This window comes from Paenibacillus periandrae (assembly GCF_022458865.1).
GTDB classification, from domain to species: domain Bacteria; phylum Bacillota; class Bacilli; order Paenibacillales; family NBRC-103111; genus Paenibacillus_S; species Paenibacillus_S periandrae.
In genome coordinates, this window is sequence record NZ_JAJNMU010000003.1 from 115,343 (window position 1) to 230,685 (window position 115,343).

Annotated in this window: 106 protein-coding genes and 2 riboswitches (2 of these 108 running past the window's edge); of the genes, 80 read left to right on the plus strand and 26 right to left on the minus strand. The window is 46.5% G+C overall.

The window, feature by feature from the left end; all coding sequences use genetic code 11:
• The 5 genes from LRL21_RS05500 to LRL21_RS05520 form a co-directional block, all read right to left on the minus strand.
• On the minus strand, positions 1 to 706 hold the 5' portion of the coding sequence (locus LRL21_RS05500) for a FecCD family ABC transporter permease (RefSeq protein ID WP_240414755.1). 338 nt of this gene lie to the left of the window's left edge; 706 of the gene's 1,044 nt are visible here — the first part of the coding sequence; the start codon lies at positions 704 to 706; its stop codon lies off the left edge, out of view.
• A complete protein-coding gene (locus tag LRL21_RS05505; RefSeq protein ID WP_240414756.1) occupies positions 703 to 1,704 on the minus strand; it encodes a FecCD family ABC transporter permease in 1,002 nt (333 codons plus the stop codon). The genes LRL21_RS05500 and LRL21_RS05505 overlap by 4 nt, the downstream gene beginning before the upstream one ends.
• Before the next feature lie 110 nt (positions 1,705 to 1,814).
• Positions 1,815 to 2,807 (minus strand): ABC transporter substrate-binding protein, encoded by a 993-nt coding sequence (locus LRL21_RS05510; protein WP_240414757.1) that lies wholly within the window; start codon positions 2,805 to 2,807, stop codon positions 1,815 to 1,817.
• 33 nt (positions 2,808 to 2,840) lie between these two features.
• Entirely contained in the window at positions 2,841 to 3,419 is a 579-nt protein-coding gene (locus tag LRL21_RS05515) for a nitroreductase family protein (protein ID WP_240414758.1), read from the minus strand.
• A 179-nt stretch (positions 3,420 to 3,598) separates the two neighbouring features.
• Positions 3,599 to 4,594: an RluA family pseudouridine synthase gene (locus LRL21_RS05520; RefSeq protein WP_240414759.1), complete on the minus strand. Its 996-nt coding sequence runs from the start codon at positions 4,592 to 4,594 to the stop codon at positions 3,599 to 3,601.
• 318 nt (positions 4,595 to 4,912) lie between these two features.
• Between LRL21_RS05520 and LRL21_RS05525 the strand changes: the two genes are divergently transcribed.
• Positions 4,913 to 5,143: a hypothetical protein gene (locus LRL21_RS05525; protein ID WP_240414760.1), complete on the plus strand. Its 231-nt coding sequence runs from the start codon at positions 4,913 to 4,915 to the stop codon at positions 5,141 to 5,143.
• Between the two features lie 113 nt (positions 5,144 to 5,256).
• Complete coding sequence (locus LRL21_RS05530) at positions 5,257 to 7,020, plus strand: B12-binding domain-containing radical SAM protein (RefSeq protein WP_240414761.1); 1,764 nt, start codon at positions 5,257 to 5,259, stop codon at positions 7,018 to 7,020.
• Positions 7,021 to 7,104: 84 nt separating this feature from the next.
• Here the strand turns inward: LRL21_RS05530 and LRL21_RS05535 are convergent, their stop codons facing one another.
• From LRL21_RS05535 to mnmL, 5 genes are all read right to left on the minus strand, one after another.
• Positions 7,105 to 7,722 carry an NUDIX hydrolase gene (locus tag LRL21_RS05535; protein WP_240414762.1) on the minus strand — a complete coding sequence of 206 codons (618 nt, stop codon included), beginning with the start codon at positions 7,720 to 7,722 and terminating at the stop codon, positions 7,105 to 7,107.
• Between the two features lie 90 nt (positions 7,723 to 7,812).
• Complete coding sequence (locus LRL21_RS05540) at positions 7,813 to 8,781, minus strand: type I phosphomannose isomerase catalytic subunit (protein WP_240414763.1); 969 nt, start codon at positions 8,779 to 8,781, stop codon at positions 7,813 to 7,815.
• 65 nt (positions 8,782 to 8,846) lie between these two features.
• Entirely contained in the window at positions 8,847 to 9,425 is a 579-nt protein-coding gene (gene mnmM, locus LRL21_RS05545) for a tRNA 5-(aminomethyl)-2-thiouridylate-methyltransferase MnmM (protein WP_240414764.1), read from the minus strand.
• A 20-nt stretch (positions 9,426 to 9,445) separates the two neighbouring features.
• A complete protein-coding gene (locus LRL21_RS05550) occupies positions 9,446 to 10,207 on the minus strand; it encodes a c-type cytochrome (protein ID WP_240414765.1) in 762 nt (253 codons plus the stop codon).
• Between the two features lie 120 nt (positions 10,208 to 10,327).
• Positions 10,328 to 11,284 carry a tRNA modification radical SAM protein MnmL/YtqA gene (gene mnmL, locus LRL21_RS05555; protein ID WP_240414766.1) on the minus strand — a complete coding sequence of 319 codons (957 nt, stop codon included), beginning with the start codon at positions 11,282 to 11,284 and terminating at the stop codon, positions 10,328 to 10,330.
• Between the two features lie 183 nt (positions 11,285 to 11,467).
• Between mnmL and LRL21_RS05560 the strand changes: the two genes are divergently transcribed.
• Both LRL21_RS05560 and trmB read left to right on the plus strand, forming a co-directional pair.
• Positions 11,468 to 12,076: a hypothetical protein gene (locus LRL21_RS05560; protein ID WP_240414767.1), complete on the plus strand. Its 609-nt coding sequence runs from the start codon at positions 11,468 to 11,470 to the stop codon at positions 12,074 to 12,076.
• Between the two features lie 137 nt (positions 12,077 to 12,213).
• Positions 12,214 to 12,933, plus strand: a complete 720-nt coding sequence (trmB, locus tag LRL21_RS05565) for a tRNA (guanosine(46)-N7)-methyltransferase TrmB (RefSeq protein ID WP_240414768.1) — start codon at positions 12,214 to 12,216, stop codon at positions 12,931 to 12,933.
• A 94-nt stretch (positions 12,934 to 13,027) separates the two neighbouring features.
• Here trmB and LRL21_RS05570 read toward each other — a convergent pair whose 3' ends face one another.
• On the minus strand, positions 13,028 to 14,158 hold the full coding sequence (locus LRL21_RS05570) for an MGDG synthase family glycosyltransferase (protein WP_240414769.1): 1,131 nt from the start codon (positions 14,156 to 14,158) through the stop codon (positions 13,028 to 13,030).
• A 74-nt stretch (positions 14,159 to 14,232) separates the two neighbouring features.
• Positions 14,233 to 14,760, minus strand: a complete 528-nt coding sequence (locus LRL21_RS05575) for a phosphatase PAP2 family protein (RefSeq protein WP_240414770.1) — start codon at positions 14,758 to 14,760, stop codon at positions 14,233 to 14,235.
• Positions 14,761 to 15,351: 591 nt separating this feature from the next.
• Between LRL21_RS05575 and LRL21_RS05580 the strand changes: the two genes are divergently transcribed.
• The 27 genes from LRL21_RS05580 to LRL21_RS05710 all read left to right on the plus strand — a co-directional run bounded on the left by LRL21_RS05580 (position 15,352) and on the right by LRL21_RS05710 (position 47,105).
• Complete coding sequence (locus LRL21_RS05580) at positions 15,352 to 16,587, plus strand: glycosyltransferase family 2 protein (protein WP_240414771.1); 1,236 nt, start codon at positions 15,352 to 15,354, stop codon at positions 16,585 to 16,587.
• 207 nt (positions 16,588 to 16,794) lie between these two features.
• The gene (infC, locus tag LRL21_RS05585) at positions 16,795 to 17,310 is read left to right on the plus strand and encodes a translation initiation factor IF-3 (RefSeq protein WP_076229691.1); all 516 of its coding nucleotides are present in this window, start codon (positions 16,795 to 16,797) and stop codon (positions 17,308 to 17,310) included.
• A 24-nt stretch (positions 17,311 to 17,334) separates the two neighbouring features.
• On the plus strand, positions 17,335 to 17,538 hold the full coding sequence (gene rpmI, locus LRL21_RS05590; protein ID WP_076229692.1) for a 50S ribosomal protein L35: 204 nt from the start codon (positions 17,335 to 17,337) through the stop codon (positions 17,536 to 17,538).
• Positions 17,539 to 17,581: 43 nt separating this feature from the next.
• Positions 17,582 to 17,941, plus strand: coding sequence for a 50S ribosomal protein L20 (gene rplT, locus LRL21_RS05595; protein WP_076229693.1), 360 nt, complete (start codon positions 17,582 to 17,584; stop codon positions 17,939 to 17,941).
• Positions 17,942 to 18,287: 346 nt separating this feature from the next.
• Positions 18,288 to 19,604, plus strand: a complete 1,317-nt coding sequence (locus LRL21_RS05600) for a sugar phosphate nucleotidyltransferase (RefSeq protein ID WP_240414773.1) — start codon at positions 18,288 to 18,290, stop codon at positions 19,602 to 19,604.
• Positions 19,605 to 19,631: 27 nt separating this feature from the next.
• Positions 19,632 to 19,880 carry a hypothetical protein gene (locus tag LRL21_RS05605; protein ID WP_240414774.1) on the plus strand — a complete coding sequence of 83 codons (249 nt, stop codon included), beginning with the start codon at positions 19,632 to 19,634 and terminating at the stop codon, positions 19,878 to 19,880.
• Positions 19,859 to 22,216 carry a cyclic di-GMP-binding domain-containing protein, MshE-related gene (locus tag LRL21_RS05610; RefSeq protein WP_240414775.1) on the plus strand — a complete coding sequence of 786 codons (2,358 nt, stop codon included), beginning with the start codon at positions 19,859 to 19,861 and terminating at the stop codon, positions 22,214 to 22,216. Before LRL21_RS05605 ends, LRL21_RS05610 begins: the two co-directional genes overlap by 22 nt.
• Positions 22,217 to 22,229: 13 nt before the next feature.
• Positions 22,230 to 23,861, plus strand: a complete 1,632-nt coding sequence (locus tag LRL21_RS05615; RefSeq protein ID WP_240414776.1) for an ArnT family glycosyltransferase — start codon at positions 22,230 to 22,232, stop codon at positions 23,859 to 23,861.
• On the plus strand, positions 23,815 to 24,795 hold the full coding sequence (locus LRL21_RS05620; RefSeq protein WP_240414777.1) for a glycosyltransferase family 2 protein: 981 nt from the start codon (positions 23,815 to 23,817) through the stop codon (positions 24,793 to 24,795). Before LRL21_RS05615 ends, LRL21_RS05620 begins: the two co-directional genes overlap by 47 nt.
• Entirely contained in the window at positions 24,792 to 25,190 is a 399-nt protein-coding gene (locus tag LRL21_RS05625) for a GtrA family protein (RefSeq protein WP_240414778.1), read from the plus strand. Before LRL21_RS05620 ends, LRL21_RS05625 begins: the two co-directional genes overlap by 4 nt.
• 462 nt (positions 25,191 to 25,652) lie before the next feature.
• Entirely contained in the window at positions 25,653 to 27,392 is a 1,740-nt protein-coding gene (gene ilvB / locus LRL21_RS05630) for a biosynthetic-type acetolactate synthase large subunit (protein WP_240414779.1), read from the plus strand.
• Positions 27,389 to 27,877 (plus strand): acetolactate synthase small subunit, encoded by a 489-nt coding sequence (gene ilvN, locus LRL21_RS05635; protein WP_240414780.1) that lies wholly within the window; start codon positions 27,389 to 27,391, stop codon positions 27,875 to 27,877. The genes ilvB and ilvN overlap by 4 nt, the downstream gene beginning before the upstream one ends.
• A 160-nt stretch (positions 27,878 to 28,037) precedes the next feature.
• Positions 28,038 to 29,030 (plus strand): ketol-acid reductoisomerase, encoded by a 993-nt coding sequence (gene ilvC / locus LRL21_RS05640; protein ID WP_240414781.1) that lies wholly within the window; start codon positions 28,038 to 28,040, stop codon positions 29,028 to 29,030.
• A gap of 278 nt (positions 29,031 to 29,308) precedes the next feature.
• Positions 29,309 to 30,865, plus strand: coding sequence for a 2-isopropylmalate synthase (locus LRL21_RS05645; RefSeq protein WP_240414782.1), 1,557 nt, complete (start codon positions 29,309 to 29,311; stop codon positions 30,863 to 30,865).
• Positions 30,866 to 31,103: 238 nt separating this feature from the next.
• A complete protein-coding gene (locus tag LRL21_RS05650) occupies positions 31,104 to 32,756 on the plus strand; it encodes a stalk domain-containing protein (RefSeq protein WP_240414783.1) in 1,653 nt (550 codons plus the stop codon).
• 344 nt (positions 32,757 to 33,100) lie between these two features.
• Positions 33,101 to 34,432 (plus strand): extracellular solute-binding protein, encoded by a 1,332-nt coding sequence (locus tag LRL21_RS05655; RefSeq protein ID WP_240414784.1) that lies wholly within the window; start codon positions 33,101 to 33,103, stop codon positions 34,430 to 34,432.
• 169 nt (positions 34,433 to 34,601) lie between these two features.
• A complete protein-coding gene (locus LRL21_RS05660; protein ID WP_240414785.1) occupies positions 34,602 to 36,500 on the plus strand; it encodes a cache domain-containing sensor histidine kinase in 1,899 nt (632 codons plus the stop codon).
• Entirely contained in the window at positions 36,497 to 37,663 is a 1,167-nt protein-coding gene (locus LRL21_RS05665; RefSeq protein ID WP_240414786.1) for a response regulator, read from the plus strand. The genes LRL21_RS05660 and LRL21_RS05665 overlap by 4 nt, the downstream gene beginning before the upstream one ends.
• Before the next feature lie 193 nt (positions 37,664 to 37,856).
• The gene (locus LRL21_RS05670) at positions 37,857 to 39,698 is read left to right on the plus strand and encodes an ABC transporter substrate-binding protein (protein WP_240414787.1); all 1,842 of its coding nucleotides are present in this window, start codon (positions 37,857 to 37,859) and stop codon (positions 39,696 to 39,698) included.
• Between the two features lie 120 nt (positions 39,699 to 39,818).
• Positions 39,819 to 40,829, plus strand: a complete 1,011-nt coding sequence (locus tag LRL21_RS05675) for an ABC transporter permease (protein ID WP_240414788.1) — start codon at positions 39,819 to 39,821, stop codon at positions 40,827 to 40,829.
• 1 nt (position 40,830) lies between these two features.
• A complete protein-coding gene (locus tag LRL21_RS05680) occupies positions 40,831 to 41,667 on the plus strand; it encodes an ABC transporter permease (protein ID WP_240414789.1) in 837 nt (278 codons plus the stop codon).
• 6 nt (positions 41,668 to 41,673) lie between these two features.
• Positions 41,674 to 42,702 carry an ABC transporter ATP-binding protein gene (locus LRL21_RS05685; protein ID WP_240414790.1) on the plus strand — a complete coding sequence of 343 codons (1,029 nt, stop codon included), beginning with the start codon at positions 41,674 to 41,676 and terminating at the stop codon, positions 42,700 to 42,702.
• Positions 42,702 to 43,502, plus strand: coding sequence for an ABC transporter ATP-binding protein (locus tag LRL21_RS05690; RefSeq protein WP_240414791.1), 801 nt, complete (start codon positions 42,702 to 42,704; stop codon positions 43,500 to 43,502). The genes LRL21_RS05685 and LRL21_RS05690 overlap by 1 nt, the downstream gene beginning before the upstream one ends.
• A gap of 197 nt (positions 43,503 to 43,699) precedes the next feature.
• Positions 43,700 to 44,779, plus strand: a complete 1,080-nt coding sequence (leuB, locus tag LRL21_RS05695) for a 3-isopropylmalate dehydrogenase (RefSeq protein WP_240414792.1) — start codon at positions 43,700 to 43,702, stop codon at positions 44,777 to 44,779.
• A gap of 118 nt (positions 44,780 to 44,897) precedes the next feature.
• Positions 44,898 to 45,446 (plus strand): peroxiredoxin, encoded by a 549-nt coding sequence (locus LRL21_RS05700; protein ID WP_240414793.1) that lies wholly within the window; start codon positions 44,898 to 44,900, stop codon positions 45,444 to 45,446.
• 143 nt (positions 45,447 to 45,589) lie between these two features.
• Positions 45,590 to 45,973 (plus strand): glycine cleavage system protein GcvH, encoded by a 384-nt coding sequence (gcvH, locus tag LRL21_RS05705; protein WP_240414794.1) that lies wholly within the window; start codon positions 45,590 to 45,592, stop codon positions 45,971 to 45,973.
• 166 nt (positions 45,974 to 46,139) lie between these two features.
• Positions 46,140 to 47,105 (plus strand): N-acetylglucosamine kinase, encoded by a 966-nt coding sequence (locus LRL21_RS05710; RefSeq protein WP_240414795.1) that lies wholly within the window; start codon positions 46,140 to 46,142, stop codon positions 47,103 to 47,105.
• A 78-nt stretch (positions 47,106 to 47,183) separates the two neighbouring features.
• On the opposite strand, the gene LRL21_RS05715 is transcribed toward LRL21_RS05710, so the two are convergent.
• Both LRL21_RS05715 and LRL21_RS05720 read right to left on the minus strand, forming a co-directional pair.
• Positions 47,184 to 49,148: a glycoside hydrolase family 15 protein gene (locus LRL21_RS05715; protein WP_240414796.1), complete on the minus strand. Its 1,965-nt coding sequence runs from the start codon at positions 49,146 to 49,148 to the stop codon at positions 47,184 to 47,186.
• Between the two features lie 201 nt (positions 49,149 to 49,349).
• The gene (locus LRL21_RS05720) at positions 49,350 to 49,562 is read right to left on the minus strand and encodes a hypothetical protein (RefSeq protein WP_240414797.1); all 213 of its coding nucleotides are present in this window, start codon (positions 49,560 to 49,562) and stop codon (positions 49,350 to 49,352) included.
• Positions 49,563 to 49,819: 257 nt separating this feature from the next.
• Between LRL21_RS05720 and LRL21_RS05725 the strand changes: the two genes are divergently transcribed.
• The 6 genes from LRL21_RS05725 to LRL21_RS05750 all read left to right on the plus strand — a co-directional run bounded on the left by LRL21_RS05725 (position 49,820) and on the right by LRL21_RS05750 (position 55,235).
• Positions 49,820 to 50,248 carry a hypothetical protein gene (locus tag LRL21_RS05725; RefSeq protein WP_240414798.1) on the plus strand — a complete coding sequence of 143 codons (429 nt, stop codon included), beginning with the start codon at positions 49,820 to 49,822 and terminating at the stop codon, positions 50,246 to 50,248.
• Between the two features lie 430 nt (positions 50,249 to 50,678).
• Positions 50,679 to 51,479: an RNA polymerase sigma factor SigI gene (sigI, locus tag LRL21_RS05730; protein WP_240414799.1), complete on the plus strand. Its 801-nt coding sequence runs from the start codon at positions 50,679 to 50,681 to the stop codon at positions 51,477 to 51,479.
• A 1-nt stretch (position 51,480) separates the two neighbouring features.
• Positions 51,481 to 53,139: an anti-sigma-I factor RsgI family protein gene (locus LRL21_RS05735; protein WP_240414800.1), complete on the plus strand. Its 1,659-nt coding sequence runs from the start codon at positions 51,481 to 51,483 to the stop codon at positions 53,137 to 53,139.
• A gap of 149 nt (positions 53,140 to 53,288) precedes the next feature.
• Entirely contained in the window at positions 53,289 to 54,308 is a 1,020-nt protein-coding gene (locus LRL21_RS05740) for an aldo/keto reductase (protein WP_240414801.1), read from the plus strand.
• A 166-nt stretch (positions 54,309 to 54,474) separates the two neighbouring features.
• Positions 54,475 to 55,077 carry a leucyl aminopeptidase family protein gene (locus tag LRL21_RS05745; protein ID WP_240414802.1) on the plus strand — a complete coding sequence of 201 codons (603 nt, stop codon included), beginning with the start codon at positions 54,475 to 54,477 and terminating at the stop codon, positions 55,075 to 55,077.
• Positions 55,074 to 55,235, plus strand: coding sequence for a hypothetical protein (locus LRL21_RS05750; RefSeq protein WP_240414803.1), 162 nt, complete (start codon positions 55,074 to 55,076; stop codon positions 55,233 to 55,235). Before LRL21_RS05745 ends, LRL21_RS05750 begins: the two co-directional genes overlap by 4 nt.
• Before the next feature lie 27 nt (positions 55,236 to 55,262).
• Here LRL21_RS05750 and LRL21_RS05755 read toward each other — a convergent pair whose 3' ends face one another.
• Positions 55,263 to 55,844, minus strand: coding sequence for a hypothetical protein (locus tag LRL21_RS05755; protein WP_076229720.1), 582 nt, complete (start codon positions 55,842 to 55,844; stop codon positions 55,263 to 55,265).
• Between the two features lie 180 nt (positions 55,845 to 56,024).
• On the opposite strand from LRL21_RS05755, the gene LRL21_RS05760 reads away from it, so the two are divergent.
• The gene (locus tag LRL21_RS05760; RefSeq protein WP_240414804.1) at positions 56,025 to 57,011 is read left to right on the plus strand and encodes a Gfo/Idh/MocA family protein; all 987 of its coding nucleotides are present in this window, start codon (positions 56,025 to 56,027) and stop codon (positions 57,009 to 57,011) included.
• Positions 57,012 to 57,073: 62 nt separating this feature from the next.
• Complete coding sequence (locus LRL21_RS05765; protein WP_240414805.1) at positions 57,074 to 57,595, plus strand: Crp/Fnr family transcriptional regulator; 522 nt, start codon at positions 57,074 to 57,076, stop codon at positions 57,593 to 57,595.
• Here LRL21_RS05765 and hmpA read toward each other — a convergent pair.
• The gene (gene hmpA, locus LRL21_RS05770) at positions 57,562 to 58,767 is read right to left on the minus strand and encodes an NO-inducible flavohemoprotein (protein ID WP_240414806.1); all 1,206 of its coding nucleotides are present in this window, start codon (positions 58,765 to 58,767) and stop codon (positions 57,562 to 57,564) included. The genes LRL21_RS05765 and hmpA overlap by 34 nt on opposite strands.
• Positions 58,768 to 59,175: 408 nt before the next feature.
• Positions 59,176 to 59,371, plus strand: a riboswitch (cobalamin riboswitch).
• A gap of 154 nt (positions 59,372 to 59,525) precedes the next feature.
• On the opposite strand from hmpA, the gene LRL21_RS05775 reads away from it, so the two are divergent.
• The 6 genes from LRL21_RS05775 (at position 59,526) to LRL21_RS05800 (ending at position 65,471) form a co-directional block, all read left to right on the plus strand.
• Positions 59,526 to 61,127: an ABC transporter substrate-binding protein gene (locus LRL21_RS05775; protein WP_240414807.1), complete on the plus strand. Its 1,602-nt coding sequence runs from the start codon at positions 59,526 to 59,528 to the stop codon at positions 61,125 to 61,127.
• A gap of 1 nt (position 61,128) precedes the next feature.
• On the plus strand, positions 61,129 to 62,070 hold the full coding sequence (nikB, locus tag LRL21_RS05780; RefSeq protein WP_240414808.1) for a nickel ABC transporter permease: 942 nt from the start codon (positions 61,129 to 61,131) through the stop codon (positions 62,068 to 62,070).
• Positions 62,067 to 62,987, plus strand: coding sequence for an ABC transporter permease (locus LRL21_RS05785; protein ID WP_240414809.1), 921 nt, complete (start codon positions 62,067 to 62,069; stop codon positions 62,985 to 62,987). Before nikB ends, LRL21_RS05785 begins: the two co-directional genes overlap by 4 nt.
• Positions 62,988 to 63,122: 135 nt before the next feature.
• On the plus strand, positions 63,123 to 64,019 hold the full coding sequence (locus LRL21_RS46195) for an ABC transporter ATP-binding protein (protein ID WP_240414810.1): 897 nt from the start codon (positions 63,123 to 63,125) through the stop codon (positions 64,017 to 64,019).
• Positions 63,982 to 64,749, plus strand: a complete 768-nt coding sequence (locus LRL21_RS05795) for an ATP-binding cassette domain-containing protein (RefSeq protein WP_240414811.1) — start codon at positions 63,982 to 63,984, stop codon at positions 64,747 to 64,749. Before LRL21_RS46195 ends, LRL21_RS05795 begins: the two co-directional genes overlap by 38 nt.
• Positions 64,750 to 64,763: 14 nt before the next feature.
• Positions 64,764 to 65,471 carry a class I SAM-dependent methyltransferase gene (locus LRL21_RS05800; protein WP_240414812.1) on the plus strand — a complete coding sequence of 236 codons (708 nt, stop codon included), beginning with the start codon at positions 64,764 to 64,766 and terminating at the stop codon, positions 65,469 to 65,471.
• Positions 65,472 to 65,506: 35 nt separating this feature from the next.
• On the opposite strand, the gene LRL21_RS05805 is transcribed toward LRL21_RS05800, so the two are convergent.
• Both LRL21_RS05805 and LRL21_RS05810 read right to left on the minus strand, forming a co-directional pair.
• Positions 65,507 to 67,522: an aliphatic sulfonate ABC transporter substrate-binding protein gene (locus LRL21_RS05805; protein ID WP_240414813.1), complete on the minus strand. Its 2,016-nt coding sequence runs from the start codon at positions 67,520 to 67,522 to the stop codon at positions 65,507 to 65,509.
• A 241-nt stretch (positions 67,523 to 67,763) separates the two neighbouring features.
• Positions 67,764 to 69,869, minus strand: coding sequence for a methyl-accepting chemotaxis protein (locus LRL21_RS05810; RefSeq protein ID WP_240414814.1), 2,106 nt, complete (start codon positions 69,867 to 69,869; stop codon positions 67,764 to 67,766).
• Positions 69,870 to 70,129: 260 nt separating this feature from the next.
• On the opposite strand from LRL21_RS05810, the gene LRL21_RS05815 reads away from it, so the two are divergent.
• The gene (locus LRL21_RS05815) at positions 70,130 to 70,924 is read left to right on the plus strand and encodes a TerD family protein (RefSeq protein ID WP_240414815.1); all 795 of its coding nucleotides are present in this window, start codon (positions 70,130 to 70,132) and stop codon (positions 70,922 to 70,924) included.
• A 145-nt stretch (positions 70,925 to 71,069) separates the two neighbouring features.
• On the opposite strand, the gene LRL21_RS05820 is transcribed toward LRL21_RS05815, so the two are convergent.
• On the minus strand, positions 71,070 to 72,428 hold the full coding sequence (locus tag LRL21_RS05820) for an FAD-dependent oxidoreductase (RefSeq protein WP_240414816.1): 1,359 nt from the start codon (positions 72,426 to 72,428) through the stop codon (positions 71,070 to 71,072).
• A gap of 168 nt (positions 72,429 to 72,596) precedes the next feature.
• Here LRL21_RS05820 and LRL21_RS05825 point away from each other — a divergent pair, with 168 nt between their 5' ends.
• Together LRL21_RS05825 and LRL21_RS05830 are read left to right on the plus strand one after the other, a co-directional pair.
• Entirely contained in the window at positions 72,597 to 73,643 is a 1,047-nt protein-coding gene (locus LRL21_RS05825; protein ID WP_240414817.1) for a LacI family DNA-binding transcriptional regulator, read from the plus strand.
• 290 nt (positions 73,644 to 73,933) lie between these two features.
• Positions 73,934 to 75,250 (plus strand): deoxyguanosinetriphosphate triphosphohydrolase family protein, encoded by a 1,317-nt coding sequence (locus tag LRL21_RS05830; RefSeq protein WP_240414818.1) that lies wholly within the window; start codon positions 73,934 to 73,936, stop codon positions 75,248 to 75,250.
• Positions 75,251 to 75,348: 98 nt separating this feature from the next.
• Here the strand turns inward: LRL21_RS05830 and LRL21_RS05835 are convergent, their stop codons facing one another.
• Entirely contained in the window at positions 75,349 to 76,461 is a 1,113-nt protein-coding gene (locus tag LRL21_RS05835) for an acyltransferase family protein (RefSeq protein ID WP_240414819.1), read from the minus strand.
• Positions 76,462 to 76,576: 115 nt separating this feature from the next.
• Positions 76,577 to 77,167 (minus strand): hypothetical protein, encoded by a 591-nt coding sequence (locus LRL21_RS05840; RefSeq protein WP_338044582.1) that lies wholly within the window; start codon positions 77,165 to 77,167, stop codon positions 76,577 to 76,579.
• Between the two features lie 251 nt (positions 77,168 to 77,418).
• Here LRL21_RS05840 and LRL21_RS05845 point away from each other — a divergent pair, with 251 nt between their 5' ends.
• The 9 genes from LRL21_RS05845 (at position 77,419) to iolB (ending at position 87,791) form a co-directional block, all read left to right on the plus strand.
• Complete coding sequence (locus tag LRL21_RS05845; RefSeq protein WP_240414820.1) at positions 77,419 to 78,219, plus strand: TetR/AcrR family transcriptional regulator; 801 nt, start codon at positions 77,419 to 77,421, stop codon at positions 78,217 to 78,219.
• Between the two features lie 3 nt (positions 78,220 to 78,222).
• Positions 78,223 to 78,957: an MBL fold metallo-hydrolase gene (locus LRL21_RS05850; RefSeq protein WP_240414821.1), complete on the plus strand. Its 735-nt coding sequence runs from the start codon at positions 78,223 to 78,225 to the stop codon at positions 78,955 to 78,957.
• Positions 78,958 to 79,223: 266 nt separating this feature from the next.
• Positions 79,224 to 81,089: a 3D-(3,5/4)-trihydroxycyclohexane-1,2-dione acylhydrolase (decyclizing) gene (iolD, locus tag LRL21_RS05855; RefSeq protein WP_240414822.1), complete on the plus strand. Its 1,866-nt coding sequence runs from the start codon at positions 79,224 to 79,226 to the stop codon at positions 81,087 to 81,089.
• Positions 81,090 to 81,316: 227 nt separating this feature from the next.
• On the plus strand, positions 81,317 to 82,219 hold the full coding sequence (iolE, locus tag LRL21_RS05860) for a myo-inosose-2 dehydratase (RefSeq protein WP_240414823.1): 903 nt from the start codon (positions 81,317 to 81,319) through the stop codon (positions 82,217 to 82,219).
• A 98-nt stretch (positions 82,220 to 82,317) separates the two neighbouring features.
• The gene (iolC, locus tag LRL21_RS05865; RefSeq protein ID WP_240414824.1) at positions 82,318 to 83,328 is read left to right on the plus strand and encodes a 5-dehydro-2-deoxygluconokinase; all 1,011 of its coding nucleotides are present in this window, start codon (positions 82,318 to 82,320) and stop codon (positions 83,326 to 83,328) included.
• A 30-nt stretch (positions 83,329 to 83,358) separates the two neighbouring features.
• Positions 83,359 to 84,804: a CoA-acylating methylmalonate-semialdehyde dehydrogenase gene (locus LRL21_RS05870; protein ID WP_240414825.1), complete on the plus strand. Its 1,446-nt coding sequence runs from the start codon at positions 83,359 to 83,361 to the stop codon at positions 84,802 to 84,804.
• Positions 84,805 to 84,953: 149 nt separating this feature from the next.
• Positions 84,954 to 85,832 carry a class II fructose-1,6-bisphosphate aldolase gene (fba, locus tag LRL21_RS05875; RefSeq protein ID WP_240414826.1) on the plus strand — a complete coding sequence of 293 codons (879 nt, stop codon included), beginning with the start codon at positions 84,954 to 84,956 and terminating at the stop codon, positions 85,830 to 85,832.
• Positions 85,829 to 86,872 (plus strand): inositol 2-dehydrogenase, encoded by a 1,044-nt coding sequence (gene iolG, locus LRL21_RS05880; protein ID WP_240414827.1) that lies wholly within the window; start codon positions 85,829 to 85,831, stop codon positions 86,870 to 86,872. The genes fba and iolG overlap by 4 nt, the downstream gene beginning before the upstream one ends.
• 106 nt (positions 86,873 to 86,978) lie before the next feature.
• Positions 86,979 to 87,791 (plus strand): 5-deoxy-glucuronate isomerase, encoded by an 813-nt coding sequence (gene iolB / locus LRL21_RS05885; protein WP_240414828.1) that lies wholly within the window; start codon positions 86,979 to 86,981, stop codon positions 87,789 to 87,791.
• Between the two features lie 174 nt (positions 87,792 to 87,965).
• Here the strand turns inward: iolB and LRL21_RS05890 are convergent, their stop codons facing one another.
• Positions 87,966 to 88,094 (minus strand): sporulation protein YjcZ, encoded by a 129-nt coding sequence (locus LRL21_RS05890; RefSeq protein WP_240414829.1) that lies wholly within the window; start codon positions 88,092 to 88,094, stop codon positions 87,966 to 87,968.
• Positions 88,095 to 88,213: 119 nt separating this feature from the next.
• Here LRL21_RS05890 and LRL21_RS05895 point away from each other — a divergent pair, with 119 nt between their 5' ends.
• The 13 genes from LRL21_RS05895 to LRL21_RS05955 all read left to right on the plus strand — a co-directional run bounded on the left by LRL21_RS05895 (position 88,214) and on the right by LRL21_RS05955 (position 99,422).
• Positions 88,214 to 88,741, plus strand: a complete 528-nt coding sequence (locus tag LRL21_RS05895; RefSeq protein WP_240414830.1) for a YfiT family bacillithiol transferase — start codon at positions 88,214 to 88,216, stop codon at positions 88,739 to 88,741.
• A gap of 6 nt (positions 88,742 to 88,747) precedes the next feature.
• A complete protein-coding gene (locus tag LRL21_RS05900; RefSeq protein WP_240414831.1) occupies positions 88,748 to 88,972 on the plus strand; it encodes a hypothetical protein in 225 nt (74 codons plus the stop codon).
• Positions 88,973 to 89,056: 84 nt separating this feature from the next.
• Entirely contained in the window at positions 89,057 to 90,070 is a 1,014-nt protein-coding gene (locus LRL21_RS05905) for a response regulator transcription factor (protein ID WP_240414832.1), read from the plus strand.
• On the plus strand, positions 90,067 to 91,866 hold the full coding sequence (locus LRL21_RS05910) for a sensor histidine kinase (RefSeq protein ID WP_240414833.1): 1,800 nt from the start codon (positions 90,067 to 90,069) through the stop codon (positions 91,864 to 91,866). Before LRL21_RS05905 ends, LRL21_RS05910 begins: the two co-directional genes overlap by 4 nt.
• A 101-nt stretch (positions 91,867 to 91,967) precedes the next feature.
• Complete coding sequence (locus LRL21_RS05915) at positions 91,968 to 93,497, plus strand: extracellular solute-binding protein (RefSeq protein WP_240414834.1); 1,530 nt, start codon at positions 91,968 to 91,970, stop codon at positions 93,495 to 93,497.
• Positions 93,498 to 93,562: 65 nt separating this feature from the next.
• Positions 93,563 to 94,522 (plus strand): ABC transporter permease, encoded by a 960-nt coding sequence (locus tag LRL21_RS05920; RefSeq protein ID WP_240414835.1) that lies wholly within the window; start codon positions 93,563 to 93,565, stop codon positions 94,520 to 94,522.
• Between the two features lies 1 nt (position 94,523).
• Positions 94,524 to 95,393: a carbohydrate ABC transporter permease gene (locus LRL21_RS05925; RefSeq protein WP_240414836.1), complete on the plus strand. Its 870-nt coding sequence runs from the start codon at positions 94,524 to 94,526 to the stop codon at positions 95,391 to 95,393.
• A 327-nt stretch (positions 95,394 to 95,720) separates the two neighbouring features.
• The gene (locus LRL21_RS05930; RefSeq protein WP_076229757.1) at positions 95,721 to 96,182 is read left to right on the plus strand and encodes a VOC family protein; all 462 of its coding nucleotides are present in this window, start codon (positions 95,721 to 95,723) and stop codon (positions 96,180 to 96,182) included.
• Positions 96,183 to 96,218: 36 nt separating this feature from the next.
• Positions 96,219 to 96,731: a VOC family protein gene (locus LRL21_RS05935; protein ID WP_240414837.1), complete on the plus strand. Its 513-nt coding sequence runs from the start codon at positions 96,219 to 96,221 to the stop codon at positions 96,729 to 96,731.
• Positions 96,728 to 97,426 carry an SDR family oxidoreductase gene (locus tag LRL21_RS05940; protein WP_240414838.1) on the plus strand — a complete coding sequence of 233 codons (699 nt, stop codon included), beginning with the start codon at positions 96,728 to 96,730 and terminating at the stop codon, positions 97,424 to 97,426. The genes LRL21_RS05935 and LRL21_RS05940 overlap by 4 nt, the downstream gene beginning before the upstream one ends.
• 36 nt (positions 97,427 to 97,462) lie before the next feature.
• Positions 97,463 to 98,119 carry a ThuA domain-containing protein gene (locus tag LRL21_RS05945; RefSeq protein WP_240414839.1) on the plus strand — a complete coding sequence of 219 codons (657 nt, stop codon included), beginning with the start codon at positions 97,463 to 97,465 and terminating at the stop codon, positions 98,117 to 98,119.
• A gap of 28 nt (positions 98,120 to 98,147) precedes the next feature.
• A complete protein-coding gene (locus LRL21_RS05950) occupies positions 98,148 to 98,873 on the plus strand; it encodes an SDR family oxidoreductase (RefSeq protein ID WP_240414840.1) in 726 nt (241 codons plus the stop codon).
• A 132-nt stretch (positions 98,874 to 99,005) separates the two neighbouring features.
• Positions 99,006 to 99,422, plus strand: a complete 417-nt coding sequence (locus LRL21_RS05955) for a J domain-containing protein (RefSeq protein WP_240414841.1) — start codon at positions 99,006 to 99,008, stop codon at positions 99,420 to 99,422.
• A gap of 76 nt (positions 99,423 to 99,498) precedes the next feature.
• Here LRL21_RS05955 and LRL21_RS05960 read toward each other — a convergent pair whose 3' ends face one another.
• Both LRL21_RS05960 and LRL21_RS05965 read right to left on the minus strand, forming a co-directional pair.
• Positions 99,499 to 101,442, minus strand: a complete 1,944-nt coding sequence (locus tag LRL21_RS05960) for a TOMM precursor leader peptide-binding protein (RefSeq protein ID WP_240414842.1) — start codon at positions 101,440 to 101,442, stop codon at positions 99,499 to 99,501.
• Positions 101,439 to 103,157, minus strand: coding sequence for a bacteriocin maturation protein (locus LRL21_RS05965; protein ID WP_240414843.1), 1,719 nt, complete (start codon positions 103,155 to 103,157; stop codon positions 101,439 to 101,441). Before LRL21_RS05965 ends, LRL21_RS05960 begins: the two co-directional genes overlap by 4 nt.
• Before the next feature lie 242 nt (positions 103,158 to 103,399).
• Positions 103,400 to 103,534, plus strand: a riboswitch (cyclic di-AMP (ydaO/yuaA leader).
• A gap of 8 nt (positions 103,535 to 103,542) precedes the next feature.
• On the opposite strand from LRL21_RS05965, the gene LRL21_RS05970 reads away from it, so the two are divergent.
• Entirely contained in the window at positions 103,543 to 104,349 is an 807-nt protein-coding gene (locus tag LRL21_RS05970) for a CAP domain-containing protein (protein WP_420832428.1), read from the plus strand.
• An 89-nt stretch (positions 104,350 to 104,438) separates the two neighbouring features.
• A complete protein-coding gene (sleB, locus tag LRL21_RS05975) occupies positions 104,439 to 105,041 on the plus strand; it encodes a spore cortex-lytic enzyme (RefSeq protein WP_240415082.1) in 603 nt (200 codons plus the stop codon).
• 75 nt (positions 105,042 to 105,116) lie between these two features.
• On the opposite strand, the gene LRL21_RS05980 is transcribed toward sleB, so the two are convergent.
• Together LRL21_RS05980 and LRL21_RS05985 are read right to left on the minus strand one after the other, a co-directional pair.
• Entirely contained in the window at positions 105,117 to 105,239 is a 123-nt protein-coding gene (locus tag LRL21_RS05980; RefSeq protein ID WP_240414845.1) for a YjcZ family sporulation protein, read from the minus strand.
• Positions 105,240 to 105,511: 272 nt separating this feature from the next.
• Positions 105,512 to 106,312 (minus strand): Cof-type HAD-IIB family hydrolase, encoded by an 801-nt coding sequence (locus LRL21_RS05985; RefSeq protein WP_240414846.1) that lies wholly within the window; start codon positions 106,310 to 106,312, stop codon positions 105,512 to 105,514.
• Between the two features lie 395 nt (positions 106,313 to 106,707).
• On the opposite strand from LRL21_RS05985, the gene LRL21_RS05990 reads away from it, so the two are divergent.
• The 8 genes from LRL21_RS05990 to LRL21_RS06025 form a co-directional block, all read left to right on the plus strand.
• Positions 106,708 to 107,634 (plus strand): carbohydrate ABC transporter permease, encoded by a 927-nt coding sequence (locus LRL21_RS05990; RefSeq protein ID WP_240414847.1) that lies wholly within the window; start codon positions 106,708 to 106,710, stop codon positions 107,632 to 107,634.
• A complete protein-coding gene (locus tag LRL21_RS05995) occupies positions 107,631 to 108,455 on the plus strand; it encodes a carbohydrate ABC transporter permease (protein WP_240414848.1) in 825 nt (274 codons plus the stop codon). The genes LRL21_RS05990 and LRL21_RS05995 overlap by 4 nt, the downstream gene beginning before the upstream one ends.
• A 77-nt stretch (positions 108,456 to 108,532) precedes the next feature.
• Positions 108,533 to 109,909: an ABC transporter substrate-binding protein gene (locus LRL21_RS06000; protein ID WP_240414849.1), complete on the plus strand. Its 1,377-nt coding sequence runs from the start codon at positions 108,533 to 108,535 to the stop codon at positions 109,907 to 109,909.
• 38 nt (positions 109,910 to 109,947) lie between these two features.
• Positions 109,948 to 110,691 (plus strand): glycerophosphodiester phosphodiesterase, encoded by a 744-nt coding sequence (locus LRL21_RS06005; protein WP_240414850.1) that lies wholly within the window; start codon positions 109,948 to 109,950, stop codon positions 110,689 to 110,691.
• Between the two features lie 163 nt (positions 110,692 to 110,854).
• Entirely contained in the window at positions 110,855 to 111,610 is a 756-nt protein-coding gene (locus tag LRL21_RS06010; protein ID WP_240414851.1) for an MgtC/SapB family protein, read from the plus strand.
• Positions 111,611 to 111,787: 177 nt separating this feature from the next.
• Positions 111,788 to 113,596: a sensor histidine kinase gene (locus LRL21_RS06015; protein ID WP_240414852.1), complete on the plus strand. Its 1,809-nt coding sequence runs from the start codon at positions 111,788 to 111,790 to the stop codon at positions 113,594 to 113,596.
• Complete coding sequence (locus tag LRL21_RS06020) at positions 113,583 to 115,139, plus strand: response regulator transcription factor (protein WP_240414853.1); 1,557 nt, start codon at positions 113,583 to 113,585, stop codon at positions 115,137 to 115,139. The genes LRL21_RS06015 and LRL21_RS06020 overlap by 14 nt, the downstream gene beginning before the upstream one ends.
• 166 nt (positions 115,140 to 115,305) lie before the next feature.
• Positions 115,306 to 115,343, plus strand: the 5' portion of a protein-coding gene (locus tag LRL21_RS06025) for an ABC transporter permease (protein WP_240415083.1). The gene runs 886 nt beyond the window's last position; 38 of the gene's 924 nt are visible here — the first part of the coding sequence; it begins with the start codon at positions 115,306 to 115,308; its stop codon lies off the right edge, out of view.

Genomic DNA, 115,343 nt, shown 5'->3' on the forward strand with positions numbered 1-115,343 from the left:
CAAGCTGCTGAATATTGACGTGCCGAGCCAACAGGAAGGCTAATGGAATCAGAATGACAGTCCACGGCAGCAGTGTGAATACATTTTCCCAATTTGTTCCGTATACAGATCCCGTCAGCCATAGATAGGCTTGGCCTGCATCATTTTTGGGACTGAAAATGATCATCATCGTGGTCATGGCCGACATCAGGGTGGAAACACCTACGCCAACCAGAATCAGACGGAACGGAGTGACTCCTTTTTTCCAGGCAAGCGCATAGAGGACAACAGCAACAACGGCTGCTCCGAGCATGGCGGATACCGGAAGCAGTCGTATACTCATCGTTTTGGCAAAGTAAGTCAAAAAGACAACAGCCGCTACGGCAGCACCACCCGTCACGCCCAATATGTCGGGTGACGCCATGGGGTTGCGGATCATCCCTTGCAGGATCGCGCCGGAGGATGCTAATGAAGCTCCGATCAGCAGTGCCAGCAATATGCGGGGAAGACGCAGCTTTTGAATAATCATGGTTTGATCCTCAGCGCCTATACCTAATACACTGCGAATGACATCAAGGGGCTGGATATACATTTCTCCCAGTCCTGTACTGACCACAAATGCAGTCGTACATACAATGAGCAAAGCTGCAATGACTAGCACAGTTTTCTTATGAATTAAAAAGGATATACGTCCGCGAACAGAGCGGATGGGGACATAAGGCTTCATGTTTTGGCAATCCCCTTTCGAGCCAGATAGATAAAGAACGGAGCTCCGATCATAGCGGTCATAACACCAACCGGGATTTCTTCAGGAATCATAATAAAGCGGGCCCCCAGATCAGCCAAAATCAGCAGAATCGCACCGAGCAGCGCACAGTAGGGAATGACCCAGCGATAATCCATTCCAACGAAAAAACGGGATATATGCGGAATGACAATACCGATAAAACCGATGGGTCCGGCGACAGATACTGAGCTGCCAGCGAGAACGACAATGATGATCGCTGCCACCGTCTTGATCACAACTGTACGCTGTCCAAGGCTCTTGGCAGTATCCTCACCCATCAATAGTAAATTGACATCACGTGCAATGACACAAGCGGCCAGCCAGCATACGATCATATAAGGAAGTACAGCAAGCAGCATGTCCGGTGAGCGTCCGGCGATGGACCCGGTTAACCAGAATAATACACTGCTCAGTACTTGTTTGTTGACGACCAGCATTGCTTGGGTCAATGAAGAGAATAAAGCTGTCATCGCCGAACCGGCCAAAATAATTTTGATAGGCGTCAAACCGTCTCTTCCCATAGAGCCAAGCACATACACAGCAGCTGCAGCGACAGCAGCCCCCAGGAATGAAATCCACATCAAAACGGAAAGCGAGGAGACGGATAGTACCGTTGCTGCGAATACGATGAAAAAAGTAGCCCCTGCATTCACACCAAGCACGCTTGGCGCTGCAAGCGGATTGCGGGTTAATGCCTGCATCAGGGCTCCGGCAATAGCCAGACTGGCCCCGATGGCTGCTGCGATGAAGGCCCGTGGCATGCGTGTCGTACGTAGTATGACCTGTTCACGCACGGCTTCATCGTAATGCATGAGCGTTTGCCAAGCGGTAGCGAAACGGAAATTGGTAGCTCCAAACATAATGCTTGAGATTAGGCAAACCAGCAATATGAAAGCGGCTGCGACCAATCCTGATACTCTCCAAAAATTAGCGGTCATGGATATCCTCCAGAAATGTCCTGATGATGCATAAGAGAGAATGAGCCCACGGCTCATTCTCCTATGCGGTACTTCTATTCCATTATTGTTATGAGATGGGGCTGAACAGTCTATTTGATCTCAAAATATTTATAAAGATCATCCAACAGCGATTTAGCAGCCGTACTGCCTGCACCCAGATTCCATGTCACAACATCGACTTTAAAGTATTTACCGTTTTTGACGCCCTTAAGGTCTTTCCAGAGAGGATGGGAGGTCCATTCCGATTGAGTTTTTCTTGCATTCGATCCATCATCCACCTGAGACGTAATATCAAAGATATAGTCGCCGTCCAGCTGTGGCATTTGCTCCTTGGAGGTCAGATTGATCACGGTTTTACCCTCACTCTGCTGTGCCTTCGGTCTTGGCAATCCGAGCTCCTTGAAGATGGTGCCTGCAAAGCCGGTTGAGTAAATCCGAGCACTGCCATCCCGCTCGAAGCGAATAATCGATACTTCGGATTTGCCGATCCGATCCCCCATTTTTTGCTTAAATGTAGCGACACCTGTATCCCATTCCTTGATGATTTTTGCTGCTTCATCCTGCTTATTCAATGCTTCCGCAGCAATGTTCAGGTTTTCCTTCCAGGAAAATAAATCCCCCACAATGATGGTCGGAGCTATGGAATTAAGCTGTGGATATACTTTCTCATTCCTGGTCTTTTGCCCGATGATCAGGTCAGGCTTAAGAGCGATAATGGCTTCGATATTCGGCTGCAATTCATCACCGAGGTTCTTGACTCCATCCATCTTCGAACCCAAATACTTGTACCACGGTTTTTCATCCCATGATTCTACCGCGCCTACTGGCTTCACGTTTAAAGCAGTAGTGATGTCCACCATGCCGCTGAATAGGACAACAACGCGTTCCGGTACCTTTTTCAAGGTAGTGGTCCCCATGGTGTGGGTAATTGTTTTGTCATAAGCAACGGCTGGCTTGGACGACGCTGCATCCTTTCCAGGCGTAGTGCCAGTGGCTGCTCCTGTAGACGCAGCCGGACTCGATCCGCAGCCAGCGGCAAACAATAATACAACGAAGGCTAATAATAAGTGCAGCTGTTTCATTGGTGTTCCCCCTTGTTAACTTTTGTTGCAAGCTTACAGCTTGTCATGTATGGTCAAAAATTGCTGGGCATCCTTGCGCGGACGCGGTGGCGGAATGAGCTCCGGATAGCCTATATGCAGCAAGCCGACGATTTTCTCACCTGGCTGCACCCCTACCGTCTCCCGAAATCCAGGATGGTAATTAAAGTTATTCGTCTTCCAGACGACGCCAAGACCTCGTTCCCAAGCAGCAAGCTGAAAGGTCTGTATCCAGGCGCTAGCGGCTGCATAATCCTCATCCCACTGCTTTTGGCGGGAATCCTCGTTCATTACCACAATCAAGTGCATGGGCACATGCAGAAAATATTCCATTTTCTTTTGAGCATACTTAATCCGATCTTCAGCACTATAGGTGTCGACCATAGCTTTGGCCAATGTGTCACGTGCTTCTTCCATATAAAGAATGAATCTCCATGGCTCCCGGACTCCATGAGTGGGTGCCCAGGCAGCAACATTCAGCAGCTCGATCAGCAGTTCCTTTGATACAGGGTCGCTTTTGAACTGACGAATTGAGCGTCGCGATTTTATCAAATCAGCCATTGCGCCTGTATTTTGTGTATGTAATAATTCCATGACTGGGTAACCTCCTTTTATAGCTCTATATAATTGATAATGATTATCATTAGTCCTTATCCATCATAAAGATGATTTTAGTGATTGTACATATCTTAATTTGTCTGATTGGCTGGATTATTTTGTCCCGACAAATGAATAAAAAAAGAACCCATAGGGATGGGTTCGCTAGGATAAGGTTATTGGCCGTCATGAGGGGAAGGGCGGAACGGGTGCAAAAACATTTTGGGAATCGCCGTTTCGAAGCGCAGCAGCTCCCCTTTGGTCGGATGTATAAAGGCTAGAACGCGTGCGTGCAGACCGAGCCGATTAATGATTTTCGATTTGGAGCCATACTTCTTGTCACCGACAACAGGATGCCCGATGTCCTCCATATGAACACGAATCTGATTTTTGCGGCCTGTTTCCAGATGAATATCCAACAAAGAAAAATTTCCGTTCGTTTGGACCAATCGGTAATGGGTTATCGCTTGTTGTCCATCATTGGGGTACTGGCTGGAGTACATCTTAAGTGTGCTGCTTTCTTTGAGCCATGAGGTGATCGTTCCTTCAATTTTTCGCACCTTGCCTTCAACCAGAGCTGTGTAGGAACGCTCCTTGACCATATCCTGCCATGCGTTTTGCAACGTTTGCTGAACCTTTTCGCTTTTGGCGAATACCATCACTCCCGAGGTGTCACGGTCCAGTCGGTGAACGATGAAAATCCGGTTGCGCGGATTTTCTTCACGAACATGCATCGTAAGCTGGCGATAGGCTGTGACCTCGTCTTCCTTGTGCGTCGCTGAAACTGACAAAATACCGGAATCCTTGTTAATGACGATGAGATCCTCGTCCTCATGTAAAATAGTGAGGCCTAATATAGGTGATGCCTGTGCAGATTTATCCTTGCTAATACTGACGATATGTCCGGGCATGAGTGCAAAATTATAGGTGGTTATAGTCCGGTCATTCACAGAAACCTGCCCGCGGGCCAGAATGGATTTAACTGAATTACGTCCCATATTGGAGAGATGCTCCAATAAAAAAGTCAGCAGCTCCGCGGGCTCCGCTACCTTGAAGACGATAGGCTTGGAAGGGCCCTTATGTGAAGTTGTCTGCTTATTAGAAATATGGGCTTTGTTAGCTGGGCGTGGATTTCGATTTGCGCCTCGATTGGCTTTGGGTGGTTTACTCATTAGGTAGTTGTCGCTCCGATTCCTTGGTTTATTCTTATACTATACCATGTTCGGCAGGGTGGGAGAAGGTCATGCGCAGCGAATGTGGAATCAGGTTTTGTATGGATAACAGCATAATCTTGCTTGAGTTGACATAATGAAAGCTTTCCATGCATAGAATAAACTTTACCGGGAATCCTACAAATAGAAGGTAAACGGTAAGAATATGTAAATAATGGTGAAAGGCCTTAAGTTAACAGAGTGTTCACACGAAGTTAATACTGCGTTCATGTTAATGGCTTACACTTAGTCGTAGCCAATGAAAGAGGAGGGAAATTAATGATTTTATATCAAATGGCCAAACGGATGGAGCAAAGAAAGAAGCTCCAGCACACGATTGAGCAATCCGAGGGTATTACGGCACAGCAGCTTGTCACGCAAAAGGAACAGGTTGAAGCACAGCTGATGACGCAGGCGAATTATTGGGCAGAAGAAGGCAATGACGAATTCATGTTAAGCGCAATGGTTCCTGAGGTTGGCGGCATTCAAACAAATACAGGAGGCTTGTAGCTGGAAATGGAATTTACCTTACGAGGTGTTCCATTTCTTTTTTTTGTATTCGGCATCTTTTCCGTGTAAAATAGGGTTGCATGAATCCTGTAAAGTAAAAGAGGTTATTTCGCATGAAAATCGTATTATCGACGCTTAACGCCAAATTTATCCATACATCGCTTGCCATCCGTTATTTGAAAGCTTTCTGTGGCGACGATTTTAACATAGACATTACGGAATATACGATAAAAGATCCAGCGATGAACATCGTTTCGGATTTATTTCAGCGTCAGCCGGATGTGATCGGGTTCTCCTGTTACATCTGGAATATCGAGGAAACGATTACCGTGATCAGTATGCTGAAAAAAATTAATCCTCAGCTTATTATCATTTTAGGTGGTCCTGAAGTCTCTTATGATACCGAATATTGGATGGAGAGACTGCCGCAGGTCGATTATATCGTGATGGGTGAGGGAGAAGAAACCTTCCATCATTTACTGAAGGAAATTAGTGGAGATCGTGCCTTCTACAGTGTATTCGGGACTGCTTATCGCAAAGAGGGCAGAGTTCTGATCAATCCGCCGCGGCCAAAGCTGAAGCTCGATGATATCCCGTCGCCACACCGATTTGCCGAAGATGTTCCGAGCCTGGCGAATCGTGTCGTTTATTTTGAAACGAGCCGTGGCTGCCCGTTTAGCTGTCAGTTCTGCTTGTCCTCGATTGAAGTGGGTGTTCGTTATTTTGACATCGATCGGACAAAAAACGACATTCTGTATTTGATTGCATCGGGTGCGAAGCTGATCAAGTTTGTGGACAGAACCTTTAATATCAAACGCGATTATGCGATGGACATATTTGAATTTCTCATTAATAATCATCAGGGCTGTGTGTTCCAATTTGAGATTACAGCGGACATTATGCGGCCCGAGGTATTGGAGTATTTGGCGGAAAACGCGCCGCCGGGTGTGTTCCGTTTTGAAATTGGCGTACAATCCACGAATGATTTGACGAATGGACTTGTGAAGCGTCGGCAAAATTTTGCCAAGCTGTCGCGAACCGTGACCATGGTCAAGGAAAGTGGCAAGATTGATCAGCATTTGGATTTGATTGCCGGCTTGCCTGAGGAGAATTATCATTCATTCCGCAAAACGTTCAACGATGTGTTTGAATTGGGGCCTGAGGAGCTGCAGCTCGGATTTTTGAAAATGCTGCGGGGTACAGGCATGCGCGCTGATGCTGAAAAGTATGGTTACATGTATATGGACAATGCGCCCTACGAAATTTTGGGCAACGATATATTGCCATTCTCCGATCTGGTCCGGATCAAACGGGTTGAAGATGTACTGGAGAAATACTGGAACTCACATCGTCTGGATCATACCGTGAATTATTTAATTCGCCAGCAGTTCCCTTCGGCATTTGATTTCTTCCAGCAGTTTGGCGATTATTGGGAAGCTCAGGGCTGGCAAAAAATTGGCCATCAGCTCGAGGATTTGTTTACCCGACTGCGTGCGTTCCTGATTCATCGGGGAACACAGCGGATGGATGTTATTGAGGGCTTGATGAAACTGGATTATTTCCTGAACCATAAGTACAAGCCTCGTAAAATATGGTGGGAATTTACTCTGAACAAAGCGGCACAGAACGATTATTTACGCAGACTTGTCCATAACCCGGAGGCTGTTTCCACAGCTTATGCTGAACTTGGTATCGGGGAGAAGGATATCCACAAGCACGTGATGATCGAGGTGCTTCCGTTTCGACTGGATACGTATCTGGAAACAGGCGAGCTTATCGCCGATGCGGAGCAACTGCTTATCATTTATTTCCCACCTGACACTTCGACTCGTGCCATGCACTTTACATTGTCGCTAACATCGGCGAAGGCGATGTAGTCTCAGCTTATGGCCCATACCAATATTCAACAAAAAGCAGTCTTAAACTAGAAAGTATAGTTTTAAGACTGCTTTTTCGAGTTGTTAATCAATTATTGTTGGTTGGTCCGGGTTTCTTAAAAATTCAAAAATCAGTTTAATTTGGGATTCGGTATTTCGATCCGTGGAAAGGTTCGGTAATTGATTTTCAGAAAAAAACTGGATATCCGTTGTTTCTATTCCTGTTATTGGAGCTCCCCCGATAATCTCGCAGCGAATAAAGATTTTGTAATAATGGTAAGGCTGTGGCGGGTGGGGATGTTTAGTGCTGTCAAAAATTGCGAGCAATTTCGTGACCTTTACCTCATATCCAGACTCCTCTTTTATTTCCTTGATTACATTTTCAGAGGGAGATAGACCGATATCGCAAAAACCGCCAGGTAAAGACCATCTATTGTTATTGCTTTCTCTTACCATTAAAATTTGATCGTCTTTAAATACGACTCCGCGTACATCCGCTTTAGGCGTTTGAAAACCGGTTTCATTCGTAAATAAGTCATTGATCTTGTCCATCTCTAATTCCGTGTAGGTCTGCACAATTTCCGCACTAATGGTACGCAGCTCGTTGAATCGTTCAATATCAAAGGGATCTTTGGAAAAGGTTAACCCCGCTTGTGATAAAAATTGTATCCTTTTTGCCCAATCCAGCCATTGCAAGCTCATTACGAACACACCTCATTGAAAAAGCATCTGAGAGCCATGTTTCAGGGGCCATTCAGATGCTTAGTTTATTTTGAATCATACAAATAAGAATTAAGGAAGATAGCTTCTTAGAACCGTCATCGATCCTGTGAGCGTATACTCGCCTAAGCTGGCAGGAATCAGATAGCACTCACCTGGTTTGACAGACTGCTGCTCTCCATCGCCCCATTCAATCGTTCCAGATCCATCACAGATCACATGAATGATAAAGCTTTCAGGTGTTGTTTGCAGCTTCCATGCCTGTTCAACCTTGCCCTTTTCAGTAATGAAAAATGGGGATTGAGCCAAAGTCAGCCATTGATTGGAAGATTCCAAATTGGTTTTCATAAAAGTAGCTCCGGAATTGGAGTAAGCAATTACATTTAACGAGTCTTCAATATGCAAGTCCCGAGGCTTGCCGTCCAGACCCAATCGATTGTAATCATACAAACGGTATGTACTGTCGGAATTTTGCTGAATTTCGGCAACAAGTACACCTGCACCCAAAGCATGTACAGTACCTGAAGGAATGTAGAAGGAGTCGCCGGTTTCAACTGTAATTTCATTCAGCGTATCCATAATCCGGTTTTCGCTGATTGCCTGAGCCAATTGCTCACGGGTGACTCCATCGTTCATGCCATAGATTATTTTGGCTCCTGGCTTGGCGTCAAGAATATACCACATTTCGGTTTTGCCCAGCTCACCTGACGGCAGCCCTTGATAAGTATCGTTAGGATGAACCTGAACGGACAAGTCGTCCTGACAATCCAGCAATTTGATCAATAAAGGGAAGCGGCCATTCTTCTCGGAAAATCCCTTACTGCCAAAAAACGTCTGACCGTATTGTTCACGGACTTCGTCCAAACCAAGGCCTTTGAGTGTACCATTAATAACCTTAGTCGTACCGTTAGGATGATCACCAATGGCCCAAGCTTCTCCTATGGGTCCCTCCGGTAATTCTAACCCGAATTGCTCAAGCGCCCGACCTCCCCAAACACGTTCTTTCAGTTCCGGTTGAAATAATAAAGGATATGGTTTCATTCGATTCCCTACTTTCTCCCATGAATTCTGCTTCTTTATGCATATGTAGCCTACCTTGCATTATATCAATCCAGCTTCAGCTTTTCTACCGCGATCAAATAGGGAGGATGATTTCTTTGATTCATGAAACGGTATTCCAGCACTTGAAACTGCTTTTGCGGTAGTTGTTCGGCCCAGACGCGAACGGCTGCGGCCTCATCCTCGCCACCTTGATGTCCAGTATACAGCACAATAGTGAGTATACCGCCTTTTCTTAAGCTGGCTGCGGCAGCCTGCAGCGCGGGAATGGTAGTGGATGGAGTAGTAACAGCCTGATGATCGCTTCCAGGAAGGTAGCCAAGGTTGAACATGACCGCCCCAACTTGTTGCTCAGCGGCTTCCGGGACATGGGAATCCAGCTCTGCATGACTGCACAAATGCAGCCGGACATGGGAATAGTCCGGCTGCTCTTGGGCCAAGCGTTGTTTAGTTGCGGTAATCGCTTGCTGCTGAATGTCAAAGGCATGTACAGTGCCTTTATGACCTACCAGCCTTGCGAGGAAAAGCGTGTCGCCCCCATTGCCAGCAGTAGCATCTACTACCGTATCTCCGGGTCCCACAAGCTGCTCAACCAGCTTGTGGGCATAGTTAAGAATAGATAACAAACCGAACCCGCCTCCATCGATTATTTTTTGCTGGCCAGCCAGCTTGCCAGTGCTTCAACCTCATCGGCCTTAAGTATATCTTTGAATGCTGGCATCACCTTTCCGCCACCATTTATTTTGGCAATTAATTCATCTTTATTTCTTTTGGAACCTACAGCCGATATATTGGGACCCATACCGCCTTGCAGTTGATCTCCATGACAAGCCATACAGTTGTCCTTGAACAGCACTTCTGCTTTTGCAGCAGCCGCGGCGGCGACCGGTGCTTTGGTATCTGTGACTGGCTTAGGCGCGTCTGCAGGCGCTGCAGGTGCCGGGGCAGGACTGGGAGCAGGCGTCGCTTTGGGCTGCTCTTGCACGGGCTGTGCTTCCGGCTTCACAGCCTCCGTCTTGGCCGGTTCTGGCGCGGCCGCCTTGGACTCTTGCGTCTGCGGTGCGGTCGGCTTGGCGACGACCTCAGGTGCAGCTGCCTTTGGCTGCTCTTGTGCAGCAGCAGGCTCGGGCTTAACCTCGGCCGCAGGCGCTGCTGGCTTTGCTGGCTCTGGCGTAGGCGTCGCAGCAGGTTTCGCAGCTTCGGCTGCGCTGCCAGAGCTGCTGCCGCTTGGTGTGTTAGCTGGCGGTTTAACCTCAGCCTCAGACTTCGGCGGGGTCACTGCCGCGCTCGTGCTCGCCGGGTTCGGTGCTGTGCTTGCCTGCGGTGCAGCAGGCTTGTCATTGCTGCATCCGGCGATAGCCAGTACGGCTAGCATACAGGTCCATACAAACAGGCTTCGTTTCTTCATTAATAGTCACGGCTCCTCACAGTAATTAAATTCATGCTCAGGTTGATGCCTGGATCTTAACGTCTACTCAGGTAACGTATGGCAGATGTTATTCGGTTCAACTTTCACATGAAAATAATGTCAGGAGCAGATGAATTTTTTACCTTGATACGTGTTCCGATTTCGCAGCTCCGCATCGATAGCGTTAAGCACTTCCCACTTTTTCAGGCTCCACATCGGGCCGATCAGCAAGTCGCGAGGTGCGTCACCGGTAAGTCGGTGGACAATCATTTCCTGAGGCAGCAGCTCCAGGGTGTCAACCACAAGCTTGACATATTCGTCCATTTCCAAAAAGCGCAGCAGTCCTGCTTCATACTGCTTGACCATCGGCGTTTTGCGCATTAGATGCAGCAGATGGATTTTAATGCCTTCCACGCCCATATTGGCGACAGCACGGCCAGTTTCCAGCATCATTTCATGGGTTTCACCAGGAAGACCATGAATAATATGGGCGCAGGTCCGAATATTATGTTGTTTAAGCTTGGCTAGCGCATCGGTATAGCACTGTGTATCATGAGCGCGATTAATCAGCTTGGAGGTTGATTCATGAACCGTTTGCAGGCCCATTTCAACCCACAAGTAGGTTCTTTCATTCAACTCTGCCAAGTATTCGACAACATCATCCGGCAAGCAATCCGGTCTTGTGGCGATGGATAAGCCAACCACCCCAGGCTGCTGCAAAATGACTTCATAATACTCACGCAGCTCGTCTACAGGCGCGTAGGTGTTGGTATAGGCTTGGAAATAACCGATATACTGCGCATCAGGCCATTTTTTATGCTGCAGGTCGCGAATTTTGTTGAATTGTGTAACCAGATCATCGCGGCGGCTGCCTGCAAAATCTCCGGAGCCGCGCGCACTGCAAAAGGTACAGCCGCCTGTGGCAATCGCACCGTCCCGATTCGGGCAAGTAAAGCCGGCGTCCAGCATCACCTTAAAAACCTTGCTGCCAAACTCGCGGCGCATTTCGGTATTCCATGTATGAAATCGCTTGTCTCCCCATTGAGCAGGGAACGCTGCTTCCTGAATTTGATTCATGTTACAAAACTCCTTCTTGTGGCAAATCCATAAATGCAATCAGCTTCATTTTAACGCATATTGATGCGGTTTGCGAACATTTCCCATAGCAAAAGGCACCTGTACGTTCAAAGCATACTTCATGCTCTAATCGACCATGCTACATGTGTACCAAACAAAACAGTTCGAAGGGAGAATCATTCAATGAACAAGTTTAACAAGCTCGTGATTGTGTTGGCCCTGACTTCAACTATGGGGTTCGGTACTCAGGCTTTTGCCGAGATGGGGGTCAATAGCTCGACTACAAGCAGCAGCGGTACGGGTACGCTGAATGCTTATGGAACGGGTACTACAACGGGTACGGATGGTATGGGAACAACAACAGGCACCTATGGAACAGGAACAACAACGGGTACAGCAACGAACCCAACCGGAACTTATGGAACTGGCACAACAGGAACTGGTACAACAGGAACAGGTACAACTGGATATGGTACTACAAGCAGTACAACACCTGGTGCTTATGGAACTTATGGCACAGATGGAACAACAGGTACAGGTAATACCAATTATGGCACCACATTAGGCAACACTGTTAGCAACAAGACCCATCACCTGCTTGACCGAATGAACACTTATAGCAATACAAATACAAACACAAAAGGGTATGGCGGCAATTATGATACTTATAGCTATCGTGCCAACGCGGATACAACAACAAAAGGTACAAACTGGGGTTGGTTGGGATTACTTGGTTTGTTAGGTTTGGTCGGTATGCGCGGTGGCAACCGAAACGATTCGGACATTAAATAATTTCTGAGCTGAGAACGGCGGCTGCCTTCAAGCTGATGGCGGCCGTCTTTTCATAAACTACCTATTTAGAGTATAATCATTCCTGAGCGGTTAGTTCGTGTGTAAGATAATCGTAAGTTTACAGCCGGAGGATGATTATGCGTTTACGAGGAAGAAAAGGAATACGAGAAGCACTCATAGCACAACCAGAGCTTATTATATTGGAGCCTGCTATTTATAAAGGAAAATGGAGCTCGTTATTTGGCAATAATAACCCGATTCATGTCGAGCTTGGGATGGGAAAAGGTAAATTTATTAGTGAGCTTAGTTATCAGAACCCTAATATTAATTACATAGGTGTTGATATGTACGATGAGCTGCTGCGGAGGGCTGGTGAAAAAGCTGAACTGGCACGTGCCGCGGATGGAGGAAGTCTGGATAACCTCAAGCTGGCGTTATTTAATATTGAAAAAATCGAGGAGATCTTCGATAGCAGTGAGCTGGAACGGATTTATTTGAATTTTAGCGACCCATGGCCCAAAAAACGACACGCCCGCCGTCGTTTGACGCATGCGGGATTTGTGCGCAAATATATCGAGATTTTGAATGAAAAGGGCGAAATTCATTTTAAAACCGATTCCCGTTCTCTTTTCGAGTTTTCGTTGAATTCTTTTGCAGACATGGGTCTGCGTATGCGCAACATTTCACTTAATTTGCACGGAGAAGGCGTTCGTACCGATCTGGTTTTAACAGAATACGAAACCAAATTTTCCGAACAGGGAGTACCTATTCATCGGTTGGAAGTGGTTATTGGCAAGCAGGCGATGGATCAGCATCTACAGCAGCTGGCTGACGTGGATCGTTCGGAGGAACAGTAAGCAAATAAAATCTAGACGACGTTAACATACAAAAAGCATGCAAGCTCTCCAACGTGGAGTAGCTGCATGCTTTTTGCAACTGAAGTCATATTTCTCATGAACTCACGTTAACCTTCAGCATCTCCATAATCGCTTGTGAGCAATCGGCTGGATGATAGGCATGGTTATGTGAGGTTGGGTTCGAGCGGGCCTTGGACAGTTCGGAATACCGGTCAATCAGCTGTTGAAACCATCGATTAATGGTGGCTTCCGATTTAATGGGCTCCCCATAACCGTGCTGGGTGAAGTAATCCATGTTCTCTTCCTCCTGGCCGGGGATCGGTTGGTAGAATAACATCGGAATTCCTTTGGATAATCCCTCGGTACAGGTCATACCACCTGGCTTTGTAATCAGTAAATCGGACACTTCCATCCATTTATCGACTTCTCGTGTGAATCCCATCAATCGAATATTTTCATGCTGAAACCGTTCATCGTGTGATAATTCAGCTAACGCCTTATCGTTACTGCCGAGACAAATAATCAATTGGATTTTTTCCCGCCAGTCCGTGAAATGGTTCAACGATTCCTTCGTGTTCATTAACCCCCAGCCACCGCCCATAACAAGTACCGTCGGCATAGCCTTTAAGCCAAATTGTGAGCGCAGCTCTTCACGATTATGCGGCTCCCAAAAATTCGGATGAACAGGTATCCCCGTCACCTCGATAGCTTCGGGCATCACACCACGCTTCAAAAGCTGATCCTTAACGTTTGAGCTGGACACCAAATATTTGTTAACCTCAGAGCTTACCCAGGTGCCATGCGCATCATAATCCGTAATCACCGTACACAAAGGAACGTTTAAGCCAGCTCGCTTTAATCTTGAAATCACCGCATTGGGAATCGGATGCGTGCAAACGATCGCATCGGGTCGAAGCTGATGAACAACAGCGGCCGTCTGTGCATAAAAAATTCGGTGCAGAGCTAATTGAGCAAAACGGTTTAAAGACTTTTTATACTGGGAACGATACATGATCCCATACAGCTTGGGCCGTGTGGTAACGGTTTTGCGGTAAGCAGTAAGTATCCAAGGAGCCAAAGTTGGATTGAGAAAGGAGCCGAGCTCCAGTACACGTGTCTGGATATCGGGTGAGAGCATACGAAGACTGACTGACAGTGCCTGAGCAGCTTGTGTATGCCCGGCCCCAAAGCCTTCGGATAATAACAAGACCCTTTTTTTACGCATATGCGTTTCACCATACCTTGTTACAATTGGATTTACACAAATTTAACATTAATCATTTTGAACCCAAAAAGCAACTATGTGAATAATACGACAGCTCCAAATGCGGCAGCGGTGCCGATGATACAGCCTACCAGACAGTCCGACGGATAGTGCAGTCCCAAATACATGCGCGATATGCCTACCAAAGATGCGACTGGCAGTAAAATTGTGCCTAACCAGGCGTTGGCATAAAAAAGCGGAATCGTAATGGAAAAGATGGCTGTCGTGTGTCCTGAAGGAAACGAATGATCCGTTAACGGATTCTTGTATGTATTCGTGTCCTTGAGAACAAGATAAGGTCGAAGCCGCGGATAGTTTTTTTTGAACAAGGCGACTGGCACATGACTTACGGCTAATGCAATACAGCTCTGCATGCCTGCCAGACGCCAGCTGTCATGCCCGAATAAGCTCAGGCACAATGCGGCTGTCACCGTGAAGGTTGCACCTCCAAGGTGGGTAATCATATTGAAGAAGCGATCCAGGTAAGTGCGACGCATCCTTTTGTTAATCCATAGAAACATACGGTTCTCTTGCTGCTGCAGCCAGGACACGAAGCGTTTCATTCCAGTCACCTCCTGTTTAAGAGTATATAGAGTATATAAAGTGCACAAACCGATCAGTAATGATGTGTATATAGGGTGATTTGTCTAATCATCTTTTATAACCAGCATATACATACCTACCCCATATTATATACTTCTTTTGTTATTGGAGTATTAACCTCATATAAACACCGTTTAAACATATTGGCAAGCGGCCGCAGGAACAGGGAGCATACGCAAAATTTGTGCAAGCAGTAGAATTATTGTATCATAAAAACTGTGTATCGACCCCAAAATACAGGCTGGCGACCTGCAAAAACTTGAGAAAAGCTGCTATCGGTCAATTAGTAAAATGAAAATCGCTGAGAATTGATGAAAAGACGGAATAAAGCATGGATCGCAAAGAACACGACCCTAATTCCTTATAAAACACTGATTATTCATAAGATCCGGCTTATTCCGGCTATAAGGCGCTTTTGACAAAGTATAGGAAAGAGAGGAAAATCATATTCGGTTGTTTGGAAAAAAATATAAACCAACGAAGCTTATACATGCCTAAGCATGATAGACAGAGAAAACTTTGGGGTACATAACAAAAAAGGGGGATTTTAAATGCTGGACAATGTCATACTGGTTATTCAGGTTGTCTTGGCGCTGATTGGGGTTTATCAGCTCTTTTTGACATGCTTTGGCTGGTATCGTGCCAAGGCAAAACCGCAATTTGCACCACAAAAATCATTCGCTATTCTGGTCGCCGCTCATAATGAGGAACAAGTGGTCGGTGCATTGATTGATAATTTGAAAAAACTCGATTATCCGAAAGAATTATATGATGTATTCGTTATTTGCGACAACTGCACAGACCGTACAGCGGATATTACCCGCAGCAAGGGAGCCTATGCATGTGAACGTCACAATCCCAAGCTTCGCGGTAAAGGCTATGCGATTGAATGGATGCTGAAGGAGCTTTGGAAGAAGCCTCGCAGCTATGATGCTATTGTTATGTTTGATGCGGACAATCTGGTCAACCCGGATTATTTGACTCTTATGAACAATGACTTGTGCAATGGCTCCAAGGTTATTCAAGCTTATCTGGACACCAAGAACCCGAACGATTCATGGATTACTGCCGCTTATGCTGTAACTTATTGGTATTGCAACCGTCTATGGCAGCTTCCGCGCCAAAACCTTGGCTTGGCTAACTTCCTCGGGGGCACAGGCATGTGCTTCGATACGAACCTGCTGAAGGAAATCGGCTGGGGTGCAACAAGTCTGGTTGAGGATCTGGAGTTCACCATGCGTTGTGTACAGCGTGGCATTAACCCAACCTTTAATTATGATGCCAAGGTATATGATGAAAAGCCTTTGACCTTCAAAGCCTCTGCCAAACAGCGTCTTCGCTGGATGCAAGGACATTTTGATGTGGCGCGCCGATATTCCTTTCCTTTGTTGTGGCAGGGCCTAAAGGAAGGCAGCTGGTCGAAGCTTGATACAGGCCTATACGCATTAAACGTTTATAATGTGCTGATCGGTTCGTTAGTAACGATAGTTTTGTGGACGGATAGAATTACGCCTGGTCTTCCTTACCTGCAATCCTTATTCGATTACTCACCGCCGCTATTTATGACGATTGGTATTCTGAGCTTTATCCAATTCCCGTTAGCGCTTATTATTGAAAAGGCAAATTGGAAAACTTATTTGTACCTGATCCCGTTTCCGCTGTTTATGTTATCCTGGTGGCCAATAACCGTCTATGCGTTCTTCACGCAAAATAACAAGCAATGGAGCCATACCGAGCACACGCGTGTCATTCGGTTGGAGGAAGTACAGAGCAAGCAGGTCAGCTAAATAATCGTTTGACTTGGCAAAGCATTTTATGATATGATGACCTAGTTGAAAAAGAAGAGGCGCCCGCTTCTCACCTGACTGACCTTGAGTTGGCTGGTTATAAAGCTAGAGTGAATGTGAATTTGGTAATTGATCACTTAAACTTTAACAGACGTGGGCGTTCGCTGCCCGCGTCTTTTTTAATTTAATCCATGGAGGTGGCAAGTTATTAGTACAGAGCATTTAATTAACGAGGATATTCGAGTGAAGGAAGTACGCTTAATCGGTGGGGACGGAGAACAGCTCGGAATCAAACCTATTCGCGAAGCACTTCAGATCGCACAGGATGCCAATTTGGATTTAGTTAATGTTGCTCCAACGGCTAAACCGCCGGTTTGCCGGATTATGGATTACGGGAAATTCCGCTATGAAACACAAAAGAAAGAAAAGGAAGCCCGTAAAAATCAAAAAATTGTTGAACTTAAAGAAGTTCGCTTGAGTGCAACTATCGATGAGCATGACTTTCAAACGAAGCAGCGCAATGTTGTGAAGTTTTTAAATGAAGGCGATAAAGTGAAATTGAGTGTTCGTTTCCGTGGCCGTGAAATTGCTCATGCAAGCATTGGGCAAAAGGTACTGGAGCGGATGGCTGCCGAAGTTGAGGAACTTTCTATTGTTGAGCGCAGAGCTAAGCTTGAAGGCCGCAGTATGATTCTGATTTTGGCACCTAAGCAGCAAGCATAAATTTGAAGGAGGACTCCACACATCATGCCGAAAATGAAAACACACAGCAGCCTTAAAGGCCGCTTTAAGATCACAGGTACAGGTAAAGTTATGAGATACAAAGCTCACAAAAACCACTTACTGTCCGCAAAATCCAATCGTCAAAAACGCGTATTGGGTACTAATCCAGTTATGGCTGCTGGTGACGTAAAACGTTTGAAACAACAATTGGGCAACATCAAAGGCTAGTTCTGCATCTTTATCCCACTTAAATTTCTGGAGGTAATGAAATATGGCAAGAGTAAAGGGCGGGTTCGTAACTCGTCGTCGTCATAAAAAGATTTTGAAGCTGGCAAGAGGTTATTTTGGTTCCAAGCATCGTTTATTCAGAACAGCAAATCAACAAGTAATGAAATCCTTGCTGTATGCTTATCGTGACCGTCGTACGAAAAAACGTGATTTCCGCAGACTGTGGATCACTCGTATCAACGCTGCGGCTCGTATCAATGGCTTGTCTTACAGCAAGTTCATGCATGGTTTGAAGCTTTCCGGTATCGAAGTTAACCGTAAAATGCTGGCTGATCTGGCTGTTAACGATCTGAACGCATTTAACGATCTGGCTACTGCAGCTAAACAAAAAGCGAATGCTTAATGATTATCATTAATAATAAAAAACGCATTTTCCTGAATCTTGATTGAGGGAAACGCGTTTTTTTGTTGTTCAAATTGTTTTCAGTTTTTTTTCAGAAATTGATGTTACTTTAGTTAACAGTACTAAGATAATGAATTCATGCTTTTCTAACAAATGCTCTTGAATTGAACGTAACTTAACTATATTCTAATATTTGCTTAATTGATTTGAAAACATTATATGGTATCATAAATATGAATCAAATCCATAGGACTTATTACCTAAATGCTGGAAGTGATCTTTTTCGTGAATCTTACGTATATGAAGCTAAGACGTATTTGATTATAGAGAAATTAGGTGAGTGGTTATGAACATCATATTGCTTTCCGGCGGTTCTGGGGTAAGATTATGGCCTTTATCGAATGAGCAGCGTCCCAAGCAATTCATTCCTCTCTTTAAAGATCGCAGCGGCCAACCGAAATCCATGCTTCAGCATGTGTGGAGTCAACTGAAACATCGGAATCTACATAAATCTACGGTCATCGCAACCTCAGTGGGACAGCAGGCATTAATCCATGATCAAATTGGTCGGGAAGTCGATTTGGTGCTTGAACCGGAAAAGCGTGATACGTTTCCTGCCATTCTGTTATCTGTTGCTTATTTATATTCGCATCGGGGTGTTTCCAGAGAAGAGCCTGTTGCGGTGATGTCGGTGGACAGCCGAGTCGAAGATTCATTTTATGATGCGCTCCTCAACTTGCCGGAAGCATTGGATAGCACGGGGGCTAATGTGGCTTTAATGGGTGTGAAACCGACATTTCCGTCTCAGAAATATGGTTACATCGTCCCGGAGCCAAATACAGAGAATTTGCCTATGATGACGATAGAGCGATTTTATGAAAAACCGAATGCCCAGGACGCTGCTGTATATATGGAACGCGGCGCTTTATGGAACTGTGGTGTCTTTTGCTTCAAGGTGGGCTTTTTATTGGACTTGCTGGCGAGCATGGGGCTTCCGCAAACTTATGAGGAGCTGCTGCTTGTATACAGTCAACTGGAAATTCGAAGCTTTGATTATGCGGTTGTAGAGCGGGAAAAACGAATTGCTGCACTGATGTATACCGGTTCGTGGAAGGATATGGGGACGTGGTGCACAGTGACAGAAGAGTTAAATGATCCAATGGTCGGTAAAGGCTTCCTCGGTAAAGACAACAATCAGGTACAAGTTGTGAATGAATTGGATATTCCCATTATCGCAGTTGGCCTTTCCGACATTGTTATCGCTGCGAGTAAAGAAGGGATTTTGGTAAGCCGCAAAGGATCGGATGCGCAGCTGAAGGAAGCCGTTCAGCTTATGAAAGAGAGCTTACTGCCAAAGAGTGACTGCGCCGAGACCCACATCCGGTTGGTAGATCGCTCCGTGTTTGCGGATGGTACGATTGTGACGACCCAAAGGATTCATTTGAATGCAGGGATGGAAAGGGCATTTGAACCCTTGACGGATGGAAGACGGCAAATTGTTTCCTGGACGATGATGCACGGCAGCTCCAGAGTGGTTAAAAACAATGAGAGTGTTGTAGTATCAAGTGGTTGGAATGTGACATTGGAAAATTGTGATGAGGCTGTGATACAAGCATTAGGTCCTGTTGACCTTCTGGAAATAACAACCATCACTAATCTATAAACAGGCTTGAACTGGAGGAGGGCTACTGTGAGAGAAAGAACTGTTATCAGGGAGAAGAGATCGCTGATCGGATATGATGACGAAAAAGTAAAATCATATATCCATTCTCTGCAATTGGAAATAAGAGCTCTTGAGAGACAACGTCGGGAAGAGCATCAAGTATTTATGAATCAAAGCGCGGAGCTGCTTGGTGAAATCGATCAATTGAAACAGAAAGCCCACGAACTTGATCAAATGGAAACCAATTTAAAGCAATGGATCCAACGAAACCAGTAAAAACGTTTGGGCTAGCTTGGCTTGGGCTCCGCAAAAGCTGGACCAACGAACGAATTAAAGAACTGGATGAGCAGCTATCCAAGCAGAAAAAACATCATGAGCAGGATGGAAAGCGAAGAAAGCTTCGTTTGGAGGAACTGAGTCGACAAAAAGAGTATTTGCAAAAGGAAATCGAGGATCGTGAACGATTCATCGATAAGCTGATCACACAAAAGCTGAACATAATGGACCGAAAGGGCTTTGAGCCTTCTTTTGATGATCGGGCCAAACAGAAGCTTCGTCTCGGCGATTTACTGGTCGCTGAGGGCTTAATTTCCCAAGCACAGCTGAATCAGGCGATGGAGCGTCAGAAATCATTTGGCGGCCGACTGGGTGATCTTGTTGTGGAAATGGGTTTCACCAAAAAGGATCTGGTTACCGCCATTATCAATCAGCAGTCGCAAAAGGGCCGTCTGGGGGATATGCTGGTCGAAACAGGTGCTATTACCCAACATCAGCTTAATGAAGCATTGGGGATTCAGCGGAAAAGTGGCGGTATGCTGGGTGACATTCTGATGTCCTTGCGTTCGATTGACCCTGAGAAGCTGTATCGACATATTGCAACGCAAAACAATCTCGGACGCATCGGCACAGAATATGCCTTTGAAGATATGCTGTATAAGCTGCCGGAGGCTTTAGCCAGACAATATGATGCTGTAGTCATTAATAAGGATTTAAACCGATTTTTGGTTGCTGTAGGCGGTCCGTTGTCCGAAGAGGCAAGTGCCAAGATTGAGGAGCTGCTTGGATCACCTATTGAACAGGTGCTGGCAACGCGTGACGAGATGGAGTTTTTCTGGAAGGAAGTCTATCAATCAGAGCTGATGGTCGAAAGCACGCAAAAGCTGGTTAATGAACAGCCGCAAAATTCGGCGCATGTCACGTTTACGAAGGCTCAAATATCCACAGCTGTAATTTGTGTCTTTGTCTTCCTTGTAAGTCTTGTTATCGATTGGTTTCACACTTTAATTGTGATGAATATAGCTGTACAAATCTTTTATTTCTCCATGACGCTATTTAAATTTATGATTATTATGTTTGGTACACGTGAGAATGCCCAAATGAGGTTCACGAAGGAAGAAATAGATGCTATTGATGAAAGAACACTCCCGGTCTATACGATTCTTGTACCTATGTATAAGGAAAGTCAAGTAATCCCGCACTTATTGAGCAATATTGAGCAAATCGATTACCCGAAAGCCAAGCTTGACGTACGTCTATTAATTGAACAGGACGATGTGGAAGCCCAGGAGCTTTTGAAGGAAATGGACCTGCCTCCTTATTATACAACGATTGTAGTGCCGCACAGCTTACCCAAAACGAAGCCGAAAGCCTGCAATTATGGATTAATCCGTGCACGTGGCGAGTATGTTGTTATTTATGATGCCGAGGATCGTCCCGACCCCGACCAGCTTAAAAAGGTGCATGCTGCCTTTGTCAAAAATGAAGATAACTGTGCCTGTATCCAAGCAAAGCTTAACTATTTCAATAGCGACCAGAATTTGCTGACCCGTTGGTTTACTCACGAATACAGCATGTGGTTCGAGCTCCTGCTTCCTGGCGTTATGCAATTGGATATCCCGATTCCATTGGGGGGTACTTCCAATCATTTTAAAATGAAGGTTCTGAAGGAAATTAATGCATGGGACCCTTATAATGTAACAGAGGATGCTGATTTGGGTATTCGCCTTTACAAATCGGGGTACACGACGGCTATCGTAGATTCCCGAACCTGGGAAGAAGCTAACAGCCGCGTAGGAAACTGGATTCGGCAGCGTTCGCGCTGGATCAAAGGCTATATGCAGACCTGGCTTGTTCATATGCGTAATCCTTTTAGGTTATATAGAGAGTTGGGTCTTAAAGGGTTTATGGGCTTTCAGGTGATGGTATTGGCAACGCCGATGCTGCCACTTTTAAATCCGATATACTGGGTTATGATTATCATGTGGTACGCTTGGAAGGTACAATGGATTCCGCAGTTTTTCCCTGGACCGATTTATTATCTGGCCTCTGTAGAATTTTTAATTGGAAACTTTTTGTTCGTATTTGGTAATGTGGCTGGTATTTATTGGGTTATCCATGATTTAGAGAAGCGAAAGGAAAATATTTTCTCCTACAGTCTCGTCAAATATGCACTGCTAACACCCGCTTATTGGGTGCTCATGAGTTTAGCTGCGGTTAAGGCTGCATGGCAGTTGATTACAAAGCCGTTTTATTGGGAGAAAACAACCCATGGCTTGTCTAAAGTTGCCCCTGGTTCATTCTCAGCCAATAGCGCTAGTCAGGATGGGGGATAAAAGAATGCCTGTCATGCATCGAAGTGTTTATTGGGTATTATTTCTTTTGTTATTCACGCTAGAGTTTTCGGCTGGTTTCTATGTTAGCCACGTTATCGGTTATGTGCATTCCGATTCCATGAGCCGTGTAGCCAACGCTTTTTATGTATTGTACAGCCGTGACCCGCATTTGGGTGCGATTGGATTTGTATGGAATCCGCTGCCAAGTGTTATCGAATTATTTCTGCTGCTGCCTTATCACTGGTTTCCTGAGCTTGCTTCTTCAGCACTGGCGGGCGTGATTATGAGCAGCGTATTTGCTGGAATGACAGCTGTATTGCTGGCTCGGGCCGCTGTCGAGTTTGGTTTGTCTCGCAGGTTCGCTGTTATATTGAGTATAAGCTTCAGTTGTAATCCCTTTATATTTTTATTCGGTGCCAATGGGCTCAGTGATGCCCCTTTTATTTACTTTATCATGTCGTCGGTTATTCATTTGTGTCATTGGATGCATGGACGAAGGGTAGGCAGTTTGTTTAGACTCAGCTTCATGCTGGCTCTCGCCTTTTGGACCCGATATGAAGCTGTGCCGCTTGGAGCTGCTTTGGCTTTGGCCGTTATCTTAATCGTATTCTGGATTCCGCCCAGTGATCCGAGAGTTGAGCCGCAGATAGAGCGTAATCTCAAGTTTAAGCTGTTTCAAATCGAGGGCACTTGGGCGCTAATACTTGCCCCTGTGGTGTATTCAGGCTTGATTTGGATTTGGCTGAACTACTTGATTATGGACAACGCGCTTTATTTTCTGAATTCAGAATACTCCAACGTCGCGCAGGCTCAAGGACTTGGGACAGACCAGCAGTTCCTTGATATGCAGGGGAATCCGCTGCTGGGGCTTATATTTGTTGCGAAGAAGACGATGTACTATTCCATTCCCTTATTAAGTATCGTAGTGCTTAGAATATGGAATCGAAGGTGGATGGTGTGGGACTTTCTGGTACTCGCTTGTTTATTTGCTTCGATTCTTGCGCTGCAGTTCCTGCTGCTGATGAAGGGAACCTCATACGGCTGGTTCCGTTATTTTATGTATGTATTACCGATTACGGTAGCTTGGCTACCCTATGAGCTATCTCGCGTTAAACGATCGATGATCAATTATAGTATTGTTTTGATCGGTATGCTTGCAAGCGGCTATATATTGACACAAGCTTTAATGAGCCCTGTGATTGCTCCTGATGAAAATAAATTTCTGCATGCGAAGGAATATGCTGCGGGTCAGCAGGTTGAGAAAGAAATTGCAAATTATTTGGATACTGAACTGGACGGCTACAACATACTGATGGATTCATATTCAGCGTATGCGATCATTCTAAACAGCAAGGCGCCGAGTAAATTTCTAATTACAAGCGATTTAATGTTTAAAGAATCTCTGCAGCATCCTGTAGAAAACGGAGTCGATTTCATACTGAGTCCAAAGCCTGATAAAAGCTCAGCATTAAGTGCAGACAATGCTACCTACCTTAATTTTTATGAGAAGGGTACCTCATGGACGCAGCTATACAAGGAGTTCGGAGGCAAGTGGAGATTGTACAAAATTATTCGTCCAGTTGAAGGAGGTGGAAAAGATGAATCAGCCTATTCCGGAAATTTCTATGGTGATCCCGGTTTATAACGAAGCGGTTCATATTGCTCATTCTTTACAATTGATTGAAGAAGAATTAAAGAAGCTGGCGTATTCGTATGAAATTATCGTTGTTGATGATGGTTCCAAAGATGCTACCTGGCAGCAGTTAACTTGGGTGGGTGCACATTCAGAGCATTTTACGGGATTGCGTCTTAGTCGTAATTTTGGAAAGGAGCTTGCCCTGTGCGCAGGCTTGGAGCATGCCAGGGGACAAGCTGTGATTGTGATGGATTCCGACCTGCAGCATCCTCCGGCCTTGTTAGCCGAAATGATACGATTGTGGCGTGAAGACGGTAAGGATATCGTGGAATGTGTCAAAGTAGATCGTGGGAGAGAATCATTGAATAAATCGCTCAGCTCAGCCATATTTTACAATGTGCTTAATCGTTTGTCCGGATTTGATCTGCGCGGTGCGTCCGATTTCAAGCTTCTGGATCAAAAAGTGATTCAAGCATGGCGGGAGATGCCAGAGCGTAACATGTTCTTTCGCGGTATGACGGCTTGGCTTGGTTATGATAAGGCACAGGTTCCTTTCGAGGTGGCCGAACGTGCCGGTGGCAAAACCCAATGGCCGTTTCATAGCTTGCTGAAGCTGGCGGTTAATGCTGTTGTTTCCTTTTCGTCGATTCCATTGCGTTTTGTCAGCTTGATTGGATTGGTTTTTTTGCTAGGAGCTATTATTTTAGGAGTGCAAACCTTGTATCAAAAATTTGTTGGCGACGCTGTAACCGGTTTTACAACTGTTATCCTGCTGCTGCTGGTTGTGGGCAGTGTCATTATGATCTCACTTGGTATCATCGGCGAGTATATCGCCTCTATCTATAATGAAGTAAAAGGCAGACCACGATATTTGGTCAGCCAAAAAATTAACAGCGAAGCTGCTCCGGCAGAATTAGGCTTCAAGGTTAGCGAAGCTTTATGAAACGATTGATGTTGAAGTATGGGGTCGTTGGTTTGCTGGGGACACTTATCCATTTTGCTGCTTTGTTTGTGTTGGTTGAAGCGTTCCATTTGAACCCTGTAGTAGGCTCCACACTTGGTTTTGTACTCGTTCTTATCATTTCGTATGTGCTTAACAAATGGTGGACCTTTCAGGATGCCCCATCTGGCTGGAAACCGTTTGTGAAATACGTGGTCGTGTCCTTGACAGGATTGTTGCTCAATAGCAGTATTATGTATGTGGTTGTAGACTGGCTGCAATGGAATTATTTGCTCGGACAATGTATGGTTGTCCTGGCGGTCCCTCTCTCTAATTTTATTTTTAACTATTACTGGACCTTTCGCCAAGAGACCGTCAGTCCAAATAGTAAGGGATGAACATCTGATAACCGTACTTCCGAGATTAGTTCGATAAGTTCTTGACTCTGCCAACGATTAGGCATATAATATTGTAAAAGTACAACAGATGTAACTGCAATGATGAGGACGAAGTTATAAGGGCCCTTATGATCCAGAGAGCAGCGGATTTGCTGAAACCAATGCCATTAATCCCTTATGTACGAGCTCACCTCGGAGCTGTTTTCCTGAAAAGTATGTTCATTGGATTTAAGAGCATAGCTATTAGGGAAAAACGGAATCGCACACGTTATCGTGCTGAAGGTATAACAGCTATATGTATTTGCTGCGTACCTGTTAAGGTTATTTGCTGTGAGGCATTTAACAAACTCTGGGTGGTACCACGGAAGATTAGAACCCCTTTCGTCCCTTCAGGCGCTCTATTTGGCGTTTGGGATGAAAGGGGTTTTTAGGTATTCTCAATTTACGAGAGGAGGACAAATCATGATCGTTCAAACAACAAAAAAGTCAAAAGAACAGCTGCACAAGGAACTGCTTCAACCGGATGTAATTACAGGATCGGAAATGCTGCTTCGCAGCCTGCTACTGGAGGAAGTGGATTGCGTCTTTGGTTACCCTGGCGGAGCTGTATTATATATTTATGATGCTATGCATGGCAATCCTGATTTCAAGCATTTATTAACCCGTCATGAGCAAGGAGCTATACATGCAGCTGACGGCTACGCGCGTTCTACCGGCAAGGTGGGTGTCTGTATCGCGACTTCCGGTCCTGGAGCAACGAACCTGGTTACGGGAATTGCCACAGCCTATATGGACTCGGTGCCGCTCGTCGTCATTACAGGTAATGTATCTACAGCTGTGATTGGAACGGATGCTTTCCAGGAAGCGGATATCACAGGGATTACTTTGCCGATTACGAAGCACAGCTACTTGGTGCGTGATGTTAAGGATTTACCGCGTGTTATTAAAGAAGCTTTCCATATCGCCTCTACAGGTCGCAGAGGACCGGTATTGATTGATATTCCGAAGGATGTATCCAATGCAGAGGCACCGTTTTACTACCCGGAAAAGGTAGAGATTCGTGGATATCATCCAACTGTTCAGCCGAACAAGCTGCAGGTGGATCGGATGCTGGAGGCGATTGCTGAAGCTGAGCGCCCTATGATTCTTGCGGGCGGTGGGGTTGTGTACGCGGATGCGTCCAAGGAATTGCTCGAGTTTGTCGAGAAAACACAAATTCCAGTAACAACTACGCTGCTGGGATTGGGTGGTTTTCCAAGTGCAAATCCATTATGGTTGGGGATGCCGGGCATGCACGGAACATACGCGGCTAACCATGCGCTGCAAAATTGCGATTTGCTTATCGGTATCGGTGCAAGGTTCGATGACCGGGTAACGATGAAGGTAAACGGATTTGCGCCAAAAGCGAAAATCGTTCATATCGATGTGGATCCTGCAGAAATCGGTAAAATTGTAGAAACCCATATCCCTGTAGTTGGTGATATCAAAGCGGTACTGCAGCTTGCACTTCTGAAGGCGAGGAAATCGCAATCGGCTGCATGGATCGAGCACGTTCAAGCGGACAAAGCTAACCATCCACTGCGCTATATTGATTCAGATAAAGAGCTTAAACCGCAGCACGTCATTGAGATGATTCATGAAACAACCAACGGTGACGCAATTGTTACGACAGATGTAGGGCAGCACCAAATGTGGACAGCCCAATATTATAAGTTCAACAAGCCGCGCTCATGGATCACTTCCGGCGGTTTGGGCACGATGGGCTTCGGATTCCCTTCCGCGATTGGCGCTCAGATAGCTAACCCGGACCGAGTGGTTGTTTCCATTAACGGGGATGGCGGCATGCAGATGTGCTCGCAGGAGCTGGCGATTTGTGCGATTAACCAAATACCTGTTAAAATTGTAGTTATCAACAATCAGGTGCTGGGTATGGTACGCCAATGGCAGGAAATCATTCATGGCAATCGTTTCAGCCATATTGATCTGGCAGGCAGTCCTGATTTTGTTAAGCTTGCTGAAGCTTACGGTGTTAAGGGCTTAAGAGCAACGAATAAAGAAGAAGCCCGCCGCATGTGGCAGGAAGCATTGGACACCCCAGGTCCGGTACTCGTCGAATTTTTCGTCCGCAGGGATGAGAATGTGTATCCAATGGTTACACAGGGCTCGACGATAGATCAAATGATAATGGGGGATTCGGAATGAATCACAAACATACGATATCCGTTTTAGTGAATAACCAGCCTGGCGTTCTGCAGCGGGTGTCCGGCTTGTTCGGACGCAGAGGCTTTAACATTGAGAGCATCTCCGTAGGAGAAGCTGAGGAACAGGGCTTGTCGCGCATGGTTATTGTGACAACCGGAGACGATAAAACCTTGGAGCAAGTATCCAAGCAGCTATATAAGCTGATTGATGTCATTAAAGTTATCGATTTGAGCTCCAACCCGATGGTTGCGCGCGAGCTGGCCTTGATCAAAGTCAATGCAGACCCAAGCTTGCGTCCGGAAATTTTCGGATTAGTCGAAACGTTCCGTGCATCCGTTGTTGATATTAGCCCGTCGTCATTAATTATTCAGGTTGTTGGCGATGCCCTTAAGATTGAAGCTATGGCTGAGCTCTTGAAGCCTTACGGTATTCGTGAGCTTTCAAGAACAGGTGTTACAGCTATGGTTCGCGGCATCGTTAAGTAGTTCAAGCAAAAAGGATATCAAGCAAACCAAACAAGAAAAACAGCTTTGTGAGTGGGGGATCAAGTGGACCACTTGATTATGGACAGTGTGAACTTCACAGCTTGTTGTCCGTTTGATCGCCCACTCACAGGGTTTTAAATTAAAGGAGGCAATCATATCCATGGCAGTTACAATGTATTATGAAAAAGACGCTGATCTAGGCGCACTAAAAGGTAAAACAATCGCAATCATCGGTTACGGAAGCCAAGGCCATGCTCAAGCGCAAAACCTGCGTGACAGCGGTCTGAAAGTTGTTATCGGACTTCGTCCAGGTAAATCGTTTGATCAAGCGAAAAATGACGGCTTTGAAGTATTTACAGTTGCTGAAGCTACGAAATTGGCTGATGTTGTACAAATTCTTTTGCCGGATGAAACACAAGCTAGCACTTACAACAATGAAATTGAGCCTAACCTGAAAAAAGGCGCAGCACTCGTGTTCTCACACGGTTTCAACATTCATTTTGGACAAATTGTTCCTTCTGCTGATAAAGATGTATTCATGGTTGCACCTAAATCTCCGGGTCACATGGTTCGCCGTGTATACGTAGAGGGCTTTGGCGTACCTGGATTAATCGCAGTTTATCAAGATGCTTCCGGCAAAGCCAAGGATCTTGGTTTGGCTTACGCAAAAGGTATTGGCTGCACACGCGCTGGATTAATCGAAACTACATTCCGTGAAGAAACTGAAACGGATCTGTTCGGTGAGCAAGCTGTACTTTGTGGCGGTACAACTGCATTGGTTAAAGCTGGCTTTGAAACGCTGGTTGAAGCTGGCTACGAGCCTGAGATTGCTTACTTCGAGTGCTTGCACGAGTTGAAGCTGATCGTTGACTTGATGTATGAAGGTGGAATGGCTACAATGAGACATTCCATTTCCAACACAGCCGAGTATGGTGACTATGTAACTGGTCCTCGTATTGTGACTGAAGAAACCAAAAAAGAAATGAAGCGCGTATTGTCCGACATCCAACAAGGTAAATTCGCTCGCGATTTCATCTTGGAAAACCAATCCGGTCGTTCGTTCCTGACGGCAACTCGTCGTATCGAGTCCGAGCATCCGATTGAAAAAGTTGGTTCACAATTGCGTGAATTGATGCACTGGATTAAAAAGTAAGTCTCGTTCGTTGATTGGCATATACAGATAACTGAGGTCGGCTTGAAGATAATGGGAATGTTCGCGGCGGTAACTCCACCGGTTTTCTCAGCTTCGAGCCGTACCTTTTTCTGCTTAAAGGCGAAGTAAATTTTCTTCGGAAATTCAGCAATGCTTACGAAGTAAATTTTGCTGAAGCAAAATTCGGTAGATGCTTGCGATGCTAATTTTCTTCGAAAATTCAGCAATGCTTACGAAGTAAATTTTGCTGAAGCAAAATTCTTAGGAGGTGACCACCCATGAGAAAAATTTATATATTCGATACGACGCTGAGAGATGGAGAGCAATCCCCAGGCGTGAACCTGAACATGCAGGAAAAGCTGGAGATCGCACTGCAGCTGGAAAGGCTGGGTGTCGACCGGATTGAAGCTGGATTTCCTGCGGCATCTCCTGGTGACTTGGCGGGTGTGAACGCGGTAGCTCGTGCGATCAAGAATGCATCGGTTATCGGTCTGGCTCGCTCCCGTGAGCAGGATATAGATGCCGTACGTGAAGCGCTGAAGGGTGCTCAGGACCCATGTCTGCATTTGTTTTTGGCTTCGTCCCCCATTCATCGCAAGTATAAGCTGAAGATGAGCAAGGAGCAGATGCTGGAGACGGCGGATAAGGCGATCCGTTATGCGAAGAAGTATTTTGACAAAATCGAATTCTCGCCTGAGGATGCAGGCCGCACAGAGCTTGACTTCCTGTGTGAGGTCACTGCGATGGCCATTCGCGCGGGTGCAACGGTTGTTAATATTCCGGATACGGTAGGCTATTTGAATCCGAGTGAGTTCGGCAACATTTTTAAAGTGTTAAAGGAAAATGTACCGGATATTGAAAAGATTCAATTGAGTGCACATTGCCATGACGATTTGGGGATGGCGACTGCCAATGCGCTCGCAGCTGTATTGAATGGTGCCGATCAAATTGAAGGAACGATCAATGGTATCGGAGAACGTGCCGGTAATACCTCGCTGGAGGAAGTGGCCATGGCACTGGAAACGCGTCAGGACTTCTTTCAAGCCAAAACCTCGTTGGTGCTTGGTGAAATTGCACGTACCAGCCGTCTGGTCAGCAAGCTGACAGGTATGGTCGTACCTGGCAATAAAGCGATCGTTGGGGCTAACGCCTTTGCTCATGAATCCGGAATTCACCAGGATGGCATGCTGAAGGAAAAGACAACCTACGAGATTATGTCTCCGGAAATGATCGGTCTGAAGGAAAGCACGCTCGTGCTGGGCAAGCATTCCGGTCGTCATGCCTTCCGTGAAAAGCTGATTGATATCGGGTATGAGCTGTCGGATGAACAAGTGAATACCGCATTTTCCAAATTCAAAGATTTAGCTGATAAGAAAAAGGAAGTTTCAGACGAGGATATCCGTGCATTGATCGAAGAAAAGCTGATCGAAACACCGGAAGTATTCGCTTTGGATAACCTGCAGCTTTCCTATGGCAATCAATCCGTGCCAACAGCTACGATTCGTGTAACTACCTTGGATGGCGGCGCAGTGGAAGAGGCAGCAGTAGGTAATGGATCCGTTGATGCGATTTACAAGGCTATTGATAAGGTAACCAAGGAAGAGGTTGAATTGGAAGATTATTCGATCAAATCGGTTACTCAAGGCAAGGATGCACTGGGTGAGGTTCACGTGCTGATGCGTCAGGGGGATTACTCGGTTCAAGGCCGCGGAGTCAGCACAGATATTCTCGAAGCTAGTGCAAGAGCGTATATCGATGCCATTAACCGATTGATTGAAAAACGTAAAACGCCTGCCCGCACACGAAACAGTCGTGATAATGTAACCTTGATCTAAAAGCAACGCATAATAGTAAGTAATTATGGCGTTACAAACCGATACATTCCATCATCTAATAACATTCTGCTGCAGTGCTTTATGGCTTGCAGTGGAATGTTTATTTGTTATACAGCAAAGTGAGTCACAGCCCACTGGGAATATTTAAAAGAAGGAATCTTTTTGTGCCTGCCGAATTGGATTAGGATAACAGGTATTTGTCGAATCCACTTAGACACACTGAAGGAGGAGTTGTTCCTTGAAATCGCAAACGAGTCTTGTCAAATATATGCTGCTGCTTTCTTTGGTTCTGATCCTGGGTTGTGCCAGTCTGGTGTTACCACCGCGCCAGGTTGCTGCTGCTGCTTCTTACAGCTATGAGGCGGCTCCCCAAGAGATTGTAGGAGTGACCAAGCCTACGATAACCTTTTATTTTAAAACGACCATGACAGCCATTCCCGTGTACACGATGTATTTGAATGGTGAACCCGTGACGGCTTCTTATGATAAAGACAAAGGTACTTTCACCTATACTCCCGACTATAGTTTGAAGCCGGGCTTGCAAAATGTGCGTATGTCCATTTCTTATAAAGGATATGAGCCTGTTGAGGCATCATGGACGTTTACAGTTGCTCAGGACGCTATTAGCGATTTCACTGCCGCCGACCCGGAGCAACTGGAGGGATTTGCCGCGCTTAATGATTACAGGCTGCTCTATGGATTGCCTACCGTCAAGATGAATGGTCGTCTGAATGCCAGTGCCACTGCGCATGCCAAGTATTTGGATGCCAATAAAATTCAACAAAGTCCGGATAGCATGGAAAGCCTGCATGAGGAGAATCCGGCCAAAAAAGGATTTTTTGGCAAATCCCCATTAGAGCGCGGCGCATACTTTGGATACACATCAGGAGTCGGAGAAGATGCTGCACTTTATTCCGGTACTATCAGTCAAGTCGTCGATGTCTTATTTGATGCTCCTTACCATAGGGATCCGTTTTTGAACCCGTACATCAAGGAGGTGGGGGTTGGCAGGGTTGGCGACTATACGATTATAGAGTTTAGCTCGGAGTCGGATACTGCTGACAAGCTGGTCGTTTCACCGGTTGAAGGGGATCGGTACGTGCCTACCTCGTTTAAAGGTGACGAGCAGCCCGATCCATTGCGAGTTCATTCTGCACAAACGTATCCTGTTGGTTATCCAATCATGGCACAATATTACGGCTCAGATGTGAAGAAGGTTAAGCTTCTGAGTGCGGAACTGCTGGATAGCAGTCAAAAACCGGTTGATCTGCTTATAAATACACCCGATAATGATAGTGATTTGACAAACGGAGTGATTGTTTTACCTCGCCAGCCGCTTCAGTTCGATACGGCCTACCATGTGAAGCTCAGCCTTCAAGTGACTCATCGTGATGGCAGTACGAAAACGGAAGTCAAGGAATGGGACTTTTCAACGGAGCCTGCCAACCAGATTGGCAAGAAGAAGCTGCACCAGAATGCGGCTGTGTACAGGCAGAGCTACCTCACGCTTAATCCTATATCGCATACAGCCAGCTTTGGGCTGAATGCCAACAGCTATCAGGTCGATGGCATTGATTTTCCGATGAATCTGTCACCTGCTATTGTCGAAGGCTCTTCTTACTTATATATTCGTGATCTGGCTGCAGCTCTTGGGGCGTCCGTAGAGTGGAATGATCAGCTGCATGCCGCTGTTTATACAAAGAAGGGCTTAAAAGTCACCTTGTATACGACTAGCAATGAATATGAGATCAATGGGGTAACGTGGAAAACAGACACTCCTGCAAAGCTGATCGGAGAAAGCACCATGGTACCGGTTCGCCTGCTGGCAGAGGTACTGGGGGCAAAAGTTGATTATTTGGATACGACCCGAACGGTAAAAATCACGTATTAATGCTGCTTCTTTCCCATCCAGTATTCGTTCTGTTGCTCATTATTACTCGCTGATTATTTATAATTATATAGGCAAGTGTACTAGCCTTCAGATAATCTGGAGGCTTTTTGTGGATACATTCAGGCAGCAACCTGTTTATGAATCTGAACATACATGTAAAATTAAGGGAAAAATAGCATGATTTTAGAGATAAATCTTGTATAATGAGGATGAGAGGAATGCTCTGATTATTTTCGTATAACCTTGAAAAAGTAAACATACATTCTTTATTTTTATGTCTATACCATGCAGCGGACATGAGCTTAGAATGAAATCAAACTGATCTTACAGGGGGGAGTTGAAGCATGTACAGCACTAGATATTCAGTTTTGTTTCTGGCGGTATCCCTGATAAGCATAGTTGCTGCTTGCGCAAACAAATATGATGCTTCTTCAATCGGTCAAGGGTTTGTAGTTGATCGAAGGTCTGACCACGGCGGAGTTACCCTGTCGCTCCAAACACTCCAGTCAGATAAAAATTCCCCTTCCTATTTAATCGAAGAAAAAATCGTCAATGATTATATGCAAATTCATCCCAATATTACAATTGAATTTGATCGTCTGAACACCGAGCAGCAAAAAAATAAGCTGAAAGCACAAGCCGCTTCCGGTGAAGTAGCCGATATTACGATGGTGAATCCAGGAGCCCAAATGAAGCCGTTTGTTGATAGTGGGGTGTTTGCCCCATTAGAGGATATCCTGGAGGATGAATTAAAGGCTACCTTCCAAGGCGGTGTGCTCAACTATTATACGTTTGATGGTAAAGTGTATGCGCTGCCATATAATCTGAACATTGCCGGAATCTTTTATAACAAAGAAATATTTGCCAAAGCAGGCTTGAGCTTTCCCAAAACCTTCGAGGAATTAATCGAGGTTACCAAGCAGCTCAGAGCCAAAGGCGTCACGCCGATAGCCATCGGTGCCAAGGATCGTTGGACAACTTCGTTTCTGTTTATGAATATTTTGCAGCGGCTTAACGGTGGTCCCGGTTTTCTGCAGGATGTCATTAATAACAAAAGAAACTTTAATGATCCAGTCTTTGTTCATGCTGTTCAGAAGCTGCAAGATTTGATTCAGGCAGGTGCTTTTGATGAAGGAGCGACATCAGTCGATTCTTTAACCGCCTCCAATTTATTTCGAACCGGGAGGGCGGCTATGTATTACATAGGCACCTGGGAGGTACCCAAAATTGAAACCCGGCCAGATAAAGAAAAAGTGGGATTCATGAAATTTCCTACGGTGGAGGGGAAAGGTGATCCCAATGATTTCATGATTGCACCTGGAACGGCGTATGCGTTATCTGCCAAAAGCAAAAATTTGGAGGAAAGCAAACGATTTTTGAAGTATCTCATGATGAATTATCCGACAATAGCTTTCAAGATGAATGCGGCAGTAGGCCTCAGCCAAAAAGTGAAGGGTGACTTTAACGCAGCCAGCTACTCTCAATTGCAGATAGATACTCTGAATATGTTTAAGGATATCCAAGGCGGGGAAATGAATTTTGACAATGTGATCATTCCAGCCGTTGCTCAAACCCATTTGGATCAGCTGCAAAATCTTTTTGTACAGCATATGAAGGCCGAGGATGTGGCCAAAGAACATCAGGTTTCATGGGAACTCAATACAAAACGAAAATGACACAGAGTTTACGAATGTGAAGTAAGTTTTCTACGAAAACAAAGCAGATGCTTACGAAGTAAGTTTTCTACGAAAACAAAGCAGATGCTTACGAAGTAAGTTTTCTACGAAAACAAAGCATATGCTTACGAAGTAAGTTTTCTACGAAAACTCTAAGGAGGGACTTTCATTGAAAAAATTTCGCTGGAACACCATCAGCGTAAGATTGTTCATTTGGTTCCTCTTCTCTACGCTGTTTCTTGTCCTGCTATTGGCTAGCATTTTTTATACATACAGTACCAATCAAATGAGCTTGAGAATTGCCGAGATCGCCAGGAAAAATGTGTCTCAGGCTGCGGATAATTTCAATTTGCTGGCACAAGGCTACAGCAGCTTGTCCAAGTCAATTACAGCGAGCTCTGATGTGCAGCGGGTTCTTGCAGAAGAAGAAACGACCCCAGCTTTGCAGCTCATCAACAACCGAACGATTATTAATGTACTGGAAGCGGCATTTTATAGCAGGAATGACCTTGTTGGCATTCACATTATTACCAATGGGGGCAAGGTGTACAGCTACGAAGCGGCAACTCACCCTTATGTGACTAATCCTTTGGAAAGCACCTGGTATGATGAAATCCGGCATTCTCAGGGTGAGCTGTTATGGTTTGGTATGAAAAAACCAACCTTGACCGTGCAAGACCAGCCGGTCTTTTCGTTTGGTAGGCTGATTTATGACCTGTATTCCCGCGAGCCTATCGGAGTTCTGCTTATTGAAGCCAGTCCTCGTCCTATACTTTCGACCTTGAGCAATCTTCATATGGGAGCAGGCAGTCTGGCCTTCATTATGAAGCCGGCCGATACACGCTATCCGGGAATGCCTAATAACAACGAAATATTGGCTGAGTCCGGGCGAAGCAGTGAGCAGTTTCCAGAAATCGATCTTGTGCTCAAGGACAGAGAAGCAGTGCGAATGTCCAAGCAGGTCGATACAGACCCGGAGCATTTGATCGTCATGGAGGGGCAGCCTAATTTGAAATGGGTGATTGTCAGTGTCACACCCAAATCCAATTTTCAGGTACAGCTGCAGGAGGCGAATCGTTATTTTCTTATCGTTCTCTGCTTTTTGCTATTGGCCGCGGTCATTTTGGCGACGATTATGTCACGATCCATATCAGCTCCTATTATTCGACTGGTTCGAGAGATGAAGGCACTGGAGCGGGGTCAATTAAATACGATTGTCGAAATACGTTCCTTTGAAGAAATGAATTATTTGGTAGCGAATTTTAATCAAATGGTTAGTCGAATCAAGCAGCTCGTTGACAGGGTTCGAATTGTGACAGCCAGTGAAAAAAATGCACAGCTCTATGCACTGCAATCTCAGGTAAACCCCCATTTTTTATACAACACATTGGATATGATTTATTGGGAGCTGGATGACAGGAAAAATGATAAATTAGGGGATGTTATATTAGCACTTTCTAAAATGTTTCGCTACAGCAGCGAATGGCTGCATTCAGACGTCACTTTGCAGGAGGAACTGGATCAAACCTACAATTATTTGCACATCATTCAAGCCCGCTCGGGCGGACGTTTGCAAATTGATCTGAATATTCCTGATGAGTGGCTGCAGGTTCAAATTCCGAAAATGACGCTCCAGCCGCTGATTGAAAATGCCGTAATCCACGGCCTATCGAAATTAGATCGACCGGGTTTGATTGGTGTTCATATGGAAATAGGCGAGCAAGACTTACAAATACGTATCCAAGACAATGGAGATGGCATTCCCTCTCCCAAGCTCATCGATCTGCAAAAGACACTAGAAAAAGTCATGCTGCTTGAATTGCATCACTTCGAGGAGGAAGAGAAAAATTATCGGATTATGGAACAGGCCAATCCGGTCGGAACGGCAAGTGCTGGTATCGGCTTGGTGAACGTTCATCGCAGGCTTGTGCTGAAATTCGGTGTCTTATACGGTTTGCAAATCGCAAGCGAGCAAGGCAGCGGAACTACCATTACGATTACTCTCCCAAAAGCTATTCCTGTTTCTTCGATGGTTCTTGATCCTGTTAGGAGTGGAGGGGCGTTATGAATATACTTGTTGTGGATGATGAAAGATCGATTCGTGATGGCTTTAAGAGAACGCTCGACAAGGCGTACCCGCATATGAATGTTATGACAGCTGAGTCCTGCCAGGAAGCGATCCGTGTGCTGCTGAGTGAGCGTATTCACATTCTGCTGCTTGATATTATGATGCCGGCAATGGACGGGCTGGAGCTGCTGGCAGCCCTGCGGGAATCGCACCTAAGCACCAAGGTGGTCATTATATCAGCCCATTCCAAATTTGCGTACGCTCAGGAAGCACTGCGCTTAGGGGTCAAGGATTATGTGGTCAAGCCGGTCGGCAAGGAGCCGTTGATCAAGATCATCTCTATGCTGGAAAATGAATGGATAGAAGAAATGAGGGATTTATCGGAAAAGGATTTGATTCATTTAAATTTGAACTATTTGAGGGAGGCTGTATTTCGCCGCTGGGTTCGCGGACTCGATATCGGCAGATTTGACTTATCGCGATTTGTTGAAAGCCATCCTCGATTTCATCTTGTATTTGTTCAATTGGAAACGAATCAGGATATTTCTTTAAAACACTTTGTGATCGAAAATGTTTTGTCCGAATGGTTTGAAATGAACGGAAACGGTTTTATCGTCAGCCTGGAAGGCAATATTCTGGTGGGAGTCGTGACACTGCGGGAGGATACCGGAATCTGTGCATTTGAGGAGGGGGCTAGAACACATCTTGACCAATGCTTAAAGGTGCCTTATCAGATGGTTGTTAGTCGGCTGCTGAGCGATTTTCATTCCATTCCCGATGAAATTAAAAACCTGCAGCTCAACGGATTTGCAGCCTTGAAGAAGGATGCGCCAGCAAGCAAGAATGACGAGACTATCAATATTGCACTTCAATATATTCGGGGGCACTTTCAGGACACCTTGTCACTTGAAAAAGTAGCCTCCATTGTCTATTTAAATCCGATTTATTTTAGCCAGCTGTTTAAGCAAAAGACAGGAATCGGCTACAAGGATTACGTGACCCAACTGCGAATGGAAAGAGCCAAGGAGCTGCTGGCTAATCGGGGTCTAAGGGTTACGGATGTCGCCAGACTCATCGGCTACGACGATCTTCGTCATTTTACACAAGTGTTCCGCAAAAATTATCATTGTACGCCAACCGAATATCGAAACGAGCTTACATGAAGGGGGATTTTCATTCAAGCCCGCTCCGATTCATGAACAATTTCATTGAAAAAACAAACCAAACTCCTTTAGTTTGTGTCCTATACCAGGCTGGAGGGATCCCGTACAATAACAGAGAAAGCAATAATATGACATTAAAAATCATATTTGGAATTAATAGCGCTTTCAAAACTAAGGTACGGAGGGGAAAACAATGAGGCTCAACAAAATGTCCAGCTTGATCTGTGCATTCGTACTCACGCCAGCTCTATTGATAGGCTGTAGCTCGGTCACACCACCACCAGCGGCTACGAACCAGCCTGTCAAGCAGGAACCCGCTAAACCCGCAACACCGGCGGTCACACCACCTGCGCCTGCAGCAGCTGCTCCAAGCGGGGATGCGAAGGAAACGCCAAGAAATGAGACTTTGTACATTAATGGTCTGCAATGGGGAGCGCCAACCAACTTCAATTTATTGAGCGGTAATCCTGCGTTTCCGATCAACTACGGCAACTCCCGGGAACTGATCTACGAAACCTTGTTTATGATCAACATGCTTGATGGCAAGCTTGAGCCCTTGCTTGGAACCAAATATACCTGGACTGATGATTTTACAATGAAGGTTGAATTGAATAAGGATGCCAAGTGGAGCGATGGGAAGCCGTTTACCTCTGATGACGCTGTCTATACGTATATGCTTGGAAAGAAGTATCAGGTGAACTGGAGCAGCTTTTGGACATTCCTGGAGGATGTTACTGCCGATGGTCCAAATGCGTTCAATATTAAGCTGAAGAAAGACAATCCTAATAAGCTTACGGTACTGGACAGTATTGATCTGATCCCAATGCTCCCTAAGCATATCTGGGAGGAGATTGAAAAGAAATCGAATAATGATCTGGCAACGATCCGCAAAGAATTCAATGCAAGCCCTGTAGGTACCGGTCCTTATAAAATGTATTTCTATAACGATCAGAAGATCACCATTGCCAGAGACGACAATTACTGGGGTAAAGCCCTGTTCGGCGGAAAGCTGGCTGCACCGAAGTATATCACTCATGTGATCTATAAGGATAATGCTGCAGGCGATCTGGCTTTCAAAAGCGGCCAGGTTGACGTATCCCAGCAGTTCATTCCTCAGGTTTGGAACATGTGGAAGGATGGCGCTCCCGTCAAAACCTATATGAAGGATGCTCCGTATTATTTGCCGGGCTCTATACCTTCGATTTTCTTCAATATGTCGAAAAAAGGTCTCGACAATGTCGATGTAAGAAGAGCCATTGCGATGGCAATCGATTATAAAAAAGTATCCGATCTGGCCATGAGCGGTTATTCTGCTGCGATGAAGCCATCGATCACTTTGGATTCGGATGCTGAGAAAAAATTTGTTGATCAGGACGCGATCAAGTCACTCCAGTGGACAACGGATGTAGCAGGAGCCAATGCGCTGCTGGATAAAATCGGCGCCAAAAAAGGTACGGATGGCATTCGTGTACTGGACGGAACCCGACTCGGACCCTATGATGTTGAGTGTCCTTACGGCTGGTCGGACTGGAACGCATCGCTCGAAATTGTCGCGCAAAATGCGAAAGCGATTGGTATTGAAATCAGAACCAAATTCCCGGAACAGCCTGTGTGGAATAACGATCTGCAAACAGGTAAATTCGATATCATCATGAATACACCAGCGGGTGGAATCAGCCCAAGCCAGCCATGGAACCGTGCAAGAACGATTATGTATTCCAAAGGTGTAGCAGCAGCTGGTGAAATGGCGTTCTGGAACTGGGGACGTTATAAGAACGAACAAGCGGATCAAATAATCGACAAAATCCCAACGATCTCGGATGAGGCTCAAGTGAAGGCTCTGTATACGGAGCTTACCAAGATATGGCTCAAAGACATTCCATCGATTCCTTTGATGTACAGACCTTGGGTGTTCCATACCGTTAATGAATCGATATGGAAGGGATTCCCCGCCCAAGGAGATGGCAGTAACATTCCTCCGCAAATCGCGATAGACGGGGCCGGTATAAAGGCTTTGTATCAGATTCACAACTAATCAGTAGACAGGTTTGTGGCAACATCATAAGCTGGGGGCCTATATTTGGTTGAATAACCCGAATATAGGCTTCTTTCTAACCGGTCCCGATATGAATATCCGCTGAGGAGCGTGTAAACTGTGAACGCTTACACCAAGTATTTTATCAATAAATTTTTCTGGTATTTTCTTACCCTGGTTATCGCGGTTACGTTGAATTTTGTTTTGCCAAGACTGGTACAGGGAAATCCGATCAGCAGCATCGCTTCGCAAATGACGCAGGGCATGACGGACAGCGACAGCATCAAAAAAGTATATGAAACCTTTACTATCGAATTCGGTATCGATAAGCCGCTCGGTACACAGTTTATAATCTATGTCAAAAATTTGCTCACTGGCAATTTGGGTACCTCCTTTGGACTTTATCCGAAAAAAGTTACCGATATTTTGGCATCGGCCATTCCGTGGACCTTGGCACTGCAGCTTCCAGCGATCCTGACTGGATGGATCATCGGTAATATCCTTGGAGCTGTTGCAGCTTATAAAAAAGGTGTCTTCGATAAAGCACTCTTTCCGATTGCACTGTTTGTCAACTCGATTCCATTCTTTACGCTGGCCATCATTATGCTCTATGTTTTTGCACTTAATCTCAAATGGTTTCCCTTATCGGGTGGCTATGATTTCCAGATGATCCCGCAGCTGTCCTGGGATTTTATCGGCTCCGTGATTCGGCATCACACACTCCCTTTTCTGTCGATTGTGTTGGTAACCATTGGCGGCCAAGCGATAGGCATGAGAGAAATGTCCATATACGAATTGAATGCGGACTATGTCATGTATAGCAAATTGTTAGGCATTCGCGATTCCAAGATCGCCCAATATGTGTTTAAGAATGCGATGCTGCCTCAAATTACCGGATTGGCTCTGTCGATAGGAACGATGGTCGGCGGATCATTGATTTGTGAAATTGTGTTCAGCTATCCGGGAATTGGAACCTGGCTGTTTACTGCGATCCGGCAATTGGATTATCCGTTAATTTCCGGCTGCACCTTAATTATTGCCTTTACGGTTCTGGTGGCGAACTTCCTGATAGAGATCGTATATGGCATTGTTGACCCCCGAATCAAGGCGGCTCAAATGGAGGAAAATTAAGATGAATCATTCCGTGAAAATATTGCTAAAATCGCCCAAGTTTGTTTTCGGGACCAGTGCCTTGTTGCTGATGCTTGCTCTTGTCCTCATCTATCCATTGATTAATAGAAACGATCCTTTGGAAATGATGGCACTCGCTTTTCAGCCTCCTGATTCCACGCTGTTACTTGGCTCGGATAACTTTGGGCGAGATTTGTTTCTTGAGCTCATGTACGGTATTCGGACCTCTGTGCGTGTAGGTCTGATCGCAGGCATCTGCGCTACCGTAATTGGATTGATTATGGGATTGCTAGCAGGTTATATCGGAGGTTTGGTCGATAATATCCTCACGGCCGTCACCAATATTTTTATCGTTATTCCTTCTTTTATTATATTGATCCTGATTTCCGTAAGCATCAATTCCCGAAGCTCGCTGGTCACCGCAATTATTATCGGGATTACGAGCTGGCCATGGACAGCTAGAGCAGTTCGTGCGCAAACCAGCTCATTAAGAAACAGGGATCATGTGAATATAGCCAAAATTTCCGGTCACAGCACACCGCGGATTATCATTTTTGAAATTCTTCCTTATATCGCGTCTTATGTGGTGATGGCTTTCGTCCTGCAGACGGCATCCGGCATTTTGTCAGAGGCCTCCATATCCATGCTGGGGTTAGGACCTTACAATACGATTTCGCTTGGCATTATCATGAACTGGGCATTGACCTTTGAAGCTCCGGTAGCTGGAGCCTGGTGGGCTTTCATCCCGGCTGCTTTTTCCATTGCGATCATTACCTTTTCGCTTTTTATGATGAATACAGGGATGGACGAAATTTTCAATCCCAAGATAAGGAGCTGACGGGCCATGAGTACCAATATTCTGGAAGTAAAAGGTCTCAAAACCTATTATAAAACCCGGCTTAAAGAAAATGTGTATGCGGTTGACGGCGTTGACTTTGTGCTGGAGGATGGTAAAACACTGGGAATCGCCGGGGAGTCAGGGTGCGGCAAATCGACCTTGGCTTTAAGCTTGATGGGTATGTATTTGCCCCCGCTTAACTATAACAGCGGCTCGATTATTATTGATGGAACCGACATTACAAAGCTGAACACAAGCCAGCTGCGGACACAGGTATTGGGAAGAGAAATCGCGTATATTCCCCAAGCTGCTATGAATGCATTGAATCCTACACTTAAGATTATTCGTTTTATTGAAGATATGATGAAGGTGCACCGGCCGGAATTATCCAGGAAGCAGGTATGGGATATGGCAGCTGAACGGTTCGAAACCTTGAATCTGACGTCCAAGGTGTTGAATTCGTATCCGAATGAATTGTCAGGCGGCATGAAGCAAAGAACCGTCATCGCAATTTCATCGATTCTCAATCCGAAGGTGCTCATTGCCGACGAACCGACCTCAGCGCTTGACGTAACGTCACAGAAGGCCGTCATCAAGCTGATGAAGGACTTGTTGGACAAAAAGTTTATTCGATCTCTCGTGTTCATCACCCATGAATTGCCCTTGTTGTATCATGTGACGGACGATATTGTTGTGATGTACGCTGGAGAAATCATTGAGAGAGGCACAGCCAAGCAAATGGTGTTCGATCCTTTGCATCCCTATACGAAAAAGCTGATGGGCTCGATCATCGTTCCTGAAGAGGGGATGAAGGGCCATAAGCTTGAAGCGATTCCAGGAGCACCGCCGAATCTGAAAAATGTGCCCCCAGGCTGCCGGTTCGCTGAACGCTGCTCTTACGCAACAAGAGAATGCAAAGAAGGCAAGATTGACAATAAAATCGTGGATGAGCGGATTTACCGCTGTATATATGATGCCAAGACTTTGCGCAAGTGGTATGAAGACGAGCAGGAAGTCAAGGGAGTGATCGCATAATGATTCAGAATAAGATCCTGATCAGTGGCACTCATATGAGCAAGGTGTTTGGCTACGGATTAAACAAGACAACGGCCGTCAATGACGTCAGCTTTAAATTCCATGAAGGTGAAATTATTTCCATCGTTGGGGAAAGCGGCAGCGGGAAAACGACATTGGCCAAGGTAATTATGGGTCTGTTGAAGGAAACCAGCGGTGAAATCGAATATAAAGGCAAGCCAAGAAAGCTTAAAAGCCATAGGGATCGGAAAGAGTATTGGAAGGACATTCAGGCAATTTTCCAGGATCCGTTCTCTTCCTTCAATATTTTTCATAAAGTCGATAAATTATTAATGGACTGTATTAAATTGCAGGGGCTAAAGCTATCGAAGGATGAGCAATTTTTGAAAATGAAAGAGGCTTGTTCCTTCGTCAATCTGAAATTTGAGGAATTGTATAATAAATATCCGTTTGAGCTCTCAGGGGGTCAAATGCAGCGTCTCATGATCGCCAGGATTTTCATGATGCATCCCAAAGTGTTAATTGCCGACGAGCCCACTTCGATGGTGGACGCTTGTTCCCGCTCCACGATTCTCGACATGCTGATGAAGCTGCGTAATGAAAACAATATGACGATCATTTTCATTACCCACGACGTCGGACTGGCTTATTACGTAAGCGACACTATTTATATTATGGAGAAAGGTAAAATCGTGGAAAGCGGCAATGCGGAGAAGGTGATTCTGAATCCTCAGCATAAGTATACCCAACAGCTGATCTCGGATGTTCCCAAAATTCATGAGGCTTGGAACTTGGGTTGAGAAGCAGTGCGGATACGGTAGAAACATAGATTGTTAAGGAAAACCAAACATCATTGCGCTGTTTGGTTTTTAATTTTGTTGATTTACAGACTCATTGTTTTTACCTATGAAGATCATAGCTTTTATATCTTTGTAATGGAGGCCTGAATATGGTACAAAGAAGAGTATAATACATGAATTATGGGAGTGAACCTACAATGGCAGATGTTAAAAAAATCGCAGTAATCGCTGGAGACGGTATCGGACCTGAGGTTGTTGCCGAAGCATTAAAAGTATTGAAAAAAACCGAGGAAGTATTTGGCTACCGTTTTGAAACGGAGCATGGCTTATTCGGTGGTATCGCAATCGATGAAAAGGGAACTCCGCTTCCGCAGGAAACCTTGGAGCTTTGTAAAAAAGCGGACGCTGTGCTTCTGGGTGCCGTAGGCGGTCCAAAATGGGATAATAACTCAAAGGAATTACGTCCGGAAACAGGACTTTTGGGTATCCGTAAGGAGCTTGGCTTATTCTCAAATATTCGCCCTGCTGTTATTTTCGACTGCTTGAAGGATGCTTCCACTTTGAAGCCGGAGGTTCTGGAAGGAACGGACCTGATCGTAGTTCGTGAATTAACAGGTGGGATTTATTTTGGTGAGAAATTCCGTCGCGAAGGCGCAAACGGTCAAGAAGCTGTAGATACATGTGTGTATAACGTAGTCGAAATCGAGCGTATTGCCCGTCAAGCGTTTGAAATCGCTCAAACTCGCAGCAAAAGACTGGCTTCGGTTGATAAAGCCAACGTGTTGGAAACGTCCCGTCTGTGGAGAGAAACCGTTATTCGTATTTCCGCTGACTATCCAGATGTAGAGCTGGAGCACATCCTGGTTGATAACTGTGCTATGCAGCTGCTGCGTCGTCCTTCAAGCTTTGATGTTATCGTTACGGAAAATATGTTTGGCGATATTTTGAGTGATGAAGCAGCTATGCTGACGGGTTCAATCGGTATGCTGTCTTCCGCTTCGTTGGGTGAGGGTGCGTTTGGATTGTACGAGCCGGTACATGGATCCGCTCCTGATATCGCAGGTCAAGGCATTTCCAATCCGATCGCAACCGTGCTTTCCGTTGCTTTAATGTTCCGTTTGACGTTTGGCTACCATGATGCTGCTGAAGCTATCGAACGCGCAGTTAAAGAAGTTCTGGATGCAGGACACCGTACAGGTGATATTGCAGTCGATAAGAGCAAAGCGATTGGTACAACAGCAATGGGTGATTTGATCATCAACGCAATCAGAAAATAATTTATGTCACAGATTATAATAATTATAAAATAATAATCGTTTTAATATTGACTTTGAACAGACCAAATGTTACGATTTTAAGTGAAAAAATCATACAATTCCGGGAGGTAATAAGAAGATGGCAGAACGTTTAGTAGGTAAGCAAGCTCCTGATTTTACGCTAGAAACCGTATCAGGCGATGGTGCTGAGTTCGGTAAAGCTTCTTTATCCGATTACAAGGGCAAATGGTTGGTATTGTTCTTCTATCCACTCGATTTCACATTTGTATGCCCAACGGAAATTACAGCTCTGAGCCATGCTTATGAAGACTTCCAAAAGTTGGATACTGAAGTATTAGGCGTATCCATTGACAGCATTCATTCCCACCGTGCATGGATCAACACACCAGTAGACAGCAATGGTCTTGGCAAGTTGAATTTCCCATTAGGTGCGGATATTACGAAAAAGGTTGCACGCGATTATGGCGTATTGATCGAAGAAGAAGGTATCGCGCTTCGTGGTCTATTCATCATCAACCCAGAAGGCGAATTGAAATATCAAGTAGTTAACCATAATGATGTAGGCCGCAGCGTGGAAGAAACCTTCCGTGTATTGGAAGCTCTTCAATCCGGTGGTCTGTGCCCGATGAACTGGAAAAAAGGCGACAAGCATCTGGTTGCCAAGTAAGCTTACGATTCGGACTTACTTACTCATCATTCAAAAAATCCCTTTAGTCTGCTATACTGCAGCTAAAGGGATTTTTGTATTGGAAGCGGCATAGGCTTACGAAGTCAGTTTTGCTTTGCAAAACTTTTAGGAGGAACAACATAGTGGAAATCGAACAAACCTTGAAGTACAGCGAGAATCACGAGTGGGTTCGTGTCGAGCGCAATTTGGCCGTAATTGGCATGACGGATTTTGCCCAGGAGGAGCTGGGTACGATCGTATTCGTGGAGCTTCCAGAGGTCGGCGATCTGTTGAAGGCAGGCGAACCGTTTGGCAGTATGGAATCCATCAAAACCGTATCGGAAATGTACGCGCCCCTATCGGGTAAAGTCGTAGATATTAACCGTAAGCTACAGAAGGATCCCGGAGCGATCAACATCTCGCCCTATGAAGGCGGCTGGATGATTGTTATCGAGGTGGCTGATGATGCAGAGCTTGAGCAGCTATGGGATTATGACAAGTATCAGGATACTTACATACGATCATAAATAGTTGAGTTTGCTTACGAAGTAAGCTTCCTCCGGAAGCTCAGAATATGCTTACGAAGTAAGCTTCCTCCGGAAGCTCAGAATATGCTCACGAAGTAGGCTTCCTGCGGAAGCCCAGAATATGCTTACGAAGTAAGCTTCCTCCGGAAGCTCTTAGGAGGTTCTAATGAAGATTGTTGTCGGATTGGACGGAGGGGGTAGTCACACAAGGGCAATAGCTGTAGATGTGACTGGACGGGTTGTTGCTTATGTGGAACGCGGAGGCGCTAATCCTAATCATAATCCGGATGCAAAAGAAAACGTAAGAGGAGCAATAGCAGCTGTCATAGCTGAGGCAGGGTGTTCAGAGCAGGATGTGGTTGGTTTGGCAGCAGGGTTTGCTGGATTGGATAGGGCAGAGGATCTGGTCTGGGCAGAGCAATATATCAATCAGAACGGCTTGACCTGCCCGCGAAAGGCAGTTAATGATGCTGTTATTGCGCACATAGGTTCTCTGCGTAATCAGACAGGAATTATTGTGATATGTGGAACGGGTTCCGTGGTGTTCGGTATTAATGAAGCTGGTGAGCACGTGCGAAATTATGAATATCATCATTATGCAGCAACAGCCGCTCGTCATTTAGCTTATAATACCATGTTCAGGATGATTGCCGGAGATGTGTTGAAAGAGGATCAGGTGCTGATTGATCAGATATTGCTATATTGGCAAGTGGGACATATTATGGATTTGGCAGAGCTAGCCAAGAACGGCTTTATTACTGATTCCAAAGAGCGAAATCATCGCTTTGGAGGAATGGCTCCTCTCATCACAGAAGCAGCGCTGCAAGGAATACCACTAGCCTGCTCTGTATGCGATAATGCGGCTCGCGAGATCAGCATCGGGATACGTTTGATCGGTACCAGCTTTTCTGCAGAGGCCATACCGGTAGCATTAATCGGCAGCGTAGCACAAAGCACTTATATAGCTGCTGGGATAAGCAAAGAGCTGAGGAGTGAGACAGTCCGCCGCTACCAAGTCAAGAAACCAGAAATGTCACCAACTATGGGGGCTGTATTGATGGCAATGGGATTGGCAAATATCAATATCGACGAGCTTATGATTAACAAGTTGAAGGAGTATCGGCAGAATTGATGCCAATACAGTGTTAAGCCAGTCTATCATCCCAAAAAAACAAGGAACCGAGGGCAAGATTCCCTGAGTTCCTTGTTTTTATTTTCCGGATAGCTTTTTAAACTTCTCTCTGTATTTCACAACAGTCAGCACATAGGTTGCATGTGACCAGGTAAGCGGTGCTACCGATACGGGGCCTCCATCAAATGGATCCAGCTGTTCAGGTAAAATTCCGCTCTCAATCGCATGCTTGACGACCCATTCGAGTGTACGGCGCGGAGCTTCCAGCTCGACTAACGACTTTGCACATTCGATCTCCCATTCGGCGATCCACAGCGTACAGATTATCCACGGATTGCCGGGCACCTTTTCAATGTCAGAGGAGCGTTGGAAATAGTAATCGTGATAGTAACGGGCTACGCCGCCGATATCGGTTTTGATCGTCAGCTTTTCTTTGTTGGCCTGCATCGTTTTGACGACACGTTCATCATCAGCTGGCAGCACCCCAAATTCGAAAATGCCGTAGACACTGCTTTCATAAGTCAGGTCCTTGACCCATTGGTCGTTTTCCTGATGCATGCCACGGACGAAGCGCTGCTCTTCTTCATCCCACAAATGCTTGAGCATGCCTGATTTAATCCGCTCTGCCGTATGCCGGTAGCGGCTGCTGCGCTCCTCATCACCGAACAAGCTGCAGAAATTGGCAGCGGCGATCAAACCGCCATAAACTGCGGAGGTTGTAAATGTAAATATACCGTACCTTTCCTCCCATAAATCGTAGCTGGGCTTAGGCAGATTCAAATCCTGATCAATGTAGCTGGACATAAACCGTGCCGCGCGGCGGATCAAGGTCCGATACAACGACTGCGGAAGCTCCAGCACACCATGCTTCTCAAAATCTTTCCAGAGTGCGAACAGGACAAGCGCGGTTTCATCCTCCTGAATAGGAAGCTGCTCGTTACCGGCATGAATATAAGGATGCCAGCTGGAGCCTACGGTTCCATCAGGGTTGTATTTATGGTGCAGGTAACCTTCCGGTGACAGCACGTTGGCACAGAAATGGAAAAACGGTGTAATCATGCCCTGATAACCGGCCATCGACATGGCGTAAGCGATTAATGCGCCGTCTCTTGGCCACATGTAGCTGTAATGATCACGATTGCTGTGCATGATGTCAGAATCGTTAGCTGCGATAATCGCGCCGTTGACGTCCGTCTGCGTACGGACAATCAGCAGGCTATGCTTGTACATGCGAATAACCTCGGCAGGCAAATCGCCGTAATCCTGCTCCGATTTGTTCACCCAACGCTGCCAGTACACTTTAATGCGATCCAGCAGCTTGCCGGGATGGCTGTCTTTTACGTAGCTATCGAGCTTTTTGACTTCCTCCAGGTTTTTGCCGGCCGTCATCCAATAATACATCGTCTCATCGGAATTCGGAGGTACGTGCAGCTTGAAGCTTATCGTGCTATCGACGGAGCCTTGGGCAATGGCATTGCCCATCAAATGACCGTCCTCCGCATCCCGCCAGGTTCCCTCGGCATTGTAGAACCGTTTGACACCTGTCGTATATTGATAGATGCCGTCAGGACCGGTAGTGCCGCTGAACATAAAATATTTATCTTTTTTATAATGAAAAACGGTGTTGTTAGCAGGGTAATAGGCAGCGGTGTCGCCGACCTCGGTTTCGTTAATGACCAAATCCTGATTGAAAAAGACGCGAACCTCACGTACGGTATCCCGATTATTGTGGATATTGATCCTTTTTAAATAAATATCCTCGCGTTGATGGACACCATCGTTGATCAATAAGGTAATACCCAAGCGGGGGTGTGTGGCTGTTACTTCTGTAATCAGGGATTCTTCCACATAAGACAGCTTGAAATCCCATTCAGGATCGCTGAGCCAAGCAAAGTCACCATCGACCCATATGCCTACTCTGCATTGATAACCGCCAACATGGTTTAATTGCCCCACGTAGGGATAATATAAATCTCGCATGTAAGTATGATTATCCAGGTTGATCAAAAACTTTCCGTTCCCGATGACTAATTGGCGCGGCATCCACCCACATCCTTCCCTCTAGCTGGATTTTACTTCTTTCCCTAGAGTACCTTTTTCTTTATGGACGGTCAATCCCGCGGCCTTAATGAAAGCGGATACGTGTCATTTTTTTTGCATAAATTTTCAAGCATCGATACCAAATAACGGTAAAATACCCAGGCAAAAAGAAATCTCCAGCCCGTAAGCGGAGATTTCTGATAGCTATGATTGCTGAGCGGGTTCATCAGGCAAACGGGTTAGCTCCATTATGAAGTCATAAGAATTTCCGGAAAGCAGCAGCCGCTGGACCTGATCCTGATGAATGCCCTCACACACTTTGGTTACTCCGGTATGGTATTGAATATGCATCTGCGCAGCTTGATCATCGTAACGAATAAAAGCAATTTGCTTGGAGCTGATTGGAATATGCTGCATGTAACCACTCCTTTAAATGAATACTACAATCTTTAAGCAAGTGAAAATTTTATGGGTATAATGATGGAAGGGAACAACCGAATTTCGTTCATATAGTTGAGTTTATGCGTAGTCCTTCTCCTTTAGAATGGATAGAAGGTCAGCTGTGAAAACGTTTCAATGGTTTTGTCCTGCTCAAAAAAGAGGATTTATAGGACTGAAGGTCGAATATAGTGTAGAGTATCGCTTTTGCAGGCTAAATGAGGAGGCGTGAAACTATGAGTTTTTGCTGTGGCGCCAGTATGATTGGAACTAAAGGAACACTTAAGTACATCAGAACGCAAATTCATAACGTACCGATATTGTTTTGCCCGGTTTGTCATCGTGTGGAAGTACATCATCTGGTTGAAAGCGAATATGGGATTTTGGCCGAATACGCGCATGGAGACGGTGCGTCCGAGGTAGATTTTCATGAATATGTAGATAACCGCAGCCAAGCGGAATTATATGAGAATTGCGTCAATAATGAAGATGAGGATCCGATGGAGGTCGTTCGCTGCCAGATTGATATGTCGTTGGATCTGCTGATCGTAGCCAAGGAGCTGAAGGATAACGAATGGGAAGAGCAGCTTAAGAAGAGGCTCAATACCTTGAGCAAGCGCAAAGCCAAGCTGAACGATAAAAAGATATCCAAAGGAGCCGTTTAATCCTTATTGGCAGGCCCCGTAAGAGCTGGAAGCCCCGTTACCAGACAGTATGGTATCCCGTCCATATCCAACAGACAAGTGCGACCTGAAAATGAAACGGGTATACAGTGAGTTACAAGTGTATTCCGTATAATAATTGGAGTCCAGATACAGGGCTTGGCATCCAGCCTTTCTTGAAGGCGCATGCTCAGTCCTTGGGGACACTCCCAGTCGGGAGAAGTTTGGAAGGGTCAAGCACAACATATTGGCACAAACCAACGTCTCTAATAGGGGGACGTTTATTTGTTTGCAAGAAAACCGGGATGATTATAGTAGGAAAAGTAATAGGATAAGGCTTTAAATAGCTGTAATATTTTGTGAAATAAGTCCTATCCCGACCCCCCTAACCTACGTCCTAATAACGAAATTATATAGTGTGAGGTGGAAAAGATTGCTGCTCGTTTTATTTAAGAAATTTCTTGGAAAACGTCAATCTCCCCACCCGGATTCTGCGGAACCACAACCGCCTGAACAGCTGGTGATTCGAATTCAAGAGGGTGATTTACGGCTTCGCAACCAGTTCATTACGGACTATCAACCGTATGTTGCAAAGGTAACCAGTCGTTTTTGCAAGCGTTATGTAGATCCTGCAAGAGATGATGAATTCAGTATCGCTTTAGGTGCCTTTAATGAGGCGATTAATCAGTTTTCAACCGAGTCCGGGCGTTCGTTTCTCGGGTTTTCCGAGCAGGTCATTCGTCGGCGGCTGATCGATTATGTGCGCAAGGAGCAGCGATTTTCACAGCAGCTGCCGTACAGTACGTTTGATGTGGAGGATGAAGAGGATAACGTCGTCAACCCCGTTGAAATCCATCAGGCGATGGAGCAGTATGAAAAACAAAAAGGCATGGAGGAGCGGGGCAGCGAAATTATGGATTTGAATCGGTGTTTGGCTGATTTTGGTGTTCAATTTTCGGATTTGGTGGATGCCTCTCCGAAGCATGATGATTCCAGACAAGCCTTGTTTGTGATTGGCAAGCAGCTGTCGGAGAACGCTGAATTTATGGGAGCTATGCTTTCCAAGCGTGTACTGCCTATCAAGGAATTAATGGGCATTGTCTCGGTCTCGCGCAAAACACTGGAACGAAATCGTAAGTTCATTATTGCTGTAGCCTTAATTTATAACGGGCCTTATCCATACCTCCGTGATTATTTGCATATCAAAGAGGAATCCAACAAAGGGGGAGAGTAGCATGAATAAAGGCATCGTCATGGAGCTGACGGACAAATACATTATTGTGATGCGTGAAGACGGCAGATTCGATAAAATCTCGCGTCAACGGCATTCTTGCCAACTGGGTGAAGAAATTATCTATGCTGACACGAGACTCAAATGGGCAAGTCCGTCTATAGCCGGCCGCTCAGCAGTAGTAGCGGCAGTTGTTTTTTGCCTGGTAGTTATGGCTAGCTTCGCAGGCAAAATTGGCAGCTCCGAGGTCGTTGCTTATGTATCGCTCGACATCAATCCCTCAATAGAAATGGGCATCGATGAAAAGGAACAGGTGCTCGAGCTTCGCGGCTTAAATAATGATGGGACGGAACTGATTGAGGCGATGAATTATAAGGGGCTGACGCTCGAAACCGTTACAGCCTCGCTTTTAAACAAAGCGGAAGAGAAATCGCTAGCCAAGGGTGAAGGAGATATTGTAATCGCAAGCACGGTCGTCCATGAGAAAAGCACCGTGGATGATACGAAAATCGCTGAAAAGCTGCGCCAGCAGGTGACCGATCACATCAAACAAACCCATCCTGAGCAAGTCAATGCTTATCAGGTAGAAGCGTTTGCGGCACCTCAGGAGGTTCGTGAAGAAGCGAACAAGAGTGGGGTTTCCATGGGGAAATACTCGGTTTATTTGAATGCTAAAAATAATGGGGTAGCGGTGACTGTCGATGACTTGAAGAAGGAATCGATTCATCAGATCGTCAAGGATAACGCGAAGGACAACGTAGATAAACAATCTGCAGTTATTCAGCCTAATAAGGTTCCAACCAAGGAATCGATGAAGAAGCTGGTCGAAGAAGAGAAGTCGGGAGAATTGGATAAGAAGCTTGACGATAAAAAGAAAGAGCTCGCCAAAAACAGTGACAAAAATAACGACAAAAATAACGATAAAAACAACGACAAGAACAACGATAAAAACAACGACAAAAATAATAGCAATACGAATAAAAATGATCCTCAAAAGTCCGGTAACTCGAATGGCAACGGGTCAGGCAGCAATAATAACAATAACAGCAACAACCATAATAACAATAACAACAATAATAATAAAACCAACACTTCGAATACGAATTCGAACAACACGAAGGATAAAAAAGACGATAAAAACGACGATCGCAAGGATGACAAAAAACCGTCAATGCCTACGATCAAGCCGAACATCCCCGCGTCAACAACCGGGGGAGCCAAGCCAGGAGGGACAAATCCAGGCACAGCCCGTCCGGGTGACAACAGCAGCAAGTCCGACCCGAAGAAGGACGATGACAAGGCCGATGACGACAAAAAAAATGATGACAAAAAGACCGATGATAGAAAAAATGATGACAAGAAAAAAGATGATGATGTAAAAAAGTCCGATGATCTTCAAAAAGCCGAAGAGAAAAAAAAGCAGGCCGAAGAGGATCGCAAGCGTGAGGAAGCCAAACGTCTGGCGGATCAGAAAAAACGTGAGGATGACCTCAAGAAGCAGGATGACAAGAAGAAAGAGCAGGACAAGAAAACGACCGAGGACGATAAGAAGACCGACACTACCAAAAAAACAGATGACAGCAAGAAAGATAGTGACAGCAAGAAGGACTCGGATTCCACCAAAAAGGATGATTCCAAGCGGGACGATTCCACTAAAAGATAAGGTAGTGTAGGGGGAGAACCTCTACATAGTATAGGAGAGCAGCTTGTGCGGGGGTCCGTATAGGCTGTTTTTTTATGGTCTGTTGTTCTATAATATCAAGGAGATCAGATGGGAGAATTACAGGAAGAGAGCGGAGGAGGAACAGCACAATGAGATACAGTACATTCGGTCAAACGGGGTTCAAGGTGTCTGCATTAGGTTTCGGAGCGATGAATTTGCCAGGAGTTCCATTGGAGCAGGCAAGGGAAACACTTAATTATGCGCTTGATCATGGGATTAATTATATCGATACAGCCGCTGGCTACCGCAATAGTGAGGAAATTATCGGGGAGAGTATTTCGCATCGTCGCGATGAATATTTTTTGGCAACGAAAACAAACAAAAGAAGCTATGCCGAGGCCAAGGAAGAAATCGAGCGAAGCCTTGTCAGGCTGAAAACCGATGTAATTGACCTGCTTCAAATTCATTATGTGAATTATGTAAGTGAATATAAGGCAGCGATGCAGCATGAAGGCGCTTATGAGGCGGCTTTGGAGATGCAGGCCAAAGGCATGGTACGCCACATCGGAATTACAGGGCATCGTCCCGAGCTGTTGGCCAAGTGGATCAGCAAAGGGCAGTTTGCCCAGGTCTTGTTTCATTTAAATTTGGCACAGCCTTTTTCTCTTGAAGAGCTGATTCCAATGGCTACAAAGATGGGCATGGGCAAAGTTGCGATGAAGCCATTATCCGGCGGATTTATTCAGCCTGTTGAAAAGGCGCTGCGTTATCCATACAGTCAAAATGTGGATGTCATTATATCAGGTATGATCAGCGTGGATGAGGTGAAGCAAAATCTTGCGGCTTTTGAGCTTGAGGTTGGCGATGCCGAGCGGAATGAATTGGAAAGCCTGGCTACAGAGCTGGGTAGTCATAACTGCCGCCGCTGCAACTATTGCTCCTGTCCGATTGGTGTAACGATTCCTGATATTATGATATCCAGTCAGATTCGTAACACATTTGGCTTGCTGCCTAAAGGTGATGGATTTTATGAACGTCAGAAGGGGAATATTATGTCTTGTGCCGATTATGAGCCCTGTAAGGAGCGGCCTCTGTGCGAAGAAAAATGTCCTTACCATCTGCCGATGCGTAAGGTTGTCATGGAGTCTGCCTCTTACTTTGGAGCCTGAGCTATTCGTGTAGTGAATGATTAAGATTAGAATCAGTACAAGATTCGCGAGGTCGCTCTGATCATCGATCAGGCGACACTCGCGGCGGCGGGCTGCGGCAGCGCGGGCTTTTGCGATCGCGACGCAATATGCGCGTGATCTGACCAACCTGCCCGGCAATGTGCTTGTGCCGGATACACTGGCCCAGGAGGCCGCACGGCTGGCCTCCCATTATGGCATGTCCTGCACAGTGCTGGACGAAGCCCAAATTGTTGAGCACGGCATGGGCGGCCTTCATGCCGTAGGCAAGGGCAGTGCCAATCCGCCGCGAATGATTGCCATTCGTTACGAAGGCGCCGATGCTTCAAGCGAAGTGATTGGACTGGTTGGCAAGGGGATTACGTTTGACACCGGAGGCATTTCACTGAAGAAGCCGGACGGTATGGAAGAAATGATCAGCGATATGGGCGGTGCCGCTGTGCTGCTTGGGCTTCTGCATGTAATCGGCCGATTAAAGCCGAAGCTGAATCTGCAAATTGTGATACCTTCTGCAGAAAATATGCCTTCAAGCAGCGCTTTTAAACCGGGTGATGTGATTAAGATGATGAGCGGGCATACCGTGGAAATATTGAATACCGATGCGGAAGGACGTGTCGTGTTAGGGGATGGTGTTCATTACGCGCTGCAGTTTGGCCATTCCCGAACTATCCGGAATACCATGACATGCTCAAAAAGCGAGGTGGCAGACATCAAAAATGCTGCCTCGCACGATAGATGGGGGGCAGCATGACAGGTGGACTGTTTATTGGATTTTTTGCTGGTCATGTACCTTGGCTGCATCTGGACACGGGCGGCACGGCCTGGCTGTGGAACGAGCGCGGGACGGAACCCAAGGGAGGGACCGGCGCGATGGTTCGCACACTGGCGCCTTGGCTGTGCAAGTCTTAATTGTAGCCTTCAAGCAAGCAGAGCGCCTTAAGCTGACAGGCTGTTGCTTTTGCTGCTGCTTTTGCTTGCAACCAGAGGTGTGGCTGAAGCCATCATCAGCAGGGCAATCGCTTCAAGATCTTTCATTTGAATGATAAAGCGATTCACTTCCTGGGTGGTATAAGAAAGATTCACCGTACGTTGTGATAATTGGGCAAGATCGATACCGAACCAGCCGGTGCGGCGTGGATGTGCGGAAAGATCGAACGAGAGCACGGGTATCGATGCTGCGTCTTCAGCTGCAGGCAGTACATCAATAGGCTCGGCATGCAGTTCATTTAAATCGATATACAGCTTTCGACAGTGCCAGCGTACAAAGCCTGGCTGAAAAGAAATAACGAGCAGCGGATCCTCCTCATTGGCAACCTTGTATACCTGAATACCTTTTTCACTCTTGGTTCTTTGAACATATTGGTTCTGTCTGATATCGGGCAGTACCATCACAATGAGAATCGGAATCGCACTTGCTGCATATATGAAAAGCTCGGATTCAAATAACAGGGCCAAACCAAGAAGGGCGACGAACAATAAAATAGATCCAACCAAACTCCATTTTTGCTTTTTTGACATGGAACCAGCAATCCCCCAGATGAAATATAAATTGATAAATCGACATACTACTCCTATTTTACCATAAGACAGGCGACAAGTTAAATAGTAGTTTCTTCATAGCTGCTTTTTAACATAGCTGCTTGCTGTTATGTTCAGTATGCTCCTAATGATCGTATATCAGAATTCGGAGGCCGATAGATGAAAAAAAGAATAGGCTTAATTGGTTTAGGGGATATTGCCCAAAAAGTATATTTGCCGCTGTTAGCTGCTCACGAGCATGTCGAGCTTATAGGCGTCACCAGCCGTACCGAAGCTACGGTGAACCGGATCGCCGAGCAATATCGGATTAGCGGGCGGTTTTATTCATTGGAAAGACTGCTGGAGACAAGACCTGATGCTGTATTTATACATAGCCCGACGGAAACCCATTATGAACTGGTTATGACCTGTTTGCAAAGAGGCATAGCCGTTTATGTCGATAAACCGCTCTCCTATGAGCTGCACGAGTCGGAGGCCATGGCTGCCTACGCCCAAGAGCAGGGCGTATTGCTCGCGGTAGGCTTTAACCGCAGGTTTGCACCGATGTACATGAAGGCACGTACGTGGCTTGAAGAGGCTGGGGGCTTTGAGCTATCTGTGGTCCAAAAGCAGCGAACCAAGCTTCAGGCGCACAGTGCCAGGCATACGTTGTATGACGATTTGATTCATATGCTAGATTTGCTGCTCTGGCTCGGTGGAGATCACGCAGAGATCGGGCATTATTACGAGCGTGTGGATGGGACAGGCAAGCTGCTGGTCGGAGCGGGGAGTTTGCTATTTGCCAATGAACAAGCAGCCAAACTACCAGAAGAACAAGCTGTACAAGCCCATTCGGGTTTGGATCGCCTTGGCCAGTTCAGTATGGTGCGCCGCGCAGGAGCTGATCTTGAAAAGCTGGAGCTGCATGGGGCTTATCGTTCCGCCGAGGTGCTCAATATGGAATCGCTCATTCTTTCAGAGCGCTCTCATGAGCCGCAGCATATCGGCTTCGGAAGCTGGGATACGATTCTGCATCGCCGGGGCTTTGCCGGAGTGGTTCAGCATTTTCTCAGCAGCCTCGATAAACCGGGGGATTGTTCGATTCGTGCCGATCAAGTACTGCCTGTGCATCGACTGGTGGAACGGCTGACACAAGCTTCGGACTGATTTTCGATTTTACATGTATATGGTAAGAAGGCATTTGGCAATGTTGGATTCAGGAGGCTGTTATGATTATCCATAAAGGTGAGACCTTATTTCGTCAAGGCGAATCTGGTCCGCTATATCATCTGAAAAGCGGGATATTGAAAATCGTTCGTGTACATGAGAATGGAAATTCGATTCTGCTTAATATTATCGTTCCCAATGAAATGATTCCGCATCATTCCCTGATCAGCCCAAATCCTTATCATGGAACGGCGGTCGCTCTGTCCTCCTGTGAGGTTGATGTACTGCCAGCAGCAGACTGGTACCGGGAGTTGGATCGCAATCCGGAGCAATTTCGTCATATAGCCATTCAGCTGCAAAATAAATTGCGTATGATGCAGCAGCGTATCGACCAGCTTACCGAGGCTGCACCTGCCGAGAAGCTCAGCAAGCTGCAGCGCTGGTTTCAGCTGTATATCGGTTCGGATCCCATCACGGATGTGCTGACCCAGGACGAAATCGGTCAGTTTCTTGGCATCCGCCGCGAAACCGTGAATCGTCTGCTGAGAGCTCACAAAGTATCGGTAGGGCCAAAAAACTCATAATGGATAGAGGTATCGGGTACACCCCACTCTTTGAGCATTCCGTTGATTAATCTCATAAAAGGTGTGGGGCCGCAGAAGTAGAAGCTGGCATCCTTCGACGGAATTACACTCTTAAGCCAAGGCAAATCCAGGTAACCTTTTTTATGATAGGTAGCAGGGTCACCCAGCGGCGTGGCATAGCACCAGTAGGCTGATAGCTGGGTGTGATCGTTAACAAGCTTCTCCACATGCTCACGCATGGCATGCACCTGTTCATTTTGTGCAGCATGAATAAACGTTACCTGCCGGTCAGGCTCTGTTATAGCCAGTGTGTTCAGCATACTGACCATCGGGGTCAGCCCTACGCCGCCACTGATGAGTACGACTGGCTTGGTGTCTCCCGATTCCAGAATAAAATCACCTGCAGGTGCAGACAGCCATAGCACACTGCCTTCCTCCATATGCTTGTGCAGGTAATTGGAGATTTTCCCCGCCGGACGTTCCTCAAGTGCTTCCTCCCTTTTGACCGAAATTCGGTAATAAGGTTTGCCTGGCGCATCCGAAAGACTGTATTGGCGAATATGCGTATACGGTTCACCAGGAATAGTGATTTTTACACTGACGTACTGTCCAGGCGCAAAATCAGCTATAGGCTGACCATTCACTGGCATTAGATAAAACGAAGTAATGACATCACTCTCCCGCACTTTCCGCTCTACACGAAAAGCTCTGAAACCGCTCCAGCCTCCTGACTGCTCTGCCGCCTGTACCTCCAAATCCCTTTCAATCCCTATGAATGCATTCGCTATCACCCCATAGGCTTCACCCCAGGCTTCAATAATCTCATCAGTTGCCGCATCGCCCAGCACGGTTTTGATAGCGCCCAGCAAATGCTGGCCGACAATTGGGTAATGCTCGGGCTGAACACCGAGACTGCGGTGCTTCTGGGCAATTTGCTTGACGACGGGCAGGATGGCTTCCAGCCGGTCGATATGAAGCGCCGCGGCATAGACGGCATTCGCCAAAGCGGCCTGCTGCTTGCCTTGTTGCTGATTAGCATGATTAAACATATTCAGGAGCTCAGGATGCGCGTTGAACAGCGACTTGTAAAAGGTTGTTGTAATTTCGGTTCCATATACCTCAAGAATCGGTACGGTAGATTTGATAATGGTAATCGTTTGTTGACTTAGCATATAGGATGTCCTCCTTATGAGTGATGGTTAGTGATGGCTATGGGCTAAGTATACCTACTGCGAAAGTGCAGACTTGTGATTTGAATCACATCAAAAAGCAACGATTTGTGGACAAACCTTATTTTGAAAATGGAAGCAGAAGGGTCATGTAAGCAAAATCCGATGCATGACAAGAAAATCTGCGGTCTAATCAGCTCCTTGGCGGCATCATTGTAAAAAATCACCCTGCCCAGGTCAACAGAGTCCGATATACAGCACATGTGTATACGTTTTAAGCTTAAAGCCAGGAGAGTTGAAAGGAGGTAAAAGGCTGACTATGATATAGCTGGCCTATTTGCTGATTTTAATTACTTATACAACTTTCATTGATTAATAGGGATTAGTAGTGTATATTTTTAATAGTAACAATTACATATTATGTGAATAGGTGCTCTGTATCGTAATCTCTTTCAGAGCTTAATAGGGAAGTTCGGTGAAAAACCGATGCGGTCCCGCCACTGTAACAGAGGAGTCAAAGCGTAAATGCCACTGATCGCAGGATCGGGAAGGTGCTTGTCGACTATGAATCTGGAGCCAGGAGACCTGCCTATTCGACAGACACTGCTTAACCTACGGTAGATAGGAAGGTGTTAAAGACAGCCATCGTTAGCTATAGCCTATACGATCACGGGCATCTTTTACCTTTGTACGGCAGAGGTTAACGATGTCTTTTTTGCATCTGTATGTAATTTAAAAAATGGAGAGAAGGTTTACGAAACATGATAAGCAAGTTGTACCAGCAAACACGACAATATGCAAAGATAGGACTGTTAAGCGCCAGTATGGCAATCGCTTTATGGGGCTGCAGCAGTCCAAGCCCGCAAACAGCGGAGCAGCCACCAACAGCACCCAGCCAGGTACAGCCGACTGAGGTCGTATTGGCGGCTCCACGCGACCTGGCTCCGGGTCCACAGGATGCTTATTATACGAGCACTATTCTCTATGTATGGGAACCATTGATTGCAGCCGGTGAAGACGGTAAGCCTGCATCCAAGCTCGCCGCTTCCTGGAAAATGTCGGAGGACGGCAAAGAATGGACGTTTCAGCTTCGCCCTAATGTGACCTTTCATGATGGGGAAAAGCTGAATGCCGATGCAGTTATCGCCAATTTTAACCGTTATAAGCTGGCCAGCCCCAAAAGCTCACCCTTTTACACATTGGACATTAAAAGCTCGTACCCCGGTTTAAAAGAAGTAACCAAGGTTGACGATATGTCGTTCAAGCTGAGCTTCGAAACGCCGCAGCCGACCCTGCTGTATTCAATGGTTAACTTCTCCAGTCCGATCTACAGTCCCAAAAATTTTACCGAAAAAGGTGATTTTAACGGATTGCCGCAAGGCACCGGACCTTTCAAGCTGATCAAGCACGAGAAGGATCAATATGCGCTGCTCGAAGCCTATGATGGATATTATGGCGATAAAGCCAAAACTAAGACGATTCGCGTTCGCGTCATTCCCGACCCGGATACAAGACTGTCGGCTCTGAAGTCAGGTGAAATTATGGGTGTTATGGATTTGGGTGCAATTCCTCCTGCCTTGGCCAAGGAGCTGTTGAAGGACAAGCAGTTTGAGGTTTCCGTAGCAAAATCGACGATTTCCCATTACCTGCACCCGAACGGCAAAAAGCCGCCTTTTGACAATCCAAAGCTGCGCCAAGCGATTTCGCTGGCGATTGACCGTCAACAGCTGGTGAAGGAGCTTTATTTGGGCTACCCTACGGCTACGGTTAATTTCCTGAATGTAACATCTCCTTTTTATAAGGAGTTTAAAGTGGACTATAATTTGGCGGAGGCCAAGAAATTAGCTGCTGAAGCGCTTGGCGGCAAACGTGAAAAGGTCGATTTGATCGTACCGACCTATGGGCTGGACCGTTACCCTTACAAGGCGCAGGCCGAGCTGCTCCAGGCGGTATTCAAGGAGCTTTCTCTTGATGTGGACATCCGTATTCTGGATGGCGCTGCATTCAAGGAAGCACAGAGCAAGGGCGAATATAATCTGGCTTTGGCCACACAAGGTCTCCCGAACGGAGATCCGTTCACACTGTTCACCAATTATTTGGGCAGTACAGGTTCAAGCAACAAGAGCTATAGTCTGGGCTACAAAAATGACCGTGTGGATCAGTTGCTTAAAGAGGCTAAGGATGCGCTTGGCATGGATGATAGAGCCAAGATTTATAATGAACTGCAAGCCTTGGCGGTGCAGGACCTGCCGACCATTCCACTGTTCAATGATGCCAGCCTGATTGCTTACAACAAGAAGATTAAAGGCTATCAAGCGACGATTTATGGCACGACGCTGCCGCAATTGGAATGGGCCAAGTAGCATGTTTTATGTGTTCCGCCGAATAACGGCCGCTATTCCTGTGCTGATCGGAATATCGCTGATTGCTTTCATGCTGAATCTGGTCTCTCCCGGCGATCCTGCTGTAGAGGCGCTGAGCTTAAGCGGAATGAAAGAGCCTACCGAGCAGGAAATTGCAGTGAAGCGGGAGGAGCTTGGGTTAAATGACCCGATCCCCGTTCAATATGGACGGTGGCTTAACAGAGCTGTACATGGCGATCTGGGCACCTCCTACATGACGAAGGATTCGGTAAGCGGTGAAATTATTCGCCGTCTGCCTGTCACACTCTCTGTAGCTCTGCTTGCTGTTGTGTTAGCGGTCGGTACAGGGATTCCGGCAGGCATGCTGATGGCCTTAAAGAAAAATGGCTGGATTGACCATGCTGGGCGTGCCGCTGCTATGCTGCTGGTATCGATTCCCGGCTTTTGGATGGCCATCCTGCTGATTACGTTATTTTCGGAAAAGCTCCATCTGCTGCCGACCAGCGGATACGGTACATGGAAGCATCTGGTCATGCCGGCGGTTGTGCTTGCTTCAGGAACGAGCGCCGTATTGATGCGGTTAACACGGTCTACCTTGCTGGAAACGATGAACCACAACTATATATTGACGGCAAGGGCCAAAGGACTGCGTGAAGGAAATATCGTCACCTGGCATGCGCTTCGCAATGCGTTAATCCCGTTAGTTACCGTGATCGGTACGTATTTTGGCGCGATCATGGGCGGTTCTGTCATTGTGGAGGTCATCTTCGCTTTGCCTGGAATCGGCAGATTTGCGATTGAGGGGATTCTGCGCAGGGATTACCCGGTCATTCAAGGGTATGTCGTGTTCACCGGGCTTGTCTATGTCGTATTTAATTTGCTTACGGATTTTTCATATTTGATCATTCATCCGCAGATGAGGCTGGGAGGAAAGCTGAAGTGACCTTAAAATCTGACAGAACAGCTTCCCAAAGTCATGCCTCAGCTGAATCCAGCTTCTCCGTGATGAGGGACAGGTTGTCTGCCATTGTCAGCACGCTGTCTCCACTTGGTATCGCTGCGGTTGTTATTTTATTCACGATGCTGACAGCGAGCATTCTCGCACCGTGGATTGCTCCGTATGACCCGAATCAGATCCAGATGTCTGAGCGGCTTGCACCGTTGTCCTTCAGTCACTGGCTCGGTACGGATACACTGGGCAGGGACGTGTTCAGCCGTATTTTGTATGGCGGGCGAATTTCTATTGTGCTGGCCCTTGTAGTGACAATTGCCACAATGCTGATCGGGCTTATGATCGGGACGATCGCGGGATATTTTGGCGGTTGGTTGGATGATTGTATTCAGATCGGGATCAGCATATTCCAGGGCTTGCCTGGGCTGAGCTTTATGATCGCGATCGCGGGTACGCTTGGGCCGGGTGTCAACAGCTTGTTTATTGCGCTAGTCGTCACCTCCTGGGCAGACTTTTCCCGAGTCGTGCGTGGCGAAGTGATGAAGATTCGCGAGGAATCGTATGTCGAGGGCATTCGGGCGATGGGTGGAAAACATGGCTACATTGTGCTTAAGCATGTAGTACCGAATATGATAGGCCCCATTATTGTACTGTTTACCGTGAGGATCGGGAGAGTGATTCTGTCTATCGCATCCTTAAGCTTTCTGGGCTTGGGGCTGCAGCCGCCATCTCCGGACTGGGGAGTTATGGTGAACGATGCGAGACCCTACTTCCGCAGTTATTTCCATCTGATTGTTGCGCCTGGACTTTGTATTGCGCTTGTTTCTTTGGCGATTAACTGTTTGGGTGACGTATTAAGAGATGTTTTCGACACAAAGGCAGAAAAAGATAAATTCTGGGTTTCCTGATGGTGACAGGGTAGCGGTACTTGCGGCGTCAGGAGCTCGGAGGTAGCAGAAGGAGGAGGGAGACGTATCAGTACGCTTTTATCGATTGAACAGGTATCCGTGGGATTTCAGACAGCGGCCGGTACGGTCAGGGCGGTGGATAATGTTACCCTGGAGCTGGAGCAGGGGCAAATTCTCGGTCTGATCGGGGAAACAGGCAGCGGTAAATCGGTGCTAGGGCTCTCGATTCCCGGTCTGCTGCCTTATCATGCATCTATAGCGGGAGCGATTCATTATAAGGGACGTAATTTGCTGGATTTGGATTCAGAGCGTATGCGCAGGCTGCGTGGTACGGAAATTGCCTTCATCCCACAAAATCCTGCTTCTTCCTTGAACCCGGTCATGCGGATTGGTCGACAAATGATCGAAGCGATCAAGGATCGTGGATCAAGGGCAAGCAAGCGTGAGCATGCGCAACGTCTGCTGCAGGAGCTGCAGCTGCCAGATCCTGAGCACAAGCTAAGGCAGTATCCTTTTCAGCTGAGCGGTGGTATGAAGCAACGAATTCTTGCAGCAATGGGGGCAGCAGGCAGCCCGTCGCTCGTGATTGCCGATGAGCCAACCAAAGGACTGGACGCTTTGGTACGCTATCAGATGGTTGAGCTATTGCGCAGGACTGCCAAGCATACGGGAGCGGGCATGCTCGTCATTACCCATGATCTACAGGTAGCCAAGTCGTTATGTGATGTAGTCGCTGTCATGTACGCAGGACAAGTGGTCGAGATGGGTCCTGCGCGGGAGCTGTTTCAACAGTCGCAGCACCCGTATACGCAAGGCTTGTTGCGTTCGATGCCTGTTCATGGGATGGTGCCGATTCCGGGCTCAAGCCCCGGACTTTCGGACGTACTGCCGGGCTGCAGATTTTATCCGCGCTGCTCGGTAGGTGTTCCATCTTGTTGCAGCAGTATCCCTGAGCTGGTCACGTTACAATCGGGCAAGGTGAGGTGTTGGTTACATGATCCGAGTGGAGGGCTTGTGCAAGACGTTCACTAGCGGCTTGCTGCGTCGAAGAAGGGTGGAGGCCGTAAAGGACGTTACCTTTTCCATAGCCAAAGGAGAGACCTTGGGCCTGGTTGGGGAGAGCGGCTGCGGGAAATCGACCTTATCACGGCTAATGGTCAAGCTGCTGCCTGCCGACCAAGGCCGTATATATATGGAAGATCAAGATATTACGAATTATACAATGACGCAAATGCTTCCGCTGCGAAGGCAGATGCAAATTATATTTCAGCATCCTGATTCTGCACTCAACCCCCGCCAAACGATGCTGCAAAGTTTGATTGAGCCGCTGCTGCTGCATCGTTTGATGGGCAAGGAAGAAGCCCTGCATAAAGCTGTAGAGCTGCTGGAGCTTGTAGGCTTGGGCAGCGATATGCTGATTCGCTATCCGCATCAGATCAGTGGTGGACAAATTCAACGGGTCGTAATTGCCAGAGCCTTGACTTTGAATCCGAGGTTTCTTGTATTGGATGAGCCAACCTCGATGCTTGATGTATCTGTGCAAGCGCAAGTAATGGAGGTGCTGCAGCAGGTGCAAAGCCAATTCGAGATGGCGTATTTGTTCATTTCTCATGATCTTGAGCTCGTTGCCCATGTCTGTCAGCATATGGCCATTATGCATCAGGGGGAAATTATAGAGCAGGCGTGTAGTAAGGAGGTCATGGAGCAGCCGCAGCATCCTTATACGAAACAACTAGTACAAGCTTTTGGAGATATGAGATAAAGGAGTGATTTCGAATGAACGATAAACCACATGAACTTGCTCCATCAACCTACTGGATACAGGCCTGGGAGCAGGCCGTGTTATCCAACACGCGTACCGCAAGCGATGAGGAGGAAGAGCAGTATTGGCAGGAGCATGCATCAGACTATGATGAGCGCAATCCACTGGCGCCTTACACCCAGGTTATTATGGAGCAAGTAATAGCGGAATTGAAGCCAAGTGATCATCTGCTGGAGGTTGGACCGGGTACAGGCGGATTTACTCAGCTATTGGCTCCTTATGTAGCCTCGATTACGTTGGTTGAGCCATCAGCCGCCATGTATAAGGAGTTCTGTCTCAGCTGGGCAAGCACGAGCTATCCGCTGCCGAAAGCGATTGCGCTGAAGTGGGAGGAAGCGCCTCCGCTTCAAGCAGACATCTTGTTCAGCGCAAATGCGGTTTACCGGATTCGTGATATGAAGGCATGTTTGATCCAGATGAACCAGACAGCTACACGCCATGTGTTTCTCGTCCAATCGATCGGAAGACCTTTTGCCGGGCCACTGCAGGTCGAGCTGGATGGAGCAGCGACGGAGCGGGAGCGTGCAGCTGCAATCTCTGATATATTAACGGAGCTTGGGATCAAGCATCAATATCGAACGTTTCCGATACAACGTAAAAACGGCGCCGTGCATGATGTCGCTCTTATTCATTGGGAGCCGCAAGCTGTATCTAACGATTAGATCAGCACAGCGTTGATCGGATCAGATCGCTCCGATTATTTGTGCTGATTCGTTTCCCGGTATTGAATCGGTGTAACATATTGTGTACATAAGAATAGTAGAGATTCAGATGTAACGTGTCTGGATGATTTAACCAGCAGGAGATCAAAGTCGATGTCCTTGTTCAGAAAGCCCTCCTGTTTAATAAGCTGGGCAAAGCCCTGCAGCGTGGGTAGATCGGTTGTGGAATTCCAGATTATTCGTTGCAGCGCGCGCTCTATTGCATCTAAGGATAATGATTGTCCGGTCAACTGCTCAAGGGATTGGGAAAGCGTGTGATAGGTATCCGGTCTCTTCTCGCTGATGGACAACATGGAGGTATTGTGTGCATGCAGGAATCGGGAGACGGCTTGAGGGTGATGGTGAACAAAATCGCGATTAACGGCAATGACTGTATTCGGGTACTGCCCCCCATTATACAGCTCCTGCCAATCGACGAGTACGCGTGCTGCCGCTTTATTTTCCAGTAGGGTTACCCATGGCTCCTGCACCAGAGCCGCATCGATTTGGCTGCTTGCAAACATGGAAATGAGGGCGGAGGGCTTCGCTTGAATAATACGAATATCGCCTCCACGAAAGACGTCCTTTAAACCGTGGCGTCCCAGCAGCTGCCGGAGCAGTATATGCTGGCCGTTACCGTATTGCGGAATCGCAATGGTTTTTCCTCGTAACTGTCCGACCTGCCGAAGACTTGAGTCTGCTCGTACAAGAAGTGCGGCTCCTCCTTGATTGACACCGGATATGATTTGAATATTTTGTGTTTTGGAAAAAGCCTCAAATACCGGACCTGGACCTGTATATCCGATATCAATCTGATTGTTTAATAAGGCGTCAACAACCGCAGGCCCCGCCGAAAAAGCACGCGTTTCAAATTGCCCGTCAAATTGTTGTTCGAATAACTGATGGTGGATTGCCAGCAAAGCCGGAGCGTGAGTTAAATTGGGTATAAATCCGATTCGGATTTGTTGTGTGGTTGGTTTCGTTTCCGAAGCGGCATTTCCAATTATTTCAACGACACCCGATTTGAGATCCTGAGTAATGCTCTGTAAGTCCTGCGTTGATCCGGCAACGGTGAGTACGGAGGAGGCTTGTTTTTCAGATAAGCGTGCTACTTCATAGGCGGATGACAACGATTGCTGGGCTAACGAGGTTACCGTATGCAGATGCTGGATCAGCAGATTCTTGCGATGGTTGGCCGTATGCAGCAGCTGACTGGCCTCGGCTGAGTGTTCCGTGATATGAGACAAATTCAGATGGATCGAATCGAACTGCTGTTTTGTTTCTACAACCGCTTGAGAGACGTTGTGTGAGGATTTCCGTGTCTCGTCTACAATTTCGCTGAAGGCTCTCACTTGCTGCCGCATACCCTGAAGCAATCCGGTAATTGTTCGTCCATTGACTGCACTTTCGACAGCCAGCTTTCTCACCTCCTGGGCAACTACTGCAAAGCCTTTACCTTGCTCGCCGGCGTGGGCCGCTTCAATAGAAGCATTCAGGGAAAGCATTTGAATGCTTTGCGAGACTTGAAAAATGGAGTCCATCGCTTTGGCTATAGCTTCTGTCTTATGCTCCAGATCTTTCATGGTCGTATGTAATTTATTCGATATTTCCTTATTATGTATCGATTGCTGGGCCAGTAAATCAACTGTGGATTTGCCGGTTTCCGAGGCATGCAGCGATTGGACCGTAGCGGTCTCCACGTGCTGAATTTGTTGGACGGCTGTGTTCAGAACCGCGCCCAACGCTTCGGAATGGACCAGACTATTCTCGGTTTCTTCGGACTGAAGTGCAGCAGCGTTAACAATTTCATGGATGGATAACGAGACGGTCTCCATATTTTCTATCGTATTTTTCACAAAGTGAAGAAGTGAATCAGTAGAATCCGACAAGGTGCCGCTAGTTTGGTAGGGCTTTTTAAATTGTTCTAGAGGATGATTTGGTTGGACGGAATCTGCTTTTTCCAAGGCTTTAAAAGAATTGATAAAATGTAGGCTTTTACTGAGCAGTGTCATGGAATCAACCTCCTATAAATAATAAAAAAACTAATCGTGTGCGGTACTTATCTAACATGTATAATAGATTAAAACATAGTATTCTTATTGGAATAATTGAAGAATAATTTATCACGCTTGTATTTATTTGTCAATTGAAATAAAAACAAGCCATTTCCTTGAAGGAAATGACTTGTTAATACAATTTAAACAGCTTATGAAGAAGCTGAATATGAGAAGGAACCACCAAGCAAAGCGAGGGCTACACTTTGAATTTGGATAATTGATCCAGGAGCTCTTGTACCATCGCGCTTAACGCTTCGGAGGACGAGGAGATTTCTTCCATGGACGCCAGCTGCTCCTCGGAGGAGGCTGCTATGCTTTGTGAATTTGCCGAGGAGTCCTTGGCGATTCGGGCAGAGCGATCAATCGATGACGCCACCTGCTCGGAGCTTGCAGATATTTGCTGTACCGCGGCCGAAACCTCATCGATTTGTTGATTGACACCGCTCATTTCCTTGGTGATTGCTTCAAATAACTGTCCGCTTTCCGATACGGATGCTACACCTTTGACGACCTCTAGCGTGCTTTGGCCCATGGCGCTCATAGCCAGGCTCGTTTCCTGAGTCACGTCATGAATGAGTTGAGCTACATTTTCCGCAGCGAGCTTGGTCTGCTCGGCCAGCTTGCGAACCTCGGCGGCAACGACGGCAAAACCTTTTCCCTGCTCGCCAACACGTGCAGCCTCAATTGATGCATTCAGCGCAAGTAAATTGGTTTGTGTGCTGATGTTGGTGATGACTCCGATAATACTGCCGATCTCTTCTGATTTGGCATTCAGACGGATAATAGAGGCCTCGGATTGGTCAACAGAGGAACGGATAACTTCCATTTGCTGAACCGCTTCATGAATGCTGTGATTTCCTTTTTCTGTTTGATCCATAATTCCTTTGGCGGCTTCTGCAACGTTGACGGTTGAGACAGCAATTCGATTCATGCCTTGGGTCATTTCATCCATAGCGCGGGAAGAATCGTAAGCCTGCTGCTCTTGCGTCTCGGAGCCTGTGGCTACCTCCTGGATCGCTTCCACAATCGTTTCGGTGGCGCGCGTCGTTTCTTCGGCACTGGCCGCCAGCTCCTGTGAAGTAGCTCCAGCTGACATGGATAAGTCGCTGACCAGTTGTAGAAGCTGACGAAGCTTCTGGACCATGATATTAAACTGCTCGGCCATAACCCCGAACTCATCCTTACTGTTGACCGGAACCGTATGGGTGAAATCGCCCTCTGCCAAGTTTTTCAATATACTGATGACACTGCCCAGCGGATTCACAATGACCTTCCATACAATCAAGGCCAAGAGCAGACCAAGCAATAATAAGGAAGCGACTGCAATCCCTATGGATATGTAAAGGCTGTCGTAATAGCCCTGAAGTACGGCCGTTAGAGGAACAACGGTTTCTATGTACCACTTGTCTTTGCTGCCCTGAACGGTAATCGTATCGAAGTCGCGAATGGAAGCAACACCGTTAACATTGTTGGACAACGCTTGGGTTTTCCCGCTCTGCAGTTGGTCCCATACTTGCTGCTTATCTGGACTATCCGCATAATTTTTGGTAACCAGATCAGACTTTCCTCCATGAGCAATATACTTGCCTTTGCCTGAAATTACGGTGATGTAGCCACCTAATGGTTTTTCTTTCTCGATCTGCTTTTGCAGCGTATCCAATGCGATATCCGCACCTAATATTCCAATGAAATCTCCTTTGGCATCGAGAATAGGATATATAACCGAAGTCATCAATACCTGCTTGCCATCAACCTGATAGGCGTAAGGCTCAATAATTGTGATCTGCTTGCTGCGTTTTGCTAATAAATAATAGTCCCCGGCGCCTTCCTTCTCGTAGTCCTTCAGTGGCTCTATTACTTGTTTATCGTTGCTTTTAACAATATAGGGGATAAAACGACCTGTTGCATCGTCATAAGGTGCTTTATTTACATTAGCTTTATCATTACCATCAAAAGCATTAGGCTCCCACAGCGTGTAAAGAGCGAGAATGGATGGCTGCTTTTCCAATTCCTTGCCTAAAATTCGGATGATGTCCTCACGGGATTGCTTCTTTTGTGTGTTAGCATCCAGAGCGACTACAGATAAGCCCTTGAGAGCCGAGCTGATGCTGACCAATTCCTCCTCCAGGGAGATGGAAAAATCTTGCCCTGCCTGGTGAGCGCTTAACATGCCCTTGTCCAGACTGATGGTATACAGCTGCTTCAGATTCAAGGCGATTAAACAAGCAAAAACGATGAGAAGAGAAAAGCCGAGTGTCAAGGAAAGCTTCAACGAAAGTTTTAAGTTTTTGTACCATTGCATAATAGAAGTCCCCTTCATACATAGATGATTTGTCTGACTACATATTAACATAAGCAGCTTGTTTATAGGATTATTTTAAACGTATATTGTTAAGAAAGTGTACGTTTAAGGTTAGGAAATATTTAATGTTATTCATATCTTTTGCAATCATTACCATGTGAAACGTCTGGTATAGGAAAGTAGAGTGTGATCATGGTATTGTAGTATGATAGTTAGGAGATTAGATGTATAGTTTGGAACCAAAATGGAGGGTAGATCCAATGGCTAATTCCACAATAAAATTGCTTACAGGGGCCAACACGACGTTGGTCAAGGAACCCTTGCTTGAAGTCACAGTTTCTTGGGAAAGCGCTCCGGTTGAGCTGGATATAAGCTGTTTTATGACAGGCAGCAATGGCAAAGTCCCTTCGGATGATTACTTTATTTTCTATAACCAGCCTGCTGATCCGCAGCAGCTAGTGCAATATAAGGCGACAGAGGCGAAGGTGGTCGGTTTTTCAATCGATCTGGACAAGCTGTTGGCGACTGAAATTGATAAATGCGTATTCGCCGCAACATTGGATGGACCGGGAACCTTTAAGGGTGTCAGCGGCTGCAAGGTGACAGGCCATACCTCTCAAGCGGATGTCCTGTATGAAATCCAAGAGGCGGGCGATGAAACATCACTTGTTTTAATGGAATTGTATCGCCATCAGGGCTGGTGGAAGCTGCGCGCCATTGGCAGAGGGTTTAACGGAGGGCTCCAGCCATTGGCAGAGGCTCATGGTGTAAGTGTGGCAGATGAAGAGAATGAAGCCGTGATGGAAGCAGAGGACATTGCGTCAAGTCCGGTATCAGTAGGGAGGGAGTCAACTGCACCCGTACCAGCACCTGCAAATGGAACCAAGCTGGCTTCGGTTTTCGTAGATCAAGCCGCATCGACATCTGTATTTTCCTTTCAATCGAGCTCAGCCTCGATATTTGCTTTGCAGCCAGCTGCGGCTTCCTTATTTGATGCCCAACGATCTCGGATATCAGTGTTTGATGCCAAATCGGGAGGCGTAGTATTTAACTAAGGTTGGGATTAGTTGGATGGTCATATTTCATTAATAAAAAGATAAGTAAAATAAACACGAAGCAGTCCGTAAGGGCTACCTCGTGTTTATTTGCAACATATGATAATAATCGCTTTGGATAATTCCCGAGTATTACCTGCGTCTGCTAGTCTAATACCACATTGGCCGCTCTCAATCTATTCTGGAGCTCCAGTACATTAATATGCTGTGGACTTACTCCATACTCTACAGCTAAACCCGCCGCAGTTCCCGCTGCTTGGCCTGTAGCCATGCAGCTGGGTGTTAAGCGCGTGGTCGCCAGAGCTTCGTGTGTTGTGGAGATGCAGCGTCCGGCGGTCAGCAGATTCGTAATTTTCTTGGACAGCAGGCAGCGGTAGGGGATATCGTAAGCACCATCTCCTTGTACCCAAGCGGCTGTCACGCTTTTATTGGAAGGATCGTGGATATCAATCGGATAGCCGCTGCGGGCGATGACATCCTCAAACCTGCGTCCCCCAACGACATCCTCCGCTTGCAGTGCATATAGGCCATCGATCCGTCTCGATTCACGCACGCCAATCTGCGCACCCACTTGAGAGATGGATGCATGCTCAAAGCCAGGCAAGTTCTTTTGCATAAAATCCGCTACCATCATTACCTGTTTGCGTCCAAGTGTCTCGGCCTCAGTCAAATCCTCGACATTCGTTCCGTTCAACCCTTGTACCCTAGTAGTATTGACCAGCACCTCGTCATCATTGGGACCTGTGAAAAACAGCACCTGATCACGATTGATCGGCAAATCGGCTTGCTTCCAATGCTTGAAGAAGCCCAGTACACCGGATAGCGGCAGCTCAGCAAGCTCACTGAACGGTGTCTTTTTATAAAATTCATCAGGATGATCGAGCATATACTGCTTCACCTTGGGCAAATCGACGCCGCGCATCCGGAATTTCATCGTCATCGGCTGTGTTTTACCGTCTTCATCCCGCCCCGTTAGGCAGGGTGCCCCTGACAAATGAGCGACATCCGCATCGCCTGTTGTATCGATAAACACCTGAGCGCTCACTTCAATTTTGCCGGACTTGGTCGTAATATGAACGGCTTCGATTCGATCTCCGCTCACTTGTACGTGATCGACAAAGCTGTGCAGCAGCAGCTTCACCCCAGCCTCCTGAAGCATGTCGACAGCCAAAATTTTATAAACCTCAGGGTGGTAAGGGGTTATGGTATTGACGAACCCGACCGTGTCGCGGAGGTGCCCTGGTGAAGCATTTTGTTCCATCAAACGATCAATAATTTCCTGCCCGATGCCTTTGATCACCTGCTTGCCCTCCACCGTATGGAATGTCATCCAGGGATAGACGAGCGCCGCCGTAGACATGCCTCCGATAAAACCGTACCGCTCGATCAAAATAGTTCTTTTACCGCTTCGTCCTGCTGCAATTGCTGCGCAAACCCCGGCTGGACCTCCTCCACATACAACAATATCTGCCTCGATCCGGTTATTCTGAATGGTATTCGCCATGATGGCTATCGCTCCCGTTTGTGTAGAATGGTTTTCATATTGCTCATCTAGGGCTTATTATAAAGAAACAATAACTTTAAGTTGAGTTTAAATTTAGTTTAAAAAATGAATGCAATCATTTAAATTGTTTTCGAATTATCCAATTAAATAAGGATCGGGTGAAGATGAATGGCAAGGAAAAAAAGCATCACATTGCTGCATATCGCAGAGGAGCTTGGACTCACTATACAAACGGTTTCCAAGGCATTGCGCGGACATCCGGGGATGTCAGAGGAGACCCGAGGGCTTGTCATCCAAACTGCCGCCGCTCTTGGATATCGTACTAAGGAGCAGCTGCGTCAGCTGGAGCAGGAGAGAATTGCCCCTTTTCCTCTGTATACACGACGGTTCATTCTGGTGCAGAGCGAGCGGTCACTTGGTTTCCTGAGGCTGCTGCTGCAAGGACTGCATGAGCGGTTTGCTGAGTACGGCCATCGAATTGACACGCTGCTGCTTCCTGCGCCGACCTCACCCGAGCAATTCCGTCATTGGCTTGAGCTGCATAATGTAGGCTACGCCGATGGTATTTTTATCGCACCGCGAATTGTGCCGGGATTCATGGAACAAAGCCTGCTGGAGCTTCAGCTGCCGCGGATTTTGCTTAATTACCCGCCACCTGAGACCAAAGTAGACAGTGTGGTTTGGGATGTGTACGAAGCGATGTATATCGCAGTTCGAACGCTTGTCCGGGCTGGACATCGACGAATTCTGTATGTGGGGGATATTCATCTGCAGCGCGGCTTTATCTTGCGTTGGCAGGCATTCCAGGAAGCAATGAAGGAAATTGGAGTGCACGTAACGGAGGAGGAGCATGCGGTTGGGCGCAGAGATTCCGAACAACCATGGCTGGACGATTTTGCAGTCAAATACGAAATCTATAAGCCTACAGCTGTGATCTGCGGAATTGATGAAGAGGTAGCGCCAGTTTACTATAGGTTGCAGACTTGGACGAAGGTACCGGAAAATTGCTCTCTAGTCGGGTTTTTGAACGAGCCGATTGATTATCTACCACTTGTTGACCGACCTGCGCTGCTGATCAGGGAAACAGGGTATCGTGCTGCCGACCGAATGCTTTGGCGCATTGCGAACCCGCAGCAGCCTTATGAACATATTCGATTGAAGGGCGATTATGTGGGAGGGGAGACGATGAAGAGAGCAGATTTGAACAGTTTATGAGATTAGACTCGGTGAGTTTACCGGGATGTGGACACCCGTGGGTTTGTACCCGACCGTTCAACAGGAGTAACTGTGATTCGAGGTTAAGTTGATATTTATACAATTACGTGTGAGATGGAGACCAGTAAGCAGGCTCTTCGTAAAAACTTCGGCACAGGCATTGTCTTTTTCAACAGCTAAGCTGACACACAGATGACATTTTACATAAACTAAGGTATGATTTGAATAGCTATGAATCGGCGTTCCCTTATGGAACGTCGTTTGTGTACAGACAGGAGTGAAGCGACAAAATGGATTTACGCAAAATGAGAATTTATGATACAGAACATACACATTCAAGTGAAGAGCGGGATGAATATGAAAAAGACTACGCGCGATTGATTCAATCCCCTGCGTTTCGGCGCTTGCAAGGCAAATCGCAAGTATTTGGGGCGGGCTCCGGTGACTATTATCGGACACGACTGACGCATTCACTGGAGGTTTCGCAGATTGCAAGAGAAGTAGCCAGACGGATGCAAAAAGAGTATCCTTTTCTAGCTGCGCGCGAGCATCCCGGATTGATGCTGGACCCAGCTGTTGTGGAATGCGCGGCGCTTGCTCATGATTTGGGACACCCGCCCTTTGGTCACAAGGGAGAAGAAGTATTGGATCGGCTGCTGGCTGAGGAGCATGGTCTCGCTTATGAGGGGAATGCCCAAAACTTCCGTATTCTGATGTTCCTGGAAAAACGGGCAGGAAGCGGCAGTGGTTTGGATTTGTCAGCGGCAGTGCTGCTCGGTATTAATAAGTACCCTTACTCCTTGGAAGAGGAGGGCAGGCTTAAGGGCGTATATGCGATGGAGTGGGAGGCCATCAACTACTTGCGTGAGGCTTGGGCTATGCCAAAGGGCTGCGCAACTTTAGAGGCGCAGCTGATGGACTTGTGTGATGATATCGCCTACTCCACCCATGATATCGAAGATGGGATTCGCGCTGGTAAAATATTGATGAACCCAACTTTTTTTGCAGATAACAGGCTGCTTGAAAATTTAATCCAGGAAATCCTCGATGATGAAGGCAATGGAGCGGTCGGTTGGGATCAGGTAGATATGCATTCCATGGTTAAGCAGGTGCTGGCCGACTATTTGACACAGTGGGAAATGATTTATTCTGAGTGCAAATATGAATCCTCACGTACCCGACGTGAGATGAAAGCAAGATGGGTGAGCATGTTTGCCCAAAAGGTAGGGATTATAGATGATCCGGCAAAAGGCTGGAAAAGAGTCACCTTCGTGCGTGACGGGCAGGAGGATCTGCATCTGCTGCGGACGATGGAAATTTTGAAAAAGCTGGCGTGGGTCACATTAATTAAGGATTTTCGGGTTCAGCGTTTGCAAAAACGCAGCGAAATTATGCTTCAACGTCTATGGGGCAGCTTCAAGGTATATGAAACCGGGAGAATGATTATTCCCCCGGATTGGACCCAAAGCTATGAGCAGCACAAGCATAAATGGAGTTGGCCGCGTATGGTTGCCGATTATATATCGGGGATGACCGATGCTTATGCTGAGAAGGTATACGCTGAGCTGTTTGCAAGTAAATCCGGATCGATTTATGAAATGGATTGATGAATCGATTAAAGCTGCCTGAGCAAGTGTAAGTATTGGCTATGTGTGTAGGGACCATTTGAACATAGGCGCATTAAGTATGTAAATGATTAAAAATACTAACGGGTTGTCGAAGCAGAATAGGCAGGTGCAGCTGTCATGGATTTGAGACGTTGAACAAGCGGTCTCTCCACATACCAATAGAACGTACAGCATAACAATAACGCTATCGTAAAGCAGAGCACTGTCGTAATGGTAGGACCGCACCATACGTCAAGGTGAACTGCTTTGGAGAGCTTCAGTGTGACAGACAGGAACCCAAGACTCGTAAGCAATATCGAATAGGAAGCATTGCCAAGAAATTGAACGAACCCGAGCCATGAGGGAGCTGCTGCACGCATAGATCCAATACCGAGCAGGACAAGTGAGGATCCAATGGTGTACAGCACATTCGGATATGCAAAGGTTGGGTCCATATAGCGCAACACCCAGACCACTGGGAAAACTAACAAGCCCACGACAAGTGAATAGCCTCCTTTGCCAAGGTTAAATCGACGAATGGTCCACGCAATCAGCATCCCCAGCACAAATTGCAAATGCATGCCGTCAAACAGAAAGTGCAGCCATGCGTTATCCTTCATATGTATCCAACCACAATTAATGAACCCGACGATCAACAGCCACAGTGAAAACAGGGCAACGATCGTTTTTTTATTCAGAACGAATAGTAGTGAAAAGATGAAATAAAAAAACACGACATAGATGAGCGACCAGGCGACGCCGAGTATGGGTACTTGACTGTAAGGCAGTAAAAGCAAGGAGGTAATAATCTCCATGGGCTTGGTTTCATAGCCATTACCAAACGAAGGAACGAGAAAATAGATCGGAATGACAGTGGCATTGACCAGCCAATAAAGCGGATAAATACGCAGCAGCCTTTTAAGTATAAAAGTCCCCCACATATGCGCTTTTCCGAAATGTTGATGGTAAAGAGTAAACATCAAAAAACCAGTCAGCACAAAAAAATAAGCATAGCCTCCAGATCTGTCCATGCCACTGACCGCCAAAAAGTTATTATGAAAATATTTTTGTGCCAACTGAGAGGTGTGAAACAGCATTACCAGTACAACAGCAATACCCCGAGCGGCTTGAATCAGGGGAATGGTTAAGCGATTGTCCATGACTTCAAATTCAGCTCCTAATATTTGGTTGTTATCTTGTGCGGTTATCATCTCATCTGAAAGTGAAAAAACGATGACAACAACCTGAAGATTCGCTGAATGTTAGCTTAAAATAATGAACATGCCATATGGAGAACCATTCCCTGATTAAAGCCTCTAAACATGATCAGAAGCAGTTAAACTGCCCAATACGTTGAATATCCAAGCCAAAATACAACCAGAAGCCTGTTGGGCCAAATCCGTACCAACGGTAACCAGCTATCGAATTACGGCCGACGTGAGTGAGGAACATCCAATAAGCGTCACCATTTCTTTGCCAAATGTACACAAACCGATTGATACATCTGCGGATACTGCCGGGGTCAACCGCTAGAGCTGACACGCCTGATTGCTGCGGGATGAAGGAAGGTGGTGGGGTTTGCGGTCCGCCAGTTGCGCCAGGGCCTCCTTGAGGTGTACCGGGAGGAAAGCCGCCACCGCCGCCGCCTGGAAAAGATGGAGGAAAGCCGCCACCACCACCGGGAAAAGACGGAGGAAAGCCACCACCACCGCCGCCTGGAAATGGTAAACCAGGAATACCGATGCCAGGCATTTGAAATGAGCGGGTGGAAAATCCTCCGCCAGCTCCTTGTGGAAAGCGGCCTGCTCCAATTCCTCTGGGATCAGGCGAGTTAGTGCCGGATGTTTGCACTGTAGCTGGAATTTTGTTACTTATCGCTTTTTTTGATTTTTTTGAAACCAGTTGCTTTCTACTCATCTTTAGCAGCTCCTTATGTTGGTTCTCTCCACAACATATGCTGCAAACGCCCATGCGTTACTTGTCCTGATCTTCTTGTTACTTGCTGCTGCCAATTTAGATGAAATAAATCTAAATCTTTTCATATAGAATAGGAAAAATGTAAATATGAATGCGTAAACAATCGGTTATATAAAATAGCTTGATTTTTTAGTAACCATTGGTTACTATAAATTTAATAACCAGTGGTTACATGAGTAGAAAGGTGATGAATGGATATGGAAATTGGCGATAAAAGCATTCGTAAGCAGGGCGAGAGAGCGGAGGAAACGAAGCGTAATATAGCTGAATCGGCAGCGAAACTGTTTACAGCAAGAGGTTATGATGCAGTTACGATGCGGGAAATTGCGAAGGATGCGGGCTGCTCCCATACAACCATTTATTTATATTTTAAGGACAAAGAAGTACTTTTGGAGCAGCTTGCGATACCGCCGCTGCAGTCGTTAGAGACACTCTTGCTATCCATACAGGGGCATGAGGAATGGTCAACGGTTGATAAACTGAAGGAGAAGAGCCGTCAGTTTTTACGGTTTTGCTTGTCACATAAAAGCATGGTGGCCGTTATTCTCGGTGTGAAGTCCGTGAGGGTAGATGAACAGGACCCTGAGGGGGACGTAAACAAGCTTCGCAATCGGATATTCGCCTATTTAACTGAAGGCATTGAGCATATCGTACCAGCGGCTAATGAGCAGGAACGAATCGATCAATCACGGGTCTATTTTTTCATGCTGTATGGTATGGTTTTCACTTATATGAACAGTGAAGAGAAATTGGAACCGTTATTGGAGCGGATTTTACCCATTCTAGATAAAGCAATTGAGATTTTGCTGGCAGGTATGCTGCACAAGAGGGACAGTAGTCAGTTGGTGACAGCCGTGAAGCCGGAAACGCAGCAGGATAAGAAGCAGGGTAAGCGGGAAAAATTGGAGAAACAAGAGAAGCAGGAGAAGCAGGACAAAAAACAGGATAAAAAGCGTAAGGACAAAAAGTCTAAAAAGCAGGAGGACAAGTAGCCTATGAAAATCGTACAGATTTCCGAGCATATCTGGGCATGCAAAATATGGTTAATTATCCCGATCACAGTTTGGATCGTAAAGTCAGAACAGGGGCTTTCACTTATAGATACAGGAATCTCCTTAATGGCGGGCGGCCTGCTCAAGCAAATGCAGCAGATGGATGCACCACTGGAGCGAATATTATTAACCCATGGTCATTCCGACCACGTTGGCAGCATCCAAAAGATCCGGCAGCAGCTTCACGTTCCTGTATTTGCTCATGCAGAGGAAATTCCTTATATGGAGGGTAAACTTCCCTACCCGCGCCGATCCAAAGCAGAGGCCTCTGTAGAAATTGGTTTGGTCCAACCGCTCGCTGATTCCAGTGAAAGCAAGGCATCTTTCCAAGCTGAACAAGCTTCAGATTCAGGTATCGGACAAAAAGCACGGTCAGGTGATATGCATGCTTTGGACATCGTAGGCGGACTCACGCCTTACCTCACACCTGGGCACTCGCCGGGTCATGTGGCTTATTACCATCAAGAAGATAATGTATTGCTGGCGGGAGATCTGTTTACTGCGAACAGAGGCAGGCTCAAAAAGCCAATGGCGATGTTCACAGGCAATATGCAGCAAGCAATAGAGAGCAGTTCCATTATCGAACAGCTTAAGCCTAAGGTAGTCAGTGTTTGTCATGGTGGAGAGGTGTACTCTCCGTATGAACAGTATGAATCTTTTCGACGTGCGTTTAAGTAATGTATTGAGCTGTATCATTTATTTTTGTAAAAAGGTATTGTCGGGGCTGGCAATCTATAGTAAGATCGAATTAAGCGCTTAACCTAATCAGGTTCAAGCGTAAGATTTTTACAGGTTAAGCGCTTAATCAACTTCGTCAATCATAAATAACTTTAGTGTATTTTTCTATGAACACCGAATCACTCCAAATCGCCATTACAACTGGCGAACCCAATTAGCGGTTAATTGAAAGAAATGAATGAATCGATGGAAGGGAGACACGTGAAATGAGTACGATTCGACTTACTATGGCTCAAGCCCTGCTTCGTTTTTTGGATAAGCAATACATTTCGCAGGATGGTGAAGAAACCAAGCTTTTTAAAGGAGTTATGGGTATTTTTGGTCACGGCAATGTGACGGGTCTTGGAGAAGCGCTGGAGCGGAGTGCAGGCGATCTGGTCTTTATTCAAGGGAAAAATGAACAGGGGATGGTCCACGCCGCGGCCGCCTATGCCAAGCAAATGAATCGCAAACAAATATTTGCCTGCACAAGCTCGATTGGTCCCGGGGCTCTGAATATGGTTACTGCTGCTGCAACGGCAACGGTCAACCGGATACCTGTGCTGCTGCTGCCAGGCGATAATTTTGCAACCAGACAACCGGATCCGGTGCTTCAGCAGCTTGAGGTACAGGGAGATTATACCGTATCCGCTACGGATGCATTCAAGACCGTCAGCAAGTATTGGGATCGTATCGTGAGACCCGAGCAATTGTTGACAGCGGCGGTCCAGGCTGTTCGCGTGCTCACCGATCCTGCAGAAACAGGTGCGGTCACACTGGCTCTACCTCAGGATGTCCAGGCAGAAGCTTACGATTATCCACTCTCGTTTTTTGAGAAAAAGGTACACTTTATTGACCGTCGTCCACCGGCCCCCGATTCATTGAATAGAGCTTTGGAGCTTATGAAGGGCAAAAAGAGACCGCTGATCGTTGCAGGTGGGGGTGTGCTGTATGCGTCCGCAACAAAGGAGCTTGCTGCATTCGCTGAAGCCTTTGGTATTCCGGTTGCAGAGACACAAGCTGGGAAAAGCTCGCTGCAGTGGAATCATCCGTTGAATGTTGGAGCGATCGGGGTAACAGGAGCACTTGCTGCAAATCTACTAGCCAAGGATGCGGATCTGATCATTGGTGTAGGCACTCGCTATTCGGATTTTACAACGGCGTCCAAATCGGCATTTGCACATCCTGATGTACAGTTTATCAATATCAACATCAATGGATTCGATTCGGCAAAGCTCGGTGGAGCATCAGTTACAGGGGATGCACGAGAGTCGTTGAAAGCGCTTCAGGAAAAACTCGCTGCTGCACATTACGAGAATGGTTATGGGTCCACTGAAATTACAGACTTGAAGAAACGTTGGGAGGGCGAGGTTGATCGCTTGTATGCAGCCCAGCATGAAGATGGATTATCCCAAACCCGCGCGCTCGGCGTCATTAATGAAACGCTGGATGCCTCCTCGGTTATTGTGTGTGCAGCGGGCAGTCTTCCCGGAGATTTACATCGGCTGTGGAGGACGCTTGAGCCAAAAACTTACCATATGGAATACGGATTTTCGTGCATGGGGTATGAGATAGCTGGTGCTTTTGGAGCTGCTCTTGCCGAGCCAGAGCGCGAGGTATATGCAGTGGTGGGAGACGGCAGCTATTTGATGATGCATTCCGAGCTCGTTACAAGCCTGCAGGAAGGTCGCAAAATAACGATTCTGCTGTTCGATAACCACGGCTTCCAGTGTATTCATAATTTGCAAAGAGGTCATGGAAGCGACGGCTTCGGTAATGAATTCCGTTATCGCTCCGAGACTACAGGTCGTCTTACCGGTAATGTGCTGCCTATCGATTTTGCTGCACATGCGCGTGCCTTGGGCGCAAAAGCGTACAAAGCGACTACTGCTGAGGAGCTGCAAGCCGCGCTGCTGCAAGCCAAGGAAGAGACGATTACGACATTGATTGAAATTCCGGTTGTCGCAGGAACGAATACGGACGGTTACGAATCATGGTGGAATGTGGGCGTGCCCGAGGTTTCGGTCAGTGATAAAGTGCTTGCCGCGCATCAGGAAATGAAATCCCGTATTCAGGCGGTCAAGTTGATTTAAAGTTTTCGGTGAATTAGTCTCCGCTCCGCGGTCAAATATCCTTACGATCGCTGTTGTTTCCCTATTTTTTGAATTTATAAGACATTTGTGGTAAAAATCTGGAAACAAAGGCGAACGCTAACGCTTCTCCAGGATTATTTGACCGCTCCGCTCCTTATTCACCGAATTTAACTAAAGAGAAATAAACAGAAAACATCTAATCGAATTTATAAAAGGAGAGTTTGTGCATGCTGGAACTGCCATTTAAGCTGGGCATCCATCCGATCAATTGGGTAGGCGAGGACGTCAAGGAGCACGGTGATGATACGACCTACGAGCAAATTCTGGATGATATTCAGGCTCTGGGTTTGATAGGAACGGAAATGGGACGCAAGTACCCAACAGATCCCGCGATTTTGCAGGAGGAGCTGTCCAAACGGGGCATTCAGCTCGTCTCACAGTGGAAATCGGTGCTGTTTTCTGATCCGGCATACCGGGAATCGGAATTGGCCGCTTACCGCAAGCATGTGGAATTTTTGCATGGTATGGGCAGTACGGTGATCAGCACCTGCGAGGTTGGAGGCTCATTGCATTTTGACCCGCGCCGCACACCGAACGAAAAGGAGGTGCTGCGGCTGGATGAAGCAGGCTGGCAGAGCCTCGCCGAAGGCTTGAATGCAGCTGGCGCCATTGCTCAGGAGTATGGTTTAAAGCTGACTTATCATCATCACGGCGGAACCGCAGTGGAACGTCCAGAAGAAATCGACCGATTGCTGGAGCTGACTGATCCTACTAAGGTATATCTGCTCTATGATACGGGTCATGCTTATTACGGAGGCGCGGATCCCCTGCAGGTGCTGCTCAAGCACTATGACCGTATTGCGTATATTCATTTCAAGGATATTCGCCAAGAGGTGCTGGATGAGGCGCGTGCTGAACAAGTCGATTTTGTCACGTGTATTCGCAAAGGCGTGTTCACCGTTCCGGGTGACGGATGTCTCGATTTTGGGCCGATTTTACATGAGCTGCTGGCACGTGGTTACGATGGATGGGCGATGCTTGAAGGTGAGCAGGACCCGGCAGCACATCCCGCATATGAGTATGCCAAGAAAGCATTGGAGCATATGGAGTCCTTAATCATAAAAAAATAATAATAAGCCAAAAGCCAGTAAGCATACAACGAATCAGAATCAAGCCATAAGAAAGCTAGTGCTAAAAACAATGACCAGGAAAGAAGGGTTTTCAAGCTATGACCTATGTTACGTTTCCAACCGGAAAATCACTGGATTTTACAGCAATCGGGCGGCTGTGTATCGATTTGAATGCTAACGAAATTAATCGACCGATGGAAGAAACAATGACCTTCACTAAGTATGTGGGGGGCTCCCCGGCCAATATTACGATCGGGATGTCGCGATTCGGGTTAAAAACCGCTTTTATCGGAAAAATTGCTGATGATCAAATGGGACGTTTTATTGCCGATTACCTGCAAAAAAATCATATTGACACTACGAATGTTGTGACGGACCATACGGGTGCGGTGACAGGGCTTGCTTTTACAGAAATCAAAAGCCCGACAGAATGCAGCATTTTGATGTATCGCGATAATGCGGCTGATTTGCGGTTGACCGCCGAAGAAGTTCAGGAAGATATCATCGCGCAGGCGAAGGTGCTGCTGATCTCGGGAACGGCACTTGCTCAAAGTCCATCACGAGAGGCTGTATTCCAGGCGCTGCAGTATGCCAAAAAACATGGTGCTGTCATCGTATTTGATCTGGATTATCGCCCTTACACATGGGTGTCGCCTGAAGAAACAGCCGCTTATTACAATTTGGCAGCAGAGAAATGCGACATTATTCTGGGTACTCGTGAAGAGTTTGATATGATGGAGCGATTTGAGGCCAATCCGGAGCATAGCGATAATGTAACTGCATCCAAATGGTTTGATTGCTCAGCCAAGATCGTGATCATCAAGCACGGCAAGGACGGTTCGATTGCGTACACGAAGGACGGCGAAGGACACCGGGCACAGAGCTTTCCAGCCAAGGTAGTCAAAACGTTCGGAGCCGGCGACTCTTATGCAGCAGGCTTTTTATACGGTGTTATGCAAGGATGGACACTCGAAAAAAGTATGGAATTCGGCAGCGCGGCAGCGTGTATCGTTATTTCCAGCCACAGCTGCTCGGATGCGATGCCTTCGGCCGAAGCTGTGCATGATTATATCGAACGCTGCAACCGCGGCGAAATTACGGCATCTTAAGCTTTTATATCAGAGGGGAGAACAACTAACATGGCACAAACCTTAAAAAACTGGATCGGCGGCGCATGGGTCGAGTCCGTTTCCACACAAAGCGAGCCCGTCTACAATCCGGCAACAGAAGAAATATTGGCATATGTTCCACTTTCCACGACGGAGGATGTGGACCTAGCGGTACAAACGGCAAAAGAAGCTTTTAAAACGTGGAGCCGCACACCGGTTCCTCGCCGGGCACGCGTTCTGTTCAAATACCAGCAGCTGCTGGTCGAGCATTGGGAGGAGCTGGCTGCTCTCGTCACAGAGGAAAACGGCAAAAGCTACAACGAGGCTTATGGTGAAGTACAGCGTGGTATTGAATGCGTGGAATTTGCAGCCGGTGCTCCGAACCTGATGATGGGCAAGCAGCTTCCGGATATTGCCTCCAACCTGGAATCCGGTATGTACCGCTATCCTGTAGGTGTCGTTGGTGGAATTACGCCGTTTAACTTTCCGATGATGGTTCCCTGCTGGATGTTTCCGCTTGCGATCGCTTGCGGTAATACGTTCATCCTGAAGCCTTCCGAGCGTACGCCGCTGCTCGCGAATCGTTTGGCAGAGCTGTTTAAGGAAGCTGGCTTGCCTGACGGTGTATTCAATATTGTTCACGGCGCACGTGATGTGGTTAATGGGGTGCTGACGCATAAGGATATTCGCGCGATCTCGTTCGTAGGCTCGCAGCCGGTAGCCGAGTACGTGTACAAAACTGCCTCTGCCCATGGCAAACGCGTACAAGCGTTGGCTGGTGCAAAAAATCACTCGATAGTGATGCCTGATGCAGATCTCGATAGTTCGGTAAAAGAAATTATTAATGCCGCTTTTGGTTCAGCGGGAGAGCGCTGCATGGCCTGCTCCGTCGTCGTAGCCGTCGGTGAGATTGGTGATACTTTGGTGAACAAGCTCGTCGAGGCTGCTAATCAGCTTACGATTGGCAATGGGATGAACGACGGCGTGTTCCTCGGTCCCGTGATCCGCGGACCTCACAAGGAGCGTACCTTATCCTATATTGAAACAGGTGAAAATGAAGGCGCACTGCTCATTCGTGACGGCCGTAAGGATGAGGCTGCAAGCGGCAAAGGCTATTTTGTCGGGCCGACGATTTTTGACCAGGTGACGAGCGAGATGAAAATTTGGGAGGATGAAATTTTTGCTCCTGTATTATCTATTGTCAGAGTCGCTACTTTGGAGGAAGCTGTAGAATTGGCTAATCGTTCAGAGCTGGGCAATGGAGCCTGCCTGTTTACGAAAAGCGGCAGCAGTGCAAGACAGTTCCGCGAAACAATCGAATCCGGTATGCTGGGCATCAATCTGGGTGTGCCTGCGCCGATGGCTTTCTTCCCGTTCTCAGGCTGGAAAAATTCGTTTTACGGCGATCTTCACGCCAACGGTACAGATGGAGTCGAGTTTTATACTCGCAAAAAAATGGTTACTGCCCGTTGGTAACAACTGTCCGATAAACGGTGTGAACAGGTGGCACCACGTGTACGCGTAGAAGCCTGTTCGCCTCGTCTCGTCGGTATAATAATTGCTATGTTTACAGGTTTATGAGAGCAAAAGTCAAAGCAAGCTTTACCGAAGGAGTTGATTCACACATGACATTAGTTTCCATGAAAACGATGCTGCTGCAGGCATTGGAAGGACAATATGCGGTGGGGCAGTTTAATTTAAATAATCTGGAGTTTACAGAGTCCATTCTGCAGGCAGCTCAAGCGGAGCGTGCACCTGTTATTCTCGGTGTCAGCGAGGCTTATATTCCTTATATGGGCGGTCTCCCCTGCATTGCAGGTATGGTCAAAGCGCTGATCGAGCATTATGATATCACCGTTCCTGTAGCGCTGCATCTGGATCATGGTTCCACCTATGATCTTTGCATTCGGGCGCTTCATGCAGGCTTTACCTCAGTCATGATCGATGCCTCACATCATTCGCTTGAGCACAATATCGATGTGACACAGCGGGTTACGCAGGCAGCACATGCACTTGGTGCTACGGTAGAAGCGGAGCTTGGACGGATTACCGGCCGCGAGGACGATCTTGTGGTTGATGATGCCGATGGGATGTATGCAGTACCTGAGGATTGTGTGGAGCTTGTTCGTGCTACGGGAATTGATTGCTTGGCGCCAGCGCTTGGCTCTGTGCATGGTCCTTATCGCGGCCAGCCAAAGCTTGGCTTTGAACGAATGGGGCAAATTCAAAAGCTGACCGGATTGCCACTTGTACTGCATGGGGGAAGCGGTTTACCGGATGAGGAAATTCGTCAGGCTATTGCGCTTGGAACGAGTAAAATCAATGTGAATACGGATAACCAAATGGCCTGCACAGAGGCAATTCGCAGCTTTTTGAACGATAATCCAACTGCTTATGATCCACGTAATTACCTGATTCCGGCGAAAGCAGCCATTCAGGCAAAGGTTCAAGAAAAGATTCGTTTATTCGGAAGTTCAGGTAAAGCGGGAGGGAGTGCATCATGAAAAAAGTCAAAATTGGGATCATTGGCGCAGGGCGTATCGGCAAAATTCATGCTGATAATTTGCTGAGACTGCCAGAAACGGAAATTGTAGCTGTAAGCGACTTGTTCGCTGGTCCGGAGCTGCAAGCTTGGGCTAGCGAGAGAGGAATCGCTATTGTCACTACCGATAGCAATGAGGTCATTGCTAATCCGGAGATTGACGCGATATTTATTTGCTCCTCGACCGATACGCATGTACCGCTGATTAAGCAGGCAGCCGAGGCTGGCAAGCATATATTTTGCGAAAAACCGGTCAGTATGGATATTCGGCAAACGGAGGAAGCGCTGGAGGCTGTACGCAAGGCTGGAGTGAAGCTGCAAATCGGCTTTAATCGCCGTTTCGACCACAACTTCAAGCGAGTTCGTGAGCATGTGCAGGGAGGTTTGATCGGCGAGCCGCATATCGTGAAAATTACTTCGCGCGATCCGAATCCGCCGCATCCGGACTATATTAAGGTGTCTGGCGGGATTTTCATGGATATGATGATTCATGATTTTGATATGGCCCGTTTTCTGTCAGGCAGCGAGGTTGAGGAAGTACATGCGATCGGTAATGTGTTAATCAATCCTGTTTTTGCCGAGCATGGCGATGTGGATACGGCTATTGTTACCCTTCAATTTGCCAATGGGGCGCTTGGCGTTATCGACAACAGCCGCCAAGCCGTATACGGGTATGATCAGCGGGTTGAGGTATTTGGGTCCAAAGGCAGTACAGCGGCCTCCAATGATCATCCGACTACGGTAGAAATCAGCACGGCGGATGGTATTACACGTGACAAGCCGCTGCATTTTTTCCTGGAACGCTATAACGCCGCTTATGTGGAAGAAACACAAATGTTCATTGATTGTATCGTCAACGACAAGCCGCTGCCGGTTGAAGGCAATGATGGCCTGCAGGCGGAGCGAATTGCGTTGGCTGCCAAGCTGTCCAGTCAGTTGGGCCGTCCTGTGAAGGTTAGTGAAGCGCTAAATCTGCTTATTCAACCATTGCGATCGGAATAAATAGATATGATGTTTAGTAACGCTTACGAAGTAGTTTTCTAACGAAAACTTGAAGATTATGCTTACGAAGTCAGCTTCCTACGGAAGCTTTTAGGAGGGATCCACCATGTCCAAATTGATAGTTAAGCCGGAGCAGGCGCCTAACGCTGAAGGAACTGTTTTAACCGTTACTCCGCAATCGGCCGGTTGGGAATATGTTGGTTTTGAGGTGCTGAAGCTTTCGGAGGGTCAGGTTGTGAAACGCGAAACCGGAGATCAGGAGGTATGCCTGGTACTGCTCAGTGGAAAAGCGGATATAGCGACCCATAATGAGGCATGGCAGGGAATTGGGCAGCGGATGAGTGTATTCGAAAAGACACGGCCTTATTCCGTATATGTGCCCAACGCTGATCATTACGAGGTTCGTGCGTTGACTGCGGTAGAATTGGCGATATGCTCAGCACCAGGACATGGCAATCACGCGGCGCGTTTAATCGGACCTGATCAAGTAGGCGCAGAAACCCGTGGCTCTGGCAGCATGGAGCGGCAGATTCATAATATTTTGCCGGAGCAGGAGCCTGCCGATAGTTTGTTAGTCGTGGAGGTATTTACGCCGAATGGCCACTGGTCGAGCTATCCTCCGCATAAGCATGATCGGGACGCACTCCCTGAGGAGTCTCTGCTGGAGGAAACGTATTATTTCCATGTTCAGCCGGAGCAGGGCTTTGCGATCCAGCGAGTGTATACAGACGACCGTTCGCTAGATGAGACGCTTGTTGTTCAAGATGGTCAAACGGTGCTGGTGCCTAAAGGCTATCATCCGGTTTCTGCACCTCCGGGCTATGAGGTTTATTATTTGAATGTAATGGCTGGACCAAACCGGATTTGGAAGTTTCATAATGATCCTGATCATGCATGGCTCATGCCGAAACCACGTTAATCCTATATGTTGTTGAATATGTATGGGATTGATGATTTATCTCATGAAGCATAGCTGTGCAGCACGTAGAAGCTGGGCCTGTTCGCCATCCAGCTATAAAGACAGCAACCTATGAGGGAACCAGACCTCGTTACGGTTGCTGTCTTTTCGAGTATTTCGATTTTTAAATTCAGGTTAGATGAATGTTCTCAAAATAATAACAAGCAGAATGAAGAGAACAAGAATAACACCTGTAGATGTACCCAAGCCATAGCCAGCACAACTACCACAACCTACACCACCAAGACCAGCGCCATATCCCATAGTTCCAACCCCCTTCCATTTAACCTTCTGTATGTTATGATGATTAGAGGCTTGTGGATTGGACTTATGGAAAATGTGCGTTTGGTAGGGAGATAATCAATAGATTATGAGGTGAAGCCATGGACATATGGTCTTATCCGTTGGGTATATTTAAACCGGAGGAGCATCCGACCTCAGAGCATCGTGCCATATGGATGGAGGACATCACTCTAATTCCCAAATCACTTCGATTGACGGTGAAGAGCCTCAATGCCGAGCAGCTGCTGACACCTTATCGGCCCGGCGGTTGGAATGCCCAACAGGTCGTACATCATTTGGCTGATAACGATATGAATGCTTATATTCGGTTTAAAAGAGCTTTAACCGAGGATACCCCTGTTGCAGGCTCTTATCGCGAAGAATTATGGGCTGAATTAAGCGACTATCAAGAAGCACCCATAGAAACTTCATTGCTGCTGCTGGAGTCGCTTCATCAACGATTTGTAGTATTGCTTCGTTCATTGTCACCTCATCAGTTTCAGCGTACTTTTATAAGTCCGACTCATGGTACTATGACGCTGGATATCGCGGCTCAAAGATACGCGTGGCATGGGCGGCATCATATCGCCCAAATCAAATCACTTAAGGAACGTATGGGCTGGATTTAAGCCTTATTGAGATATATCGCTGTACTTATTGTCATAAAAAGTCGTATTCTGCTTGGCCGGTTGGTCGTGCGGGTTGCGGCTTTTTTGCGTTTTTTCCGACAAATGGTACGGCATCAACCTGAATTATCCAAGTCAGTTACCTGTATGTATCGACAAGTCTCAACTCCGGTAGTAGGATATGGGTATTACAGCATGGAACAAGCAGCGGCACAAAGAGAAGCGGATACTTAATATGCAAGCCGCCTTGAAGGACGCTAATAGTTAAATGCTCACGATACCAGCGTTCTTTTGAACGCTCTTAGGAGGTTTTGTTATATGTTTCAGGTACTGATAGCTGAAGACGAAATATGGATTCGTGATGCGGTTGCAGAAATGGTAGAGCGACTTGCACCTCAATTCAATGTCGCAGGTGAAGTGGGGAACGGCGATGAGGCCTGGAGCTTTATTCAGGAGCATTGGCCGAGTATCGTAATCACAGATATTATGATGCCGCACAAAAACGGTCTTTGGTTGTGTGAAAAAATCGATCAGGCTCATCTCCCCATCGTTACGATTGTTGTAAGCGGTTACGACAATTTTCAGTATGCCAAAAAAGTCATGCGTTACGGAGTTACCGAATATTTATTGAAGCCGCTTGACGAGGAGGAGCTGCATGGTGCTCTGAAGCGATCGATCCAACGGCTGGAGGGTATGACCGAAATTCATGAAGGTGTACTTAATATCCAAAAGTTTGTCGAGCATTTGCCGGAAATGAGCCGGCACACCGTGCAATCGGAGCTAAACAATTTGTTAACAGCCATCTTCAAGCTCAAGCTCACGACCCCAAGCTATCGCAAGAGCGTATTCGCTATTTTATCGTCCAAATTGAACGAGCTGCTGCAAGCATTTGGCACCCAGCAGACGCATATGTCCTTAGCAACTGAGGATGAGCAGGCGATTCGTAAGCACTTCACAGATCTCATCCAAGCATGGATACTGATTTATCCCCAATATGCGGATCAAAGCGGTAATGCCTCGATTAAACGGGTATGCGAATATATGGATGTTCATTATTTTGAGAATTTTGCTCTGGCGCGTCTGGCTGAAATGTCACATATGAGCATTTCTCATTTTAGTATGCTGTTCAAAAAAACGACAGGCCAGACCTGTTTAAACTACTTGAACCTGATTCGGATTCGTAAAGCCAAGGAGCTGCTGCAGGAGCCCGACTTGAAAATATATGAAATCGCCGATATGGTCGGTTATTCCTCGCTGCCCTATTTTAACCGGATTTTCAAACAAATTGTTACGATTACCCCAGTGGAATACAGAAAGAGAATGGGCCTATGAGAGCCTTCGTGATACTGCGGAAATTTTCGATCAAAATGAAGATGGTGCTCGCCTTTCTCAGTGTCAGTGTATTATCGGTGCTGCTGCTGGGATTGCTGTCCAATTATTATTACAGCAAGGCGGTTGAAAAAGAATTTTTTAACATATCCAATGAGGCGACAGCACGTTTGAATTACCATCTCGATTATTATTACCAGCAGCTTCAGCAGTCCACGCAGTACTTGATTCAGAATGATACGATTCAGGAATGGCTGACCAGCAAAAGCTATACCAATGTCGATAAGCAGAACGTGGAGAAGGAGCTGAGGAGATATCTGGCTCTGAATTATTCGGAGATTCAGGGGATGTTTCTTATTTCCAAATCGAATCAGATCGTGTCGATGGCGCAGTATTTTGGCAAGCTGGATCGTTTTGAAGACGAGCCTTGGTATGGCAGGCCGGTATCCCCGAATATTATTATCCTTCCAACACATACCGCCAAATATGAAGGAGCTTACGGTCGACCGGTCATGTCCGTACTGCTGCCGATCTATGATAAGGAAACGCTGGAGCTGATCGGGACTTTGGCTGTAGACATCTCTTTGCAGGAAATAGATCGTGCATTCAAAAGCTCGCAGCTGGCCAAATCGGGCATATTTTTTATTTTGGCAGGGGACGATTCTATTGTGTACCATCCGAATGAGGAATTGAACGGGCTTCAAAAGAGACAGACTGAGCTTGCAGGCCTGAAGATTCCGGATAAGGGAGAGACCGCGATTCAACGGTTTCGTGGAGACGATTATTTGATTGGCAGCTCACTTTCACCTGTAACCGGCTGGCGGATCGTATCGTTGGTCCCTTTTGCAGAAGTCGCGGTAGGCTTAAGCTCGGCAAGAATTTCGATGCTGCTGGTGCTCGCTATTATTACATGCCTCGTCATTCTGGTGGTTCCGTTATTGTCCAATCGTTTTGTCGATCCGATCCTTACCTTAAGAGGCTTGATGAGACAAGTAGCCAAGGGTGATCTGAGTGTGCAAACGGAATCCATACCCGGCCAGGACGAGCTGCAGCAGCTGTTTCACAGCTTTAATATTATGGTCAAGCGGCTTGATGAGCTGATTGTAACTAATTCGAATCTGCAGCTGAAGGAAATGCAGGCGCTGCTGAAGCAAAAGGAAACGTTAATCAAGGCGCTGCAAAATCAAATCAATCCCCATCTGCTCTACAATACGTTAGGCATCATTACGAGTATGGCCTATCTGGAAAAGGTACCGGTGATCGAGAGAATGGCCCGCAATCTGGCCGATGTGTACCGCTATACAGCCCAATTCACGGATATGGAAGTGTATCTGGAGGAGGAGCTGGGGCAGCTTCGCAAATATTTGGATATTATTCATGTCCGTTTTCCGAAGCATTTTCAGAGCCGTTATTTTATTAATGAAAAGTTTATCCGCTGCCGCGTTGTGAAGTTCATTCTTCAGCCTATTGTGGAAAATGCCGTGAAATATGCGATTGAGCCGAGAGGCGGGGAAGGTGTTGTGATCGTTAGTGCGTACGATGAAGGGCGCGATCTGATCATTGAGGTAGCGGATAACGGTCCTGGAATAGCGGACGCGGAATTACAAAGGATTACCGAGCAGCTGGAGATGATTTCGACCACCGTTGAGCAAAATTACACGCAGCAGGATTCTCTTGGGTTAGCTAATGTTCACGCGAGGCTGGTGCTGCAGTATGGCAATAAATATGGCATCAAGCTGAGCTCGTTCCCGGGACGGGGTGCTGTCGTATCGATTCGAATACCGATTCATCTCGAGTAAGTAAGATTGAATCGGAAATCATAGGATCAGATAATGTATTCGCTTTCAACATGCAGTATGTTGGTTATGTAAGATTCATATTGCCTGAGGGGGAACGTAGAATGGTTAAATGGATGAAAATATCCGCTGCAATTACACTGTCTGCCAGCATCGTTACAGGATGCTCGCAAGGTGCACCAAGTGGGAATGCAGCCGTAGACAAACCCGCAGATAGCAAGCCGGCTAACGCATTTAGTGAGAAAATCAGCATTAACATGATGTCAATCGCCTATGAAGGCGGTGCTTGGTCAGACAAACATCCGGTCATTGATGAATTAAATAAAAAGCTGAACATTGATTTAAAAATTCAATGGGTTCCATCCGACAACTATGTTGAAAAACTAGGTGTTATGGCAGCGTCTAATTCGTTCCCGGACGTATTCAGAATCAACAGCGCTGAGTTTTTGAAATGGCGCGATAAAGGCGTATTTCTCGACATAGCGCCGATCCTCAAAAACTATCCGAATTTAACGAAGGAAATACCGATGGAAACGTATGCTATCGGTAATCCGAAAGGTAAAATCTATGCGTTGCCCAACTGGACTCCGGAATCCCGGGAAACCCTATTCATCCGTCAGGACTGGTTAACCAAGCTTAATTTGAAGGCTCCGACAACGACCGATGAGCTGTACGAGGTTGCCAAAGCTTTTGCCAAAAATGATCCGGACGGTAACGGCAAAGACGATACCATAGGTTACTCCATTGCGATCCAGAATAACAGAAGCTTCAGCCGTGCTGCCGATCCGATCCGGTTTGCTTTTGGACTTGCTAATGGCTGGAAAGAAGTGAACGGTGCTATTGTTCCATGGCAGGCACAAACGAAGGAATTGAAGGATTTCCTGGGCTTCATGAGCAGAATGTATAAGGATGGAATTCTCGATAAGGATTTTGCTATCAATAAAGGACAAGACCCGGATTTCAAATTTGAGGCCAATAAGGTTGGATTTACCGATGTACCTGCCACCAATATTTATGACACAGGACTTCCGAATTTACAAAAGCTGGTGCCTACCGCTCAGGCCGCTCAGCTAATACCACCGAAGGGTCCTACAGGTCTTCAAGGGAATACGACCTATGCGACAACCAATAAGGTTGTTATTAATGCCAAGATCGATCAGAAGAAGCAGGAACGAATTATGGCGTTAATGGATTATATGGTCACGCCTGAAGGGCATTCACTGATCACCTACGGAGTAGAAGGTATTCACTACAAGAAAACCGGTGAGAAATACGAGGTGCTTCCGGCATTCGAATCGGATCGTCCGATGTTGATTAACTTCTGGTTCTTCCATAAGCTGGATCCGCTTAACACGGTTCGGCCATGGGAAGATCAGGAAAAGCCGAAAAAAGTGCTTGCTCTGTTCGACGTGAACAAGAAGTATGCGGTGATCGACAAAGGAGCAGGGTTATTCTCGGAAACGTCTACCAAATCGGGAGCTACGCTTGACCAGAAGCTGATGAGCGAGATGGTAGCGATCATTATGGGTGAAAAGCCTGTGGATGCAATTGAAGCAGCCGTAGATGCATGGAAGAAAAATGGCGGAGACAATATTATATCTGAAATGAACGAACAGTATAAATTGACGAAATAAGCAATGAGCATGCCTGTCCCGAAGAGGATCAAGCTGACATCATGCTAAGGAAAGGACAATGATGTATGAAAGCGATAAGTACGGAGAGCAAGCTGGAAGGCACTCTTTCATTGGCTAAGAACAAAAGGAGCTACCGTGCCTGGAAACGGGGGATTCCCCTCTATCTGATGATTTTCCCGGGATTGTTGTACTTTATCATTTTTAAATACATCCCCATGGGTGGGGTCCTGATTGCATTCCAGTCGTTTGATCCCTTCGAGGGATTTCTTAACAGTGATTGGGTAGGCCTTGATAACTTTCGCAAGCTATTTGGGGAGCAGGACTTTATGCTGCTGCTCAAAAACACCCTGATTCTGAGTGGGATGAATTTATTCCTGTTCTTCCCGGCTCCGATTCTGCTCGCTTTATTGCTTAATGAGGTCAGGCAGGCATGGTTTCGCAAAATTGTGCAAACGGTTGTGTACATCCCGCATTTTTTATCGTGGGTTATCGTCGTCAGTATTACGATTCTGCTGTTCTCGGTGCAGGAGGGCGGTGTCAACAAGCTATTGATGGAATGGGGCTTCGACCCGATCCAGCTGCTCACAGATCGTGGATATTTCCGTTATGTATATGTATTTCAAAGCATATGGAAAGAGGCTGGATGGAGTGCGGTTATTTTCTTCGCCGCACTTGCTTCCATCGATCCCACCTTATACGAAGCAGCCGTTGTTGACGGGGCGAGCCGTTGGCGGCAAATGTGGCATATCACGTTACCTGGATTAAGAACGACCATCATTATTTTGTTCATCCTGAGGGTCGGCTATTTAATGGATACCGGCTTTGAACATATCTTACTTATGCAAAATCCAACGAACCTGCAAGTATCGGATGTATTCGATACGTTTGTCTATCGTACCGGTATCGTGCAGGGAGACTTTAGCTATACAACAGCAGTCGGGCTATTCAAATCGGTAATTGGGCTGTGTCTTATTATTGGTGCTAATCGGATAGCGAAGAAAGTCGGAGAGGAAGGGGTCTATTGAGATGAAAGCACATGATTTCAGAGGTAGGGCTCCTGTATACCAAACTGTCGTTTTCTCTTTGCTCGTTCTCGTTGTATTGATAGCTGTAGTTCCATTCCTGTATGTGCTGCTGGCTTCCTTTGCCACGAAGCAGGAAATTTTAACACGAGGCTTTTTTCTGATACCGAAGGTTTGGACGACTAACGCTTATGCCTATTTGATGGAAAACCGCAATTTTCTCAAGTCTTTTCAAAATTCGGTTGTGATCACAGCTGCAGGAACGACCATTAGCATGGTGCTTACAACTTTAATGGCGTACGGATTATCCAAAACCTGGTTGAAGGGACGCAGAATTCTTAATTTCCTCGTTCTGTTCACGATGCTGTTCAGTGGAGGCATGATCCCGCTGTATCTGCTTGTCAGAGGCTTGGGCTTGCTGGACAGCTATTGGGCTTTATTCTTAACTGGAGCGATTGCCCCCTTTAATCTGATTGTAATTCGCAGCTCATTCCAAAATTTTCCAATAGAAATTGAAGAGTCGGCACGAATCGACGGCTGCTCGGAATTCGGTATGCTGTGGAGAATTGTGATTCCACTCTCGATGCCGGTAATCGCAACCTTTACCTTATTTTATACGGTTGATTATTGGAATTCGTACTTCAGCGCCCTCTTATATATTAATCAATCGGACAGGTTGCCGATACAAGTGTTCCTCCGTCAAATGCTGATTCAACCGAGTGAAAATATGGGGGCGTCCGTGGAAGGCCTGGAATTCAGCCCGGCTGTACGAATGGCTGCGGTTGTGTTCACAGCGGCTCCGCTGCTGGTGGTATATCCTTTCCTGCAAAAGTATTTCAACAAAGGAATGCTGCTTGGTTCGGTCAAAGGCTAGGAATTTACCTTACATCTGTAAGGATAAATATTCTCCTAATTAATCCGTCTTACAGAGTCCTGATCACTATATAAAAGTACGATGAATACCAAAGACGTATTCAGAGTGCCCTAATTACTGCACTCAAAAAAGTACGGTGAATAATAAGCGGAGCGGCCAGGGTGTTCCGGAGATAGCGGAGCGGTGCCTTTGTTCCCCGCTTATTACCGCTAAATGTTTTATACAATCTGAAAATAGGGGAACAACAGCAATCGAAGGAACACCTTGACCGCGCAGCGACTCTTATTCACCATACTTTTAATCCCATCCTTAAAGGAGCTAACCATAATGGAAAAAAACTTGCTCGGCACGAACGTCATTGCACAAATCGGAATATTGGTTCATGACATTGAGAAGACCTCACAGGCGTATGCCGACTTTTTTGGAGTCGAAAATCCGGGCTGGGCAATAACCGGAGCAGTAGATGTCGCAGAAACGGAATATCGGGGTGAACGTTCGGAAGCGAGAGCCAAGCTGGCATTTTTCAAAATGGGCTCGCTGCAGCTGGAGCTGATTGAACCGGATGAGCATCCGAGCACTTGGCGTGAATATTTGGATGAGCATGGAGAAGGTCCGCACCATATCGCTTTCAGGATCGAGGGCATGAAGGAGATCGTCACGAAGCTGGATCGCAATCAAATGCCCCTCGTGCAAAAAGGCGAATACACAGGCGGAAGATATGCCTATATCGATTCGCTGGAGCCGCTTAAAATCATTATTGAGCTGTTGGAAAACGACAAGAAAAACTAGCCAGTATACATCATTTAAACAGGAGGCTACGGGTATATGGAGCATATAGAGAATCATAATCTGGTGAAAATCGGAATTGTTGTAGACGACATCGAAGAGGCAGCCAGGCATTATGCAGAGCTGTTCGGGATCGAGATGCCAAAGATTCGGGTTCCTGATCCGGATCGTGTGCCGCAGCACACGGAAAGCGGATACACGTGGTATCGAGGTAAATTCATCCGCGGACAGGTGAAGCTTGCCAACTTGCAAATGGGACCCGTGACTGTGGAGCTGCTGGAAGCGTATGATGAGCCAGGTCCATGGAACGAGTTCAAACAGCTGCAGGGCCAAGGAGTTCATTTTATAACGTTCACCGTTCCTGGTTTTGAGCAGCATATTGATTTTGTAGAAAGTAAGGGCTATCCACTAACCCATAAAGGGGAATATGGAAGTGGTAGATACAGCTATTTTGATACAATCGCCAAGCTGGGAGTAACCCTGGGTCTGCAGGAACTGGGCAAACCACTGAATACACCCGTTATGCCGCAGGCAGGCGGTGAGCCAGCATGAATATTCTAATTACTGGTGCAAACCGCGGTCTTGGCTTTCATCTGTCGACAATTGCGGCGCAGCGGGGCCACAAGGTTATCGCTGGTATTCGCGCTGCAAGTCCGGATGGTCAACTGCTTGAGCTGATCAACCGTTACCCCGGCCAAATCAAGGCTGTAGAGCTGGATGTCAGCCGTGAAGATACGGTTGCCCGGTTAGCAGAAACGCTGCAAGCGGACAATCAAGCTGTAGATGCAATCATCAACAGCGCTGCAATCCTGCTCGGAAGAGGGGGAACACTGGAAACCCTTTCGCTGGATGATGTTGCACAAAGCTTCGAGGTCAATTTATACGGACCGATGCGGGTAGTCAAGCATTTGCTGCCCTTGATGCCGGACGGAGGCCAACGGATCATCCTCAACATATCCTCGGAAGCTGGAAGCTTGTCCAATGCCTATGGTGGAGATTATCCGTATGCGCTCTCCAAAGCCGCGATCAATATGTTTTCCAAGCAGCTGAAGAAGTATGTGAAAGCCAAAGAAATCCGCGTGTATGCGCTGCATCCGGGCTGGATCAAAACAGATATGGGCGGAGAGAAGGCTCCTGGAGATCCGTTGGAAAGCGCTACGGGCATTCTGGATATTGTGGAAATGAAAAAAGAGATTGCTCCTGAGCACTATTTCATTAATTTTAAAGGCGAACCGATGCCGATCTAACACTAATCATGTGGCAAGGATGGAGGGGAACAGTACATGAAGCCTATTTATGCAATTGTTGGAGATTACTACCATGCCGAGGAACCGATCAGGGAAGCTCTGAACCTGGCAATAAAGCCCCTTACGGACAGCGGCTCCTATACATTGGAGTACATATCGGCTGAGGAACTGACGGAGCGGCTGCAGACAAAACCGGCGGCCGTGATTCTTTTCAAGGAAGACAGGGTTAATCCAAAGGATGAAATCGTCCATCATTGGTTAACGGAGTCCATATCGGCAGCTATTGTCCGTTATGTGGAAGAGGGAGGAGGCTTCCTCAACTGGCATTCGGGTCTAGCCTCTTATCCACCCGATTCGGCATTTGTGAACATGCTGCGCGGTTATTTTATTTCCCATCCGTCCAAAAATCAAATGGTTCAGTATCACGGTACGCTTCCTTCAGATAACTCACAGGGGAACTCGAAGGAAATGTCATTCGAAATTATGGATGAGCACTACTTTGTTAGCTGTGACGAAGCCAATACGAGCGTTTTTCTGAGATCGGAATCCATCGACGGCAGCTCGATTGCAGGCTGGCAGCATACGTCAGGTCAAGGTAAGGTTTGCTGCCTAACTCCGGCGCATAACAAGGAGGGACTGCTGCACGATAGTATGATTGAGCTGCTCAGAAGCTCAGTTCAGGCTGTATTGTGACTCAGGATGAAGCAAAGGAGAAACGGGTATGATTCTCGATAAAGTGGCTTTGGTAACTGGTGGGAGTCAAGGAATAGGGCTGGCTATAATGCACGCCCTACTGCGTGAAGGTGCTTTTGTCGCTGCAGTCTCCCGGGATGCTAATAACTTGCAGCAGGCTCTGGATTCAGTTGATCCCCAGTATTGGGATCGTGTTACTGGAATTCAAGCCGATGTGAGGAGCGAAGAGGAGGTATACCGTGCCGTTCAGCAGGTCATGTCAACCTATGGGCGTATCGATATCCTCATTAATTCGGCCGGGATCAGCATGCGTGAGAAGCAGAATCTTCAGGATACGGATGTTACCGAATGGAACCGGATGATCGATATTAATTTAACAGGTACTTACCTGATGTGTCGCGAAGTCATCCCTGTGATGAAGTCACAGGATTTGGGATACGTTATTAATATTTTATCGACGGCGTCGTTTCGAAGCGGCTCCGGGAATGGGCTGTATGTGGCATCCAAATATGGCGCACGGGCTTTAACCGAAACGATCATCGAAGAAAATAGACGTACCGGAGTCAGGGTGACTTCCGTAAGTCCTGGAGCTGTTGACAGTACGATCTGGAATCATAAAACCGAGCCGATTACACAGGAAGAGCGCTCGACGATGCTAAAGACCGATGATATCGCGAGCATTGTTGTGTATTTGGTCAATCTCCCGCCCCGTGTTCATATTGATAATATCACGGTAACCCCTTGGTATCGTTAATCAAATTATTATAGTGAAGTCACCTGATGAGCTTCATGCAGGTGATTTTTTCTATACAGTAAATTTTTACATATTTCCTTGCATAATTTCCCCTCTGATTGCAGAACCTTTAAATCAAAAGGAGGGAAAATTATGCAGGATCGCAGGCATGCATGCGCGGTACTTGGTCTTACCGAGGATGCTATTGAGAAAGAAATTGAAGACCGATATTTTTTTCTGATGAAAAGGTACAAACACCTGGATGCAGATGAGCAGCCATCCCCCGGTGAACCTATTTTTGCCAAAATAAATGAAGCATACCGCTTTTTAATTGGCTATACGCCGCTGCAGCCGGTTGTTTTTCGTGAGCTGGGTTGGAAAGAAAAAGTTCAGCATGTTCGGGACAATTATATGATGGAGATTACGTACTCAGTTGTACTCGTGCTATTCATATTCGCTGTAGGTGTAGGGGTTACCGAGTTATATTGGGCCTTCAAGGCAGGAACCAACGATGTCGGCGTGTATTCCCCAACGGATTTCCCGATGTCCGAGCACGCGGGTAAGAAATAAATACAATTTAATCACATGAATTGTTAATAAGCCGCATCAAAGATGAGCGGCTTTTCTTGTTGAAGCATTTATACATTTATGGAAATGGATGCGGGTAAGGATTAAGCTGCTCCAATGTTAGAGGCTGCTTCACATATCCAAGCTCTGCCGGTATACGCAGTACCCTTTCTAGTCCTGATAAGCGCGTAAGGTTATGTCCGAATGTCATCGGCAGCATGCCCGGAATGATCACTTTCACACCATGCAAATCGTTGCGTAATGTTTCGGGTGTTGTCTGGTTGACGACAATGACATCGAGCTTCAAGCTTTTGAACACCATAAGAATGTCCTTCAGATCCTCTGTCAAATCTGTGTGTTGGCTGGTTGTCTGCTTAAACGCTTCAGCGAACGTTTGCAGGGGCTGATGGTTATCCAGCAAAAAATGCAGACGCTGCTCCGCCTGCGGCAGGCCATATAACACGCAGTGGTCCTCCATATGGCGAACCAGGGATGAGTCCTCGAGCATATTCAGGTAGGTTTCACGGTTGGCTTCCAGCTTCATATTAATCGATCCGATCATGCCGGCCAGCTCATGAATCGCGCTTATCGCGGCTCTTATCGGATCCAGATGAGCACCTGCTGCACAAACAAGATTTGCTCCTGTTGACCTGGAGTTTTTCGCCAATGCCCATACACTCGGAATTCCATTCTCCATCGTAATGTTGAACAAATGAACCTCGTATCCAGCTACCGCCCGCAAACGGTCGATCATTAAGCGCAATTCCTTGCTATCAGCTGAATAAGCATCAAGACGTGGTACCGGAAGCTGTGCGTACCAGGTCATCAGGAATGAATCACGTTCTACAACCTCCAAAATTCCATATAAAATCGCTTCTTCCAGACTGCTGCCGAGCGCGCACCCGTTGGAGGCTTCATTTACGTATCCGTCGCCATAAAGCACACTATAATACGCCAGCAGCTCTGGAACAAGAATCGGGCGTTTCTGCATAAACGAATAACCCCAAACCCAATCAATCGGGTGATTTGGATGAAACGCCTGGAATGGAAAATCCTCCTGCTCATACTGTTCATCCGTATACACTCCTACAGCAATCGGATTGATCGCTTGCTCGGCGAGATTGCTATAGGCATCACGAATCACAGTTCGTTTACCGCGCGGTGCCTGGCTGCAATATCGCTCCAAGCCTTCCAATATCGCTGTCAGCGTGCTAATTGCATAAGAATGAGTGCGGCCTGCTGTCACCTCGTCTCCCGCAAACAAGAGAAGATTGGCATGGACAGCAGAAAAGGGCGAGGTTAAATCTGGCTGGAATACATTAAATAGTCCGGTTCGGAAATCGAAATAATCCTTGATCAGTGTTTCCTTCAGTTCGTTAACCGAACGGCAGCGATAGCTGTCCGGACTGCTCTTGGGATTTGGCTTCAGCTTAATACGGGCTCTCGTCGTCGTATCATCAGGTAATTGACCGCACGCAGGACACAAAGGATCGGGTAAAAAGAAGTGCAGCGAGCTTTTCAATGTTATTAAGTTGACAAGATAGATTTGTCCTTCCGTTAGTGCATGTTTACCCAGCAGCACTCTTTGTACTTCGGCTTCAATTAAGCAGGACATGTGCAGCAAGCCAGCGAGCGAAATGCCCGATTCATCAAGCTCGTCCCCGTATACCAATCTTCTCAGCTGCTGCTCTGACATTTCCAGATTGCGTCCTGCCATCTGGTACCGCGTATCCGCACATAATGAGCATCCTGCTACCCCGGGTCGTACTATGGGGCCGATCACACCTTCATCACCTAATATGCAACCATGGATCCAAGGGATGCCAATCGGCTGTATCAATTGCTCAATTTCGGTATACAAGAACGAACCGGCTTCATCCTGTAGAACAACAATTAATTCTACGGCTTCTGGTACCCCCTCATGGAAATCGTTACGGCGGACGATTGAATAGGAAGGAGACATTGTCCGGTACACGCGGTCCGCAAGCCTTCCCTCACCGACAATCGCGATGACAGATTTCATAGGGAATCCTCCTCTCTCAGCAGAACACCCCACACTCCTACAGGCCCTTCTTTTAAAAAAGGCTCATAACACATATCGATCACATGCAGTCGCTTGCTGCTGCGTTTCAGGATTTGCAAGGCAGTAGCCAGGATTTCAGATGATGTTCGCTCTGGTTCAGAGGGAAAGATCAGGTGTGCAGGTTGTTGGGATTCCAGTATCACGGAAGACGCTCCGAGGCCTGATGGCGGGAGATGTGTATTAGTTATAAACTGCAGAGCTTGCTGCAGCACGCTTTTCAGAGCTAATGTCTTATTCAAGCCTACGCCACCATACCAAAGACCGTTTGTACGTACCCATACAACAGGAAACCCGTACAATTCCATACCGAGACCGACCGTTGGCACTCCTTGTAAAAGCGTTAATATCTGCAAATAGTATTTACAGTGTTCGTCCTTAACGTTATCGAGCTGCACTTGATAGATAAGTGGCTTACGGTTGGTCAACAATTGGGTCCATGTATTCGTCAAGCACATATGCAAGCCTCGGCATACGCCTTCGACGATCGTTTCACCCGCTCCTGCACCGACAAACGGTCGGATGTCAATCCCATTTCCTTGATTATTCTGCTGCGAGGAAAGCTTAGGTATGTGCAAGGATGACAATTGCATGATATAAGCTTCAATTCCGACCAATCCTGCCTCGCGACGTGCCTCTTCATGGGTTAAACCTGAGCAAATCACATCGGGCAGCAGCTTGGCGGGGCCGTCCGAGAGAGGATCAGCAACCTGAACTCTGCACTGTGCCAGCGGCAGCTGAACCAAATCGCTTTCCTCCCAAGTATGAAAAATCCCTGCTGTGGATGACGTTAGTCCGCTGAAATAGGAAAACCACCCATAGGGTTCTCTTTCCTCTTCAGTCAGCAGCTCGGGAGGAATTTCGAATTCTTTTTCATCGTCTGTAAGATCAGGTAGAGTAAGAAGTCCGGTAACGAGCGGATGGGGTACAAATGAATGCCAATCGCCTTCCAGCGTATTTAGATTAAGTAAAAAGAAAGCATGCTGCGCTTCAGATTCAGTCGTTCCCGAGATCGCCTTGAGCCACTCGAACACCATGACGTTAGCCAGCATGATTCCTACTGTGAACGAGAAGTCTGACGAGTGGTGAGTGCTGCCAAGAGCAGCTTGGTGGAGCCGTCGCCACGCAGATTCCCAGCAGGTCTCTATGTCCGGATGGACAAGCGGGCCAACCAGTCCCGCTTGCTGCATACAGAATGCCGGCAGCAGCAGCTTCTGCTGCTCTTTGCAAGCCGCATTCAAGTACCGAAGCTCCTCGATATGAGCATCCTGCGAAATGTACAATATCGAATGAAAGGGTGCGATTGCCTTGTGCCATTCCGTTCTCCCGCTGCTATCCAGACAAAGTTCTTCTATCACGGCCGTAGGATTTGTTAAACGAGCATGCTCGACCCATTCCTTCAGCCGCTCACGATCGGTAGGTACGGATTCAGTAATTAGTATATGGAAACGGAGCCATCCTGATTCAAGCAACACGTCAGCCAAAGAATACAAAAAAGGACCGCAGCCGATCACCAGCACCTTGGTATGAAGGTAAGGCTTTAAGGGGACGAACGATTCAGAGTTTTTCATATCATCCTCCTGAAGGGTCGGGTTAAAATCAACATCGATACTTACATCTTTTATCGTATGTGCGAGGCTTTGTCCTTCATGCTTCAATTCGCACATATTAAAAAGGACAGACGAATGATTGCATTCGACCTGCCCTCATATGGATGATTTCTCGATCCCAAGGGACGGAGAAATCATTGCCGTATTCATCGGAACATATCCAGCTGTGCAGCGGATATCCAATAGATTGGAAAACTTTGATCAGTGTACTTCGGGTTTTCCCATGTTAAGATGAAACTCTCTTAAAGAGACAGCGAGTTTCCAAGCTGCGCAGCTTGTTTTTTTAAGAGACCCAATTCAGGCCGAAGCTTCTACTAGAGGCATGGGGGAACCTATTATTTGGGGTGAAGCCTTATATATGGCCGGGTCCTTACTCTTTGATCCGAACCCGTCAGCTAACCTCATAGGCCGTAAAAAAGAGAGGATGTTCAAAATGATTTTGAAGAAATCTGTATTAACTGGTTTACTCGCTCTGGGTACGATTGTTGGAGCTACAGCTGCTTCAGCTGCTCCATGCACGGTAACTACAGGTAACGATACGCTGTCAACAATTGCTAAGCAGCAAGGTATTAACTTAAATGATCTGTTTAAAGCTAATCCACAGATTACGAATGGAAATAATATTTGGCCTGGAATGGTATTGAATCTTCCTGGCATAGGTGCTGGACAAGGATTAGGCTTTGGCTTCGGCTCAGGAGCAGGTACCAATGTAGATAAAGGCACGAACGTAGACACAGGCACAAATACAGATACTGGTTCCCATACAGGAACAGGAACAGGTTCTGATACAGGTACTACAAATCCTGGAACAGGAACTAGTGTGGAAACTGGCTCAGGCTCGGATTCAACGGTTCAGCAAGGGACAACGGAATCAGCATTTGCCAGTCAAGTAGTCGATTTAGTGAATCAGGAACGCGCGAAGGCGGGTCTGAATCCGCTGACAAGCGACAGTGCATTGTCCGCTATGGCTTTGGATAAAGCGAAGGATATGTATAATAATCATTATTTTGATCACAATTCGCCTACCTACGGTTCTCCATTTGATATGATGAACCAGTATGGCATCAAGTATACGTATGCTGGTGAAAACATTGCTATGGGTCAAAAGACTCCGCAGGAAGTCATGACTTCATGGATGAACAGTGAAGGACATCGACAAAATATTATGAATCCTAATTATACAAAAATTGGTGTGTCTTATTACAATGGCGAGTGGGTTCAGGAATTTATTGCAAATTAAGCATATAACCCCCTTTTGCCAAAGCGAAGGGAGATAAACAACGAATGAAGCGAGTGAAAACATTTGTTGCCGGGATCGCGCTGCTTCTGATGAGTATGGGTACAATGCATACGGATCAGGTTCAAGCATCGGCTCTATTAACTAAAGGAAGTTCAAGCGGGGATGTGTGGGACCTGCAGTTCCGTTTAAGAACAATAGGGTATGATCAACATGTGCTGGATGGGCAATTTGGTTCACAAACCCTGGCAACAGTTCGCCAATTTCAAAAAGACTATGGTTTAACATCAGATGGTGTTGTTGGCGACCAAACTTGGAATACGTTAAAAAACTATTCGTTAAATCAGGCCGAGCTGGATATTATGGCCAAAGTTATTTATAGTGAGGCACGTGGTGAGCCCTATGAGGGTCAGGTTGCAGTCGGAGCCGTGATCATGAACCGGATACAATCCGGACAATTCCCCAATAATATTCATGATGTTGTATTTCAACCGGGGGCGTTCACGGCTGTCGATGACGGTCAATATACACTGACCCCTGATTCAACCGCATATTTGGCGGCGCAGGATGCTTTGCGTGGCTGGGATCCAACGAATCAGTCACTTTATTACTTTAATCCTAGGACAGCTACCAGCAAGTGGATCTGGTCTCGACCCCAGACCGTAACGATAGGAAATCATATATTTGCCAAATAATGCTGTGAAAGACAGTAACCGATTATGGGATCAGATTTCATAACGGTTACTGTCTTTTGTATGGTCTATTTCAAATTAAAATGTTCTCAAAATAATAACAAGCAGAATGTAAAGAACCAGAATAACACCTGTGGTAGTTCCCCAGCCGTAACCTGCACAACTGCCACAAGAAGCGCCAACTCCACTTACATATCCCATAGTTCCAACCTCCTTCCGATTCACCTTATGTATGTTATGAAGGCGAATGGCTCATGGATTGGACTCATGAAAAATGTGCGTTTGTAGGGGAGGAACAAGTCGTTCCAAGACTGATAGAGTAACGTATGATATGATGTGGGAGAAGCCGCCAACTGCTCCCATGCTAACCCATAGCCCACCTCAAAAAAGACGGATTCCTTCGGGAGTCCGTCTTTTTCTTTAAGACTCACTTCAATAAAATGGCCTGCTGAACTGCCTGCCAATTAAAGCTATTAAGTGGTTTGCAGAACAAATTTTTCTACAACATGCTTGACTCCGTCTTCATTGTTGGACAAGGTCACATAATCAGCAATTTCCTTCAGCGACTCCACGGCATTGCCCATGGCCACACCGAAGCCTGCGGCCTCCAGCATTTCATGATCGTTCCAGCTGTCACCGATCGCCATTACTTCAGACATCTCATAACCAAATCGCTCAGCCAAAAAGCGGATCGCGTGACCCTTTGTACCTTCGCGATTCACGATTTCAAGGAAATGAGGCTTCGATTTGGTAATATGCACGAGATGACCGATTTCATTGCGCAGCTCTACTGCGACTTCATCCAATCGACCGGGGTCATCGATAATTAACAGCTTGGTCGATGGCTTATCCGCCAGCTCATGAAACTCCGGATATACCGTATAAGGGATCTTGGATAGAGCAGCATAATCTCTGCTTTTATCATTATCAGCTTGTACATACAAAATATCATCTAAATAGGTTTGCAGATGCAGCCCATTGCGCTCACAATATTCGAAAATATGATGTGCCGCGTCATTGGGAACTGTGCGTTCATAAATCGTCGCGCCATCCTCGGAATTTTTCACCAGCGAGCCTTGATAGGTGATGAGCGGAACATTCAAGCCGAGCTGGGCAGCCATCTGTTTGGCGGATGCATACATCCGGCCGGTTGCCAGCGTCACAGTCACGCCCTGAGCGAGAGCTTTCTCCAGAGCTGACTTGGTGCCCTCGGTTATTTCCTTACGGTCGTTGATCAGCGTATCATCAATATCGATTGCGAGCATTTTGTACATCGTGGTTCCACTCCTTTGTCTGTCTACGGCTCTTATTATACATGAGAACAAGGAAGATGATAAAGGTACTGAAAAAATAAATATTAAGAAATTGTAAACGTTTTATTGACAATATTGACTAATACCGTGTATGATGAGAGCAAGTTAATAGTTGTGTAGGAGAATAGGAGATACACATAAACTGCTTGTTTTATGACAAAGCATTTTATGTGTTTTTTTATTCTCCAAATATGGTTCTCTGTTAACCAGAAAAGCTGAGTAAGCGTGTCAGTGAACATCTGAATAACAGGATCAAGGAAGAAAGCTTAAACTCGACAGAGGTCATTTCTGCGAGTAATGAGGGAACGCTCCCACAACTGATAAACATAAGCTTTTCAAAGAAAGGGGTATGCAATTTGCCATCCGATGAAAGCGTTTTAATTAAGACGGACAGTGCATTACTTAGAAAGAAAAAGTTAGGAGAAAATCTGTTAGCCTATTTGTTTTTGGCCCCTTCATTAATTCTGTTTATAACCTTTTTATTTTACCCTATGTTGAAATCTGTATACCTGAGCATGACGATTACAGACCCCCGCGGAAGGGTCGTTGAGTTTGTTGGACTGGATAATTTCGCGGATTTGTTAACCTCAGGTCAATTTTATTCGAATTTGAAAGTAAGTTTGCTGTTCATTTTGTTAACTGTGCCGACTTCGATCATTTGGTCTCTCTTTTTGGCGGCGATTACGCATAACAAACTGCGTGGGATGAAGGTATTTCAGTTTATTTTTTCACTGCCTATTGTTATTTCTGTGGGTACCGGTTCAATTATCTGGTTTTTGTTGTTCCACCCGACAGCCGGTATGCTGAATTATTTCTTAAGCTTTGTTCATATCAGTCCCATTCCGTGGTTAACCGACCCTTCCTGGGCACTGGTATCGATATCCCTCATGACGATTTGGATGAACATGGGCTTCCTGTTTATCGTATTATCCAGCGGGCTGCAAGGTGTTCCTGAGGAAATATATGAAAGCGCCAAAATTGACGGCTCCGGACCTGTACGGACCTTTCTCCAAATTGTTTTGCCACTATTGACGCCTACGATCTTTTTTGCCCTAATTGTATCGGTTATTGGTGCCTTCCAGACATTTGGGCAAATTCACATTTTAACTAAAGGCGGCCCTATGAATTCAACCAATGTTGTCGTGTATTCGATTTATCAGGACGCGTTCGTTAATTTCCGTTTTGGGATCGGGAGCGCACAGGCATTGATTTTGTTCGTGATCATCCTGGCCTTGACCTTGTTCCAGTTTAAAGTTTTGGAGAAGAAGGTGCATTATCAATGATTACAAAAAGAATCACACCGGTTATTCAGTACCTGCTGCTGCTTTTAATGGCTCTCGCGGTTTTGTATCCGCTGTTATTTAGCATATTATCGTCGTTCATGACGGAGAAGGAAGTTTCCAACTTTCCACCGCCTTTATTCCCATCCCAATTGTATTTGGGGAATTTCAAGCAGGCTATCGAAAGCTTTCCCATTATCCGTTTCATTTTGAACAGCTTTATCGTGTCATCGGCAATCATGGTGAGTCAGGTCATTACATCGAGCTTAGCCGCCTATGCCTTTTCCTTCATGAAGTTTAAAGGGAAAAACGCTTTGTTTGCGATCTTTCTCGCTACGATGATGATTCCATGGGAAGTCACGATTATTCCGAATTACTTGACGATTAAAAGCTGGGGTTGGATGGACAGCTATCAAGGTTTGATTGTGCCTTTTATGGCGGGAGCATTTGGTGTATTTCTGCTTCGCCAATTTTTTCTGCAACTGCCAAACGAGCTGTTCGATGCATCAAAAATCGATGGTTGCGGACACATCAGAAACTTTTTCTCGATTGTTCTTCCACTTTCGAGACCGGCGCTATCCACCCTTGGGGTGTATGTTTTTCTGACGCATTGGAACCACTACCTGTGGCCATTGCTCATTACGAATCGACCTTCCATGAGAACGGTGCAAATTGGAGTCGGTATGCTTCAGCATGCTGAGGTTATGTCGTGGAACCTTATCTTGGCAGGTGTTACCTTGGTGCTGCTTCCTTCTTTTCTTTTACTGGGTATGGGCGTTAAGCAGCTGGTGGGCGGAATTACCGCAGGAGCTGTAAAAGGATAAACAAGACTTAATGATCCGGCTGTTACCATCAGGCCTATCATATATGTAACCATTTTGAATGAGGAGAGGGAAAAACGATGAGAAAAAAAGGGTTTACGGGATTACTAGTGGCTTCCATTATGATTTTTCTAGCTGGATGTAACGTCAATATGGGCGAGGGCGACGGTGCTAAAAAAACAACAGAAGCGCCCAAGGCAGGTGAAAGCAAGGCCGGTAGTGGCCCGAAAAAAGTTGTATTCTGGCATGCCATGGGTGGATCGAATACCAAGGTTGTTGACCAATTGGTGACCGATTACAACTCATCCCAGGATAAAATCAAGGTAGAGGCTGTATTTCAGGGCAGCTATGACGACCTGCTCAGTAAGCTGAAAGCTTCGATGGGCACGAATGATGGCCCGTCCGTTGTCCAGATGTATGAAATCGGAAGCCGTTTTATGATCGATTCCAAGACGATTACGCCGATGCAAAATTTCATCGATGCCGATAAGTGGGACATTTCGCAGCTGGAGCCGAATATTGCCGGCTACTACACATTGGGTGGCAAGCTGTATTCGATGCCTTTCAATACGTCTAATCCTATCCTGTATTACAACAAAGATTTGTTCAAAGCAGCTGGTCTTGATCCCGCCAAACCGCCAAAGACATACGAGGAGTTGAAAACAGCGGCTGATGCGATTACGAAATCCGGTAAAGCTACTGGTGCCAACTTTGCGATTTATGGCTGGTTTGTTGAGCAGTTCTTCGCTAACCAGGGAGCCGAATATGTTAACAACGGGAACGGCAGAACTTCGCCGGCTACAGAATCGCTGGTGAACGCGGATGCAGGGGTGAAGACTTTGACCTGGTGGAAGGACCTTGTCGATACGAAAGCTGCCAACAATCTGGGACGTAAAACAGATGATTCCAAAAAAGCATTTTCGGCGGGGCAAGTGGGTATGATTCTGGAATCCACAGCAGCACTTAAAGGGCTTGTAGACAGTGCGGCCGGTAAATTCGAGGTTGGAACCGGATACCTGCCTAAACCTGCGGATGCCAAAGAAGGCGGCGTCGTTGTCGGTGGAGCGAGCTTATGGATGATGAATAATAGACCGGATGATGAGCAAAAGGCGACATGGGATTTCATTAAATTCGTGTCCTCACCGAAAGAGCAGGCTTACTGGCATATCAATACCGGATACTTCCCAATTACCAAAAAAGCTTACGATGAAGATTCGGTTAAAGAAAACCTGAAAAAGTTCCCGCAATTCCAGACCGCTATTGATCAGCTGCATCAAACCAAGCTGAACACGGCCACACAAGGCGCAGTCATCGGTGTATTCCCTGAAGCCAGACAAGTCGTTGAAGGTGCGATTGAAGAGGTGCTGAACAACAAGAAGTCACCTAAGGAAGCTTTGGATGGAGCCTCCAAAGAGATCAGCTCGAAAATTCAACAATACAACAAAACGGTAAAATAAACGAAAGGGGCTGCGGCCCCTACCAGAAAGGGCAAGGTATGTCGAACAATAAACCTATGATTATTGCACATAGAGGAGCAAAAGGGATGGCCCCGGAAAATACTCTGGGTGCCTTCCAGCTTGGTTTGGATCAGGGCTGTGAAGGGATTGAACTGGATATTCATTTGACCGCTGATGGTGAAATCGTAGTGTGCCACGACCTGACATTGGATAGGACGACTAACGGCAAAGGCCGTATTGTGGAGAAGAAGCTGTCAGAAATCAAAGCCTTGGACGCGGGCTCCTGGTTTGGAGACGAATTCAAGGGAGAGACGGTTCCTACCTTGAATGAGGTTATGGACCTTGTGCCCGATACGATCATGGTCAATGTGGAAATAAAGTATGCATACGAAGGTCAAATCGAGCATAAACTGTTAGACTTGCTGAAGCAAAGAAATCGTCTGAATAACGTGGTGATTTCATCCTTCGACCATAAGTGTGTAAGGCGGATTAAGCAGTTGGAGCCCGAAGCTAGAATCGGATTGCTGTATCAATCCAATTTACTGGATCCAACTGCCTACGCACGCAGCTTTGATGTCGATGTGTATTCGCTCCACCCTTATTATCAACTGTTGGATGCAGAGGATGTACAGAAAGCCACAGAGAGTGGACTTTATGTATATCCTTATACAGCAAATGCAGAGAGCGATCTGCTGAGGCTGACCCAATTCGGGGTTTCCGGGATTATTACTGACTATCCGGGTCGATTGGGTGCGTTATATAAGGACAGGGAATCGCAATAACCTAATAATCTGTGACAGGCCCCCCAAACGTTGCCCTTATGAAGTAGACAATGTTAAAATCACTTTTAATCACGAAAAAGCCTGATCCAAACTTTTAACTGGACACAGGCTTTTTTAGCTTATGCGGAGTTAACCATATCACCAAGAGAGGAGACTGGATTTGATGAGTGTTTGGGAAATAAGTCATTGGGAACTGGTCGTTCGAATGATATTGGCAGTAGTCCTGGGCGGTTTAATCGGTATTGAAAGAGAATGGAGTAATCATGCAGCGGGCTTTCGCACGCATATCTTGGTGTGCCTCGGATCCGCTACCATCATGCTTTTATCCAGCTACGGGTTTTCGCAGTTTGCCAATGAATACAATGTGAGAATGGATCCCGCACGTTTGGCGGCACAAGTCATTAGCGGCATTGGTTTTCTGGGTGCCGGGGCGATCCTTCGTAATGGAAATATGATCAAAGGACTGACAACAGCCGCATCGGTGTGGGTTGTTGCTGCAATCGGTTTGAGTGTGGGCGCCGGTTTTTATATGGGTGCCTTGCTGTGCACGTTTCTTGTATTGATCAGCTTGTTTTTGTTGAATAAATGGGAAAAACATTTGCTTCGCAATCGAAGATACCATGAAGTGGGTATTCATATTATCGACAATCCAGGCTCGCTCGGCAAGATTGCGACGATTTTGGGGGATTACGATCTTGCCATCGTTAATTTGAAAATGATACCGAACGAAAGTACGCCGGACGATCCATTAGCAGTGCCGTCCATGCAAATCCTGTTCAGCCTGAAAATTCAAAAGCAGGAGAATCTGGTTATTGCCCTGGAGCATATTGCGAAGCTGGACGTCGTACTTTCGTTAGAGTCTCAACATATAACTTCCATGAAAAGCACTGGGTCCAAAATGAGTGTTTTTTCTGAATAAGCTTAATCTGAACGTTGCCCATACCGATGCATGCACTTTCCTAACGATGAACCACATCTTTAGGAAAGTGCATTTTTATATACAATCGTATTCAAATTGTGTGATAGAATGCTAACTAATAGAGCATGTTGATGGATGGAAATTCGGTTTACTATTTGAATAACAGGAGTACATACAATGCCGATCTGGATTCGATCATTACTAGGAATCAACAGAAGTTTCCGAGTGAAGCTGATTCTCAACTTATCTGTCATTATATTGCTGGCTTTTGGCGTAACCGGATATTTGACGTACCAATACAATATGAGGCTATTTGAGGAGGAAATCAGCAAGCAGTTTTCGAGCACGAATCAAGAGGCACTGGCCAAGATGGATCTTAAAGTACTGGAGATTATGCGAATTTCGCAAACGGTAGTGTTTAATCCGCAAATTGAAAAGATGATTAGACAAATCAATTCGAATGAGGGCTCTGATGCATTCAGCGTATATTATGATAAAAAGCAAATTGAGGATCAGATTTTTCAGATTAAAACCGATGCGCCTTACATTACCGGGATGTATCTGTATGATCTGGATGGAAACTCTACGTACTTCAAATACACCACCTCAGCGATCAACACTCTCGATCAAGATGTGTTTAGAGTCATTCGCTCGAAGCTTGATGATACCTATGGAGATCTGATATGGATGAATATGGCCTTGCCAAGCTCGATAGAGCCGAGTGGGCTTAGGAAAACGATTATTACGTCCCGATTGATGAAAAATAGCAACTTAAATACGTACGGTGTGCTGGTCATCACGATAGACGAATCTTTCTTTTCCAGTGCGCTCAAAGAATTGACGAAGGAAGGGACAGGTGATGTCCACTTGTTCAATCCTAATAAGGAGCTGCTTTACAGCAATTCACCGCAGGACTCGGAGGCAAGACTTCAACAGCTGAGAAGCCTTAATGAAACGGAAGTTATCCATAATGATATGTTTGTTCAAGGCGAATCGAAAACGACTTCATTCAAGCTGGTGAGTGGTACTTCATTGACAGAAATTCAGAAAAAGAATCGCGACATTTTCCAAAGAATTGTATATTCCGGTTTGATCAGCATTTTGCTCACGAGCGGTTTAATTGTGCTGTCCACGGGAAATTTGCTGAGACCCCTTAAAGATTTGTTGCAAGGACTGCGCAAGGTACGGTCCGGGGATTTTGAAGCGCGAATCCAGATTCGAACGAAAGACGAGCTGGCATACATTGCAGAGAGCTTTAATAATATGGCGGAGCAGGTTGAGCGGTTGATCAAGGAAGTGTATATGACCCAGTTAAGCGAGAGAGATGCTGAGCTTAAAGCGCTGCAGGCGCAGCTGAATCCACACTTTTTGCATAATATGTTTAACGAGATCTACTGGAAGCTGTATTTGCAGAATGAGAAAGAAACGGCGTCCTTAATCGCAGCGATATCGGAAATGTTAAAGTATTCTTTAATGCCCGTCAAAACCTTAACTACCGTGAGAGAGGATTTGCAGCAGATCCGTAATTATGTCAAGCTGCAGGCGGAGCTGTTTGAAGCGGATTTGGAAACCATTATCCATGCGGATGAACAAATCCTCGAATGTGAAATTATGCGTTTTCTGATTCAACCGCTTGTCGAAAATGTATTTGTCCACGGATTCCGTAACAAAGTATCACATAAAATCCTTTTGATCAAAGCACGCAGCCTTGGCAGTTTTCTGGAGATCGAAGTGACGGATAATGGCTGCGGTATGGAGGAATCGGTCATTTCTTTGCTGCTAAGGCGGGAAGGGACTTCCTTGCCACAACGTTCGGACGGGCGGGAAAGCCTTGGAGTGAGAAGTGTCGTAAGAAGAATCGAGCTCATACACGGTCCGCCTTATCGCCTGGAGATTGTTAGCGGACTTGGAAGCGGAACCACGATGCGGCTTATATTGCCCAACATCAACATTCAGAAGGGAGAACAGGAGCATGCTGAAAGGTAAAGTATTGATTGTGGAGGATCAGCCTAATTTTCGCAAGGGACTGACCAAGATGCTTGAGGAGGGGAAGCTGGGATGGCAGGTTGTCGGTGAGGCCGGGAATGGACAGGATGCACTGGAGCTGCTCGACCAGGTCAAGCCGGATTTGGTGCTTACCGATATCCGCATGCCGATTATGGACGGCATTGAGTTCGTCGGGCATTTACGCCGCAGCTATCCGGATATGCTGGTGATCATTTTGACCGGGTACAAAAATTTTGAGTACGCCCAGGCTGCCGTACGTCATGGAGCACTGGATCTCTTGATCAAGCCGTGTACAGAGCAAGATGTGCATCAGGTGATGAACAAAGCGTACGAGCGGTTTTATGAAAAGGTTGCACTGCTGGAGAAGCAGCAGGTGCAGCACAAGCAGCAGCAGGATCAGGAGCTGCGTGCGGCATTAATGGACTTGCCTTATTCGATGGCTATGTCCAGCAGTCTGGACGAAATCTTGATGGGCCAGGAATTGTGGCTGCTGAAGTGGGTTTATGAGAACACGGCCATTCATCATTACGGGAAACATGACATGAGTCTGCTTCAGTTTGCTTTCTCCAACATTGTCGAGGAATTGGTGAAAGAAGCGGGAATTCACGCAAGACTACTGCTTGTTGAGCACGAACGATTTGTTCTGATCGCGGAATCGGATATGCTGGACGAGAGCTTGAAAGCAGCGATTCGGGCTGCATCGTTACAATATTTAAAAATTCGGATTGAGATGCTTTCGATGGGGGCCGCACCTACTGCCAAACATTTGGCTGGCTTATACAGCAGGTTCAAAGGGCTTGATTACGAATCAGCAGACCCGCACGCTGCAAGCGAGGGCATAGGGGGTTATGGTACAACACTGTCATCCAACCAGGCCCGAGTCAAGGAATTGGAAGTTCAACTGATGTCTGCGATATTGATGGGTCAGGAGGATAGTCTTCAGCAGCTGCTGGATCGACTGGTTAAGGAGCTGTCCGGCAAATCACCGGAAGAGATGAAGATAGGAGCATTATCACTTTCGATTGCTTTGCTGGGAACGATACAGAAGCAATTTGATCCTGATGAAAACAGCCTGCTGCCCAAAATCCCCAGTGATATGCCGGAGGCTGACTGGACTCCAGAAGAGGTTACCTTGTGGGCAAGCGAGCAAGTGGAGAACTTTTTGCTGCTGTTCAATAACTGGCAGGCACTCAAGAATGACAATTTGATCGAGAAAGCCGTCAAATATATTGAAGACTATTATAATGAAGCTTGCAGACTGACAGATGTAGCGGCATATGTGCACCTCAATGCAAGCTACTTCAGTGTATTGTTCAAGAAAACGGTAGGTGAGAGCTTTACCCGCTTTGTCACACGAACCCGTATGGACAAGGCGGCCCTGCTGCTGCGCAACACCGATATGAAAATTTTTGAGATCGCTTGTGCAGTTGGATTCGATGAACCGAACTATTTTACGAATGTGTTCAAGCAGCAGTACCAAATGACACCTAAAGAATATCGGAATTATCGGGTACCCGAATAATGGGTTTTAACCAAATATAAACAGATACCCAATGAAATTATAGATTCTTCTATAATTTTTCAAGGGTTTTTTTTGTAAAATCTCTTATGATTAGGTTACAAGAAATGAATGAAGGAGTGAAACATAAGTGAGAGGAAGTACCCAAGGAGACTCCCGTAATTCAACAATGGCTCTTCGCAAGGCCTCGTCCCTGCACCGAAGAAG

What these genes read in the sequence shown, in the direction of transcription:
- LRL21_RS05505 (WP_240414756.1), bottom strand. Translation starts at nt 1,704, where the DNA reads ATGACCGCTAATTTTTGGAGAGTATCAGGATTGGTCGCAGCCGCTTTC.
- LRL21_RS05510 (WP_240414757.1), bottom strand. Translation starts at nt 2,807, where the DNA reads ATGAAACAGCTGCACTTATTATTAGCCTTCGTTGTATTATTGTTTGCC.
- LRL21_RS05515 (WP_240414758.1), bottom strand. Translation starts at nt 3,419, where the DNA reads ATGGAATTATTACATACACAAAATACAGGCGCAATGGCTGATTTGATA.
- LRL21_RS05520 (WP_240414759.1), bottom strand. Translation starts at nt 4,594, where the DNA reads ATGAGTAAACCACCCAAAGCCAATCGAGGCGCAAATCGAAATCCACGC.
- LRL21_RS05525 (WP_240414760.1), top strand. Translation starts at nt 4,913, where the DNA reads ATGATTTTATATCAAATGGCCAAACGGATGGAGCAAAGAAAGAAGCTC.
- LRL21_RS05530 (WP_240414761.1), top strand. Translation starts at nt 5,257, where the DNA reads ATGAAAATCGTATTATCGACGCTTAACGCCAAATTTATCCATACATCG.
- LRL21_RS05535 (WP_240414762.1), bottom strand. Translation starts at nt 7,722, where the DNA reads ATGAGCTTGCAATGGCTGGATTGGGCAAAAAGGATACAATTTTTATCA.
- LRL21_RS05540 (WP_240414763.1), bottom strand. Translation starts at nt 8,781, where the DNA reads ATGAAACCATATCCTTTATTATTTCAACCGGAACTGAAAGAACGTGTT.
- LRL21_RS05550 (WP_240414765.1), bottom strand. Translation starts at nt 10,207, where the DNA reads ATGAAGAAACGAAGCCTGTTTGTATGGACCTGTATGCTAGCCGTACTG.
- mnmL (WP_240414766.1), bottom strand. Translation starts at nt 11,284, where the DNA reads ATGAATCAAATTCAGGAAGCAGCGTTCCCTGCTCAATGGGGAGACAAG.
- LRL21_RS05560 (WP_240414767.1), top strand. Translation starts at nt 11,468, where the DNA reads ATGAACAAGTTTAACAAGCTCGTGATTGTGTTGGCCCTGACTTCAACT.
- trmB (WP_240414768.1), top strand. Translation starts at nt 12,214, where the DNA reads ATGCGTTTACGAGGAAGAAAAGGAATACGAGAAGCACTCATAGCACAA.
- LRL21_RS05570 (WP_240414769.1), bottom strand. Translation starts at nt 14,158, where the DNA reads ATGCGTAAAAAAAGGGTCTTGTTATTATCCGAAGGCTTTGGGGCCGGG.
- LRL21_RS05575 (WP_240414770.1), bottom strand. Translation starts at nt 14,760, where the DNA reads ATGAAACGCTTCGTGTCCTGGCTGCAGCAGCAAGAGAACCGTATGTTT.
- LRL21_RS05580 (WP_240414771.1), top strand. Translation starts at nt 15,352, where the DNA reads ATGCTGGACAATGTCATACTGGTTATTCAGGTTGTCTTGGCGCTGATT.
- rpmI (WP_076229692.1), top strand. Translation starts at nt 17,335, where the DNA reads ATGCCGAAAATGAAAACACACAGCAGCCTTAAAGGCCGCTTTAAGATC.
- rplT (WP_076229693.1), top strand. Translation starts at nt 17,582, where the DNA reads ATGGCAAGAGTAAAGGGCGGGTTCGTAACTCGTCGTCGTCATAAAAAG.
- LRL21_RS05600 (WP_240414773.1), top strand. Translation starts at nt 18,288, where the DNA reads ATGAACATCATATTGCTTTCCGGCGGTTCTGGGGTAAGATTATGGCCT.
- LRL21_RS05610 (WP_240414775.1), top strand. Translation starts at nt 19,859, where the DNA reads ATGGATCCAACGAAACCAGTAAAAACGTTTGGGCTAGCTTGGCTTGGG.
- LRL21_RS05615 (WP_240414776.1), top strand. Translation starts at nt 22,230, where the DNA reads ATGCATCGAAGTGTTTATTGGGTATTATTTCTTTTGTTATTCACGCTA.
- LRL21_RS05620 (WP_240414777.1), top strand. Translation starts at nt 23,815, where the DNA reads ATGAATCAGCCTATTCCGGAAATTTCTATGGTGATCCCGGTTTATAAC.
- LRL21_RS05625 (WP_240414778.1), top strand. Translation starts at nt 24,792, where the DNA reads ATGAAACGATTGATGTTGAAGTATGGGGTCGTTGGTTTGCTGGGGACA.
- ilvB (WP_240414779.1), top strand. Translation starts at nt 25,653, where the DNA reads ATGATCGTTCAAACAACAAAAAAGTCAAAAGAACAGCTGCACAAGGAA.
- ilvN (WP_240414780.1), top strand. Translation starts at nt 27,389, where the DNA reads ATGAATCACAAACATACGATATCCGTTTTAGTGAATAACCAGCCTGGC.
- ilvC (WP_240414781.1), top strand. Translation starts at nt 28,038, where the DNA reads ATGGCAGTTACAATGTATTATGAAAAAGACGCTGATCTAGGCGCACTA.
- LRL21_RS05645 (WP_240414782.1), top strand. Translation starts at nt 29,309, where the DNA reads ATGAGAAAAATTTATATATTCGATACGACGCTGAGAGATGGAGAGCAA.
- LRL21_RS05655 (WP_240414784.1), top strand. Translation starts at nt 33,101, where the DNA reads ATGTACAGCACTAGATATTCAGTTTTGTTTCTGGCGGTATCCCTGATA.
- LRL21_RS05665 (WP_240414786.1), top strand. Translation starts at nt 36,497, where the DNA reads ATGAATATACTTGTTGTGGATGATGAAAGATCGATTCGTGATGGCTTT.
- LRL21_RS05670 (WP_240414787.1), top strand. Translation starts at nt 37,857, where the DNA reads ATGAGGCTCAACAAAATGTCCAGCTTGATCTGTGCATTCGTACTCACG.
- LRL21_RS05680 (WP_240414789.1), top strand. Translation starts at nt 40,831, where the DNA reads ATGAATCATTCCGTGAAAATATTGCTAAAATCGCCCAAGTTTGTTTTC.
- LRL21_RS05685 (WP_240414790.1), top strand. Translation starts at nt 41,674, where the DNA reads ATGAGTACCAATATTCTGGAAGTAAAAGGTCTCAAAACCTATTATAAA.
- LRL21_RS05690 (WP_240414791.1), top strand. Translation starts at nt 42,702, where the DNA reads ATGATTCAGAATAAGATCCTGATCAGTGGCACTCATATGAGCAAGGTG.
- leuB (WP_240414792.1), top strand. Translation starts at nt 43,700, where the DNA reads ATGGCAGATGTTAAAAAAATCGCAGTAATCGCTGGAGACGGTATCGGA.
- LRL21_RS05700 (WP_240414793.1), top strand. Translation starts at nt 44,898, where the DNA reads ATGGCAGAACGTTTAGTAGGTAAGCAAGCTCCTGATTTTACGCTAGAA.
- LRL21_RS05710 (WP_240414795.1), top strand. Translation starts at nt 46,140, where the DNA reads ATGAAGATTGTTGTCGGATTGGACGGAGGGGGTAGTCACACAAGGGCA.
- LRL21_RS05715 (WP_240414796.1), bottom strand. Translation starts at nt 49,148, where the DNA reads ATGCCGCGCCAATTAGTCATCGGGAACGGAAAGTTTTTGATCAACCTG.
- LRL21_RS05720 (WP_240414797.1), bottom strand. Translation starts at nt 49,562, where the DNA reads ATGCAGCATATTCCAATCAGCTCCAAGCAAATTGCTTTTATTCGTTAC.
- LRL21_RS05725 (WP_240414798.1), top strand. Translation starts at nt 49,820, where the DNA reads ATGAGTTTTTGCTGTGGCGCCAGTATGATTGGAACTAAAGGAACACTT.
- LRL21_RS05735 (WP_240414800.1), top strand. Translation starts at nt 51,481, where the DNA reads ATGAATAAAGGCATCGTCATGGAGCTGACGGACAAATACATTATTGTG.
- LRL21_RS05740 (WP_240414801.1), top strand. Translation starts at nt 53,289, where the DNA reads ATGAGATACAGTACATTCGGTCAAACGGGGTTCAAGGTGTCTGCATTA.
- LRL21_RS05750 (WP_240414803.1), top strand. Translation starts at nt 55,074, where the DNA reads ATGACAGGTGGACTGTTTATTGGATTTTTTGCTGGTCATGTACCTTGG.
- LRL21_RS05755 (WP_076229720.1), bottom strand. Translation starts at nt 55,844, where the DNA reads ATGTCAAAAAAGCAAAAATGGAGTTTGGTTGGATCTATTTTATTGTTC.
- LRL21_RS05760 (WP_240414804.1), top strand. Translation starts at nt 56,025, where the DNA reads ATGAAAAAAAGAATAGGCTTAATTGGTTTAGGGGATATTGCCCAAAAA.
- LRL21_RS05765 (WP_240414805.1), top strand. Translation starts at nt 57,074, where the DNA reads ATGATTATCCATAAAGGTGAGACCTTATTTCGTCAAGGCGAATCTGGT.
- hmpA (WP_240414806.1), bottom strand. Translation starts at nt 58,767, where the DNA reads ATGCTAAGTCAACAAACGATTACCATTATCAAATCTACCGTACCGATT.
- LRL21_RS05775 (WP_240414807.1), top strand. Translation starts at nt 59,526, where the DNA reads ATGATAAGCAAGTTGTACCAGCAAACACGACAATATGCAAAGATAGGA.
- nikB (WP_240414808.1), top strand. Translation starts at nt 61,129, where the DNA reads ATGTTTTATGTGTTCCGCCGAATAACGGCCGCTATTCCTGTGCTGATC.
- LRL21_RS05795 (WP_240414811.1), top strand. Translation starts at nt 63,982, where the DNA reads ATGATCCGAGTGGAGGGCTTGTGCAAGACGTTCACTAGCGGCTTGCTG.
- LRL21_RS05800 (WP_240414812.1), top strand. Translation starts at nt 64,764, where the DNA reads ATGAACGATAAACCACATGAACTTGCTCCATCAACCTACTGGATACAG.
- LRL21_RS05805 (WP_240414813.1), bottom strand. Translation starts at nt 67,522, where the DNA reads ATGACACTGCTCAGTAAAAGCCTACATTTTATCAATTCTTTTAAAGCC.
- LRL21_RS05810 (WP_240414814.1), bottom strand. Translation starts at nt 69,869, where the DNA reads ATGCAATGGTACAAAAACTTAAAACTTTCGTTGAAGCTTTCCTTGACA.
- LRL21_RS05815 (WP_240414815.1), top strand. Translation starts at nt 70,130, where the DNA reads ATGGCTAATTCCACAATAAAATTGCTTACAGGGGCCAACACGACGTTG.
- LRL21_RS05820 (WP_240414816.1), bottom strand. Translation starts at nt 72,428, where the DNA reads ATGGCGAATACCATTCAGAATAACCGGATCGAGGCAGATATTGTTGTA.
- LRL21_RS05825 (WP_240414817.1), top strand. Translation starts at nt 72,597, where the DNA reads ATGGCAAGGAAAAAAAGCATCACATTGCTGCATATCGCAGAGGAGCTT.
- LRL21_RS05830 (WP_240414818.1), top strand. Translation starts at nt 73,934, where the DNA reads ATGGATTTACGCAAAATGAGAATTTATGATACAGAACATACACATTCA.
- LRL21_RS05835 (WP_240414819.1), bottom strand. Translation starts at nt 76,461, where the DNA reads ATGATAACCGCACAAGATAACAACCAAATATTAGGAGCTGAATTTGAA.
- LRL21_RS05840 (WP_338044582.1), bottom strand. Translation starts at nt 77,167, where the DNA reads ATGAGTAGAAAGCAACTGGTTTCAAAAAAATCAAAAAAAGCGATAAGT.
- LRL21_RS05845 (WP_240414820.1), top strand. Translation starts at nt 77,419, where the DNA reads ATGGATATGGAAATTGGCGATAAAAGCATTCGTAAGCAGGGCGAGAGA.
- LRL21_RS05850 (WP_240414821.1), top strand. Translation starts at nt 78,223, where the DNA reads ATGAAAATCGTACAGATTTCCGAGCATATCTGGGCATGCAAAATATGG.
- iolD (WP_240414822.1), top strand. Translation starts at nt 79,224, where the DNA reads ATGAGTACGATTCGACTTACTATGGCTCAAGCCCTGCTTCGTTTTTTG.
- iolE (WP_240414823.1), top strand. Translation starts at nt 81,317, where the DNA reads ATGCTGGAACTGCCATTTAAGCTGGGCATCCATCCGATCAATTGGGTA.
- iolC (WP_240414824.1), top strand. Translation starts at nt 82,318, where the DNA reads ATGACCTATGTTACGTTTCCAACCGGAAAATCACTGGATTTTACAGCA.
- LRL21_RS05870 (WP_240414825.1), top strand. Translation starts at nt 83,359, where the DNA reads ATGGCACAAACCTTAAAAAACTGGATCGGCGGCGCATGGGTCGAGTCC.
- fba (WP_240414826.1), top strand. Translation starts at nt 84,954, where the DNA reads ATGACATTAGTTTCCATGAAAACGATGCTGCTGCAGGCATTGGAAGGA.
- iolG (WP_240414827.1), top strand. Translation starts at nt 85,829, where the DNA reads ATGAAAAAAGTCAAAATTGGGATCATTGGCGCAGGGCGTATCGGCAAA.
- iolB (WP_240414828.1), top strand. Translation starts at nt 86,979, where the DNA reads ATGTCCAAATTGATAGTTAAGCCGGAGCAGGCGCCTAACGCTGAAGGA.
- LRL21_RS05890 (WP_240414829.1), bottom strand. Translation starts at nt 88,094, where the DNA reads ATGGGATATGGCGCTGGTCTTGGTGGTGTAGGTTGTGGTAGTTGTGCT.
- LRL21_RS05895 (WP_240414830.1), top strand. Translation starts at nt 88,214, where the DNA reads ATGGACATATGGTCTTATCCGTTGGGTATATTTAAACCGGAGGAGCAT.
- LRL21_RS05905 (WP_240414832.1), top strand. Translation starts at nt 89,057, where the DNA reads ATGTTTCAGGTACTGATAGCTGAAGACGAAATATGGATTCGTGATGCG.
- LRL21_RS05910 (WP_240414833.1), top strand. Translation starts at nt 90,067, where the DNA reads ATGAGAGCCTTCGTGATACTGCGGAAATTTTCGATCAAAATGAAGATG.
- LRL21_RS05915 (WP_240414834.1), top strand. Translation starts at nt 91,968, where the DNA reads ATGGTTAAATGGATGAAAATATCCGCTGCAATTACACTGTCTGCCAGC.
- LRL21_RS05920 (WP_240414835.1), top strand. Translation starts at nt 93,563, where the DNA reads ATGAAAGCGATAAGTACGGAGAGCAAGCTGGAAGGCACTCTTTCATTG.
- LRL21_RS05925 (WP_240414836.1), top strand. Translation starts at nt 94,524, where the DNA reads ATGAAAGCACATGATTTCAGAGGTAGGGCTCCTGTATACCAAACTGTC.
- LRL21_RS05930 (WP_076229757.1), top strand. Translation starts at nt 95,721, where the DNA reads ATGGAAAAAAACTTGCTCGGCACGAACGTCATTGCACAAATCGGAATA.
- LRL21_RS05935 (WP_240414837.1), top strand. Translation starts at nt 96,219, where the DNA reads ATGGAGCATATAGAGAATCATAATCTGGTGAAAATCGGAATTGTTGTA.
- LRL21_RS05940 (WP_240414838.1), top strand. Translation starts at nt 96,728, where the DNA reads ATGAATATTCTAATTACTGGTGCAAACCGCGGTCTTGGCTTTCATCTG.
- LRL21_RS05945 (WP_240414839.1), top strand. Translation starts at nt 97,463, where the DNA reads ATGAAGCCTATTTATGCAATTGTTGGAGATTACTACCATGCCGAGGAA.
- LRL21_RS05950 (WP_240414840.1), top strand. Translation starts at nt 98,148, where the DNA reads ATGATTCTCGATAAAGTGGCTTTGGTAACTGGTGGGAGTCAAGGAATA.
- LRL21_RS05955 (WP_240414841.1), top strand. Translation starts at nt 99,006, where the DNA reads ATGCAGGATCGCAGGCATGCATGCGCGGTACTTGGTCTTACCGAGGAT.
- LRL21_RS05960 (WP_240414842.1), bottom strand. Translation starts at nt 101,442, where the DNA reads ATGAAATCTGTCATCGCGATTGTCGGTGAGGGAAGGCTTGCGGACCGC.
- LRL21_RS05970 (WP_420832428.1), top strand. Translation starts at nt 103,543, where the DNA reads ATGATTTTGAAGAAATCTGTATTAACTGGTTTACTCGCTCTGGGTACG.
- sleB (WP_240415082.1), top strand. Translation starts at nt 104,439, where the DNA reads ATGAGTATGGGTACAATGCATACGGATCAGGTTCAAGCATCGGCTCTA.
- LRL21_RS05980 (WP_240414845.1), bottom strand. Translation starts at nt 105,239, where the DNA reads ATGGGATATGTAAGTGGAGTTGGCGCTTCTTGTGGCAGTTGTGCAGGT.
- LRL21_RS05985 (WP_240414846.1), bottom strand. Translation starts at nt 106,312, where the DNA reads ATGTACAAAATGCTCGCAATCGATATTGATGATACGCTGATCAACGAC.
- LRL21_RS05995 (WP_240414848.1), top strand. Translation starts at nt 107,631, where the DNA reads ATGATTACAAAAAGAATCACACCGGTTATTCAGTACCTGCTGCTGCTT.
- LRL21_RS06000 (WP_240414849.1), top strand. Translation starts at nt 108,533, where the DNA reads ATGAGAAAAAAAGGGTTTACGGGATTACTAGTGGCTTCCATTATGATT.
- LRL21_RS06005 (WP_240414850.1), top strand. Translation starts at nt 109,948, where the DNA reads ATGTCGAACAATAAACCTATGATTATTGCACATAGAGGAGCAAAAGGG.
- LRL21_RS06010 (WP_240414851.1), top strand. Translation starts at nt 110,855, where the DNA reads ATGAGTGTTTGGGAAATAAGTCATTGGGAACTGGTCGTTCGAATGATA.
- LRL21_RS06015 (WP_240414852.1), top strand. Translation starts at nt 111,788, where the DNA reads ATGCCGATCTGGATTCGATCATTACTAGGAATCAACAGAAGTTTCCGA.
- LRL21_RS06020 (WP_240414853.1), top strand. Translation starts at nt 113,583, where the DNA reads ATGCTGAAAGGTAAAGTATTGATTGTGGAGGATCAGCCTAATTTTCGC.